This window comes from Kitasatospora sp. NPDC051170, assembly GCF_044455705.1.
Classification (GTDB): Bacteria; Actinomycetota; Actinomycetes; order Streptomycetales; family Streptomycetaceae; genus Kitasatospora.
The window spans coordinates 1-110,373 of the sequence record NZ_JBITFA010000001.1 but is presented as its reverse complement, the minus strand read 5'-3'; the positions used below and the strand labels follow the sequence as shown (position 1 = coordinate 110,373).

Below are 110,373 nucleotides of genomic sequence, written 5' to 3'. Positions count from 1 at the left end.
ATCAGCGGGGAGTCCACCGGGACCTCGCCGTTGCGGAACGCCGTCCAGCGCCGGGAGTCGCGGGAGAACAGCGAGGGGGTGCGCATGGCGGTGATGTTGGCGGCGTGGCCGAGGATCAGCCAGGCCCGGTGGTCGCCGTGCAGCAGCACGGGGGCGACGTCGCCGTACTCGGCGCGCAGCTTCTCGTACAGGCCCGCCGGGTCGGTCTCGGCCTCCGGGCCGTAGAGGCGGCGCAGGCCGCCGGGGCCGATCGGGTCGACGGCGGGGCGCCCGTGGGCCGGGCAGCCCGGCGGCGGGGTGAGGGCGGCGTCGTCGCGGTACGGGGTGGTCACAGGATCTCCGAAGAAGGGGGTGGGGAAAGGCTCAGCGCGGAGCCGGTACGGCGAGGTCGTACAGGTACCGCATCAGGGTCATCAGCGTGTCCCGGCTGGACTCGCGGCTGCGCGCGTCGCAGTCGACGATCGGCACCTCGGGCGGCAGGTCGAGCGCCTGGCGCAGCTCCTCGACGGCGAAACCGGGCGCCTCGGGGAAGCCGTTGACGGCGACGACGAACGGCACGCCCCGGTCCTCGAGCCGCCCGATCACCTCGAAGCTGACCTCCAGCCGGCGGGTGTCGACCAGCACCACCGCGCCGAGGGCGCCCTCGAAGAGGCCGTTCCACAGGAACCAGAAGCGCTCCTGCCCGGGGGTGCCGAACACGTACAGCACCAGGCGGTCGTCGATGCTGATGCGGCCGAAGTCCATGGCCACGGTGGTGGCGGTCTTCTGCTCGACGCCGGTCGGGTCGTCGACCCCGATGCCGGCCTGGGTCATCGTCTCCTCGGTGGTCAGCGGGCGGATCTCGCTGACCGAGCCGACGAGGGTGGTCTTGCCGACGCCGAAGCCGCCGACGATGACCACCTTGACCGCCATGGTCATCGAGTCCGGCAGCAGGTCCTCCCGGGCCGGGCCCGCCACGGTGTCAGAGCCGCTGTAGTCCATGGATCACCGCCTCCAGGAGGGCACGGTCGGGGAGTTCGGCCCGGGGGACGGCGGATCGGGCCTCGATCCGGCCGTCGTCGAGCAGGTCGGCCAGCAGCACGGTGACCACACTGGTGGGCAGCTCCAGGTAGGCGGAGACCTCCGCCACCGAGAGCGGGGAGCGGCACAGCCGCAGGATGGCCGCGTGCTCGGGCTGCATGGTGGGCGTCGGCTCCGAGAGGGAGACGATCAGCGTGACCAGGTCGAAGACGCCCGGCCCGGACGGGCCGCTGCGGCCGCGCGTGATCACGTAGAGGCGATCCGGGCTGGGGCCGTCCCAGTCGCCCTGGTCGGCTGCCGTCATGTGCTCGCCTCACTGTGCTGGTTCACGCGACCGTTGCGCCGCACCCGACCGTGCCGGTTCACGTGACCGTGCCGGTTCACGCGACCGCTTCGGGATTGCGCGGCGGGGCGGCCAGGTGCTCGCCGATCCGCGCCACCAGGTCGCGCATCTGGTGGCTGACCAGGCCCGCGTCCACGCCCTCGTCGGCCAGCACCGCGAGGTAGGCGCGGTCGCCGGCCGACATCAGGTAGAAGTAGCCGCCGTCCACCTCGATCACCACCAGCCGCATCGCGCCGTTCCCGTGCGGGAACTGCTGCCCGACCGCGGCGGCCAGGCTCTGCAGCCCCGCGCAGGCGGCGGCCAGCCGGTCCGCGGTGTCCGGGTCCGCGCCGTACTGGGCGATCCGCAGTCCGTCCGAGGACAGCACGATGATGTGCCGTACGTACGGGACGCTGTGCGCGAGATCGTTGAGAATCCAGTCCATGTTGTTGCGGTGAGGAATCACTGCTCGCCTTTCCCTGCCGTCTCTTCACTGGTCTGACCGGACGGACCGGCGGACGGGCCGGTGCCCTTGTAGCCGTCCATGAACGCCTCCAGCCACAGACCGGGCTCCTTCTGGGGGCGGGGAGCCGGCGCGGCCGGGCCGCCCGTGGCGGGCCCGGCGGTCGGGCCGGAGGGCTGAGCGGTGCCGCGCGCGGGGGTGGCGAACCCGCCCCGGGCCACCGGCCGGCTGCGACGGCGCTGCGGCAGGCCGTTGGGGGTGCGCTCGGTGACCACGTACTCGTCGTCACCCCCGGAGGAGGCGGCGGACGCGGCGACGGCGCCGGGGGGCGGCCCCCACGGGCTGCTGGAGCCGTAGGAGGGGCCGACGCCGGCCGAGGGGCGCGAGCCCCAGGCGGGGGCCGCGTGGCGCGGCGGCTCCGGGGGCAGGGGGCGCGGGCCGGAGACGGCGCCGATGCCGTGCGCCCGGCCGGTCGGGGGAGCGGTGGTGAACATGGCCTGCGGCACGATCAGCACCGCGCGAACGCCGCCGTACGCGGAGCGGCGCAGCGACAGGTGGTAGCCGTAGGCGCGGCAGAGCCGGCCGAGGATGGCGAAGCCCAGGCGGGGGGACTCGGTGAGGTCGTCGAAGTCCTTGGAGACCATGCCGTCGCGGATCGCCCGCTCGGCGCGGCTGCGGGCCTCGTCGGTGAGGCCGAGGCCCCCGTCCTCGATCTCGATGGCGATGCCGCTCTGCACCTCGGAGGCGCTCAGGTGCACGTGGGTCTGCGGCGGGGAGTAGCGGGTGGCGTTGTCGAGGAGCTCGGCGACGGCGTGGATCAGCGGCTCGACGGCCGGGCCGCTCACCGACAGCTGCGGCACGGGGTGCAGGTCGACGCGCTGGTACTCGAGGATGCGGGACATGCCGCCGCGCAGCACCGAGTACAGCGCGATGGGCCTGGTCCACTGGCGGCCGGGGCGGGCGCCGGAGAGGACGGCGATGGAGTCGGCCAGGCGGCCGGTCAGCGCGTTGCCGTGGTCCAGGCGCAGCAGGTCGTCGAAGACGGCCGGGTCGTTGCCGTGCCGGTCCTCCATCTCGCGCAGGTCCTTGGCCTGGCGGTGGATGATGGCCTGCACCCGGCGGGCGATGTTGACGAAGGCGCGCTCGGCGGAGTCGCGGCGGCTCACCTCGTCGTCCACGGCCACGCAGACGCTCTTGGCGACGGCCCGCAGCGACTTGCGGAACGCGGGGGAGGCGGCGGAGGGGCTGTCGTACGGGCCCATCAGCTCGTCCGACTGGGTGCCGTTGCGAGTGGCAGCGACGAGCAGCGGCATGCCGTGCTCGGCCATCCGGACCACGGCCCGCTCCTGGGCGGCCACCTGTTGCCTCAACTCGTCTATCTGGCGCGCGTGTTGGTCGCGCAGCGCGGCGAGGGCGGTGCCCCGGCGGGCGGACTCGGCGGCCACCACGGCGACCAGTACGGTGCCCGTCGCCCCGCACCAGAGCACCGCGGCCCGGGCTCCGACGTCCACCAGCGCTGCGGCGACCGCCGCTGCCGCCGCCATGACGGCGGTGGGCAGCAGCCAGCCGAACAGGGGCGCGGGGCGCCGTCTGGTGGAGGGCGATCCAGCTCGATGCATGCGGGGAATCCTCAACTGATCGGGAGCGGTACGGGACGGGGCGTCGACCGGCTCCGCAGGCGTGGGCCGCAGCATAGCCAAGTTCCGGACAATCCTGACCGAATCTCAAAAATACTGCGCGACAACCGACTTGTGGCAACTCGACCGACATGTCGGGCCGTTCGCACACCTGTACCGGGAGGCCGGTCCTGGCCCCGCCCCCAAGGCTTCTCGCCCCGGCGCGCGGGCACAGGGAAGTAGCGCCTGATTCGCTCGTGCGAAGGGTTTCTCGGCCGATTCCGCGTGAGCGTAGGCGGGTTCGTGCTAGGGGCGCGTGACGCTGGCATGTGCGCTCGCCCGTCCGAGTGACCCCGGGGGCGTGGCCAGTCCTGCGCGGGGTGCTGACAATTGTCATGTGTCACCGGTGCGCGAGCACACTGCCAGCGGTGCGGGCCCCGCGAGCAGCATGGATGCCATGACCACCACCGAACTGCACCGACCGGAGCTTCGCCCCTCCGACACCCGCCGGGCCTTCCGCACCGTCCGGGGCCTCCTGCTCGCGTACGCGGGCCTCAGCGCCGCCACCCTCGCCGTCGCCTTCCTCCTGCGCGACCACGCCGACCTGGTCACCCCCTCGGTCTGGGTGCGCGGCACCATCGTCACCGCCGGCGCGGTCGTCGCCGTGCTGATCGCCGAGCGGGCCGCCCGCGGCTCCCGCACCGCCTACCGGCGGCTGCGGATCATCTCCGGCGCGATGCTCGCCGCCACCGTGGTGATCATCGCCCTGCCCGGCACCTTCCCGGCCTGGTTCAAGGCGGAGCAGGGCCTGTGCGGCCTCGCGCTGCTGGGGGTGGCGGCGGTGCTCAACGGCCGCCACCTGCGTACCCTGTTCGCCAGGCTCTGACGAGGGGGACGGGTGAGCCCGCACGACCGTACGACCGGCACCATGAGTGGCAGCGGAACCAGCGGCCCGACCGGCACCACGCCCGACCGCGTGACCGACTCCGCCCACGGGGGCCCCGGCCCGCGAAGACTGCTGCTCGGTGCGGGGATGCTCGTCTACCCCGCCGTCGCCGCCGTGGCCGTCGGCACCACCGTTCACGGCCGCGCGGCGACGGCCGGCTACGCCGTCGTCGGCGCGTTCACCCTCTGCACGGTCCTCGCGGCCGTCGCCCTGCACCGGGATGCGTACCGCGGGCTGACGGCGATGCTCGCCGCGATGACGGCGCTGTTCCTCGCCGCGCTGCCCTTCACGCACGAGAACGCCTTCTACCTCGCCACCGTGGTGGTGTCCTTCGTCGCCGTGCTCCGCGTCCGGCACGTCGGCCCCGTCATCGTCGGCGCCGCGCTCACCGCGCTGCTCCTGCCCTGGGCGGTACGCCCCTGGCACACCGGCCCCGCCGGATTCCAGGCACTCGCCCTCCTCTTCACCGCGCTCACCTGCGGCGGATTCGCCGAGCTCGACGCCACCAACACCGCCCTCGTCGACGCCCACGCCGAGGTCGAACGGCTCGCCTCCGAAGCCGAGCGCAACCGGATCGCCCGCGACCTGCACGACCTGCTCGGCCACTCCCTCACCGCGATCACCGTCAAGGCCCGCCTCGCCCAGCGCCTCGCCCCCAAGGACCTGCCGGGCGCCGTCGCCGAGATGGAGGCCGTCGAGACCCTCTCCCGCCAGGCCCTCACCGACGTCCGCGCCGCCGTCACCGGCTACCGCGAGGTCACCGTCGCCGGGGAACTCGCCCGCGCCCGCGAACTCCTGCGCGCCGCCGGCATCGTCGCCGACCTGCCCACCGCCACCGACGCCGTCGCCCCCGCACAGCGCGAACTCCTCGGCTGGGTCGTCCGCGAGGGCATCACCAACGTCGTCCGCCACGCCCGGGCCACCCGCTGCACCGTCACCCTCACCGCCACCTCCGCCGAGATCCGCGACGACGGCCGCGGCGGCGAGGGCACGGCCGGCGGCGGCCTGACGGGCCTGCGCGAACGCGTCGCCGCCGCCGGCGGTACGGTCGAGGCCGGCCCGCTCACCCCGCGCGGCTGGCGACTGCTCGTCACCCTCCCGGAAGGCCCACGATGACGATCCGGCTGCTGCTCGCCGAGGACCAGGAACTCGTACGCACCGCGCTGCGCACCCTGCTCGACCTCGAGGACGACTTCGAGGTCGTCGCCGCCGTCGGCCGCGGCGACCAGGTCGCCGAAGCCGCCCGCGCGCACGCACCGGACGTCGCCCTCCTCGACATCGAGATGCCCGGACTCGACGGCCTCGCCGCAGCCGCCGTCCTCGCCCAACAGGCCCCCGGCTGCCGCGTCGTCATCCTCACCACCTTCGGCCGCGTCGGCTACCTGCGCCGCGCCATGGAAGCCGGTGCCGTCGGCTTCGTCGTCAAGGACGCCCCCGCCGAAGTCCTCGCCGACGCCATCCGCCGCGTCGCCGCCGGCGAACGCGTCGTCGACCCCGACCTCGCCGCCGCCACCCTCGCCGCCGGCACCTCCCCGCTCACCGCCCGCGAACGCGACGTCCTCAACGCCTCCCGCTCCGGCGCCGGCGTCGCCGAGATCGCCGCCAAGCTCTACCTCTCCGAAGGCACCGTCCGCAACTACTTCTCCGCCGCCATCGTCAAGACCGGCACCCGCAACCGCACCGAGGCGCTGCGCCTCGCCGACGACCGCGGCTGGCTCTGAGCTGTGACCGACCTCACGCACCCGCGCTGAAACCGCGTCAACCTGCACAGCCATCCCCCTCTTCGCACCATGGGAGTACGAACAGCACGGGGGTGTCGCCATGTCAGCTGACGATGCGAAGGCGGGTGGACCGGAGTTCAAGGTCCGGCCGGGGGAGCTGAAGGACGCCGCGCCGACCTTCGAGACCCAGGGCAAGGCCCTCAAGGAAGCGGTCGACAAACTCAGGAAAACCCTGGCGGACGCCGGCAGCCCGTGGGGTGACGACAAGCAGGGCCACGAGTTCTCCCAGGCGTACAAGGACCCGCACGACAACGTGCTGAAGGCACTCGACGTGCTGGTCAAGGGCCTGGGCAGCATCCACGACGGCCTGGTCGCCCACGCGGACAACCACACCGACACGGACAACCACGCCCGCAAGAACCTGACGCCGTGAGCAAGTCCTCTGTCGCCAAGGCCGTCCAGAAGGTCACCGGCATGTGGTGGCCGGACGCCGACCCCGGAAAGCTCCGCCATGTCGCCGACGCCTGGGACGCGATGGCCACCGCCCTCGACAACGTCACCGTGCCCACCAACAAGGCCGCCGCCGCCATCGTCGCCAACAACCACGGCCCGGCCATCGACGCCTTCGGCAAGTTCTGGGGCCGCTACTACGGCGGCAAGGACAAGGGCTGGCTCCCCGAGACCGCCGCCGCCTGCCGGGCCCTCGCCAAGGCGCTGCGCGACTTCGCCCACGAGGTCGACAAGGCCATCGACAAGCTGGAGGAGGAAGCGGCACTCGTCGCGGGCACACTCCTGGTCGGCACGGCGCTCGCCATCGTCACCGTCGGCATCTCCGAGGGCGCCGCCCTCGCCGCCTCCGCGGCCATCGTCGCCACGGCCGCGTCGGTCGGCATCACGGTCTCCGAGACCATCGCCCTGATCGCGGCCACCATCCTGGTCGGCGCCGCCTTCGGCGCCGTCGAGGCCATCACCGTCGACCTCGCCGTCGCCCAGCCCATCCGCGTCGAACTGTTCGGCGACGGCGGCTACAGCCTCGACGAGGCCGTCGAGGCGGGCAAGTCCGGCGAGATCATGGGCGCCGCCGGCGGCGGCCTCGGAGCCGGCGGCCGCGCCCTCGTCAAAGCCGCCGCCGGCGCCGAAGCCGCCCCCCTCGCCCTCACCGGCCTCGCCAAAGCCGCCACCGCCGCCGAATCCCTCCCCGGCCGCATGGCCGTCGGCGCCGGCCTCACCTACGCCTACGACTCCACCTTCCAAACCGGCCCGGTCATGCCCCTCGACCTCATCACCGGCGCCGTCGGCGCCGGCGCCGCCCCGGGGAAGGTCACCCCGAAGCGGCGTCCCACGTTCACCGGGGCAGAGGCGAGGGGCTGGCCGGCCGGCGAAACGCCCCGCCCGGAACCCTGGATATCGGAGTCGGGGACCGCCTATGCGTCCGCTCCGACGACAGCTGCGGATGAGAGGGGTGTGAAGGTCTACGAGGACTATCGGACCAGGTCGGATGACGTGGCCGAGGTCGCCAGGAAGGTCGGCGTCGATCCCCGAATCGTCCAGGTCGCGAAGGACAATCTCATGGTCAATCGCCATAGCGTCCAAATAGGTCCCGGGAAGGAAAACGTCGTGCACGATGTGTATTTCACGCCGGATTCGGATATCTCCATTCCTTGGAACGGGGCCGTGAACGGGTTCCTCAACGAGGCGAGAATTCCGGCTTTCCGGGGGACGCTCGCCCATGAGTACGTCGAGGCGAAACTGATGGAGGCGGGCCTCCCGTACCTCTCGAGCCACCCGGACGCCTGGAAGAGCGACGGCACGTTCAACATCAACCCCCAGCATTTCGGTGCACACAATTTGGCGCCGAGGAGCTTTCATACCGGGGAAGTGTCGGCGGAGGGGTCCCTCGACCACTGGAAGGATCTTGGGTTGACCACTCCGGTGGAGTCCGTCGCCGCGGATCTCTCCAACCTCGATGTCGTCGTCGAAGCCCTCAAGCCCCAACTTCGAGCACTAGGGTATGATATCAAGTGATCATGGATTCGATTCAGGTTATGGTAAACCGCCTCAAGGATATCCGATGGGATGCGCACAAAGAGGCGCGTGAGAAGTCTTTCTCCCGGGCGGCGCTCATGAAGGAGTACATGCGCCGCTGCGCACTGTGGCTCGATGCCTACGGAGATACCAGGTACTGGCCCTTCTTCGACCTTGCGGCCATCGTCGCGCCGGGAGTGCGAGCCGCTCCCGCGGTGGTCGCGGAACTCGAGGAATTCATCGAGGGCTCCACGACCATGTGGCTTGCCGCCGAACCATCAGTGGCCATGGTCGAGTGGGCCGCCGTACGGGACGCCTCCGGGCCGGATCTGCGGCCACTGCCCGATCCCTTCGAGCCGCTGGTCAGGCTTTACGAGCGCGGCGGCCCATTCTCGTTCGCCAACGGGTTCGCCGATTTCGGAGCGGTCATGGTGCCCCTGCGCGACTGGAGGGCGTATCTGTCACCGACCCCGGTCGTCGAGCTCGAAGATGACGCCCTCGACGCCCTCGACGAGCGAGGCTGGGCGGAGTTTCGCGCGCTGGCGGACCGCGGCGGGCCGTCGCAGGGGTGAACCGAGACATCCCGTGCGAAGAGTTGCGATCCGACATGAGTGCCGATGCTGTGCCAGCCATGGTTGCCCGCCTCAAGGCCATCGCGTGGAAGCCTCCCGAGGCGGCCATCGAAAGGGCTTCTCGCGCGTCGTGCTGGAACGCTTGCAGGCGATCGAGTGGAACGACTGGGACGGTGCGCAAGCCCACACCCGGTCCCGGGCCGCTCTGATGCGCGAGTACCTTCGCCGGTCCGCCTGCTGGGCCGACGTGTTCGATGCCGTGGATCTCTGGCCGTTCTTCGACATCGCCCGGCACATCGATCCCGTGCTCCGCGCCGATCCCGACGTCGCCACCGATCTGGAGACGTACCTCTCGGGCGCCGTGCGACGTCCAACTATCCGAGAATCCTGCCGAGGCGCCGTCCACTGGCCCGCGTTTCGGCACGAGACCAAGATCGAACTCCCCGACCTGCCCGATCCCTACGACCCACTGCTGCTCATGTTCGAGCGGGGAGGCGGATTCCACGTCGAGGAGTTCATCGACCTCGACGGCATCGCGGTTCGCCTGGGCCGACATTCCGATCACCTCTCCCACACTCATGTCATCGCGCTCGACTCCACGGTCCTCGACGCCCTCGACCAGGAATGAGCGGGGAACGCGACACGGACGGACAGTCAGCGGGCGCCGGACCGAACGAGGAACGATGAACGGCACGCACGCCCTGGCCGACCGGTTGATGCACATCGACTGGGATCCCGCGGAGACGAACCCGAGGCTGCGTCTCTCGCTCATGAGGGAGTACCTGCGGCGGTCGGCCCAGTGGGCCGACCGGTTGGGGGCGGAGGCGTCGTGGCCCTTCTTTGATGTGGCGGCCCTGATCGACCCGTCCGTCCGCGCTGACCCCGAGCTGATCGAACGGGTCGGGAGGGTCTGCGCGTTGCAGAGCACGGCCGTTCGGAAGTGCTGCGAGGGAGCCTTGCACTTTGCCGCCCTCAAGGAGTCCGGCACAGCCCTGCCCCGGCTTCCGGACCCGTACGAGCCCGTCGTTTCCCTGTTCGAGCACGGCGGCGGGTTCGGTCTCGACGGAACCGGGATGATCGACGTCGATGCCACCGTGAGCCTGGGGCGAGGCAGCCTGGCGGACTGGCTGCCTCGGGCCGATTCCGCTGACGCGGTGATCGAACGGCTCCTCCGCATCAACTGGACGAATCTGGAAGGCCATAACGCGCACGCGGCCTCCATGTCCAAGCTGATGATCGAGTACCTCCGCCGGGCCGCGCTCTGGGCCGAGGCGCTGGGCGGGCCACCGAAGTGGCCCGTCTTCGACATCGCCGGGGTTCTCGCTCCGGACGTTCATGTGGACGCGGAGCTCGCCGAGCGGCTCGAGGAGTTCCTCGCGTCCCGTGTCGGCGGCCTGACGACCGAGAATGCCTGCCGAGCGGCCGTACGATGGGCAACCCTGCGCGACACGACGGGCGTGCAAGTCCCGGACCTGCCGGACCCGTTCGAGCCGCTGATTCTCATGTACGAGCGAGGCGGGGAGATCGTCCCCGACGACAGCTGGGCCTTTAACTTCGGCATCCTGCGGGTGCAGATCCGGCCCTGGCGGGAGCACCTTTCCCCGGAGCCGGCCACGTCCCTCGACACCGATGCCCTGGACGCCGTTGATGCCGAGTACGACCGGGCTCGTTCCCTGCGGGCCAGAACTGCTCTGGAACGGTGACGTGCAAAGGAACGCGAGTCTCACCGAGGCGGCGATGGACCGTCTCGCCCACATCAAGTGGAACAACCTGCAAGGCCGCAACGCGCACGTGGCGTCCAGGGCGCGGCTGATGGTGGAGTATCTCCGCCGGGCCGCGCTGTGGGCGGAGGTGGTGGGCGGGCCGCCGAGGTGGCCGTTCTTCGACCTCGCCGGGGCCCTCGCCCCGGAGGTGCGGGTCGCGTCCGAGGTGGCCGAGTGGGTGGAGGGGTTCCTTCTGGCGAACGTCGGCGGCATCGGCACCGGGGTTGCCTGCCGGGCGGCCCTACGGTGGGCGACCCTCCGGGACACGCCGGGGGTGCAACTCCCGTACCTGCCTGACCCGTTCGAGCCGCTCCTCCTCGTGTACGAGCGGGGTGGGGAGGTCATCGCCGATGAGAGCGGGGCCTTCAACTTCGGCGGCCGGGCGGTGCGGATCAGACCCTGGCACGAGCACCTCTCGGCGGAGCCCGTGACCTCCCTCGATTCCGGTGCCCTGGACGCGTGGGATGCCGAAGAGGGCTACGCGGCCAGGCCCGCGCGGTAGGCGGTGATGACCAGCTGCACGCGGTCGCGGGCCGCCAGCTTGGCGAGCAGGTGGCCGACGTGGGTTTTGACGGTGCCTGTGGTGACGCCCAGGTGGTGGGCGATCTCGGTGTTGGTGAGGCCCTGGCCGATCAACGTCAGGACTTCCAACTCGCGCTCGGTGAGCGCTCGTTGGATGCGCGTGAGTTCCGCCGAGGCAGAGGTGGCCGAGGGTTCGGCGGGGCGGGAGGCGAAGGTGCGGATGAGGCGGCGGGTGATGCTCGGGGCGAGGAGGGCTTCGCCGGCGGCGATGACGCGGATGGCGGCGAGGAGGTCTTCCGGGGGTGTGGACTTGAGGAGGAAGCCGGAGGCGCCGGCGCGCAGGGCGCCGTAGATGTACTCGTCGAGGTCGAAGGTGGTCAGGATCAGCACCCGCACCCCGCCGCTCTCGGCGGTGACCTGGCGGGTGGCCGCCAGGCCGTCGGTGCCCGGCATGCGGATGTCCATCAGCACCACGTCGGGGTGGGCGGAGCGGGCGAGGCGGACGGCCTGGGCGCCGTCGGCGGCCTCGCCGACGACCTCGAAGCCCTCGGCGGCGGCGACGATCCCGGCGAGCCCGGCCCGTACGAGCGTCTGGTCGTCCGCGACGACCACCCGGACCGGCGCGGTCACGCCGTCACCACCGGGAGCACCGTCACCGCCGTCACCACCGGGAGCACCGCCCGCACCCGGAAGCCGCCGCCAGGGAGCGGGCCCGCCTCCACCCGGCCCCGGTAGAGGCCCGCGCGTTCGGCCATGCCCGCCAGGCCGTGCCCGCCGACGCGCACCGCGCCGCCCCGGCCGTCGTCCGTGACCTCCAGCACCAGCCGCTCCTCCTCGTACGCCACCGCCACCCGCGCGGCGTCGGTGTGCGCGTGCCGCACCACGTTGGTCAGCGCCTCCTGGACGATGCGGAACGCCGACAGCTCCACGCCCTCCGACAGCGGCCGCACCCGGCCGCCGACCCGCAGTTCGACCCGGACCCCGGCCTCGGCGCTGCTCGCGACGAGCCGTTCCAGGTCCGCCAGGCGGGGTGCGGGCGTCAGCTCCTCGACCACCGAGCCGCGCAGCACCGTCAGCAGCCCGCGCAGTTCGACCATCGCCTCGCGGCTGACCGTCTCGATCGCCTCCAGCGCCTCCAGCGCCTGCTCGGCCTTCGCGCCGTCCCGCCCGATGACGAACCGGCCGTACCCCGCCTGGACGTTGACGACGCTCATGCTGTGCGCGATCACGTCGTGCAGCTCCCGGGCCAGGCGCATCCGCTCCTCCGCCAGCTCCTCCGTCAGTTCTGCCCGGGCGAGCTCCACCTGGTACCGGCGCAGCTCCACCCCGTACGCGCGGTAGCGGGCCACGGCGCGGCCGAGCGCCCAGCAGAGCAGCAGTTCCAGCGCGACGAGCAGCAGGTTGTTCCACAGCTCCCGCGAGCCGAAGGCGCTCAGGCCGGTGCCCGCCAGGCCCAGCGCCAGCACCGCGCCGGAGGTGCGCGGCGGCTGCCGGGCGGCCGTCACGTAGACGAGCATCCCGGCGGCGACGGCGATCTGGAACCCGGCCAGGTTGGCGATCGTCAGCCACCCGGCCACCGCCACGACCACCGCCCAGGCGGCGAACACCACCCCGGACGCGGCCACCGGCACCACCCGCCGCAGCGCGGTCGCCGCCCCCACCACCGGCACGCAGGCCAGCACCGTGACCAGCTCGGCCGTGCTCGGCGGCGCGTAGCCCCGGTGGTGCGGGTCGAACACCCGGCCTGCCTCCAGCACCCGCAGCCAGGTGACGACGGTCAGCGCCAGCGCCACCGCCACGTCCAGGGCCACCCAGTGGCCCGGGCGCAGGCGCCGGGCGGCCGGCGGGAGCGGGGCAGCGATCATCGCCCCAGGCTAGCCGCGGGCCGACCGGCCCGGCATCGCCCCGCAGGCCTATGACCACGGGTGGAGAGCGCGGCCCGCCCGGCCCGCGAACTCCGCCCACGGCCCGACGATCCGACCCCGCCCGGGACGGGAGCGTGGAGGCACGTCACAAGGAAAGGCACGACGATGATCGAGGCACGCGACCTCACCAAACGCTACGGCGGCACCCTCGCCGTCGCCGGGCTCAGCTTCACCGCCAGGCCCGGGCAGGTCACCGGCTTCCTCGGGCCCAACGGCTCCGGCAAGTCCACCACCCTGCGGATGATCCTCGGGCTGGACGCCCCCACCGGCGGCCAAGCCACCGTCAACGGCCAGCCGTACGCGGCGCTGCGGCGGCCGCTGTGCGAGGCCGGCGCGCTGCTCGACGCGGGCGCCGTCCACCCCGCCCGCTCGGGCCACCACCACCTCCTCGCCCTCGCCGCCACGCACGGTATCGGCGTACGGCGGGTGCGCGAGGTGCTGGCGCTCACCGGGCTGGAGGCGGCGGGGCGGCGGCGGGCCGGGCGGTACTCGCTCGGTATGAAGCAGCGGCTGGGCCTGGCCGCCGCACTGCTGGGGGACCCGCCGGTGCTGCTGCTGGACGAGCCGGTCAACGGGCTCGACCCGGAGGGCGTGCTGTGGCTGCGCACCCTGCTGCGCGACCTCGCCGCCGAGGGGCGCACGGTGCTGCTCTCCTCGCACCTGCTCGGCGAGATGGCCGTCACCGCCGACCACCTGGTCGTCATCGGGCGGGGGCGGCTGGTCGCCGACTGCTCCACCGGCGAGTTCCTCGCCCGGCACGCCCGTACCGACGTACTGGTGCGCTGCGCCCGACCGGCCGAGCTGGCACGGGTGCTGCGAAGCGCAGGGGCATCGGTCGCCAAGGAGGACGGTGAGGCGCTGGCCGTCACCGGCGCCGAACCGGCCGCGATCGGCGAGCTGGCCGCCGCACACGGCATCGGAGTGTACGAACTCACCGTCCGGCAAGCCTCGTTGGAGGAGGCGTTCATGGAAGCCACCGAGGCCGCCGGGAACGCGGTCGGGACCCTGGCAGAGGAGGAGGTCGCATGAGCAGCATCCGCGGAGCCGTAGCCGCCGAGTGGATCAAGCTGCGCAGCGTACGCGCCACCCCGCTCTCCGCCGCCGTGGCCCTCGCCGCAGCCCTGTTCATCGGACTGGTCGACTACGGCGGCGCCGTCGACCACTGGGACGCCTGGACGGCCGCCGAGCGCGCCCGCTTCGACCCCGTCCGCTACGGGTTCTCCGGCGGGTTCTACGTCGCCGTCCTCGCGATGGGCACGCTCGGCACCCTCGCCGCCTCCAGCGAGTACGGCACCGGGCAGATCCGCTCGACGCTCGCCGCCGTGCCCCGGCGCGGGCGGGTGCTGCTCGCCAAGGCGCTGGTGGTGGGAGGGGCGGCGGCCGTGTTCGGTCAGGTGCTCGCCCTGCTCACCTTCGTGCTGGGGATGCGGGCGCTCACCGGCAAGCACCTCGCCGTCGCCCTCGCCCTGGCGGCCTTCGCCCTGAAGCGCCGGGACGTCTGACGGGGGAGCCAGGCAGGCCGGTCCGGCGAACGATCGTCGCCGCCCAACCTCCCCTGCTCACCGCCCTGTTGGCCGACGGAACCCCCGCCATCCGCCAGGCTTCGCCGCTCAGCTGAGCCGCAGGACGAGCTTCCCGGTGTTCTCGCCCCGGAACAGCATCCCCAGAGTCGCCGGGAAGTCGTCCACGCCCCCGTCCACCACGTGCTCCTTCACCGTGATCCGCCCCTCGCCGATCCAGCCCGCCAGCTCCGCGGCCGCCTCGGCGTAGCGCCGCGCGTAGTCGAACACCACGAACCCTTCCATCCGCGCCCGACGCACCAGCAGCGCCAGGTAGTTGGACGGGCCCTGCACGTCCGTCTCGCTGTTGTACTGGCTGATCGCCCCGCACACCACCACCCGGGCGCGCATCGCGAGCCGGGTGAGGGCGGCGTCGAGGATCTCCCCGCCGACGTTGTCGAAGTACACGTCGATGCCGCTCGGCGCGTGCTTGCGCAGCGCCTCGCGGACGTCCTCGGCCCGGTAGTCGATCGCCGCGTCGAAGCCCAACTCCTCCGTCAGCACGGCACACTTGGCGGGCCCGCCCGCGATGCCGACCACCCGGCAGCCCTTCACCTTGGCGATCTGCCCGACGAGGCTGCCCACCGCTCCGGCGGCCCCCGACACCACCACCGTCTCGCCCTCTTTCAGCGCGCCGACCTCCAGGAGTCCGAAGTAGGCCGTCATCCCGGGCATCCCGAGCGCGCCGAGGTAGGTCGACAGCGGCGCGAGCGCCGGGTCGACCTTCGTCGCGCCGCGCCCGTTCGACACCGCGTACTCCTGCACGCCGAACACGCCCGCCACGTGGTCGCCCACCTGGTAGTCGGGGTGGTTGGACTCCACCACCTCGACCACCGAGCCGGCCCGCATCACCTCGCCCAGCCCCACCGGCGGCAGGTAGGAGGGCCGGTCGTCGAGCCAGCCGCGCATCGCCGGGTCCAGCGACAGGAAGCGCGTACGGCCGAGGAACTCGCCCTCCCCGGGCGCCGGGACGGGCTCGGCGCCGTGCGCCCAGTCCTCGGGGACGACCTCGCCGACGGGGCGGCGGGCGAGGCGGATCTGGCGGTTCGCGGTGGTCATGGCGTCGGACAAGGCGTCTCCTGGGTCACGCGGCAGGGTCGGACGCGCTGATTCTAAGCAAGCGCTCAGTCAGTCCGCCAGGGCCTGGAGACCACGCGTGGACCTCCATCGCGCCATGGTGACAGTACGGAGTCGGGGCGTGCGACGGGGTGATCTCCCCAGTACGCTGCGGGAAACGGATCGTGACGCGCGACACACGCCCCCGGGGAGGGGAGCGGCCGCGCCGAGCAGGGGGAGGATCGCGTTGGGCGGCGAGGAGTTTCGGTTCCGTCCGCTACGGGACGAGGACCCGGACGAGCTCGGCGGCTTCCAGCTCGTGGCCAGGCTTCCCACCGGCGGCATGGGGGAGGTGTTCCTCGCCCTCTCGCCCGGCGGGCAGGCGGCGGCGGTCAAGGTCATCCGCGACGACCTCGGCCAGGAACCGGAGTTCAAGCGCCGCTTCGCGTACGAGGTCACCGCCGCCCAGCGCGTCCGCGGCGCGTACGTCGCCCCGCTGCTCGACGCACAGGCGCACGCCGACCGCCCCTGGCTGGCCACCACCTACGTCGCCGGGCCGTCCCTGCGCGAGCTGGTCTCCGACCACGGCGCGCTCCCGGCCGGCGAGGTGCTGCAACTCGCCTGGGGCATCGCGCACGCGCTCACCGACATCCACCGGGCCGAGGTGGTGCACCGCGACTTCAAGCCCGGCAACATCATGCTCGACGAGACTGGGCCCAAGGTCATCGACTTCGGCATCGTCAAGTCCCTGGCGGAGACGGCGGTTCACCGCAGTCAGTCGACCCGGATCGGGACGCCGCTCTACATGTCGCCCGAGCAGGCCAAGGGCGATCCGGTCGGCGCCTCCTCCGACGTGTTCGCCCTCGGCTCCACCCTCTACTACCTCGCCACCGGCACGGACGCGTTCGGCGCCGACAACGAGATCGCCGTCGGCTACCGGATCATGGCCGAGGAACCCGACATGTCCGCCGTCCCCGAGCCGCTGCGCGACCTGATCGCCCGCTGCCTGCGCAAGCGCCCCGACCGCCGGCCCACCCCGGAGGCCGTCCGGGAATGGTGCGAGGAGGCCCTCGGCGACGCCCCCGGCCCCGGCACCTGGATGCGCATCACCGGCGCCAACACGGCTATCCGCCGCCGCACGGACGCGCTGCACGCCGCACGCGTCGGCCTGACGGCGGGCCGGACCGAGCCCAAGACCGTCCGGGTGGAGCCCGCGCCCGCCGCCCGGACGGTCCCGTCGGCGCCGCGCGGGCGCTGGCGGGCGGCGGTCCGGCGCTGGTTCTCCCTGGGCGGGGCGAGTGTGGCGCTGCTGGCCGCGGCGGCGCTTCCGTTCCTGAGGGAGAGCTGGTCGGCAAAGGGCAGTGGCATCCAACTGGCGGAGAGGGTCTACGAGTTCGACCCCGGCCACCCGTTCGAGAAGGTGTCCGGCGGCATACCCGGAGTCGAGGGGCTCTGGGTGCTGTTGCCTGCGGGGATCGTCGGCACGACGGTCGCGCTCGCCGTTGCCGCGGCCTGCATCCTGCGGCACTCCGAAGGCGGGGACGTATGGGCCCTCGGCAAGGCGGTCGGTGCGGTGTTCTGGATGTGGATCGCCGGAGTGGCGGTCGTCGGAGTGATCACGCTGATGACGACCTTCGGCCTGTCGGTCGAAACCGATCCCCCGGGCTACATGCAGCACCTGGTCCTGCTCCCCGGCGGCTGGATGCTGCTCCTGGCGAACGCCCTCGCCGCCGGCGCCGTCCGCCTCAGGTGGCTGCCCGACGAGGCGGCCGTGACACCGTGACCGAAGCACCTGAACCGGCCGCCCGGATCCCGGACGCCGCCGTCGAGGGCCTCGGCGTCGAGGTCCGCCGGATCCCCACCACCGCCTACCCGGAGGCCTGAGCCCGCCCTTCGGCTCAGGCGGCGGGGAGGAGCACGGTGAACACCGTCCGGCCCGGGCGGCTCTCGACGCCTACCGTGCCGCCGTGGGCCTCGGCCACGGCGTGGACGATGGCCAGGCCGAGGCCCGTGCTGCCGGTGGTGCGTGAGCGGGAGGGGTCGCCGCGGACGAAGCGTTCGAAGACCCGGGGGGCGAGTGCCGGGTCGATGCCCGGGCCGGTGTCGGTGACGGTCATCGTGACGCCGTCGTCGGCGGGGGCGAGGCGGAGGGTGACCTCGGTGGCCTCGGGGGTGTGGGCGGCGGCGTTGGTGAGGAGGTTGGCGATCACCTGGCGCAGCCGGTCGGCGTCGCCGCGTACGAGGACGGGCTGCTCGGGCAGGTCGAGGCGCCAGCGGTGGCCGGGGGCGGTGGCGTGGGCGTCGGCGGCGCCGTCGAGGGCGAGTCTGGTGAGGTCGACCTCCTCGTCGGCGAGAGGGCGTCCGGCGTCGAGGCGGGCGAGGAGGAGCAGGTCCTCGACGATGGTGCCCATCCGGCGGGACTCGGCCTCGATGCGGCCGAGGGAGCGCCGTACCTCGGGCGGCACCGGGCCGGGGTGGCGCAGGGCGAGTTCGGCGTGCCCGCGCACCGTGGCGAGGGGGGTGCGCAGTTCGTGGCCGGCGTCGGCGGCGAAGCCGCGCAGGCGCTCCTCGACCCGGTGGCGCCGGGCGAGGGCGTCCTCGACGTGGCCGAGCATCCGGTTGAACGCCGAGCCGACGCGCCCGATCTCGGTACGCGGGTCCGCGTCCGGGACGCGCTCCGACAGCGCCACCGCGCCGCTGGCGAGCGACAGCGCGCTGACCCGCTCGGCGGTGCCCGTGACGCGTTCCAGCGGGCGCAGCGAGAGCCGCACCCACACCGCGCCGGCGATCCCGGTGGCGGCGAGGGCCACGCCGAAGACCAGCAGCTCGACCATCACCAGCTTGTGCACGGTCGCGTCCACCGGTCCGGTCGGCAGGCCCGTGACCAGCACGTCGCCGTCCCGCCCGGCCACCGCGCGGACGCGGTAGCCGCCGAGGGAGGCCAGGCGCACGCCGTGCGCCGAGCCGTCCGGGGGCAGGGCGGCGAGGTGATGTCGGTCGGCGGCGGAGAGGGTGACGAGGTCGTCGGTGTCGGCGGGCCGGTCGCCGGAGGCCACTTCGGCGTCGTCCGCGTCGCCGTCGACGACGCCGGCGGCGGTGACCTGCCCGCCCAGCAGGCGGGCGCCGAAGGTGCCGGGCGCCTGGGCCCGGGTGTCCGTGCCGGGGCCGCCGCCGCCCGTGTGCTCCAGGCTGGCGGCGTAGCGGCCGCCGGCCTGGGCGAGCTGCTGGTCCAGCTGCCCGACCAGGAAGTGCCGCAGCAGTTCGGTGGTCGCCAGGCTGACGCCGCCGCAGGTCAGCACCAGCAGGGCGAGCACCCCGGCGATCAGCCGGGAGCGCAGCGTCCTGGGCGCGATCCGGGGCAGCCGCCTCACGGCGCGGCCTTGATGAGGTACCCGGCGCCGCGCACGGTGTGGATCATCGGCGGCCGGCCGGAGTCGAGCTTGCGGCGCAGGTAGCTGATGTACAGCTCCACCACGTGCGCCCGCCCGCCGAAGTCGTACGACCAGACCGCGTCGAGGATCTGCGCCTTGCTGAGCACCTGCTTCGGATGCCGCAGCAGGTGGAGCAGCAGCGCGTACTCGGTCGGGCTGAGCTCGATCACCTCGCCGCCCCGGGTGACCTCGCGGGCTCGCTCGTCCAGCACCAGGTCGCCGAGCACCAGGGCGCCCTCGGGAGGCGTCACCGGACCGCCGGGCGTGCGGCGCAGGAGGCTGCGCAGCCGTACGGTCACCTCGGCGAGGCTGAACGGCTTGGTCACGTAGTCGTCGCCCCCGGCGGCCAGGCCCGCGATGCGGTCCTCCACGGCGTCGCGCGCGGTCAGGAACAGCACCCGCACCTCGGGCCGCTCCAGGTGGATGCGGCGCAGGACCTCCATGCCGTCCAGGTCCGGCAGCATCATGTCGAGCACCACCGCGTGCGGGTGCCACTCGGCGGCGGTGGCGACGGCGGACGCGCCGTCGCGGGCCGCGCGGGCCTGCCAGCCCTCGTAGCGCAGGGCGGCGCAGAGCACCTCGACCAGGTCCGGCTCGTCGTCGACGACCAGGATGCGCCAGGGCTGCCGGTCGGGGCTGTGGTCCATGGGACTCCGGGAAGTGAAGGGGAGTGGAGGGAAGTGGAGGCGAGCGGAGGGGAGTGGAGGGGAGTGGATGCGGGTGGTTCGGCGCCGATCCTGCCAGCCCGCGATGAGAAAGCGGTGAGATCCACAACGCCAGGACGGGCCCGGAGAACCCGCTCTGACCTGCGAAGACGCCCCTTCGTCCCCAGCGGACTCAGAGGGAACTCAGAGCTTTCGGTGCCAGGCTGACCGGGCACCTGAACGACCGATCGACCGAGGGGAGGCCCGCCCGTGGCCACCGCCACCCAGGCCCGTCACGCCGGCGCCGTCCGCCGGGCGCCGTCCGCGCGGCTGCTCCCCGCCGCCGTGCTCGCCGCGATCGCCGCCGGGGCCCTCGCCGTGCTCCTGCCCTGGTGGCGCGACACCCTCGCCGTCGCGGGCGCAGTCGGCTGGCTGACCGGCGCGGGCCGGATCACGGGCCTGCTCGCCGGGTACGCGGCGCCGGTGCTGCTGCTCCTGATGGCCCGGCTCCCGCCGCTGGAGCGCGGGGTCGGCGCCGACCGCCTGGCCCGCTGGCACGCGTTCGGCGGCCGCTGGCTCGTCGGCCTGGTCACCGCCCACGTGCTGACGATCGTCTGGGGCTACGCGCTCACCGACGGCAGGGGAGTCCTCGCCGAGGGCGTGGAGATCGTGTTCCACTTCTCCGACATGCTCAAGGCCACGGCCGGGACCCTGCTCCTGCTCGGCACCGGCGCCGTCTCCGCCCGGGCCGCCCGCCGCCGCCTCAGCTACGAGACCTGGTACCACCTCCACCTCGCCACCTACCTGGCCGTCGCCCTCGCCTTCGGCCACCAGCTCAGCACCGGCGCCGACCTCGGCGACGGCCCGGGCCTCGCACTGTGGTACCTGCTGTACGGCGGCACCGCCGTCCTCATCGCCTGGTTCCGGCTCGCCGCGCCCGCCCTGCGCGACCGCCGCCACCGGCTGCGCGTCGCCGAGGTGCGCGAGGAGGCGCCGGGCGTGGTCTCGGTGTACGTCACCGGCGAGCGCCTGGACGAACTGCGGGTCCAGTCCGGGCAGTTCTTCCGCCTCCAGTTCCAGGCGCCGGGCCTGCGCTGGGCCGCCAACCCGTACTCCCTCTCCGCGCCGCCGCACCCGAGGTTCCTGCGCTTCACCGTCAAGGCCCTCGGCGGGCACAGCGCCGCCGTCGCCCGCCTGCGGCCCGGCACCTGGGTGCGCGCCGAGGGCCCGTACGGGGCGTTCACCGGCAGGCTGCAGCGCCGGCGCAAGGTACTGCTGCTCGGCGCGGGCGTCGGGATCACCCCGCTGCGGGCGCTGTTCGAGACGCTGCCCGGCGAGGTCACGCTCGTCCAGCGGGCCCGGCGGCCCGAAGACCTGTTGTTCCAGCAGGAGTTGGCGGCCGTGGCGGCGCGGCGGGGAGCCCGGGTGCACCACCTGATCGGCCCCCGCGAGCAGGTGGGGGACCTGGGTGCGGCCCTGGCCCGGATGCTGCCGGACCTCGCCGACCACGAGGTGTACCTCTGCGGGCCGGAGGCGATGACGGCCGAGGCCGTACGCGCCCTGCGGGCGGCGGGCGTGCCGCGCTCCCGGCTGCACCACGAGTCCTTCGCCCTCTGAAGCCCCGAACCCCCGAACCCCCGAACCCCCGAACCCCCGCCGCCCCGAGGACCGTTCACCCCTGGAGGAGTACGAACGTGCGCAGAGTCGTCGTCACCACCGCGGCCACCGCCGCCGGCGTGGTGCTGCTGCTGTCGCTGAAGCCCCACGCGGGCGCGGGCGGCGCCGCCACCCGGCCGATCAGCTCCGACGCCGGCCCGCAGCCCGCCACCCAGGCCACCGCGGCCACTTCGGCGACTCCGGCGACTCCCGGCTCGACGGCCTCCCCGACCACCACCACCACCCGCACCGTCACCGGCGACGCCGCCGACACCCGCTACGGCCCCGTCCAGGTCAAGGTCACCCTCGCCGGCACCCGGATCACCCGCATCGACGTCGTGCGCTACCCCAGCGAGAGCGGCCGCGACCGCTCCATCAACTCCTACGCCCTGCCCCAGCTCAACCAGGAGGCCATCACCGCCCAGAGCGCCGAGATCGACGTCGTCTCCGGCGCCAGCTACACCAGCGACGGCTACACCCGCTCCCTTCAGAGCGCCCTCGACAAGGCCCGCGGATGACCACGCCCCCGCTGCGCCACGCCGAGCACGTCATGGGCACCGTCTTCTCCTTCACCGTGCGCGACCCGGCCCCCTCCACGCTCGGAGCCCTGCGCCGCGTCACCGCCCGGCTGCACGAACTCGACGCCCTGTTCTCCCCCTACCGGCCGGACAGCCCCGTCAGCCGCCTCGGACGCGGCGAACTCGCCCTCGCCGACTGCGATCCGCGGATCGGCGAGGCGCTGCGCCAGTGCGCCCGGATCGCGGAGGAGACCGACGGCTACTTCACCGACCACCCGGCCGGACGGCTCGACCCGAGCGGCTGGGTCAAGGGCTGGGCCATCGAGGAAGCCTCCCGCGCCCTGTCCGAGGCGGGCTCCACGGCGCACTGCGTCAGCGGCGGCGGCGACGTGCAGACCGTCGGCGGCCCCTGGCGGATCGGCGTCGCGGAACCGCTGCAGCCCGGCGCCCTGGCCACCGTGATCACCGGCCACGACCTGGCCGTCGCCACCTCCGGCACCGCCGAACGCGGCGCCCACATCCACGACCCGCACACCGGCCGCCCGGCCACCGCCCTGGCCTCCCTCACCCTGGTCGGCCGCGGGATCGCCGACACCGACGCCTACGCCACCGCCGCCTTCGCCATGGGCTCCGACCGCGCCCTCGCCTGGGCCGCGGCCCGCCCCGACCTTGAGGCCCTCGCGATCCTCCCCGACGGACGCAGCCTCTCCACTCCGGGCCTGGCCCGCTGGACGGCCGCCTGACGGCCTCCTGACAGCCCGGAAAACCGGTCGACAGACGACGGCTCCTGTGGCAGGCTGCCGCCCATGATCAACGGAATCGAGTTCTCCCCGACCTGGTGAGCGCCCAGGAAGAGCGCCCTGCGCTCACGCCCCCGCTCACTCTTCACGACCGCGCACTGAACCTGCTGCGCGCCTCCCCGGGCGGCGTACCGGCACGACGCGGCTACCACCTGCCCGCAGAACCGGACCCCGACGAGGAGACGCCTCCCTGGAGCGAGGTCGACACCCTCCTCGAGGAAGCGCTCACCCCGCTGCCGCCTTCGGCCGACGCCCTGGCCGACGGCTTCGAGCGCCTCGGCCTCGGCGGGCGCCACAAATATTCGATCGCGCGCGTCGTCGACCGCCTCCCGCTGTCGGCGCACGACGAGGAGACGGCCCGCACCCTCGGGCGGCAACTGACCCGCACCGGCACGACGGTGCCCGCCGTGGCCGCCGGCCTCGCCCTGCTCGCCCGCTTCGGTGAACCCGAGGACGTCCCGTACCTGTCGGTCCTCGGCCTCTACCGGGACCTCAACATCCTGGCGGTCCTCGCCCTCGACACCCTCGACCGGCGACGTTCCGCCGTCGTCTGGCTGGCCGTCAACGCCGGCCGCCCCGAACAGCGGCCACTGGCCGAGGCCCTGTGGCGGGACGACCCGCACGCCGTACCCACCGAACTGCTCGCGTTCCCCACCGAGCACCGCCTCCTCACCGGCGACGTGGCCCGACGCATCGCCGATGCGTCCCGACTCGCGGACCTGCTCGACGAACACCCCACCGACACTCACCTACTGGCCCGTGCGGGCCTGCTCCTCGTCCGGATGGGCCGCTCATCGGACGCGGCGCGCGACCTCCTCGCCTGCGACGACGCGCTCAGGCTCTACGAGAGCGTCGCCACCCGGGCCGTCGGGCTGCCACCCACCCTCGACCACGCCGCCACCCTGCTCTCCCTCGCCCTGGACCTGAGCAGCGGCAGCGCCGTCCTGCTCGACTGGCCACCCGGCCGCCGCGCCGAACTCCTCGCCATCCTCCGCCACCTCCTCGCCGAGCCCCGCTGGGCGGAGGTGAGCGATCCGGACCAGCAGCACCGCACCGACTGGCTGCGCCGCACCCTGCGGCGGCTGCCCGACCATCCGGTCCCGCCTGCCGGGCTGCGCATCGAGGTGGTGGCCGCAGACCCCGCCGACCGGCAGCACGTCGAGACCCGCATCCTCATCGACGGCCGTCCGGTGGTCCCGGAGGTCTTCGGTAACGGCGCCGCCGGCAGGCCTGAACACGTGCTCAGTGACGGCCAGTTGAGGGCGACGGAGGAACCACGCGAGGTGCGGCTCGCGATGCCCGACTGCAGCGCGGAGGAGTGCTGCGGCGCCGTGTACGTCACCATCCGCCGCGACGGGCCGGAGGTGGTGTGGGAGAACTGGCGATACCCGGGCATGCTGCCGGGCAACCGCACACCCGCACCCGAGCTGCCCACCCACCGCTTCGACGCCGCCGCCTACGACGCGGAGATCACCCGCGCGGAGACGGACGACTCCTGGTCCTGGCCGGCCCGCACCATGGCCCACCTGATCAGGACGGGTCTGGAGCAGGAACCTGAGCTGCTCAAGCGCTGGAACGCCAAACCGGGCTGGATCAGCGTCAACCCCAGCCGCCCCGAGACCGTCGTGGTGACGATCTGGCAGTACCGGGTGCCGGTGGAGAATCCCGCCCGCCTCCGCTGGGTGCTCCCGGACGACGGCACCCCGCCCGAGTCCCAGGCCGCAGCCGCCCTCCGTCGCCTCACCGAGGAGGACCCGAGGACGATCGTCGCCGAGAGCGCCTGAGCCCGCGGTGGTCTTCGCGGCCACGACCGACCGCGAAGACCACCGCAGTGTGCACGGGCGCCCTACGCCCGGCGCATCGGCCGGGGCTCGCCGTACCGCTCCTCGAACTTCGCGTCGCCGAGCGCGGCGAGCTCCTCAGGAAAAGTGGCACAACTGCCACATGCACCTTCGAGTGAAATCCCTTCGAACACTCACCGTCGACGGCCCGCCCCCGGCTCCCCTAGACCTGGTAGTGCCCGGCGAGGTCGCCGTACCCGCCCGCCGACCACACCGCCAGGCGGAACTCGGGCAGGCTCAGCGCCCCCGCGCCCTGCCCGGCCGAGGCCGCGAAGTGCACGCTGCCGCACCGGTCGCAGTACCAGCTCTGCCGCCAGAGCCGTTCGGCCATGGGCCACCCGGCCGCCAGGCGGCGCTGCCGGGAGCGGTGGAACAGACCCGCGGTCACCAGCAGGGCGACGGCCGCGACGATGAACAGGATCGACGCCCACAGCGGGACGATGCCTTCCTCGTACCTGACGGGCCCGGGCACGTGGGGCGTCGGCTCGTGGGTGCTCGGTGGCCAGAGCGGGCCGTTGCCCGGGGCCGGGTGCGTGACCCAGTCGGGCGGCGACAGGTTGGGCTTCTCCATGACGGGCGTGCTGCGCGCGATGGTGCCCTGGACGAGGGTGAAGATCGCGGCGATCGTGCCCGGGACGCCCACGAACGTGAGCAGCGTCACGGGGATGCTCGGCCTCGGCGGCTTGGGCGCCAGCGCCCGGCCGAGGGCGGAGAGTTCCTCGCGGGTCTCGGTGTGGTCCGGGCGGCCCCGCTCGCCCCGCACGCGGACCCTGACGGTCCGGTGCTCGGCGAAGTGCACGGCCGGTACGCCCCGGAGGGCGTCCGTGAGTCCGCAGTTGGGGCAGGGCGGCAGCGTGACCCGTGGCTGCGCGGGTACGGCGTCGTCGATCGTCATGCGCGGTGATGTCCCCCCGGTCTCACAGCCTGACGGCTGTTCGTACGAGCGGGGACGCCACCGCCTGACGCCCGGTTGCATGCGAACCGGGCAGGACCGACCGGCAGTTGGAGAACCCCGGTCGGCCCGGAGCGTCAGCCGAGGTCGGCGCCCGGCTGCCAGCCGAGTGCGGGTGCGAGGCGGGTGGCGAGGTCGGTGAGGATCTGCTCGTAGTCCTCGCGTCCGAAGGTGAACGGCAGGGCGAACGCCACCTCGTCCACCTCCCGGAAGCCCGCGTGGGCGTGCAGCCGCTCGACCAGTTCCTCCGTGGTGCCCACCAGGTCCGGGGCGAAGAGCAGCCGCGCGGGCCCCTGCGGGGTGAGGGTGCGGGGGGTGCGCGCGGCCGCGTACGCCTCGTACCTGGCGCGCTGTTCGGGGGTGGCGGAGTCGGTGGGGATGACGACGAGGCCCTGGGAGACGCGGGCGCGCTCGCCGAGCGGGTGGTGGCTGCGGAAGGTGTGGATCAGCCCGGCCTGGATGGCGGCGAAGTCGAGGGTCCGCTCGGGGTCCTCGGCCTTGACGACGCTGCTGGTGAGCAGGCTGAGCCCCTGCTCGCCCGCCCAGCGGGCGGAGCGGGTGCTGCCCGCGCCGTACCAGAGCCGGTCGGCGAGCCCGGGGGAGTGGGGCTGGACGCGCCGCGAGTACTGCTCGATCCCCTCGGTGCCCTCGACGTCGGAGGCGTCCTCGCCGCGCACCAGCGCGAGGAAGCGCTCGGCGCGGGCGGGCGAGAAGTCCTCCCGCTCCCAGGTGTCGGGGTAGAGGGCGCCGCGCACGCTCTCCCAGTGGACGGGCGGGCCGACGCTGAACCCGGGGTTGAGCCGGCCGCCGGAGAGCACGTCGACGGTGGCGAGGTCCTCGGCGAGCCGCAGCGGGTTCTCCCAGCCGAGCGGGGTGACGGCGGTGCCGAGCTGGATGCGGCTGGTGCGTTGGGTGGCGGCCGCGAGCACGGCGACGGGGGAGGAGATCCCGTACTGGAGGTGGCGGTGCCGCAGCCAGGCGCTGTCGAAGCCGAGCCGCTCGCCGAACGCGATGAGGTCGAGGGTGTCCTCGTGGCCCCGGCGCGGGTCGGCCTCGTCGAAGAGCCCGATGGTGAGGAAGCCGAGCTTGCGCAGCGGGCGGGGGTTCGACGGCATGGTGGCGGCTCCGCGTGGTGTGGGGCGGGCCCGGGAGGGTCCGGGCCGGGGTGCCCGTCGAACGTACGCACCGGCAAGGCCGGGCCACAAGATCGGCGCGCGATCCGGATACGGGCGCGCAACACGGCGCAACCGGGGTTCACGCCGCAAGCGCGCGAGCCCGCCCGGCGAGCCTGGGACGGGGCTCGCCGGACGGGCTCGTACGAAGGGCTCAGCAGCTGCGCAGCTCGGGGCTCTGGTTGCGGATCTGGTTGTGCAGCGAGGTGAACTCCAGGTACGCCTCGCTCTCCTCGGAGCCCGGCCGGAACGCGCCGACGCGGTGGCAGTTGACGAAGGCGAGCTTCACCCCGAAGTGGTCCTCCAGGCTGCCCCGGATCGCGTCGCTGGCCAGCGCGCGCAGCAGCTGGGCGCGCTCCTCGTCGCTGGGTGTGGTGTTGTCGGTGCTGAACTCCTGCTCGGTGGCGGCGAGTTCGGTGCTGAGCCCGGCGACGACCTGGTAGGCGTACGGGAGCGAGGCGCGGACGGTCTCGAGGAAGTCGTCCTGGGCGACGCGCCCCTCCTGGGCCTGGGCGAGGAGGGCGGGGGAGACGTCGAGCGACATGGGTGTCCTCATTCCTGGTTATCGAAGATGAAAACCATTGCAAGAAGGACTGTGCCGGGCCCCCTGACGCCCTGTCAAGCCGCCTCCCCCGCGGAGGGGGCCTCTGGCCTGCGCACCTTGATGACGAACACGGCGATCAGCACCGCCAGCGCCGCGAAGACCAGCCCCATCTGGAAGGCGCTCGCGATGCCGTGCACCAGCACCTCCGAGGAGTACGGGGCCGGAAGCCGCCCGCTCGCCCTGAACTCGGCCGCCTGCTGCGGGCTCGCCTGCCGCAGGAACGCGGCCACCTGGTGGCCCGCCTCGTTGCGGCTCGCCGTGCCGTACACGGTGACGAGGATCGACAGCCCGAGCGAACCGCCCACCTGCTGCGTGGTGTTGAGCATGCCGGTGGCCGCGCCGGCCTCGTGCGGGGCGACGTGCGAGACGGCGGTCAGCATCACCGGGACGAAGATCGAGCCCATGCCGAAGCCGAACATCAGGGTCGGCCCGAGCACGCCGCCCGCGTAGCTGGTGTGGGAGTCGATGCGGGTGGACCACAGGACGCCGCCCAGGACCAGCAGCGAGCCCGCCATCAGGAAGGGCTTGGGGCCGAAGCGGATCTGGTTGCGCGCGGCGAACTGTGCGGCCGCGATGATCGCCGCGCTGATCGGCAGGAAGGCGAAGCCCGCGCGCAGCGGGCTGAAGCCGAGGATGTCCTGCACGAACAGGGTCACGAAGAAGAAGATGCTGAACATCGCCGCCGCCACGCAGAGCATCAGCCCGTACGCGCCGGAGCGGTTGCGGTCGCGGAACAGGTGCAGCGGCGTGATCGGCTGCGGCGCGCGCCGTTCGTTCAGCAGGAAGGCCGCCAGCAGGGCGACGGCCAGGCTGAAGGCGAGCAGGGTGACGGAGTCCGACCAGCCGTGCTCGGAGGCGCGGATGAATCCGTACACCAGCGAGACCATGCCCGTCGTGGCCGTGAAGGCGCCGGTGAGGTCGAAGCGCCCGGGGTGGCGCTCGGACTCGTTGATGTACAGCGGCGCGAGCAGGGCGATGGCCAGGCCGATCGGCAGGTTGACGAAGAACACCCACCGCCAGGAGAGCCAGGAGGTGAGCATCCCGCCGAGCAGCAGTCCGACCGCGCCGCCCGCTCCGGCCACGGCGGAGTAGACCCCGAAGGCGCGGTTGCGGGCCGGGCCCTCCCTGAAGTTGGTGGCGATCAGCGCCAGCGCGGTCGGCGAGGCGATGGCGCCGCCGAGGCCCTGGAGCGAGCGGGCCGCGAGCAGCCAGGCGGAGGACTGGGCCACGCCGCCCAGCAGAGAGGCCGCGCTGAACACGAGGACGCCGACCACGAAGACCCGCCGGCGCCCGAGGATGTCGCCGGCCCGGCCGCCGAGGAGCAGCAGACCGCCGAAGGTGAGGGTGTAGGCGTTGATCACCCAGGACAGGTTGGTGGTCGAGAAACCCAGCGCCTGCTGGATGTGCGGCAGGGCGATGTTCACGATCGTGATGTCCAGGACCACCATCAGCTGGGTGGCCGCGATGACGGTGAGGGCTATCCCTGGGTGCTGGCCCCGGCGCGCGGTCGCGGGCGGGGCGGTCGCCAGGGCGCGCGAGGTGGCCATGGCCTGGTCCCCCAGTGGCTCGGGTGCGAACGACGGGGAGGGCGAGCGGGCTCGTCCGCCACCATCGACGGTAGTCCCGGGGCATTAGGGAACACAAGCGTTCATTAAGGATAGGACACGGACAAAACTGCGCCATAAGGGTGAATTTCGACGATTCATGCTGGCGCCGTACAAATGTCTCATGTGCGGTCGGGTGGACTTCGCCCATGCGACTTCGATTCCGGACCGGGAGGATCGCCGGTGTGCTGGCCCTGGTGGCCGGCTCGCTGCTGAGCAGCAGCGTGCTGGCACCTCCGGCACAGGCGGCCATCTCCTTCACCAAATCCGTGGACAAGGCGACCGCCTCTCCGGGAGAGACCGTCACCTACACCCTGAAATACACCTGCTCGATCACCGAGTGCACCAACGGGAACATCCTCGACACCCTCCCGCCGAACATGCAGTTCCTCGGCTGGACCCCGGACCCGTCCACCGTGGACGAAGCCGCCTCCACCGTGCCCGCCGCCGGGGCGATGGGCGGCTCGATGGACATCAAGCTGAAGAGCCTCAGCCCGGGCACCACCGCCACCATCACGGTGGCGATGAAGTACCCGAACTTCTCCACCCCCAACGGCGCGGCCTCCACCAACTCGGCGACCATGTCGGCCACCAACGAGCCGACCCAGTCCTCCAGCGCCAACACCAAGGCGGCCGTGCAGCCGCAGTACACGGTGACCAAGGGCATCCAGACCACCAGCAGTGACGGACGCACCGTCACCTACCAGTTCAGCGCCTGCGCCACCGACAACGTGCCCAACGTCGACCTCGACACCAGCCGCCTCCTCGACACCCTGCCGCCGGGCGCCGTCGTCGACACCAGCCGCTCGCCGGGCTGGTCCCAGGTCCCGCCCGGGCCCAACACCTGGGGCTTCGACATCGGGGCCTTCACCTCCGGCAACGGGCGCGGCGGCTGCCGCAACCCGGGCGCGCTGGTCGTCAACTACCCCGCGGCCGACTTCCCGGACGGCACCACCTCCGACAACCACGTCGACCTGCTGGGCGCCCCGCTGACCGAGGCCGAGCGCAAGCTCGACAGCGCCTCCACCACCACCGGGCAGTTCCGCCCGCCGGCGACCGGCGTCGTGGTGACCGCCAGCAAGGTGTGGCGCGACACCACCACCAACGGCGACCTCAACTCGTTCAGCCTCTCCGCCACCAACACCGCCGGCCCGGCCACCAGCCTGACCATCACGGACCCCGGCGCCGGGAGCACGGACGGCGTCTACAACTGGATCTACCCGCAGTCGATCCAGCTGGAGCCCTGGAACCCGACCAGCATCCAGCTCACCCTGCAGTACCGCCTCAACGGCGACCCCACCTGGCAGACCTTCACCCCCGCCAGCCCCTTCAACGGCTCCGGCCCGCGCCGCGTCACCTTCGCCCAGGGCGCGGGCAACCCGTCCAACGACGAGCTGGGCATCCCCGCCGGGCGCTGGCTGGACGGGCTGAGGTTCACCTGGAACGGGCCCATCCCCACCGGCTGGAGCCCCGGCAACGCCGTCCAGCTGGTCACCCAGGTCGCCACCCCCGGCCACGACGGCCGTCCGGCCCCGGTGCCGCTGACCAACTGCGTGGACACCACCGCCAGCGACGGCTCCAACAGCGCCTCCGCCAACGCCTGCGCCTCCACGACCATCACCCAGGCCACCAACCTCGGCGCCGCCAAGACCACCGTCGCCGGTGAGCTTTCCGCCCCCGGCGGCAAGGCCACCTTCCAGGTCATCCCGTACAACCGCAGCGCCCGCGACCTGGAGCGCCCGCTCGTCCTCTACGACGTGCTCCCGGCCGGCGTCGTCTACATCGACGGCTCCGCCCGTCCGGACCCGAACTACCCGGACGCCAAGGCGCCCACCTCGATCACGGTGAAGCCCGGCCCGGACGGGCGCCAGATCCTCCGGATGGAGTGGCCCGCCGGCGCTCCCGACATGACGTACCTGCACGACCAGCTGGCCTACCGGATGCTCTTCGACGTCCAGGTCGCCAGCAGCATCCGCGCCGGTGAGCTGACCAACGACATCTACGTCACGGTCGACCAGCCCACCCACCCGGTCTCCTGCATGTTCTCCGGCTCCGACAGCGGCAGCACCCCGGACGTGCTCGACCTCAACGGCAACGGCGACACCAGCGAGCTGATGTGCCACGCCTCGTCCAAGATCCAGGTCGACGCGCCCGCCGTGCTGCGCTCGTACAAGGAGGTCAAGGGCGACCTCGACTCCGACTACGTCACCATCGGCACCGCCACCCCCGGCGGCCAGACCTCCTGGCGCATGACCGTGCGCAACGACTCGCCGGACCCGGTCACCCAGTTCATCGCCTACGACAAGCTGCCCACCCCGGGCGACAACTACGTCCTCACCCAGGACGCCCAGCGCGGCAGCGCCTGGGCGCCCTCGCTGAGCCAGCCGATCACCGCCAGCGACCCGACCGTGGTCATCGAGTACACCACGGACGCCAACCCCTGCGTCGAGACGGTGATCGTCGACCGCACCGGCTGCAACGCGGGCGCCGTCTGGAGCAGCACCTTCCCCGGCCCCGGCACGGCCACCTGGTTCCGCATCCACCGCCCCGGCAGCATGGCCCCGGGTGAGTCCTTCACCCTGACCTGGCCGATGGTCGCCTCCTACGACGCGCCCGAGGGCGACTACGCCTGGAACAGCTTCGCCTTCACCGCCACCGACAACTCCGGCCGCCAGCTGCTGCCGGCCGAGCCGCCGAAGGTCGGCGTCTCCGTCAAGAAGACGGCCCCGACCAACAACGCGCTCGGCGACTACGTCTGGTGGGACAAGGACGAGTCCGGCGTCCAGAAGCCCGGCGACACCGGGATCGCCGGCGTCACCGTCAACCTGCTGGACGGCAACGGGCAGCCCGTGCGCGACAAGGACGGCAAGCCGGTCACCACGGTGACGGACGCCAGCGGGCACTACCTGTTCGACAACCTGCCGGACGGGACCTACCAGGTGCGGTTCGACCTGGCGACGCTGCCGAAGGGGGCGACCGTCACCAAGCGGGGTGCCGGGACGGACCCGACGAAGGACTCGGACGCGGACCCGGGGACCGGGCTCACGCAGAGCGTCACGCTCAGCGGGGGGCAGCGGTACCTGGACCTGGACATGGGGGTGATCCTGCCGAACACCTCGCCGTCGCCGAGCCCGTCGCCGTCTCCCTCGCCGAGCCCGTCGCCGTCTCCCTCGCCGTCGCCGAGCCCGTCTCCCTCGCCGAGCCCGAGTCCGAGTCCGTCGCCGAGCCCGAGCCCGAGCCCCTCGCCCTCGCCGAGCCCCAGCCCCAGCCCCTCGCCGTCGCCGAGCAACTCGCCCAGCCCGAGCGGGTCCCCGTCGACCTCGCCGAGCCACACGACGACCCCGCCGACCAGCCCGAGCACCCCGTCCGGATCGAGCAGCCCCGCGCTGCCGGACACCGGCAGCAGCACCAACGGCCCGCTGCTCCTGGCCTTCGGGGCGCTGGCGATCCTCGGCGGTCTGCTCTTCTGCGTGATGGCCTACCGCCGACCGGGACGCCACAGCTGACGAGAGGCTGAACAACCGCACACACGGAACACCAGTGGCGCCGCCTCCAGCGGCGCCACTGCCGCGTCTACGCGGTCACCTTGCCGACGAACTCCGCGAGGTTGCCGAGCAGGCGCGCGACCTTCTCCTCCTCGGTCAGGGACTCGTGGAAGCGGGTCCCGTTGTCCTTCCTGCCACGGATGTACAGGGAGCAGGCCAGGTCGGCGCACATGTAGGCGCCCACCGAGTTGCCCTGCTTGCCGGCCTGGCCCGCCCGCGGGGCGACCAGCAGGGCGACGTTGCCGGTCTGCGGGGTGACGCAGAGGGAGCAGATGCTGCGGCGGGCCTGCCAGGAGGCGGCGGCGGTGGAGCGCAGCGTCACGGCGACCAGGCGGCCGTCGAGCTCGACGGCGAAGTAGGCGCGGTCGGGGGCCTGGGGATCCCGCCATCCGAGGAAGTCCAGGTCCTCCCAGGGGAGTTCGGGCAGGTCACGGGGGACGTTCAGCCGCGACGCCTCTCCCTTGGAACAGTTCACGAAGGCGGCGCGGATCTCTTTTTCGGTCAACGGCTTCATAGGAGGCAACGTAAATTACCTAGGAGACCTAGGCAAATGTATATTTACCCTAGGAGACCAACGGGCACCGAGTGACGAGCGACGAAGGACGGCATGGCGCGCGCAGGACTCAACACGGAACGTCTCGTCCGGGCCGGCGCGGAACTGGCCGACGAGGTCGGCTTCGACAAGGTGACCGTCTCGGCGCTCGCCCGCCGCTTCGGGGTCAAGGACGCGAGCCTCTACTCGCACGTCAAGAACTCGCAGGACCTCAAGACCAGGATCGCCCTGCTCGCCCTGGAGGAACTCGCCGACCGCGTCGCCGACGCCCTCGCCGGGCGCGCCGGACGGGACGCCCTGGCCGCCTTCGCCGACGCCTACCGCCGCTACGCCCGCGAACACCCCGGCCGCTACGCCGCCGCACAGCTCCCGCTGGACACCGAGACCGCCCTCGCCAGCGCGGGCGTCCGGCACGCGCAGATGACCAGGGCCCTCCTGCGCGGCTACCACCTCGCCGAACCCGACGAGACCGACGCCGTCCGCCTGCTCGGCAGCACCTTCCACGGCTACGCCACACTGGAGGGCTCCGGCGGCTTCTCGCACACCGCGCGCAGCGCCGACGACTCCTGGGCGCGCATCATCGACGGCCTCGACGCCCTGCTGCGCGCCTGGCCCGCGCCGCCCACCGGAGCCACCGGCCCGTCACCCGACTGAGGTACGGTGCCCCGTCACCTGTACGGACTGCACCGACACGGCATGGGAGTGAATCGTGGGCCGACCGGCGGAACCAGGGCTGCAACGCCGACTGGGGCTCTTCGACGCCGTGGTGATCGGGCTCGGCTCGATGATCGGCGCCGGGATCTTCGCCGCCCTCGCCCCCGCCGCCGGCGCCGCCGGCTCGGGGCTGCTGCTCGGGCTGGCCCTGGCCGCCGTGGTGGCGTACTGCAACGCCACCTCCTCGGCTCGCCTGGCCGCCCGCTACCCGCAGTCAGGCGGGACGTACGTGTACGGGCGCGAGCGGCTCGGGCCGTTCTGGGGCCATCTGGCCGGGTGGGGGTTCGTGGTCGGCAAGACCGCCTCCTGCGCGGCGATGGCGCTGACCGTCGGCGGCTACGTCTGGCCGGGCCAGGCGCACGCCGTGGCGGTGGCCGCCGTGGTGGCGCTCACCGCCGTCAACTGCGCAGGCGTGCAGAAGTCGGCGGTGGTGACCCGGGTGATCGTCGCCGTCGTCCTGGCGGTGCTCGCCGCCGTCGTCGTCGCGGCCCTCACCTCCGGCGCCGCCGACACCGCCCGGCTCGACCTCGGCGGCGACGCCACCGCCCAGGGCGTCCTGCGGGCGGCCGGGCTGCTGTTCTTCGCCTTCGCCGGGTACGCCCGGATCGCCACCCTCGGGGAGGAGGTCCGCGACCCGGCCCGCACCATCCCGCGCGCGATCCCGATCGCCCTCGGCATCGCCCTCGCCGTGTACGCGCTGGTCGCCGTCGCCGTGCTGGGCGTCCTCGGCCCAGCCCAACTCGCCACCGCCACAGCGCCGTTGGCCGAGGCCGTACGGGCGGCCGGGGCCGGGTGGCTGGCGCCCGTCGTCCGGGTCGGCGCGGCGCTGGCGGCACTCGGCTCGCTGCTCGCGCTGATCCTCGGGGTCTCCCGGACCACCCTCGCCATGGCCCGCGACGGTCACCTGCCGCGCGGCCTCGCCGCCGTCCACCCGCGCAGCCGGGTGCCGCGCCGCGCGGAGATCGCGATCGGCGCGGTGGTCGCCCTCGTGGCGGCCACGGCCGACCTGCGCGGGGCGATCGGCTTCTCCTCCTTCGGCGTGCTGACGTACTACGCCGTCGCCAACGCCTCCGCCTGGACGCTGCCGAAGGAGGAGGGGCGCCCGCCCCTCGCGGTGCCCGTCGTCGGGCTGCTCGGCTGCGCGGTGCTGGCCGCCGCGCTGCCGGTGGCCTCGGTGGCGGCCGGCGCGGCGGTGATCGCGCTCGGCGCGGGCGCGTACGGCCTGCGGGCCGTCAGCGGGAGGTCGCCGCGATAGCGGAACGGACGGTGAGCAGGCAGGGATCGCAGTAGCGGTCGGGGGTTCCGGCGGCCGGGGTTTCCAGGCTCGGCATCACCCGCTGGGACGGTTCCAGGAACCGCCCGCACAGGGACGAGGACGCGTCGTCCTTGGCCACCACGTGCCACACCACGGCCGGCGGGGACACCGCCGGGTCGTGCTCGGCCCACATCTCGTACACGGCTCGACCTCCGGATCGCTGGGGCGGGGCCACTCCATGCAAACCCGCCCCGCCCCACGCGGCCACCCGGCCGGACCCGGTGGGATGGTGACGGAACCCGCGGGCTGGACGGTCCACCACCAGGCGATGCTCGGGTAGGGCGGTACGGCGGGCGGGTGCGAGCGCCGGAGCATGGAGGCGTCGTCACCCCGGCGCACGACCGGCGCAGGGCGGTGTGAGCCCGGAACCCGCTCCCACCAGGGGTGGGAGGATGTCAGTGACAGCGAGAACGCCTCCGGAGAGCGGGGCGGGGGCCGAGGAAGGTGCGCAGCATGACCGCAGAGACCGGCACCGTGTGCGGACCGGCGGCCGGGCCTCCGCTGCGGAGGCGCGGTGAGGCGCTGGAGAGCGCCATCTACGAGGCGGTCCTGCGGCAGCTCACCACCGACGGGTACGCGCGGATGACCATGGAGGGCGTCGCCTCCGCCGCGCAGACCGGAAAGGCGGCGCTGTACCGCCGCTGGTCCAGCAAGGAGGAACTGGTCCGGGACGCGCTGCGCGCCAGCCTGCCGCCCGCCGGGCCGGCGCCCGACACTGGGGCGCTGCGCGACGACCTGCTGGAGGTGGTGGAGAGGCTGCGCGCCGCGATGGTCAGCGAGGTGGGCGCCGCCGTGCGCGCGATCATGGGCGAGCTGGACCAGCGGCGGGCGCACGTGTTCCTGGAGATCGTGCTGGAGCGGGTCGTGGAGCCGACCACCGCGATGGTCGCCGAGGTGCTGGAGCGCGGCGCGGCACGCGGTGAGGTCCGGGCGGGCGCGGTGACGCCGCTGGTCGTGGACCTGGTGCCGGCGCTGATGCTGTACCGGATGAAGATGTGCGGCGGGGACACCGAGGGCGTCGACCCGGAGGCCATCGTGGACGAGGTGCTGCTGCCGGTCGTCCGGCCCTGACCCCGGACGCGGTCGGGGCCCGGCTCCGGGAAGGAGCCGGGCCCCGGTGGTGCTCCGGGCTGGTCAGGCGCCGCTGTGGCGGAGCATGTCCTCGCGCTCGACGACCTTGACCCGCTCGCGGTCCTCGGCCGCGCCGAGGGCGCGCTCGTGGGCGTCGAGCAGCTTCCAGCCGTCCCAGGTGGTGAACCGCACGCCCTGGGCGCGCAGGTGCTCCTCGACGGCGGCCGGGTCCGGCTCGACGGCGCCGGGCAGGCGGCCCTGCGCGTGGTCGTCGAGCAGGCAGGCGACCGTCTCGTTGGCGTCGCCCTTGGTGTGGCCGATCAGGCCGACCGGGCCGCGCTTGATCCAGCCGGTGACGTACGTGGCGGCGCGGTGCGAGCCGTCGCCGTCCAGGACGCGGCCGGCCTCGTGCGGGACGGTGCCGGAGGCCGGGTCGAAGGGGAGCTTCGGCAGCTCGTCCGAGTAGTAGCCGACCGCCCGGTAGACGGACTGCACGTCCCAGTCGGTGAAGCGGCCGGTGCCGCGCACGTTGCCCGTGCCGTCGAGCTCGGTGCGCTCGGTGCGCAGGCCCACGACCTTGCCGTCCTGGCCCAGCACCTCGGTGGGGGACTCGAAGAAGTGCAGGTGGACGCGGTGAGGGCGGTCGCCGACGTCGCGGATCGCCCACTTCTCGATGGTCGAGGCGACCAGGTCGACGTGCTTGACCGCGCGGCGCTCGGCGATCGAGCCGTCGTCGTACTCGATGTCCTCGGGGTCGACGATGACCTCGATGTTCGGCGAGTGGTCCAGCTCGCGCAGCTCCATCGGGCTGAACTTGGCCTGTGCGGGGCCGCGGCGGCCGAAGACGTGCACCTCGACGGCGCGGTTGGCCTTGAGGCCCTCGTACACGTTCGGCGGGATCTCGGTGGGCAGCAGCTCGTCGGCGGTCTTGGCGAGCACGCGGGCGACGTCCAGGGCGACGTTGCCGACGCCGAGGACGGCGACCTTCTCGGCCTCCAGCGGCCAGGTGCGCGGCACGTCCGGGTGGCCGTCGTACCAGGAGACGAAGTCGGCGGCGCCGTAGGAGCCGTCCAGCTCGATGCCGGGGATGCCCATGGCGCGGTCGGCCATCGCGCCGGTGGAGAACACCACGGCGTCGTAGAAGCGGTTCAGGTCGTCCAGGGCGAGGTCGGCCGGGTAGTCGACGTTGCCGAAGAGACGGACCTGGGGCTTGTCGATCACCTGGTGCAGGGCCGTCACGATGCCCTTGATCCGGGGGTGGTCGGGCGCGACGCCGTAGCGGATCAGGCCGAAGGGCGCGGGCATCCGCTCGAAGAGGTCGATCGAGACCCCGGGGTTCTGGGCGGCGTCGGACTTCAGCAGGGCGTCGGCGGCGTAGATGCCGGCGGGGCCGGCTCCGACGATCGCGACCCTGATCGGGCGGTGCATGGTGAAACGTCCTCCGGGCTGGCGCAACGGGTAATGGACTATACCTGCGCAGCAAACCCGGAGGACGGGCGGGGGTGTAGGGGGCACCGGTCTATGGGGCCATAGAGAGGGCCTATGGGGTGGGGGCTTTACGGACGGGGGTCGGCGGTGTCCCCGGTGGTGTGGTCCGAGGTGTTCTCGGTGGCGCCGGTGGCGCCGGTGGCGCCGTTCGTGACGCGGGTGGTCGCGGCCTCGAAGAAGCGCAGCAGCTCCACCGGGAAGGGCAGCACCAGCGTCGAGTTCTTCTCCGCCGCCACCTCCACCACCGTCTGGAGCAGGCGCAGTTGCATCGCCGCCGGGGTCTCGGACATCTTCGTCGCCGCCTCGGCGAGCTTCGCGGCGGCCTGGAACTCGCCGTCCGCGGTGATGATCCGGGCCCGGCGCTCCCGGTCGGCCTCGGCCTGACGGGCCATCGAGCGCTTCATCGAGTCCGGCAGGCTGACGTCCTTGATCTCCACCCGGTCGATGTGCACGCCCCAGCCGGTGGCCGGGCTCTCCAGCATCACCTCCAGGCCCTGGTGGAGGTTCTCCCGCCCGGAGAGCAGGTCGTCCAGCTCGCTCTTGCCGATGATCGAGCGCAGCGAGGTCTGGGCGACCTGCAGCATCGCGAAGCTGTAGTTCTGCACGTCCACGGTGGCCCGGATCGGGTCGTTGACCCGGAAGTAGAGCACCGCGTCGACGCTCACCGAGACGTTGTCCTTGGTGATGCCCTCCTGCGCCGGCACCGGCATGGTGACGACCTGGACGTTCACCTTGCGCATCCTGTCGATCACCGGCACCAGCAGGGTGAGCCCCGGCTCGCGGACCCGCCCGCGCACCCGGCCGAGCCGGAACACCACGCCGCGCTCGTACTGCTGCACCACCCTCACCCCGGTGGACAGCAGGAACAGCACCAGCACGACGACGATCACGAGCGCTGCCATGGTCGTTCGGCCTCCCCCGTACGCGGCGCAGCCCCGCCGGAACCGGAATGGTCCTGTCGCGCGGGCGGCGAGCCGCGCAGCACAGTATGCGCGCGGGCGGGCCGGTGGGACAGGGCTTTTGCACGGGCCGTTCACGCGGGCGCGAGGGGCCGGGCGACGGGCGGGTGACGCGGGTGAAACCGCCGACGGCCCGTCCAGGGGTACGGGCCGCCGACGGGGCTTCGGTGGCGGTTCAGGCGGCCAGCGGCGGGACCGGGGCGCACCTGACCTGGTACCGCTTCCAGGCCCCGTTGACCTGGAGCCAGATGTAGCACTTCGTCTCGAGCAGCTGCGCCGAACCGCCGGGCGCCGAGGAGTTGGGCGCCGAGGAGTTGGGCGCGGAGGAGTCGGGCGCCGAGACCTGCGCCGAGGCGGTGGTCGCCGTCGCGAGGCCGAGGCCCGTGAACGCGACCAGACCGGCGAGGGCCACGGCCGCGCGCCGCCTGCCGCGGCCGGGGGTGGTGGTGCTGATGGCCATGGAGCGGCCCCTTTCCGAAGTGATGGGATCAACGGGCTTGAGAGCGAACGGTGTTGGGCGCGGTGGTACGGGACCAGGGGCGCGCCGCCGCCCTGGTCGCCGCCGGCTGGAGCGGCGCAACGAGCATCATCCTGATGACGGAGTGTCAGACAGGTCAGGATCTGACCTGGAGATGACGGGTGGTCCTTCTCGGGAGGTATGGACCCTGGTTGACGGTACGGAAACAATCGAAGGCATGGATCAAGTCGAAACCCTCCGCGACTTCCTGATGTCCCGGCGCGCCAGGCTGCGCCCCGAGGAGGTCGGGCTCCCCGTGCACGGCGTCCGCAAGGTCAGGGGCCTTCGCCGGGAGGAGGTCGCGGGCCTCGCGGCGATGAGTGTGGAGCACTACACCCGGCTGGAGCGCGGACGGGCCTCCTGCGTCTCCGACAGCGTCCTCGACGCGGTCTCGGACGCCCTGCGGCTCAGCGCGGGGGAGCGCCGCTACCTGCGCAGCCTCGCGCGGCCCTCCGGCACCGAGGACACGGGCCTTCCGCAGGAGCGGTGGCCGGGCCTGCAGTCGGTGCTGGACTCGATGGCCCTCACCCCCGCCTACGTGGTCGGCGCCGGCGGCGCGATCCTCGCCTGGAACCGGCTCGCGACCGCCGTCTTCCTCGACTTCGGGCGGCTGAGCCCCGAGCAGCGCACTATCGGCCGGCTGGTGTTCACCGACCCGCGCGTGCGGCGGCTCTACGTCGACTGGGACAGCAAGGCGCGCGAGACCGTCGGGCTGCTGCGCAGTGAGGTCGGCAAGCGGCCGCGCGACGCGGCGCTCGCCCGGGAGATCGCCGAACTGCGGGAGCACAGCGCGGAGTTCAGCCGCCTGTGGAGCGAACACGTGGTGCAGGAGGAGCGCCACGCCACGCTGCAGCTGCTCTGCCCCGGGGTGGGCGGGCCGCTGCGGCTGTCGGTGTCGGTGTTGAACCTCGCGGACTACCCGGACCTGCTGATCCCGGTCTACACGGCGGAGCCCGACTCCGACTCCGAGCGCGCCCTGCACCGGCTGGCGCGCACCCTCGCACCGGCGGGTGCCTGAGCCGGCGGCCTTCGGCGGTCGTGCACGCGGATTAAGCGCGCGCCCTCGGGCCACCGGTCGACCCCGACACGCCACGGCGCCCGTGCAGTCCTCGACTTGCGGTGGGCCGGGCGCTTGGATGGGGAGCGGCCCGGTCGCCGTCCGCCCGCGACCTTCGGGCGCCCCGGCAAGGCGAGGAGCCGCCACCGTGAACGACACCCCCGACCCCGCTGACGTGGCCCGCCGCATCGGCGACCGCTGCCGTCAACTCGGCCTGGGCGACGAGGCCTTGGCCCGCCGGGCGGCCATGGCCCCGCGCTACCTCGAGCACCTCCGCCAGGCCGGGCCCGAGTTCGACCCCGGCGGCTTCCTGCGGATCGCGGCCGCCCTCGGCCTGAGCCGCGACGAACTGGTCCACGGCAGCGAGGAGGCCCCGCCCGGGCAGGCCGCCGCCGGCCCGCGCCCGCGCCTGCTCGACCTCACCGAACCCGAGTGCTGGGAACTGGTCGGCACGCACGGGATCGGCCGGGTCGCACTGCCGGTGCAACCCGGGCCGGTGGTCTTCCCCGTCAACTACGTGGTGGAGGGCGGGAGTTTCGCCTACCGCACCGGCGACCGGCACGCCACGGCGCCGGCCGAGGGAGCGACCCTGTCCTTCCAGGTGGACCGCATCGACGAACACCTGGGGCGCGGCTGGAGCGTCCTCGCCCTCGGATCGGCCCACTACGTGGACGACCCGGAGGAGCTGGAGCTGCTGTCCGCCCTGCCCGGCGCCGCCCCCTGGGCGGGCGGCGACCGCCCGCGCTGGGTGCGGGTGCGGCCCGAGGAGATCAGCGGGCGGCGCCTGGTCACCGGCTGAGCCGCCCGGCCGTCCCTCCTCCCGACCGCGCCGACGGGGCAGGGCGGCGCGTCCGGGGAGGGCACCGGCGCGGAGGCGTCGGCGCGCGCCGCGAGAGAGGGCGTACCCGTGGACGCGGCCTGTTCGGGCTGGTATCCAGTCCACTGGCATGGCGGGCCCGCCTCGGAGAACCGGGGCGGACAACCAGGAAAGCGGGACGATGCGCAGGATTCTGATCGTCGGTGCCGGGCAGGCCGGTCTCCAACTGGCCCTCGGGCTCCAGCATCACGGGTACGACGTGACCGTGATGACCGACCGTTCGCCGGAGGCCGTGCGCAGGGGCAGGGTGCTCTCCACCCAGTGCATGTTCGCCACCGCGATGCGCACCGAACGCGCTCTCGGGCTGGACTTCTGGTCGGAGGAGGCGCCGCAGATCACCGGCCTCGGCGTGTCCGTCGCCGGGCCGCCGGGGCCGCCGGGGCCGAGCGGGGCGTCGGGTGCATCGGGCGACCCGGCGATCGACTGGCTGGGGCGGCTGCGCAGCCCCGCGCAGTCCGTCGACCAGCGCCTGAAGATGCCCGCCTGGCTGGAGACCTTCTCCGACCGGGGCGGCCGCGTCCTCGTCCAGCCGGTCGGCGCCGGGGACGTGGCGCACCTGGCGGGCTCGTACGACCTGGTGCTCGTCGCCACCGGCAAGGGCGGGCTCGGGTCGCTGTTCGAACGCGACGAGGAGCGCTGTCCGTACGACCGGCCGCAGCGCGCGCTGGCGGCGTCCTACGTGCACGGGCTCGGCCGGCGCGCCGGGCGGGAGGAGCGGGCCGCGAACTGCAACCTGGTGCCCGGCATCGGGGAACTCTTCGTCCTCCCGGGGCTGACCGCCGAGGGCAGGTGCGACATCCTGCTCTGGGAGGCCCTGCCCGGCGGCCCCGCGGACGCCTTCGACGGGCTGCGGGACCCGTCCGAACACCTGCGGGTGACACTGGAGCTGATGCGTACGTACGTCCCGTGGGAGTACGAGCGCACCCGGGCCGGTGTCGAGCTCGTCGACGCCGGTGCCACCCTGGCCGGGCGCCTCACCCCGGTGGTGCGCCGCCCGGTCGGCGAACTGCCGGGCGGGGGAGCGGTGTTGGGCGTGGCCGATGTGGTCGTCACCAACGACCCGATCACCGGCCAGGGGTCCAACAACGCGGCCAAGTGCGCGGCCGTCTACCTGGCGGCGATCCTCGCCCACGGGGAGAAGCCCTTCGACCGGGACTTCATGCAGGCCTCCTTCGACCGGTACTGGGTCACCGCCGCCGGCCCGTCCACCGCCTGGACCAACGCGATGCTCGCGCCGCCGCCCCCGCACGTCCTGGAGATCCTCGGCGCAGGCGGCCGGCTCCCGGCCGTGGCCGACCGCTTCGCCAACGCCTTCGACGATCCGACCGACCTCGGGGAGTGGTTCCTCGACCAGCAGGGGGCGGCGGAGTACCTGGCCTCGGCGGGGGCCGCCGCTCGCTGAGTCGTGCCGTTCGGTGAGTCGTGCCGCGAGCGATCGTCCCGCGAACCATGGTCCCGCGAACTAGGGTCCTGTGGACGATCGTCCTGCGAAGCATCGTCCCGTGAACGATCGCTTCGGGGACGATTGGTTCGTGTGGGTGTTGAGTTCTTGTCAACTTTCTTGACGGATGGGAGCATTCGGGCCCGGACGACCGAACTTCGGGGGAATGCGTGACGAACAGCAGCGGGAACATGACCCAGACCGTGATCGACCTGGCGGTCAAGCAGCGCGACCACCGCAACAGCGGACGCAGCCGCGTCACCACGATCGTCGTGCTGGGGGTGATCGCCGCGGTCGGCCTCTTCCTCGCCCTGGTGATCGGACGCCCGGACCCGGACACCCCGCCGACCTGCGACGGCAAGACGATGACCCACCAGAACGTCTGCCGGATCATCTCCAGGAGCGGCGGAGGCAGCTACTCGTACTCGGAGATGATCGACCGCCGGGAGTCCTCGAGCGAGGTCTGGCGCTACATCGGCTTCGGTACGGCCGGCCTGATGGTGGTCTTCATGGGGGTGGCCTTCACCAAGCTGGACCCGAAGCGACCCTGGGGCAAGCCCGTCGGGGCCGCCTGCCCGCGCTGCCACCAGCCGACGCTGCGCGAGAACCTGACGGTCCACAGCGTCACCCACGGCCGCACCACCCACCGCTACAGCGGGATCGTCACCCTCTGCAATCCGGTCTGCGGCTTCGCCACCATCCGGCAGCGCTGAGCCGGTGGTCGGGGGCCGGTGGTCAGGCGCCGGTAGCCGCCCGGCCCCCTGGGCCCGGCCGGCTCAGTCGGCCAGGCCCAGAGGGTCCGGGGCGTCCTCGAGCAGCTCCGGGCCGTTGTTGCGGACGCTGTTGACGGCCGGTGAGACGGCCCGCACCCGGAGGTCCCCGCCGGCCGGGCGGCGCAGCAGGTGGCGCAGCTCGGCCGGGTCGGTGTGGGCGGGGGAGAGCCAGTCGCCGAGGTCGTCGGGGGCGATGGTCAGCGGCATGCGGTCGTGGACGCGGCCAGCGCTGTCGGTGGCGTCCGTGGTGATGATCGTGGTGGTGGCGAGCCAGGCCAGCGGGTCGTCCTCGGGGAGGGTCGCGTCGCGCCAGAACTCGTAGAGGCCGGCCATCAGGAGGAGGCCGTCGGCGCTGAGGAAGTAGGGCTGCTTGTACTTCTTGCGGCCCGCCTCGGCGGGGACCTCGCGCCACTCGAAGTAGCCGTCCGCCGGGACGACGCAGCGCCGGGCGGTGAAGGCCCGGCGGAAGGCGGGCTTGGTGTCGACCGTCTCCGAGCGGGCGTTGATCATCCGGGCGGCGCCGGAGCGGTCCTTCGACCAGGACGGGACCAGCCCCCAGCGCAGCGGCCGCAGCCGGCGCAGCAGCTCACCGGTCGACGGGTCGACGCGCTCCAGCACGGCGGGCACCGGGTCGGTGGGCGCCACGTTCCAGCTGGGCGCGAGGGTCTCGGCCGCGTCCCATCGCAGCTCACCGAGCAGCGAGACGAGGTCCTGGGGCGTGGTCGTGGAGACGAAGCGGCCGCACATGCCCCCAGCCTGCCACCTGCCACCGACAACGGGAGTGGTTTCCGGGCCGCGCGCGGCCGGAGTGCCGCTCGTGGCGGTGGTGCTGGTGCTGGTGCTGCTGCGCTCGCGCGGCGCGATCGTCAGCGCTGCGAGCGGTTCCCGGGCGTGTGGCCGAAGGTGCGGCGGAAGACGTCGATGAACGCGCTGGCCGAGGCCCAGCCGCAGCGGTGGGCGACGACGGTCACCGGCTCGCCCTCGGCCAGCAGGACCAGCGCGTGGTGCAGCCGCAGCTGGGTGCGCCACTGCGGGAACGTCATCCCGAGGTCGGCGCGGAACAGCCGCGACAGCGTGCGCTCGCCGGCCCCGACCGCGCGGCCGAGTTCGGCGAGGGTGCGATGGTCCGCCGGGTCGGCGTGCAGCAGGGTGCAGACGGAGCGGAGCAGCGGGGCCGCGGGCGTCGGCAGGTGGAGGGGCTGCTGCGGGGAGGCCCGCAGCTGGTCGAGGAGCACCGCGCGCAGCCGGGCGCGCTCGGGGGAGTCGTCCTCGGGCGCGCGGGTGTAGGCGACGATCAGCTCCCGCAGCAGCGGGCCCACGGCGAGGACGGTCGGCCGGTCGAGGCCGAGCGGGTTCTCGGTGGCGGGCAGCCCGACGAGGTGCAACTCGAGGGTGCCGTGCGCCTGGTGGGCGTGGACCGTCCCGGCCGGGACCCAGATGGCGCGGTTGCCCGGCGCGACCCAGGAACCGGCGTCGGTGGTGATGGCGAGCACGCCCCGCGCGGCGTAGGCGATCTGGTGGTCCTCGTGCCGGTGGGCGTCGATTCCCGTTCCGGGCGCGAGCCGCTGGGCGCGGGTCGGGGCGACGGGCTCGTGGCGGACGGCCGGGTGGCGGTTCATCGGCATCACCAGGCAGATTATCGGAAGCCCGACACCCGGCGCGGCCCCGAGCATGGCGGCGTGCAGATACGACAGACACGAGAAACCCGTCAGCTGATTCCGCTGATGTCCGTGGGCCACGCCTGCGTCGACGTCTACCAGGGCGCCGTCGCCGCCCTCGTCCCCTTCCTGGTCGCCGAGCGCGGCTACGGCTACGCCGCCGTGTCGGGGGTGGTCCTGGCCGCCTCGCTGCTCTCCTCCGTCGCCCAGCCGCTGTTCGGCGCGGTGACCGACCGGCGGCCGCTGCCCTGGCTGCTGCCCGCAAGCACCCTGCTGTCCGGCGTCGGCATGGCGCTGAGCGGGGTCGGCGACTCGTACGGGCTCACGCTCGCCTGCGTGGCGCTGTCCGGGATCGGGGTGGCCGCCTACCACCCGGAGTCGGCGCGGGTGGCGCGGGCGGTCGCGGGCGGCGGGCACCGGGGGATGGCCTGGTTCTCGCTGGGCGGCAACCTGGGCTTCGCGGCGGCGCCGCTGCTGGTCGCGGCCGTGGTCGCGGTGGGCGGGGGCCTGCGGGGGACGCCGCTGCTGGTGCTGCCGGCCCTCGCCGGGGCCCTGATCTGCCTGCCGGTGCTGCGCTCGCTGGGCGGGCCGGGCGCGGCGGGCGCGGGCGCCGGGGCGTCGGCGGGGCCGGACGACGTGCGTGCGTTCGTCCGGCTGTCGCTGGCCGTGGTGTTCCGCTCCATCGCGTTCACCGGGCTGAGCACGTTCCTCGCCCTGTTCGTCACCCAGCGCCTGGGCGGCGGTGACTCCTCCTCGGCCGGTACGGCGGCGCTGGTGGTGCTGTACGCGGGCGGCGCGGTGGGCTCGGTGCTGGGCGGCGCGCTGGCCGACCGCTGGGGGCGGGTCGCGGCGGCCCGCCGGTCGTACCTGGTCGCGGCGGCGTCCGTGGCGGGGCTGCTGCTGGTGCCGGGCCCGGCGGTGTACCTGTTCGTGGCGCTGACCTCGGCGGGCCTGTACGTGCCGTTCTCGCTGCAGGTCACGCTGGGGCAGGACTACCTGCCCTCGCGGATCGGCACGGCGAGCGGCGTCACCCTCGGGCTGACCGTCTCCATCGGCGGTCTGGCGAGCCCGGCGATCGGCGCCCTGGCGGACGCGACCTCGCTGCGCACGGCGCTGCTGCCGCTGGTGGCCATGCCCGTGCTCAGCTGGCTGCTGTTCCGGGGGCTCCGGGAGCCGGCGGCCCCCGCGGCCGGAGGCGGTCGGGGCGATCAGGGCGGTCCGGGCGATCAGGGGACGATCGTCGAGACCGCACCGACGGTGAGGTGAGCTCGGGCGGTTCGGACGACGGACGGCCGCCTCGGGTCGACCGGGCCGTCGGGAAGCGGGCAGAGCTCCAGGCCGGGGCCGTGCAGATGCGGGAGGCTGATCAGCCGGTGATCGGCGTGGTGGAGGGCGGTCATCGTCAGCAGCGCGACGAAGCGCTCGTCGCGTACCGGTGCCGCGAGCAGGAACTCGAGGCGCGGACCGTCCGCGCCGGCCAGGGAGCGGCAACCGGCGGTGAGGTCTCACGACCGCCTGCCCCGGGCCCCGCCCGATGCTGGGCCCGGGGCAGGCGGTCAGTGGCTCAGCGGGCCGCGCCCGGGAGGGTGGCGAGGGTGGCGTCGAGGGTGGGGGCGCCGGGGCGGGGGCGGTTGTAGGGGAGGAGGTTCAGGACCTTGGCCATCGCGCAGGAGTTGGTGACGGCCGAGAGGACCAGGCCCGTGCCGATCGCGGCGGAGAGCCAGCGGGCGCCCGGGCGGGCGAGGTCGGCGAGGAGGCCGAGGAGGACCAGCGAGCCGGCCGTCATCCGCACCTGGCGGTCCATCGCCCACACCGGGCGCCCGCCGGCCGGGCGGTTCAGCGGGCGGCCGGAGCCGGACCAGGCGGTGGTGCCGCCGGTGAGGTCGAAGGTGGTGATGCCGGCGGCCTCGAGCCGGCCGCAGGCGGTGCCGGAGCGGTTGCCGGAGGCGCAGACGACGGCGATCTCGCCGTGCTCGGCGGCGCGGAGGAGGGCGGGTAGGGCGCGGTCGAGCTGGTCGAGGGGGATGTTCAGGGCGCCGGGGATGTGCCCGGCGGCGTACTCGCCGGGGGAGCGGACGTCGATGAGGGTGAGCTGATCGAGGCGGGGGTGGAGCTGTTCGACGGTCAGCGGCGTGGTCATGGGAGTGGATGCCTTTCTGGACGGCGGACAGGGAGAGGCTAGAGGAGAGTGGTGCCGAGCATCAGTGCGGCGACGCCCAACAGGGCAACGGCGAAAGCCCGTTGGAGGGTGCGGCCCTTGAGACGGTCGGCGAGCCGCTTGCCGTCCCAGGCGCCGAGGATCGCGGCGCCGGTGAAGGGCGCGGCCACCGCCCAGTCGATCGCGCCGGTGGCGCCGAGGCGGGGGAGCAGGGCGGCGAAGGAGTTGGCGGAGATCACCAGCAGGCTGGTGCCGACCGCCTCGGCCATGGTGAACGCGAGCACGGAGACCAGCGCGGGCACGGCGAGGAAGCCGCCGCCGACCCCGAGCAGCCCGGTGACGGCGCCGAGCCCGGCGCCCGCGGCGCTCGCCCGCCCGGTCCGCGCGGCGCCGCGTTCCTTCGGAGCGGACGGCGCCAGCATCCGCCAGGCCGCGAGCGCCGCCAGGACGGCGAACGCACCGGTCAGCAGTGCCCCCGGCAGATGCACCGACAGCGCCCCGGCCGCCGCCGCAGCGGGCAGCCCGGCGGCGGCGAACAGCGCGCCGGTGCGCCAGCGGACCCGGCCCGCCCGGGCGTGGGCGAGCAGGCCCGTCAGCGAGGTCGCGCCGACGATCACCAGGCTCGCGGTGGTGGCCGTCGCGGGGGTGAACCCGAGCAGGTAGACGAGCGCGGGGACGGCGAGCATGCTGCCGCCGCCACCGAGCCCGCCGAGCGCGAGGCCGACCACGGCCCCGGCGATCAGGGCCAGGATCAGCGCCGTCATATGAGATGCCCAGGATTCGGGCAGCGGGAAGCGGGTGGCGGTAGCGGGTGCACGGGCGTCTCTCCGGTGGTGCGAAGCGGCCGGATGATGACGTCCGGCTCAATGGCGGATCCCCCCTGCAACGACCACCATAGTACCCCCGGGGGTATTATCGAAGTCGTTCGCAGATACCCCCACCCGTATGTGCACGGCCGTCCCGCCCGACCCCGACTCTTCAGGCCTCAACCAGGAGAAACCCCCGTGATCTTCAGCCAGTACTACCTCGACTGCCTCTCCCAGGCGTCCTACCTGATCGCCGACGAGACCAGCGGCCAGGCCGTGATCGTCGACCCGCGGCGGGATGTGGACGAGTACCTCGCCGATGCCCAGGCGCACGGCCTGACCGTCGTCGGCGTGATCAACACCCACTTCCACGCCGACTTCCTCGCCGGCCACCTCGAACTCGCCGCCCGCACCGGCGCCTGGATCGGCTACGGCCGCCGCGCCGAGACCGAGTACCCGATCCGCGAGCTCGCGGACGGCGAGCGCATCGAGCTCGGCGACGTCACCCTCCGGATCATGGAGACCCCCGGCCACACCCCCGAGTCGATCAGCGTGGTGGTCTACGAGCAGCCCGACGACGCCGTCCCGTACGGCGTCCTCACCGGGGACGCGCTGTTCATCGGCGACGTCGGCCGCCCCGACCTGCTCGCCTCCGTCGGCGTCACCGCCGAGGAGCTCGGCGCCATGCTGTACGACAGCGTCCACCGCAAGCTGATGGCCCTGCCCGACGAGACCCTGGTCTTCCCCGCCCACGGCGCCGGCTCCGCCTGCGGCAAGAACCTCTCCACCGACCGCCGCTCCACCATCGGCCGCGAGCGCGCCACCAACTACGCCTGCGCCCCGATGGACGAGCGGGCCTTCGTCGCCCTGGTCACCGCAGGCCAGCCCTCCGCGCCCGGCTACTTCGGCTACGACGCCGACCTCAACCGGCGCGAGCGCGACCTCTTCGACCCCGCCGACGTCCGCGCCCTGACCGCCGACGACTTCCTGGCGCGTCACGCCGAGGGAGCCCTGGTGGTGGACGGCCGCGACCCGGCGGCCTTCGCCGCCGGACACCTCGTCGGCTCGCTCAACGTCCCCGCCGACGGCCGCTTCGCCGAACAGTCCGGCACCATCCTCGCGCCGGAGAGCGAGCTGCTGGTGATCGCCCCGGAGGGGCGCGGTGCGGAACTCGTCACACGCCTGGCCCGGATCGGCTTCGACCGCGCCACCGGCCACCTCGCCGACCCCGAGGCCCTGTTCGTCACCCACCCCGAACTGATGCGCCGAGGCGCCCGGCTCACCGTGCACACCCTGCGCGCCGAACTCGCCGGCCGGCAGCCCCCGCTGGTCGTCGACGTCCGCGGCGCCGCCGAGCGCGAGTCCGGTGCCATCCCCGGCTCGCTGCACCTCCCGCTCGCCGAACTCCTCGCCCGCCACGGCGAACTGCCCACCGACCGGCGCGTCGTCCTGCACTGCGCCGGCGGCAGCCGGTCCTCCATCGCCGCCAGCCTGCTGCGCCACCAGGGCCACCAGCACGTCTACGACCTCATCGGCGGTTACGGCGCCTGGGAGGCCGCCCCGACGGTGTGACCGGACCCGCCCGGACCCGGGCCCGGGCCCGGGCCCGGGGAGGAGTTCCTGAGGGCTTCCCCGCCACTCGCCCCCGGGAAGCCAACCCGGCGGCGGCCCCCCCCCCCGGGGGGGGGCGCCCCCCCGCCCCCCCGGCCCGCCCGGCCCCCCCCGGGGGGGCGGGGGGGGGGGGGGGGGGCGGGGGGGGGCCGCCCCCGCCCCCCCCCCGGGCCCCGCCGGGGCAACCCCCCCCGGGCCCCCCCCCCCCCCCCGGGCACCCCCCCCGGGGGGCCCCCCCCCGGGGGGGGGGCCCCCGCCGCTGCGCACGCGGTCCAGGCATGACGCGCCCGGGGTGTGGTCGGTCCAGCAGGTGTCGGGAGCCTGCCGCTCGCCGGTCCCAAGAGGGCACCGGGGCGGGCGTGCGGGGGTCTCAGGCGCGTCGTTGGTCGCTGTCGTCGCGGAGCCGGTCGGTCTGGCGGGTGAGGTCGTCGAGTCGGTCGGCGAGGTCGGGGTGGGCGGTGGCGAGGTGGGGGCGCATGTCGGCCAGGGGGGCTATGAGGTCGGCGGGGTCGGCCGCGCCGAGGGCGGTGGTGAGTGCGGTCAGTGCGGGCCCGGCAGCCGGAGTGTGGCCGGAGGCGGCGGTGATCTGGGCGGCCAGGACACGCAGGGCGGCGCCGTGGTCGCGCGCCCAGGCGCCGACGGCGCGGCTGGCGGCCCGGCGGTCGCGTACGGCCTTGACCCGCTCGGCTCCGGTCTCCCCGGGCGAGGTGGTGCCGGTGGGGCGCAGGCGCAGGTAGCGGTTCTCGGCGGCCTGGCGGCTGGCGACGCCCATGGGGCGGGCGAGATCGGCCCAGGTGGCGCCGCCGGCGCGGGCGGCCTCGACCAGCGGAGCCTCCCAGCCTGCGAGCTGGGTGCGCAGCTCGCGCAGCAGAAGAAGGGCGGCAAGTGCCTGCTCGGCGCCGTCCTCCACGGTGCCCTGCGTGGCGGAGGAGGGTGTGCGGGCGGTGCGGACGGCGTCGTCGATGGAGGCGAGTGCCGCGGTGGCGGCGAGGAAGGAGACCGGCCCGGGGCGGGGGTCGGGCTCCGGCGGATTCGTACTCATGACGTCATTCTATCGATGACACGCTTCGTTTGTCATCGCATGGACGACGTGCTACAACGGTGTCAGGTGAAGCGCACTGGCACCCATCGATCAGTGGAGGTGTTTCGCAATGCTGATGCGCACTGACCCGTTCCGCGAGCTGGACCGGCTGACCCAGCAGTTCCTGAACACGACCGGCACCTGGTCGCGCCCGACCCCGATGCCGCTGGACGCCTACCGCGCCGGCGACGAGTACGTGATCTGCTTCGACCTCCCCGGGGTGGACCCGCAGGCGATCGACATCGACGTCGAGCGGAACATGCTGACCGTCAAGGCCGAGCGCCGCCCCCGCCGCGAGGGCGAAGGCGTGAGGTGGGAGCTGTCCGAGCGCCCGCTCGGCGTGTTCTCCCGGCAGGTCATGCTCTCCGACACCCTCGACCCGGAAGGGATCACCGCCGACTACGACGCCGGCGTGCTGACCCTGAAGATCCCGGTCGCCGAGAAGGCCAAGCCCCGCAAGGTCGCGATCAGCCACAGCGGCGACCGCAGGCAGATCCAGGCCTGACCGGCCGCGTCCAGACCGTCCCGTGCCGCTCCTCATCCCCCTCAAGGGGCGGCACGGGACACTCCCGCCCCTTCCGTCCTCCCGCCCGCCACGGCGGGCGGGAGGGACTGCGAGCCCTGTGATGACCGTCCTGGTGAGCCCGTTCACGGTCCGGGCGCGCGGCGAGATCGACCTCGACACCGCTCCGCGCCTTCGCCGCGAACTGGAACGCGCGCTCGTCGAACACCCCATGGTGGTGCTCGACCTGTCGCAGGTGACTTTCATGGACTGCGCCGGCCTCGGCGCCCTCCTCCGGGCCCGCAGCCAGGCCGACCACAGCGGCCGCCGTCTCGTCGTGCACGGCGTCAGCCGCCCCGTGGCCCGCCTCCTCAAGCTCACCGGCCTGACCCGCCGCCTGGTCCCCGCCCCCGGCCCGGCCGCCGGGAAGGCCCCGGCCACCCCCGGCCCGGGAGGAAGGTGAACACGGTGACGACCCACTGGGAAGCGCCCCTCGCCGACCCCGCCACGGCCGCCGCCTGACCCCGCACCGCGCGGGCAGCCGCCCACACGGCAGGAGGAATGAAAGCCGCAATACCGGGCAAAGAATGACGAACGGGCGGTGCCGCCGCACCGCCGGCGAACCTCTGGAGGAACTGATGGGTGACCTGTCGAACAAGGCTCAGGAACTGACCGGCAAGGTGAAGGAGAAGGCCGGCGACCTGACCGGAGACCAGGAACTCAAGGGCGAGGGCCAGGCCGACCAGGCGGAGTCGAAGGTCAGGCAGGCCGCCGACGACGTCAAGGACGCCGTGCAGGGCGCCGCCGACCGGGTGAAGGGCGCGCTCAAGCGCAAGGACTGACGCAAGGACTGACGCAAGGACTGACGCGGAGCGTTCGGGCCGAAGGAGGAGGACAACGGCATGGCACTGTTCCTGTTCATCCTGCTCATCGCGGTGGTGTTCGGCTTCGTCGGCGCCTTGGTGAAGGGCCTGCTGTGGCTGCTCGTCATCGGCGCCGTGCTGTTCGTCGCCGCCCTGGTGCTCGGCGGTGTGCGCCTGGGCCGCGGGAGAGGCACGCGCAGGTAGGCGCGGCGCCGCAGGCCCGATCCTGTGGGGCGGGACAGCCTCCCCGGCTGTCCCGCCCCACATCACGCCCTGGCGGTGCGGCCCTCGACGGCGAGATCGGTCACGGCGACCGTGCCGCGCCGCCGGCGAACCCGCCCCGGGCGGGGCGTCACTGGTCGGAGTAGCTGAGGTCCCCCACCGTCCAGCTGCTCACGTCGGCGATGGCGATCCGGTACATGCCCCCGGTGTGGGGCAGACCGTAGCTGCCCTGCAGGATGCGGGCGACGTGCAGATGCAGGTAGGTCGGTGGCGCGGCGGGCGGTGCCGCGTCGTCGCCGTCACCGGCGCCGGTGGCAGGTGCCGAGAACAGCGCCGCGAAGGGCTTCAAGTGCTCGGAGGCGGCGAGGACTTCGGCCACCCGCTCGTGCCACAGGCTCTCCGGCGCCAGGCGGCCGGTGATGACCGCCCCCGGGACGACCACGGTCAAAGGCATCTGGTTGCTGCGCTCGGACTCCACCATCGCGGCGATGTCGACGAGCAGCCCATCAGGGTTCGACATGAACCAGAGGATAGTGCCCACCGCAAGCCGCCCGCACGGACGCCCCGACCCGCGACTCAGCCGGACGCTACGCGGCACGGAGTTTCCACTAGCTGTGATCGCCGCATGGAAAAATGTGGGATAGCTGGGAGAGATACCGGGCGCGGTTCGGCCGCAGCCCGACGGATCGTGGAGGGGCGGCAGTGATCCTCGACGAGCCGGTATTCTCCCGCCCCGGCCAGGGCGCCACAGGGCGCAGGCCCGGCCCATGCACCGCCCCCGGCAGGGGCGCGAAGGAGAGTGGAGATGCAGCAGTCCGCCCCGAGCACCGACACCTCCGTGCTCAGCGGAATCGTGGAGGCGGTCCGCGACGGCAACGACAGGGTCCTGCGGCGGCTCCTGGCACGCCTGGCCGAGCAGGCGACCGTCGCCGACCTGTACGCCCTGCGCGACGCCCTCGGCCCACACCCCGACTCCGGCGATCCCACCGGTGCCGGTCGACCGGGGCCACCGCAATAAAGCTCTGCGCCCGGACGCGGAAACCTGTGCTGGCGGGAGTAGACATTGTCCGTGAGTCTGTGTAGTGTTCCTCGTGTTGGAAGAGCAGGACCGCAGGGCAGGCAGACATGAACTGCCTGGGCAGTACCGCAGTTGGCTGTACCAGAAGTGATGCAGGAGGCGTGCAGGTCGTCAGTACGCGGGGCCCGGTCATGGCAAGGGGTTCTCGGCGGAAGACGGGTGACCTGTCAGGCGTCGCGGGCCCGGTTGTGCGTGGGGTCCGGGGCGGTGGCGGTCGCGCACGCGCAGTACCAGCAGTACGCACGTTGCACACCAGAGGAGAAGGGAAGGGTTCACCCCGTCGGATCGCCCGCCACGGCACGCAGTACCAGCTGGGCGGTCACCGCAGTAGCCATCGTCATGGAACGTCATGGAAGAGGTGGTCCTCGGTCACGCATACGCGATCCCCGCATCCTGCCCATCCCCCGGGCAGCGCGGACACCGCAGGCCGGCGAATCAGCCGGCAGCAGTAGTGCAGTAGATGGTGCAGTGAATCCACATATCCCTGGGCCCCGGCGCACAACAGCGCCGGGGCCCTCGACCCGTTTCCCGAGAAAGAAGGTGCTGGTGGAACAGGCCACCCTCGCCACCGACCACGACACGGCGGATCACATGAGCGCAGAGACCAAGTTCGACGACGACGACTACCCCGCCTACACCATGGGCCGGGCCGCGGAGATCCTGGGCACCACGCCGGGCTTCCTGCGCAGCCTCGACGAGGCCAAACTCATCACCCCCCAGCGATCAGCCGGCGGCCACCGCCGCTACTCCCGCTACCAACTGCGCATCGCCGCCCGCGCCCGCGAGATCGTCGACCAGGGAACCCCCCTCGACGCGGCCTGCCGCATCATCATCCTCGAAGACCAACTCGAAGAGGCCCTGCGCATCAACGAACGGCTCCGCCGCGATCACGCCTGAGGACGAGCGGACTGCCGGCCCGCGATCTCCACGACGCGTGCCGCAGTCCCCCTCCGGCCGTCGCCACCACGCGGGACGCGATGAGATGGAAGCCCGACGCGCCCGACGCGCCCGACGCGCCCGGCCGTGCGGCGTGGAGTGCGGGCTGGTGGGCAGGGGGTGATCTATCCGGTCAACCAGCTTGCCCTCCAAGCGTGTTGTCGAACCTGTCGGTGCCGGTCCGGCAGGTCCAGGGCGGGGCTCCGAAGATCTGGGGCGGAAATATACCGCCGCGATGGGCCGCGGCCTGCTACTGTCGTCCTAGTTGCAGTAGTGGTTCCCATGAATTTCGTGTGCGCCTGCTGATGTTTCGCAGGCGCATTTTTCTTTCCCGGCTCTTCCCCGGGTGGGTGCTCATCGCGGCGACTCGAAGTCCGTACTGTGCGGGCTTCGGACAGCCCCCTTGAAGGAGATTTCTTTATGGCTAATGGCACTGTGAAGTGGTTCAACGCGGAAAAGGGCTTCGGCTTCATCGAGCAGGAGGGTGGCGGCCCCGACGTCTTCGCCCACTACTCGAACATCAACGCCAACGGCTTCCGCGAGCTGCTCGAGGGCCAGAAGGTCGAGTTCGACGTCACGCAGGGCCAGAAGGGCCCGCAGGCCGAGAACATTCGTCCGCTGTAGTTTTCTGCCATGGCACCCGCCTAGCAGCGAGGGGCCCGCACCGCGCACACACGCCTGGTGCGGGCCCCTCGGCATTGCGCCACGGCGCATCTCCCGGCCGTTTCCGGCCCCTGGCTTCGCCACCGGCGGCCATCCCCACGCGAGACGCACCGCGCCGCGTCCGGACCGGCGCCCTGCCGTGACAACACACGGCTTCGAGGTTCCTCGCTCCCGCTCCGCGCGGTGAGCGCCGACCGTAGGTGACGTGCCGCACGGTTCCACCGTCCACGCTCCGCGCCCCATACTTCCGGCCGTTCCGCTGTAGCCTCCTGCCGGCGCCCTGCGCCGCGGAGCCGCCTCGCGACGTGCCGCCCCGGGAAGGTTTCACATGAACCGCTCCAGCCGCTCCTCGTACCAGAACGCCAACTCCCGCTCCTCGGCATCCTCCCGCTCCGGCGGCAAGTCCTTCTACGGCGACCGCCCGGCCGGCGGCCGCAGCTCCCGTCAGGGCTCCGCCCGACAGGGCGAGTTCGCGATGCCGGTTAGCACCACCCCGGCGCTGCCGGCCGTCGAAGCGTTCGACGAACTGGACATGCCCAAGGCCCTGCTCTCCACCCTGACCCGCCAGGGCGTCACCACACCGTTCCCGATCCAGGCCGCGACGCTGCCGAACTCGCTGGCCGGCCGCGACGTCCTGGGCCGTGGCCGCACCGGCTCCGGCAAGACCATCGCGTTCGGTCTCGCCGTGCTGGCCCGCACCGCAGGGCAGAAGGCCGAGCCGCGCCGCCCGCTGGCCCTGGTGCTGGTCCCCACCCGCGAACTCGCGCAGCAGGTCACCGACGCCCTCACCCCCTTCGCCCACGCGGTGCGCCTGCGGATGGCGACCGTGGTCGGCGGGGTGTCGATCGGCCGCCAGGCACACGCGCTGAACCGGGGCGCGGAGGTCGTGGTGGCGACCCCCGGCCGACTCAAGGACCTGATCCAGCGCGGCGACTGCCAGCTGGACGGGGTCGGCATCGCGGTGCTCGACGAGGCCGACCAGATGGCCGACATGGGCTTCCTGCCGCAGGTCACCGAGCTCCTCGACCAGGTCGCCGAAGGCTGCCAGACCATGCTGTTCTCCGCCACCCTGGACCGCAACGTCGACCGCCTGGTGCGCCGCTTCCTCAACGACCCGGTAACCCACTCGGTGGACCCGTCCGCCGGAGCGGTCAGCACCATGGAGCACCACGTGCTCCATGTGCAGAAGTTCGACAAGAGCGCCACGATCGCCCACATCGCCTCCCGAGACGGCGGGGTGATCATGTTCACCGGCACCCGGGACTCCGCCGACGCGCTGGTGGAGGACCTGCTCGCCAACGGGGTCAAGGCCGCGGCCCTCCACGGCGGCAAGTCCCAGCCCCAGCGCACCCGCACCCTGGAGCAGTTCCGCACCGGCCAGGTCACCGCGTTGATCGCGACCAACGTCGCCGCCCGTGGCATCCACATCGACGGACTCGACCTGGTCGTCAACCTGGACCCGCCCGCCGACCACAAGGACTACCTCCACCGGGGCGGCCGCACCGCCCGCGCCGGTGAGTCCGGCACCGTCGTCACGCTGGTGCTGCCCAACCAGCGCCGCGAGATGACCCGCATGATGGCCACCGCCGCCATCACCCCCGTCACCACCAAGGTCAGCGCCGGCGACGAGGAGCTGGCCCGTATCACCGGCGCCCGGGTGCCCACCGGGATCCCGACCGTGATCGCCGAACCCGTCGTCGAACGGCCGCGCCGCACCTCCTCCGCGAACCGCGGCCGCCGCGGCCGTCCCGCCCAGACCGTCGGTGACACCCGGGCCACCCCGAGCCGAGGCAACCAAAGCTCCTCCCGCCGCCGGGCCCCCAAGCGCGTCGCTCTCGCCGCCTGACGCGGCACTAGCACCCCCGGACCCGGCTCCCGAGGCGGACCGGGGCCGCACAGATCGCGGGGTCGGTGACACCGGATTCCCGTGGCGGCCGCGCGCGGAGTCGTTCAGCGCTGCGGCCCGCCCCCGCGCGGCCTGTCGGCCCATCCGCCATCAGGGCCCTGATCATCACCGCCGGCCTCGGCCGGAGAGACACGAAGGAGTCAGCCCGTGACCACCACGATCCAGGATCCGCCGACCACCGCCACGGTCGGCGATCTCATGAAACACCCCGAGTTGCAGATCAGCGACGATGTCATGGTCGACGCCGCGATGGACATCCTGCAGAGCTCCGGCGCGGACCACCTCCTCGTCCGCGACGAGGACGGCCGCTGCGCCGGGCTGCTGACCCGCCTCCACCTGGCGCCGTTCCAGGCCCGGTCCTGGTACACCGAGCGCACGCCGGTACGCGACGTGACCCTCGACCGGGCCCCCTTCGCCACCACCGGCATGCCCGCCGCCACCGCTGCCGCCGCCATGCGCTCCCGCGGCCTGGACACGTGGGCGGTGGTGGACCACGACGGACACGCCGTCGGCCTGCTCAGCCTGTAGAGGTACGGACGACGAGCGCTGTCAGCACGCCTGATCGGGAGGCGACCTCCGAGCGCGGGGGCGCGAGCGCGAGCAAGCGAGCTCGCGGGCTGGGCCTGTGCGGCCACGCGAACGGAAGGGCCGGCTGCGCGGCTCAGGCCGACCGTTCGAAGGGTCGATGACGGCGGTGTCGAAGGGGCGGATGCCGTAGGTCGGGCCGCGTTACTCCAGGCCCGGCGCCACCGGCTGCCCGTCCCGAAGCCCCGCCGTTGGTCCGTGGGCGGAGACTGCGGCGGCGAGTTCGTGCAGGCGGTGTTCGGAGGGGCTGCCGGGCTGGGCGGTCCAGACGACGATGTGCTGGTCGGGGGTGGTGGAGCTGGTGAGGGTGTCCCAGTCCAGGGTGAGGTCGCCGACGAGCGGGTGGCGGAAGTGCTTGTTGCCCGCGCCCTGGACGGCGACCTCGTGGCCCTGCCACCACCGCTGGAAGTCGGGTTGGTCGGCCATCTGCGCGAGGAGCCGGTGCAGGCGGGGGTCGTCGGTGCGGCCGGCGGTGTTCATGCGCAGGTAGGCCACGCAGGAGCGGGCGCCGCCGTCCCAGTCGCCGTAGCGGTCGCGCAGGGCCGGGTCGTTGAAGAGGAGCCAGACGTAGTTGCGCCGCGGCTCGGGGTGGAGCGCGAAGTCGGTGAGCAGGGCGGCGGCCAGGGGGTTCCAGGCGAGGACGTCCATGGTGTCGGTGAGCACGAGGGCCGGACAGGTGGTGAGCTGGCCGAGGAGGCGCCGGCCCGATTCGCTGACCTGCGCGCCCGAGGGGGCGGGCGGATCGCTCGGAGGCCGTCCGGCGAGGCCGAGGAGGTAGGTGCGCTGGTCGGCGCTCAGGTGCAGGGCGCGGGCGAGGGCTTCCAGGACGGGGGCGGAGGCGGGCATCCGGCCCTGTTCGACGCGGGTGTAGTAGTCGGTGCTGATCGATGCCAGCCGGGCGACCTCCTCGCGGCGCAGGCCCGCGACCCGTCTGGGCGTCCCGGTGGCGGGCAGGCCGACCTGGTGGGGGTCGAGTTCGGCGCGTCGGGCCCTGAGGAAGGTCCCGAGTTCCTTCGGGTCGCCGGCGTGGCTGTTCATGGTTCCAGTCTGGCAGGGGTGCTGGGCGGGCGGTGGGGTGCGTCGCGGGCGGGGCCGGTGTCGGTCCAGGAGGCGAGGATGCGCAGGGCGTCGTGGGTGGGGGTGCCGGGTTCGGCGGTCCAGAGGACGAGCTGCTGGTCGGTGTCGGTGGTGCTGGCGAGGGTGTCCCAGTCGAGGGTGAGGTCGCCGACGACGGGGTGTCGCAGGGTCTTGGTGCCGATCCCGCGGACGGCGACGTGGTGGGCGGCCCACCAGCGGCGGAAGTCGGCGTCCTGGAGGGAGAGTTCGCCGACCAGGGCGGCGAGGCGGGGGTTTCCGGGATCGCGGGCGGCCTCCATGCGCAGTTGGGCCACGCAGGTGTGGGCGACGCTCTCCCAGTCGGCGTAGAGTTCCCGCATTCTCGGGTCGGTGAAGACGAGCCGTATGTAGTTCCGCTGTTTCTCCGGGATTTCCGAGAAATCGGCGACCAGGGCGGCCGCGAGCGGATTCCAGGCGAGGATGTCCATGCGCCGGCCGAGGACGATCGCGGGGGTGGTGTTCAGGTCGTCCAGCAGTCGGCGCAGTCTCGGCTGGACCTTCTGCAGGGTGCGGCGAGGGGGCCGGTTGTCGGGCCGTCCGGCGAGCCCGAGCATGTAGTCGCGCTGGTCGTCGTCCAGGTGCAGGACGCGGGTGAGGGCGTCGAGCACCGGCGCCGACGCCTGGATGCGCCCCTGCTCCAGGCGGGTGTAGTAGTCGGTGCTGATGGCCGCCAGCTGGGCGACCTCCTCCCTGCGCAGCCCGGCCACGCGCCGGCGCCCGGTGTCTGCGGGAAGTCCGACGGTGCGGGGGCTCAGCTCGGCCCGGCGGGCCCTGAGGAAGGCCCCGAGCTCCTCGGGATGCGCGTTGCTGGTCATGCGATCCAGTCTGACCCGTGACGCAAGTCCGGTGGGAGGGAGAGTTTCCTCCCTGGATAAGTCCCTCCCGGGAAGGAAATCTCCTCTTCAACGGGACAGCGGGGCGTGCGAGTGTTTGTGGTGTGCCCCGCAGAACACTTCCTGGAATCCGGGAGATGTCCGGTCGCGGAGATTCGTGAATCTCCGCCGTTGCGCACCGCCGGGACATCTGGCGCGGGGCACACGATCATCGGGAGAGAAATTCATGGAATTCGTCGAATCCGCGGCCACGAGCAAGGCCCCGGCCGAGTGGTTCACGGGCGACGTGTGGTGGGACGTGGTCCACCCCGGCCAGGCCCCGTCCCGGATGCGGGTCAACCTGGTGCGCTTCGCCCCCGGCGCCCGCACCCACTGGCACTCCCACGTGCTGGGCCAGAGCCTGCACGTCGTCTCCGGCACCGCCCTGGTCGGCACCCGCGACGGAGTGGTCCTCGAAGCCCGCCCCGGCGAGCTCGTGGTCTGCCCTCCCGGTGAGGAGCACTGGCACGGTGCGGCGCCGGACCGGTTCATGGAGCACCTGGCGATGTGGGAGGGGCCCGGTGACGGCAGCCCGGAGACCACCTGGCTGGAGCCCGTCACCGACGAGCAGTACGCCGCCGCCCGCACCACCAGCCACTGACCGGCCGCCCACCCCCACTCTCGTCCGGAAGGAAGGCACAACCGCCATGAGCACCGTCAACCGGGTCCTCGTCGTCGGGGCCACCGGCCGCACCGGCCGGCACGTCGTCGCCGCCGCGAAGGACCGGGGCCTGACCCCCGTCGCCCTGGCCCGCAACGAGGCCCACGCCCGCCGGCTGCTGCCCGGCACCGAGATCGCCGTCGCCGACCTGGAGTCGCCCGAGGCCCTGGCCGACGCCGTACGCGGCGTCGACGCGGTGGTCTTCGTCCACGGCTCCGACGACGACGCCCGCCCCGACTCCTTCGAGCGCGTCGACTACGGCGGCGTCGCCCACGTCCTGGCCGCACTCGGCGACCGGCGCCCCAGGATCGTCCTGCAGACGACGATCTTCGTCACCCGCCGCGACCACCCCTTCAACCAGGGCGGCCACGCCCTGGACTGGAAACGCCGCTCCGAGCGCCTCGTGCGGCTCAGCGGCGCCCCCTACACGATCGTGCGGCCCGGCTGGCTGGACGCCGGGCCCGGCGGGGACCACCTGCGCGTCGAACAGGGAGATACCGGCGAGGACGGCATCGACCGCACGGCCCTCGCCCGCCTGCTGGTCGCCGCCCTGCTCGACGACGAGGCGGTCGGCCGCACCTTCGAGGCGTTCTCCGGCCCCGGCCCCTCGACCACCGACTTCACCGCCCTGTTCGCCCAGGCCAGGCCCGACGCCGCAGGCGCCCTGGACGCCGTCGAGGACCGCGCCAACCTGCCCCTGGAGCGCGAACCGGCCCGCGTCCGCGAGGACCTCGACCACCTGCGCGCCCGCTGAGCCCGTCCCCGAGCCCCCCTTCGCACACCCCCGTCACCAGGAGCACCACCATGCAGTCCACCACCTTCCCCAACGGCCCGATCACCATGGCCGGCAACCTGTTCCTCCCCGAGGACTTCGACCCGAACGGCAGCTACCCCGCGATCGTCACCGTCCACCCGGGCGGCGGCGTCAAGGAGCAGACCGCTGGCCTCTACGCGAAGAAGCTCGCCGAACAGGGCTTCGTGGCCCTGGCCTTCGACGCCTCCTACCAGGGTGAGAGCGGCGGCGAGCCGCACTTCCTGGAGGACCCCGCGCGCCGGGTCGAGGACGTCCACGCCGCCGTCGACCACCTGCAGTCCCTGCCCTACGTCGACGCCGACCGCGTCGGCGTCCTGGGCGTCTGCGCCGGCGGCGGCTACGCCGTCAACGCCACCATGACCGACTCCCGGATCCGGGCCGTGGCCACGGTCAGCGCCCTCAACATCGGCAGCGCCTGGCGCAAGGGCTGGTACGGCGCCGACCAGGACAGCGCGGCCCTGCCGGTGCGCGACGCCGCCTCCCAGGCCCGGCAGGCCCAGGCCGCCACCGGCGCCGAGCCCGTCATGGCCCCCTACGTCCCGGCCGAGCTCGACGGGAACACCCCGCGCGACCTCGCCGAGGCCCACGACTACTACCTCACCCCCCGCGCCCAGCACCCGAACGCCCGGAACCAGTACCTCCTGGGCCTGAGCATCCCGCGCATCCTCGCCTTCGACGCCTTCCACCTCGTCGAGGACCTGCTCACCCAGCCGCTCCTGATGGTCGCCGGCAGCGAGGCCGGCTCGCTGTGGCACAGCACCGAGCTGCACGCCAAGGCCCGCGGCCCCAAGAAGCTCGTCATCGTCGAGGGCGGCACCCACATGGACTTCTACGACGTGCCCAAGTACGTCGACCAGGCCGTCCGGGAAGCCGTGCCGTTCTTCAACGACAACCTCGCCCCCCGCGCCTGAGCGACCCCGACCCACGGGGGCGGCGCCCGGACACCTCCCGGGTGCCGTCCCCACCCGTCCACGTATGTCGCGGTCCGGGCCGGAGCAGACGGTCCGGCCGCCGGGCGGAGCGGGGCCGGGAGGCCGCCTTGGAGCAGGTGGAGCCGCGCTGGCCTGGGCGGCGGTAGCGGTGGGGGGAGGGGCGCTGCGTGGTCAGTGCTCGCCGAAGAAGATCTCGCGGACCTCGCGGGCGGCGTAGTAGACCAGCACGTACCCGGCGGCCGGGTCCGCCCACCACCAGCCGAGGGTGCTGTTGAGGACCAGGCCGAGCAGGACGGCGGCGGCGAGTAGGCCGTCGATCAGGGTGACCCGGCCCTCGGTCCTGAGTACGGGGTTGTCCAGGGCCGCGCCGGTGCGGGCCTTGCCGGAGGCGAGTGCGAACATCACGGCGGCGGTGATGGCCGTCCAGGCGATTCCGAGCGTCGAGTGGTGCGGGTGGAAGCCGCTGACCAGGACGATCGTCGACTGCGCCAGCAGGTAGAGCCCGAGCAGCCCGAAGCCAAGCCCGATCAGTTTCAGCGCCCGCTTCCGCCGGTCCTCGCCGGTGCCGGACAGTTCCCAGATCACGACGGTGGAGGCGCCGATCTCGATCAGGGAGTCCAGGCCGAAGCCGGCCAGCGCGACGGAGCGGGCGTTGATCGCGGCGATCGCGAGCACCACGATGCCGATCACGTTCCAGCCCAGAGTGGTGTATTCGAGGGCGAAACCCCGGCGGAGCAGGGTCTGGTGGGAGACGGCGTCCAGGGTGTTCACCGGCGGATTCTCGCAGATCACGTCGATCCTCAGAAGTGGAGGAGGAGGGTCTCGCCCGGCAGGGCGGCCGCCTCCGTGCCGCGCTCGGGACGACCTGGCCGGCTGGAGAGCCGGGCGCCTCCGGCCTGGGTGGGGACGGGGATCTGGAACATCCTCGAACTCACCGGGCCGGAGGCGTACTGCGTTTTGGTCAGGCTATGTCGAGATAGAACGTGGTTCCCGAGTCGCTGATGGTGGCGAGCTGACAGTTCACCGTTCCCCCGGGGCCGGTGGCGGCGGTCACCCCGGATCCCGTCGCCATGCGCAGGCATGCGTTCTGGAAGGTCGCCGACCCGATGACGAACGAGCCGTTGGGCTGCGCGAGGAGGATGAACTTCTCGTAGAGCCCGGCGGTGTACTGGCAGTTGACCGTTCCTCCGCCGGCTCCGCTGGTGGGAACCGCGCTGGCGTCCATGCGGAGGAACACGTTCGGGGAGGCCGCCGACTCGATGGCGTAGGTGTTGTTCCCCTGGGCTTGGAGTCTGACCGCAGTCTGGGGGCCGGAGCCGAACTGGCAGTTGACCTTCCCTCCGCCGGGGGCGGTGTTGGCGACCACTCCGGCGGCGTCCATGCGCAGGAACACATTCGGGAAGGAGGCCGACCGAATGGTGATCGGCACTCCGCCGAGCACGGCAAGGTCATTCGCGGTCAAGGGCATGGTGTCCATCCTTCGATCTGGGAGTTGCGCGGGCGGGCTGGGGTCGGTGTGCCGTGCGGGGTCAGCCGAGGCGGATCAGGCCGGCGGTGGCGGTGGCCGGTGCCATGTGTTCTGCCTCCCGCGGGTACAGAAGCCCGGCCGAACGGACGAGCTCTGTTCGATCACGCTACCTTCAAGGAACATGACGAATCGTGAGATGAATGATGGTGACCATTTCTATTCGTCCATAGTCGGAATCTGATCGTCCGGCAGAAGTGGAGGGTGCGGCTACTCAGCCGACCGTTGCGGTGGGGCGAGGGCCTGTGGGGGCGGGGGAGGGGCGGTAGCGCTCGGTGTGGCCCTCGATGTGGAGGTGGGGGAGGCGGCGGTCGAGCCAGGAGGGGAGCCACCAGTTGGCGCCGCCGAGGAGGTGCATGACGGCGGGGACCAGGAGCAGGCGGACGAGGGTGGCGTCGATCAGGATGGCCGAGCCCATGCCGACGCCGATCACCTTGATCGGGAGGTCGGGGGAGGGGACGAAGGCCGCGAAGACGGAGACCATGATGGCCGCCGCCGCGGTGATCACCCGGGCGGTGCCCGCGAGGCCGGTGACGATGGACTGCGCGTTGTCGCCCGAGTGCAGCCAGGCCTCGCGCATGCGGCTGACCAGGAACACCTCGTAGTCCATCGAGAGGCCGAACAGGACGGCGAAGGTCAGGACGGGGACGAAGGCGGGCAGCGGGGTGGGGTTGTCGATGCCGATCAGACGGCCGGCGGTGCCACCCCGCAGGACGAGGGCGACCACGCCGTACGCGGCGCCCACGGAGAGCAGGTTCATCACGGCGGCCTTGAGGGCGACGGCCAGACTGCGGAAGGCGACGAGCAGCAGGAGCATCGACACCGTGACCACGCCGCCGACGAGCAGCGGGATGCGGCGGGCGATGTTGTCGGTGCTGTCGATCGCGGCGGCGGTCGCCCCGCCGACGTGCACCCGGACGCCGGGGCCGGCGGCGGTCGGCAGGACGTGCTCGCGGAGCTCACGGACCAGGGCCTTGGTGGCCGTGCTCTGCGGCCCGGTCGCCGGAGCGACCGTCAGGAGCAGGGAGTGGCCGTCGGCGCTGGGCAGCGGCGGGGTGACGGCCACCACGCCGGGCACCGACCGCAGCCTGTCGGGGAGTGAGGCCGCCGCGTCGGGCCGGGTGCCGGGCGCCAGTTCGGCGACCAGGACGAGCGGGCCGTTGCTGCCCGGTCCGAAGCCGGCGGCCACCGTGTCGTACGCCTGCCGGTTGGAGCGGCCGGCGGGATCGTTGCCCGCGTCGGGGAAGCCGAAGCGGACGCCGAGGAACGGCGCCGCCAGCGCCAGCAGGACGAGCACCCCGGTGACGGCGCCGAGGACGCGGTGGCGCTGGACCAGGCGGCTCCAGCGCAGCCAGCCGGTGCCCGCCGGCTGCTCGGGGCTGCGGCGCCGCGGCAGCGGCAGTCGGAGGCGCTCGATGTGCCGGCCGAGGTAGCCGAGCAGGGCGGGGAAGAGGGTCGCGGAGGCGGCGAGGACCACCAGGAGGGAGAGGACCGCCGAGACGGCCGCCCCGCGCATGAAGGACAGGCCCATCGCGAACAGCCCGAGCATGCTGACCACCACGGTCAGCCCGGCGACCACGACCGCGCGCCCGGCGGTGTCGAGGGCGGCGACCGTGGCCTCCTCGGGCGCCAGCCCCTCGGCGCGCCACTCGCGGAACCGGGTGACCAGGAGCAGCGCGTAGTCGATGCCGACGCCGATGCCGAGCATCGCGGCGAGCGAGGTCGACCAGTCCGGCACCGGCATGACCGCGGCGAGGACGGGCAGCGCGGTGGTGCTGACGGCGAGCCCGCCGAGGGCGGTGAGCAGCGGCAGGCCGGCGGCGACGACCGAGCCGAAGGTGATCACCAGGATCACGGCGGCGGCCGCCATGCCGATGCCCTCGGAGCCGATCGCGCCCTGTTCGGCCTGCTGGACGGTCATGCCGCCCAGGTGGACCCGGAGTCCGCCGGAGCCGAGTCCGTTAGAGCCGAGTCCGTCGGAGGCCGTGGCGGCGAGGTCGAGCAGGCGCTGGGTGTCGGCCTTGGGCATGTCGGGAGCGTTGGCGACGTCGAGGTGGAGCTGCCCGAGCGCCGTGCGGCCGTCGGGTGACACCTTGCCGCGCGGGCCGTACGGGTCGTCGATGCCGCTGACGTGCGGCACGGCGGCCATCCGCGTGAGCAGGTCCTTGGCCCGGGCGCGGGTGGCGGCGTCGGTCACGCCGCCGTCGGCCGACAGCACCAGGTTGATCGACTCGCCGCCGAGCCCGGGGAAGTCGCGCGCGAGCAGCTGCTGGGCCTGCTTGGAGTCCGAGCCGGGGGCGCTGTAGTCCGCGCTGTACTTCGCGCCGAAACCGGCCGAGAGGCCGAAGACCGCGCCGGCGGCGAGCAGCCACAGCAGCACCGTGCGGCCCCGGTGGCGGAAGCTCCAGCCGGCTATTCGGCCGAGCGGGCCGGGCCGGTGCGGGCCCCGGCTCCCGGCGGTCGGCCGTCCTTCGTCGCGTGCTGCCTGGGACATGAGTTCCTCCGTCGTACGTGGCGAGGGGCGGCGCCCCGCAAAAGCGTTATGCCTCGTAACGCTGTTATGAGGCGTAACGTATCCGTCGACGGGTACGGATTGTCAATGCGGTGCCGCGCCGTGCCGTCCCGCACCGAGCGAACGGGAGACGCGATGACCGAGATGGGCGAGGCCCGCACCCGCCGTGAGCGGCTGCGCGCGGGCACGGTGGAGGAGATCAAGCAGGCGGCCCTCGGTCTGATCGCCGAGCACGGCAGCGCCAACCTGCGCTTCACCGACATCGCCCGCAGCCTCGGCATGACCGCGCCCGCGCTGTACCGGTACTTCGCCGACCGGGACGAGCTGCTGACCGCGCTCGTCGCCGACTCCTACGACAGCCTGTCGGAGGCGCTCAGGGCGACCAGGGCCACCGTCACCCCGGACGACCTCGACGGCCGCTTCCACGCCGCCTGCGCGAGCTACCGCGCCTGGGCGCAGCAGCACCCGGAGCGCTTCGCCCTCATCTTCGGCTCCCCGGTGCCCGGGTACGCCGCCCCGGTCGACGGACCGACCACGGCGGCCGGGCTGCGGGTGAAGGAGCACATGCTCGAGCTCGTGGCGGACACGGCCGAGCGCGGCCGGCTCGGCACCCCGCTGGTCCCCGATGCCGTGGAGGCGACCATGCTCGCCTGGGCCACCGTGCACGGCTTCGTCACGCTGGAGGCGCACGGGCATTTCAGCGCGCTCGACCAGGAGACGCGCGACCGCCTCTTCACCGTCCAGGCGGGCCTGGCCGCGCGCACCGCAGGTCTCGCGACGCCGGCGGAGCTGTCCTGAGGCGTGCTGGAAAGGCGCCCGCCCGCCCGCCGTCGGTGCGGCGGGCGGGCGGGCGAGGCAGGGGCGGAGGTCAGTTCTCCAATCCGAAGTAGCGGGTCAGGTACTCGATGATCTCCGGGGCGTGGGGCAGGAGTTCGGGCAGCTGGGCGGCGAGGGCGGTGCGGGTGGCGGCGGCGAGGGCCGCGCTGCTGGTGGCGGCGGGGCGGACGTACGGTTCGAGGCGCCTGATCAGCTCGTAGTTGCTGTCGATGTTCTCGGCGCGCATCGCCTTCTCCAGCGGCGGCGCCCCGGCCGGCGGGATGGGCGCGAGCACCCGGCTGACGTAGGTGACCCGGTGCAGGACGCGCCAGCACGGGGGCTTCGCGGAGCTCTGGCGGGTCTGCCGCAGGGCGGCGGCGTCGGGGGCGTCGCTGTTCGACAGCCAGGTCGGGTCGACGACCTTGTTGTAGAAGTCGTCGAAGTTGGCGCTGGTCTCGCCGAGGTAGAAGGTGAGGAAGCGGTAGGCGTCCACCTTGCCCGGCACCAGTACGGGCTTGCCCGCCTTGTCGTAGTCGGGCTTGCCGTCCTTGTCCCGGCGTTGCAGGTCCCCGCTCGGCGCGCACTGGACGTCGAGGCCGAAGGTGCGGGTGGAGTCCTTGGTCTTGGCCTTGGTGAGGCTGAGGCTGCCGCCCCGCGAGGCGTCGAGGTGGATGGAGAAGCCGAAGGGGCCGAGGCCGAAGCTGAGGTCGAGGGAGCCGCCGACCGTGGCGCTCATGTTGTACGCGCCGGAGGTGGTCTCGCTGACGGCGTCGGTGGCCTCGGTGGTCTCGGCGAAGAAGCCGCCCTGGGCCGTCCAGACGTAGGTGTTGACCAGGTCCCGGCGCGCGAAGCCGCCGGCGCTCTTGCTGCCGGCGGTGGTGCGGCGGGTGTCCGGGCCGGTGAGCACGCCCATCGAGTGCAGGGCCGACTTGGCCTGCGCCTTGGCCGCCTCGTCGATGGTGTTGCGGTCGATCTCGGTGGAGATCGACTCGTAGAAGGCTTGCAGCCGCTGCTGGTCGCGGGTGATCCGGCGCTTCAGCGCGTAGGCGTCCCGCGGCTTGAAGTAGCTGTACTCGCCGTAGCCGGTGGCGGTGGGGTAGTCGGGATCGGTGACCTTGCCCTGGTCGTTGAAGCCGACCGCGCCGTCCAGGGTGCCCTGCTTGGTGTAGCGGGGGTTGATCGGGAAGTGGATGATGTTCCAGTCCAGCGGGATGTCCGGGTTGGGCATCATCCGGTAGGCGACCAGGGCGCCGGTGTGCGCCAGGCGCAGCGCGAAGACGTCGGCGGTCTGCGACTGCACCAGCGCCATGCCGGTGTTGGCGGGCACGTACCGGCGGCCGATGGCGGAGTTCAGCACCTTGGCCGGGTCCTCGACGTACCCGGTCAGCGCCAGCTTGGTCTTGCGGGCGGTGTTCGTGCCCTGGCTGATCCTGGTGTCCTCGCTCCAGGAGTTGGAGAACTCCAGGCTGCCCGTCACGGCGAGCTTCAGCTGGGCCTTGGCCGCCGGGGTCGCGACGCCGAAACCAAGCGGTGCGGCGACCGCCATGGCGCCGGCGTCGGTCTCGGCGCCGAACGAGACGTTGAAGGCGGTGTTGGTGCTCTCGGTCTTGCTGGCGGACAGGCTCTGCAGCACCTGGTCGGCCTCGGTGAACTCCACCGAGGAGGCTCCGGCGTAGCCGTCGGACTTGTCGGTGAGGTTCTCGGACGGCACGGGCGGGGCGCCCTCGATGTAGCCCATGAGCTGCGGGTCGAACTGGGCCTGGCCGACCCATTCGGTGATCAGGTCGCCGACCTTGTAGCCGGTGATGAGGTGCCAGCGGCCGTCGCGGACGAAGCCGTAGCAGCGCTTGAGCACGCCGATCGCCTGGCCCCTGGCGTCGTACTGGAGGTCGGCGTACTCGGTGGCGCCGGGGGCTCCGGCGATGGTGCTGTGGAAGGGCGTGCGCACGTCGGCGAGGGCCGAGCGGACCTGGGCCGTGTCGGCGGAGACGGGCGCGGTGGAGAGCAGGATGCGCGGCCGCGTCGGGGAGAAGTTCAGGTCGTTGGCGCGCAGCCCCTCGTCGCGCACCGAGGCGCTGCCGGGTGCGGTGGAGTCCTTGTCGAACGGCCAGTAGCCGAGCAGGTCCTGCTTGTCCCCGCGCAGGCGGGTGAACAGGTTGTCGGAGATCTGCTCCCGGGTGCGGACGGTGCGCCAGATCCGCACCTCCTCCAGGGTGCCGGTCAGCAGCTCCGTCGGCTTGCCGCCCACCAGGCGGGCGCCCAGGGTGAGTTGGTGGTCGCCCGAGGCGTCGCGGTCCTGGGCGGTCGGCGTGCCCTCGGACAGCGGGTCGCCGTTGCGGTAGAGCCGCAGGATGCTGGCCCTGGGGTCGGGGTCGCGGGTCCAGCGGGCGCCCCGCAGTTTCGCGGGGAAGGAGCCGCTGAGGTCGAGGGTGACGTTGCCGGCGTTCTCGTTGAAGGGCCAGCAGGCCAGGAGCCCCTTGTCGCGCGGGCTGACGGGCAGCCCGAGCTGGGGTGCGGTGCGCGCGGTGTTCCACAGCCGCACCTCGCCCAGGACGCCGCGCAGCCCCCGGCCCATCTCCACCGGGCTAGTGTTGGCCTGCGAAGTGGCCCCGCCCCATGAGGTGGTGAGGACCAGCTTGCCGTCGAGGTACAGGTAGATGCGGACGTCCTGCGTGGCGGGGCCGGCCTCGCCCGCCTTGATGTTGCCGGCGGTGTCGGGCTGGCGCTGCCTCACCACGGTCACCCGGTGGAAGGCGCCCAGGGTCACGGTCTCGGTGGAGGTGAAGCGCGCGGCCTTGCCGCCGGCGTCGGCGAAGGCGAACTCCAGCCGGCCGTCGGCCAGGACGCTCAGCTGGTACGGGACGCCGTCCCGGCCGCCGTCGACCACCGATCCCTTGGAGACCAGGACCGCGGGTTTGCCCAGCTGCTCGATCTGGACGAACGCCTCGATGGTGAGGTCCTCCAGGATGTTCAGCGAGTCCTGCGAGGCCACCGACAGGCCCTCGCCGCCCTCCGGGCGCACCGCCCAGGACTGCGTGAAGGTCGCGGCGACGTGGCCCCACTCGTTGCACGGGAAGCGCTCGGCCGACCGCATCACCTGGTTGCCCACCCGGGCGACCACCTGGTAGCCCTTGATCGGCGAGGCCGTGTCGTTCGTCCCCTCGAAGTTCCAGTGGCCTATCAGCCCGGGCTCCATGCCGCCCAGCCGCTGGAACCGCTGGGCGAGGATCTCCTGCGGGGTGCGGACCCGGTCGAAGACGCGGACCTCGTCGATCTGGCCGTAGAGGGAGGTGTTGCTGAACTCCTGCCGGCCCAGGACCAGCGGCCCGTTGCCGAGGTAGGCCCCCTTGGCGACGTCCTTGGCGACCTCGACGCCGTCCCGGTAGACGAAGCGCTCGCGGGTGGCGTTGCGGTACACCACGGCCCAGTGGTGCCACTCCAGGTCGGTGTAGGTCTGCGTGGTGGTCAGGTCGTCGGCGTACAGCCCGAAGCCGAAGGCGCCGTTGGGCTCGAAGTGCAGGTGCAGCGTGCGGTCCGTCTGGCCGCCCGGCAGGTGGCCGTGGGTCAGCAGCGGCTCCCGGACGCCGCGGACGCTGTCCCGCTTGGCCCACAGCTCGACGGTGAAGTCGCGGTTCGACAGGTCGAGCGAGCCGGTCAGCTCGACCTTGGAGTTGCCCAGGAACTGCCACACCGGGAGGCCGGCGGCGGCGAGCGCCAGGGAGTAGCTCGCCCCGTCCGTCCTGCCGTGGACGAGCCGGCCCTGCCCGGCCTCGGGGTTGACCCACGCCTCCAGGCTGAGGTCGCCGGCCGGGGTGACGGCCGGGTACTTGGCGGCGGGCAGCGTCAGGTACTGGTCCTTGCCGTCGAACTGGAAGGCGCGGCCGGGCATTTCGGCCCGCCAGCGGCAGCCGCGACCGGCGACGGACTCCTTGGCGGTGCCGTTGGGGACGGATTCGACCCCGCCCGGAGCCAGCCCGATCAGCCGGGATCCGCCGGACAGCAGGACCCCGGGGCGGGTGGACTGTGCCTGGCCCCAGTCGTAGGCGACGAGGCTGACCTTGTCGCCGGGCTTGATCGCGGTGCCCGCTGCGGTGAGGGTGAGGCTCTTGGAACCGACCGGGGCCTCGGCGGACGCGGCGTAGTTGGTGCTGCCGATGAGCAGGTGGGCCCGGGCCGGGACGCGGACGGTGGTGGCGGAGGTGAACTCCACCGTGCTGCCGGTCACCTTCGCGACCGCGCCGACCGTGACCGGCCGGCCGGGGTTCCCGGCCAGTGCGGCCGCCAGCTGGTCGGCCTTGCGCGGCAGGGACTTCCAGGTCTCGGTGACCGTCCCGACGGTGACGGTCAGGTCGCACCGGTCGGGGGCGTCGCCGTCGCCGATCCGGATGGTGCAGGTGTCCAGGGTGACGGCGGGGTCGCGGGCGAGGAAGGCGAGCGTGCCGCCGTCCCCGGCCAGTGTCCGGGTGCCGCGGATGACGCCGGTGTCGTAGTACACGGCGAAGAACTGCCCGTTGAGCCCGCGGAAGTACAGCACGAGGTTGCCGGTGCCGCTGTCCATCAGGGCCGGCCGGTCGGGGCCCTGGGCGAAGTCCAGCAGGCAGCCGGACAGGCTCAGGCCGGTGGCGTCCACCGCGAGCAGCGGCATGGCCAGCGTCAGGTCGTCGTCGCCCTGCGCGGCGTTCGTCAGGGCGGCCAACTTGCTCTGGGCGTCCTGCAGTTCCGCCTGCCTGGCGGTGAGCGCGAGGTTCAGCTCGCTGGTGCGCTCCTTGGCCGTGCGCGCCTCCTGGAGCTTGCGGCGCAGCTCGTCCATCTCCGCCTTCTGCGGGAGGTACTTCTTGTCCAGCCCCGACCGCATGCCGAGGTTCACCAGGACGAGCAGACCCGACTCCGCCGTGAGGCACTCGCTCGACTGGTATACGAAGGGGTTCGTGACCGCGGAGGGCGAGCCGATCGCGAGCCGGCTCTTCCGGTTGACGAGGCGGATCTCGCGCGTGACGGTGGCGTCGTTGTTGGTGGTGACCAGCTGGAACTGCGAAGCAGGGTTGTTCGGTTCGGCCTTGAGCAGGTTCACCCGGGCGTTCTCCGCCGTCGAGTCGCCTTCGATGTGCAGCTCCTGCTTGGCCGAGTCGGCGACCACCAGGAAGTAGGAGCTGTCCTCCGGTCGGCTGCTGACGGGCTCCAACCGCCAGACCGCCTTGATCTGCTGGTCGCCCTTGTCCTCGCCGAAGATCCCGAGGCTGGTGCCTCCGGCGGATCCGGCGAAGAACAGCCACTGCGACCGGTAGCCGTTCGGCATCACATGCTCGGTCTTGAGCCTCAGGTTGTAGGCGTAGGCGCCCGGGAGGTCCTTCTCGGCGAGGTAGCTCCGCTCCAGGGCGTCGAAGTCCGGCTTCCTCCGGGCCTCTTCCGCCTCGTACTCGTCCGCCTTGCCGGCAGCGCCGGCCAGCTGGGCGATCTTCTGCCGCAGGTCGGCGATCTCCGGCTCCAGCCGCTTGATCGTCTGCTGCAGGACGCTGAGCTGCTCCGAGTCCTGCCCCTTCACCGGTCGCTTGAGCGAGGTCGGGGCCAGGACGTCCGGGGCCTGGGCCAGCCGGCCGTCGCGGCCGACGGCGAAGTCCAGGGCGGCCGTGGACGGGCCCTGGGCGTCCTTGGCGACGAACGCCAGCATCACCCGGGCCTGCCGCTTGGCGGGCTTGGGGTCGGGGCGGTACCCGGCGACCACGTTCTCCTGCTGGTGGTAGAGCACGGCCGACATGCCGGACTCGACCGTGCGCCCGTCGAGGGTGAAGCTGTCGCGCCGCACCCCCGGGTGGTCGCCGACCGGGGCGTCCGAGCCCGTCCATTCCACGCCGCCCTTGAGGGTGCCGTGCAGCGCGTTGTCCGTCTGGTCGTAGGCGGTGGTGCCCGAGCCCTCGTCGAAGCGGTAGTAGGCCACCAGGCCGGGATCGTTGCCGATCAGCCGGTGGTTCATGCTGTCGCCGAGCTCGGCCTCCGAGCGCGCCCGGTTCCACACCCGGAGCTCGTCGAGGTCGCCGTCGAAGTGGTCGCCCGCGCCGTCCTTGCCGATCAGGGTGTTCGCGCCGGTGGCCGGGGTGAAGGGCAGCGCGCCGCTGCCGGCCGGCTTGCCGTTGACGTACAGCCTGGCCGTCTTCCCGTCGAAGGTGGCGGCGATGTGGGTGTAGACGTCGGTGGGGACGGTCTCGGTGGAGGTCAGCGGGGAGGGCGACCCGGTGTGGGTGAGGGTCACCGCGCCGGTGGTGTCCACGGCCAGCTGGTACTCCCCGTCGCGGCCGAGCACCGGGCCGTCGTGGGAGGTCGGCTTGACCCATGCCTCGATCGAGTAGGCCCCGCCCGCGAAGCGCAGCGCCGCGGGATCGCCCAGGTCGACGTACGGGTCGGTGCCGGTCAGCCGCAGCGCCGTCTCCGCGTAGCCCTCGGTGCCGGTCACCGGGACCAGCTCGCGCCCGGTGAACGGACAGGTGCCCGGGCTGCGCTCGAACACCGCGTCCCGGTAGGTCGCGTCCGGGCTGGTGTAGAAGCGGGTGCCCTGGATGTTGAACAGGCCCTGGGCACCCTGCTCGATGTTGAAGCAGTCGACCCGGCCGGTGGCGTCGTTGTGCGCGAAGAGCTGCCATCGCTGCACGTTGCTGATCGCGGTCGGCACGAGGACGGCGGCGAACCGGCCCCGGGTCAGGTTCCGGACGAAGGACAGCTTCTGGGTGGGCTCGTAGAACGGGCGGCCCTCCAGGTCCTCGGTGCCCAGGCTGTCCTTGGTGGACTCCGGGCGGGTGGCGTGTCTGCTGCGCTTGAAGCGCGCCTCCAGGACGGGCTTCAACTTGCCGTCCACCAGCAGGAACCGGTCGCACAGCAGGGTGTCGCGCACCAGCGGGACCTTCTTCGTGCCGCTGAGCACGTAGTCGGTGCGGGCCGCGTCGCCGGAGGAGCCGCCGCCGGTGAGCTTGTACACCGCGCCGGGGTCCGTCGCGCCGACGGACTGGCGCAGCACGACGACGTACGTGCCGTCGGAGAGCACGTGGAACGGGGCGTCGGCCGTCAGCCGCGCCGTCGTGGACAGGTACGGGTCGATCTCGGCGGGCAGCGGCCGCTCGTCGGGGCCCGCCTCCGCCCCGCCGCGCTTGACCGTCGGCATCGCCGTCGCCCCGACGACGGCGAACCCGACCTCGGCGATCTCCCGGGGGAAGGCCACTTCGGCCGGGTTCTCGCTCCAGTACGCGGTGTCGATCTCGCCCTTGGTCTGCTGGCCGGACAGGTCCAGCACCGAGTAGACGATCCGCCGGTTGGAGTCCATCGCGAAGGCGATGGTGGTGCCCTGGTGGCGGGCCATGGTCACGTGCCGGTAGGAGCGGTCCCCATACGTCTTGAGCAGGGATTCCTGAGGTGCCACTGTTCCCCTCTCACGTGCGTGGACGCCGCGATCCGGGGCCTCTGCCGGCCCGGGCGGCGTTGTACTTTCCTCGCACCCCTCACAGGGCGACGGTCAGTCTGGCATGTGGGGTTTTGGTAGAGAGGTGGTTATGAAATGACCGGCCGTACAAGCGACTTGAACGCAGCGTCAGGTGGCTGGAATCCTGCCTTCCGGTCACGGTGGAGCGAGGCGCCCGCGCTGGGCGGGCGGTGGCGGCCGGTCGTCGACGGGGTGGTCTCCCGCATGGAGGCCGGCCGCCCGGTCGGCCTCCGTTCTGTTTATCGGAGCCGGGGCCGGGGTGAATGAGAGTTAAATGAGAATCCCCTTAATGAACCGGTCGCCCTTGCGGTACTTGCGAGTTACGACATATGGTCCGACGAGTTAGAGGACCGCTCCAGGAATGATCGGGACGGCTGCCGCGTGCGGGCGGTTCGGCCTGTCGCCGGTCGCTGGGGCGAGGATATCGACGGCTGCGACACGGCCGTGACTGCACGGGGGAAACGTGCGGTGCGACGTTCTGGGGACGTCGAGCGTCAAGCGTCGGGACGGTTCGGCTTGGGGCATGGCTGAACTGCGGTTTCCCTGCGCCCTGAGGTGCGTGTGTGGCTTGTCATGCACAGGGCAAAGAGTTCGCAAATACTCCTCAAATATTTGCTCAAAAAATCGTCCGCAAAATCCGACGGCTGCTGCTGCCGTTATCATTCTCCGCTGAATGTGAGGGATTGTGCCGGAATCGGGATCCACATTAAAAGTCAGTACACCAATCAATGGGCCGGATGATCCGGAAGCCCCGGATCGGTGGAAGCTTCCGCCGGTCCGGGGGCTGGCCCGGTACTTCGAGCGGACCTGCGACCGGGTTCCGGGAAACACCGCCGTTACGTGTGGTCCCGTGTCGCTCGGTTACGCCGAACTGGACCAGCGGGCCAACCGGCTCGCCCACCTGCTGCGGCGGCGCGGTGCGGGGCCGGGGCGGAGTGTGGGGATCCTGCTGGAGCGCTCCCCGGACAGCTACGTGGCGCTGCTCGCGGTCCTGAAGTCCGGGGCGGCGTATGTGCCGCTGGACCCCTCGTACCCGGCCGACCGGGTCCGGTTCATCGCCGAGGACGCCGGGCTGTGCACCCTGGTGACCACCTCGGCCATGCGACACAGGACCCACCGACTGCCATGTCCAATACTGGAGTTGGACGAGTCGGAGGCCCAGGTGGCCGCGCAGTCCGGGGAGCGCCCGGACGTCGCGATCCAACCCGAGTCCGTCTGCTACGTCATCTACACCTCGGGCACCACCGGGCGGCCCAAGGGCGTGGCCGTCTCGCACGCCAGCATCGTCAACTTCCTGCAGTCCGTGGCGCCGATCTACCAGGTGCGGGAGGAGGACCGGGTCTACCAGGGGCTGTCGCTCGCCTTCGACTTCTCGGTCGAGGAGATCTGGCCGGCCTGGGTGGTCGGCGCCACCCTGGTGGCGGGGCCGACCAACGAGCGGCGCGTCGGCGAGGGCCTGGGCGCCTTCCTGGTCGAGCAGGCGATCACCGTCCTGTGCTGCGTGCCGACCCTGCTCACCACCATCGAGGCCGAGGTCTCCACCCTGCGCAGCCTCCTGGTCAGCGGCGAGGCGTGCCCTCCCGACCTGGTCAAACGGTGGTCCCGGCCGGGGCGCCGCTTCCTGAACGTGTACGGCCCGACCGAGTCCACGGTCAGCGCGACCTGGGGCGAGCTCTCGCCCCGGCGGCCGGTCACGATCGGCAGACCCCTGCCCAGCTACCGGGTCTACATCCTCGACGAGCAGCTGCGCCCGGTGCCGGAGGGCGAGAGCGGGGAGATCTGCATCGGGGGCCCGGGCGTGGCGATCGGCTACCTCAACCGGCCCGACCTGACGGCGGAGAAGTTCGTCGTGAACCCGGTGGCCCGCGAGCGGGAGGAGTGCCCGAGGATCTACCGCACCGGCGACCTGGGGCGGCTGACCCCGACCGGCGAGATCGAGTTCCTGGGCCGGATCGACACCCAGGTCAAGATCCGCGGGTACCGGATCGAGCTGGCGGAGATCGAGGAGGTGCTGCGCGAGGACCCGGCGGTGGAGAACGCCGTGGTCGTCCCGCGCCAGCTCGACGGCGTGGTCCAGGACCTGGTCGGCTACGTCACGCTGACCGACCGTGGGACACGGGACGACGAGGCGCTGCGCGAGCGCCTGCGCGCCACCTTGCGCGGACGGCTGCCCGCGTACATGATCCCCTCGTTCGTCGAGGTGCTGGAGCGGTTCCCCCTGCTGGCCGCGGACAAGGTCGACAGGAAGGCGCTGCCCGCCCCCACCTCGCCCCCGCTGGCCAAGCGCGCACAGGCGGACGTGGGCCCCGACACCGCGACGGAGCGCCGGCTCGCCACCGTGTGGCAGGAGGTGCTCGGAGTCGGGCGGCTCTCCGTCGAGGACGACTTCTTCCTCGACCTGGGCGGCCACTCGATGGCGGCGGCCAGGCTGATGTCCAGGCTGCGCCTCCTGCCGGAGCTGTCCCACCTGGCCATGGGGGACCTCTACGCGCACCCCACGGTGCGGGCCCTGGCCGCGTTCGTCGACAGCGCCGAAGCCGAAGCCGAAGCCGAATCCCAAGCTGCGGATTCGAGGCCGGACCGGGCGCGGGGGCCCGCTCCGCGACGGCACTCCACCCTCCGGGTCGCCGCCTGCGGAGTGGCCCAACTCACCCTCCTGTACAGCTGGTTGATGGTCTTCGGGATGCCCGTCCTGGTCCTGCTGTACCGCCTGCTGGTCACCGGGAACCAGCCGACACCCGGCGTGGGCACCGGCGGCCCGCTCGGCTACCTCGCGCACCTGGCGTACGGCGAGTTCATCCCGCTGGAGATCGCCTGGACGCTGCTGGACGTGCTGCTGATCCCGGCCCTCGGCTGCCGGCTGCTGCTGGCCCGGGTGCGCCCCGGCTGGTACCCGCTGTGGGGCGTCACCTACCTGCGGTTCTGGCTCTACGGCAAGGTGATGGCCAGCTCACCCGTCGGGCTCCTGGCCGGATCGCCGCTGCTGCCGCCGTTCCTGCGGCTGCTCGGGGCGAGGATCGGCCGCGGCTGCCACGTGTCCTCGCCGTTCGGCCTGCCGAGGTTCGTCGAACTCGGCGACCACGTGAGCGTGGGCTACGGGGCGCGGGTGCAGTCCTTCGCGGTCGAGGACGGCTGGCTGCGGCTCGCCCCGGTCCGGCTCGGGAACGGCAGCTGCGTGGGGACCAACAGCGTCCTCCTGCCCGGCGCCGTGCTCGGCGACGACGCGACGGTGGGGGAGCAGTCCCTCATCGCCGCCGACCAGGCCGTACCGGCCGGCGAGCACTGGGCCGGCTCCCCGGCCCGCGCGCAGGAAGCCACCCCGCCCGTGCTCCAGGCCATGGCGGAGCAGCCCGACGACCGGCCCTGGCCGCTGCGGGTGCTGGCCGGCTACACCGTCGGCGCCCTCGCGCTCATCCTGGTCCCGCTGGTGATCGCCGCCACCGGCTCGGCCCTGATCGGCTGGGTCTGGTGGGCCCGGGGCCCGCGCTGGGCGCTGTTGTCGACCTTCGCGGCCGGGCCGCTGTTCGTGCTGACCACCTGCACCCTGGTGGTCCTGGTCAAGCGGGCCGTGATGCCCCGGGCCCGGGCCGGCATCCACGCCCAGCGCAGCGGCTTCGGGGTGCGCAAGTGGATCGCCGACGGCCTCCTGACCACCAGCCTCACCCTGACGCACTCGCTCTACTCCACGCTCTACCTGGTGCCGTTCCTGCGCCTGCTCGGCGCCCGGACCGGGCGCTGGTCCGAGGTCGCCACCGTCAGCTTCGTCGACCCGGACATGCTGATCATCGGCGAGCGCAGCTTCGTCGCGGACGTCAGCGTGGTGGCCCCGGCCGTCTTCCACCGGGGCCGCATCGCCCTGGCGCCGGCCGAGGTCGGCAGGCGCAGCTTCGTCGGCAACGGCGCGCTGCTGCCCGGCGCCTGCCGGATGGGCGACAACAGCCTCCTCGGCGTGCACTCCATCGCCCCCAGCAGGCCCATCGACCCGGAGACGACCTGGCTCGGCTCACCGGCGATCTTCCTGCCCCGGCGCGAGGAGAGCCGGAACTTCGCGCCCAAGTACACCTACGACCCCAGCCCGGGCCTGATTGCCGCCCGGCTGGCCATCGAGTACCTGCGCGTCACGCTCCCCACGACGATCGGCTCGCTGTCCGCGCTCGCCGCCCTGTACGCGAGCCTCGAGCTGGGCCGCACCACCTCGCCCCTGGTGCTCCTCCTGCTCGGGCCGGCCCTGCTGCTGGGCACCGGAGCGCTCGCCACGCTGGTGGTCGTGCTCCTCAAGTGGCTCGTCATCGGCCGCTACCGCGCCCGGGTGGAGCCGCTGTGGGGCATCTGGGTGCGCCGCACCGAGCTGATCACCGGACTGTTCGAGAACCTCGTGGTGCCCGCGCTGCTCAACTCCCTCACCGGCACCCCCGCGGCGCCCTGGGTCATGCGGCTGTTCGGGGCCAGGATCGGGCGCCGGGTCTGGCTCAACACGACGTACCTCACCGAGTTCGACCTGGTCGAGGTCGGCGACGACGCGGCCGTCGGGGAGTTCACCTCCCTGCAGACCCACCTGTTCGAGGACCGGGTCATGAAGATGTCCAAGGTCGTCGTCGGACCGGCCGGCTCGGTCGGCGCCCGCTGCGTGGTCCTCTACGACGCGCAGGTCGGCGCCGGGACCACCCTGGACGCGATGTCCCTGGTCATGAAGGGCGAGCACCTGCCGCCCCGGACGCAGTGGCGCGGCATACCCGCCCGCCGCTGTTGACCCGTACGCCCCCCCACGCCCCGGAGCCGCGCCCCAGTCGGCCCCGGTCCCGGCCACGGCGTCATCCGCCGCAGCCGTCCTGCTCGGCGGGACACGACCCCGCCGAACGCGTTCTCTCCACGCCACCCCCCACGGAGGCTCTCGTGACCTCGCTCCAGCCGCTCGACGCACTGGCCGGCCCCCAGGTGACCGGCGACCTGCCCGGCCCGCTCTCCGCCGGGTTCCTCGCCCGGCAGCACGGCTACGAGTCCAACGCCCGCAGTTACCCCCGCCGGCTGCCGATCGCCATCGAGCAGGCGTCCGGCAGCATGGTCCGGGACATGGACGGCAACGTCTTCATCGACTTCCTGGCGGGCGCCGGCGTGCTCTCGCTCGGCCACAACCACCCCGAGCTGGTCGCCGCCGTCACCGCCCAACTCGATGTGCTCACCCATGGATTGGACTTCCCCACGCCCGTGCGGGAGGCGTTCGTCGAGGCCCAGCTCTCCATGCTGCCGGCGTCGATGCGCTCCCGCATGAAGATCCACTTCTGCGGGCCCACCGGCGCCAACGCCGTCGAGGCGGCCCTCAAGCTGTGCAAGACCGCCACCGGGCGCGGCGACGTCATCGCCTTCCAGGGCGGCTTCCACGGCAGCACCCACGCCGCGATGGCGCTCACCGGACTGGTCTCCCAGAAGCGCCCGGTGCCCAACGGCGTCCCCGGCGTGCACTTCTTCCCGTACTCCTACTGCGCCCGCTGCCCCGTCGGCCTCACCCCCGACAGCTGCGCCACCAACTGCGTGAGCTACCTGGAACGGGCCCTCACGGACGGCAACGGCGGGATACCGCTGCCCGCCGCCGTGGTGATGGAGATGGTCCAGGGCGAGGGCGGCATCATCCCCGCGACCGCCGACTTCGCCCGCCGGGTGCGCACGCTGACCCGGGAGCTGGGCATCCCGCTGGTCGTCGACGAGGTGCAGACCGGCTGCGGGCGCACGGGCACCTGGTTCGCCTTCGAGGAGTACGGCATCGAACCCGACGTCATCATCGCCTCCAAGGCGCTCAGCGGCATCGGCGCCCCGGTCGCGCTCATCATCTACGACGCCGAACTCGACACCTGGGCCGCCGGCGCCCACACCGGGACCTTCCGCGGCAACCAACTCGCCTTCGCCGCAGGGGTGGAGGCCGTGCGCGTCATCCGGCGCGACGACGTCCTGGGCAACGTCGCCCGGCGGGGCGAGCAGATCGCGGACCGGCTCAAGCCGCTGCTGGACGAACCGTGGGTCGCCGAGGTGCGCGGGCGCGGCCTCATCTGGGGCATCGAGTTCGCCGACCCCGAGGACCACCGCCCCGCGGGCGGACTCGCCGCCGCCGTCCAGCGTGAGGCGCTGCGCGGCGGGCTGATCGTCGAGGTCGGCGGCCGCGACGACGACGTGGTGCGGCTGATGCCCCCGCTCAACGTCACCGCGGCCACCGTCGACACGGCCTGCACGATCCTGCTGGGCGCGATCCGCACGGCGAAAGCCACTCACGGGGAGGTGTGAGCAGATGAGCCTGATCGTGCAGAAGTACGGTGGATCGTCCGTGTACAGCGCGGAGCGGGTCAAGCGGGTCGCCGAGCACATCGTGGCCACCCGCCGGGCCGGCCACGACGTGGTCGTGGTGGTCTCCGCGATGGGCGACACCACCGACGAACTCCTCGACCTGGCGGGCGAGGTGACGGACAGCGCGGCGCCGCGCGAACTGGACGTGCTGCTGACCGCGGGCGAGCGGATCTCCAACGCCCTGATGGCCATCGCCGTCGAATCCCTCGGCGTCGAGGCGCGCTCGTTCTCGGGCGCGCAGGCCGGCATCCACACCACCACCACGCCCGGGCGGGCGCGCATCATCGACGTGCAGCCCGACCGGGTCCGCCGCAGCCTCGACCGGGGCGCGGTCGCCCTCGTCGCGGGCTTCCAGGGCATCAGCCGCGAGACCGGGGACGTCACCACCCTCGGGCGCGGCGGCTCCGACACCACCGCCGTCGCCCTGGCCGCCGCGCTCAAGGCCGACCTCTGCGAGATCTACACGGACGTCGACGGCGTCTACTCCGCCGACCCGCGCATCGTCCCCGACGCGCGGCTGCTGACCCACGTCAACTACGAGACCATGCGGGAACTCGCCGTCAACGGGGCCAAGGTGCTGGCGCCGCGCAGCGTGGAGTACGCCAGCCGGCACCAGGTCCCGATCCGCGTCCGCTCCTCGTACGGCGACGACCCCGGCACCATGGTGACCGGCGCCCCGGCCGCGCCGTCCGCCGAGTACTCCAACGTCGTCGGCGTCGCGCACGACGCCACCGGGGCGAGGATCACCCTCGGCAACGTCCCCGACACCCCCGAACTCACCAACCGCGTCCTGCAGGTGGTGACCGACATCGAGGCCGAACTCCACTTCACCGTCCAGGACACCACCCGCACCACCCCGGGCACGACCGACATCTCGCTGCTCCTGCCCGCCCAGGACGGCCCGACCGTCCTGCGCTCCCTGCACCCGCACTGCCGGGAACTCGGCATCGAGGACCCGCACTACACGGAACGCGTCGGCAAACTCTCGCTCGTCGGCACCGGCCTGCTCTCGCAGCCCGGCGTCCTGGCGACCTGCTGCGAGACGTTGGCCGCCGCCGGGATCCAGCTGGAGACCATCTCCATCTCCGACCTCCACGTCACCGCCTTCTGCCCCGCCGACCAACTCCCGGAAGCCGTCCGCGCCTGGCACTCCGCCTTCGAACTCGGCGCCCCCGAACTCGCCGCCGTCCACGCGGGCTCAGGCCGCTGACGCGGCCCGCACCCGCACCTCGTGGCCCGGCCGGAACCTCCTGGCCGGGCCACGGGGATGTCCACGACGATGCGCTCGATCGTCCAGCCGTCGGGGAGTGGGGTGTTCACCGTCGGATGATCGCAGCGGGTGGCGGGGCGGGGCCACGTGTTTCGGGTGTGCGGCGGGTGGATGGGACGGGAGAGGCGTGGGGATCGTACGATCGGCGAATGTCTGACTTGACGGAAACCACGCCCGGTTGGCTGGCCCCCGAGGAGCTGGAGACCACGCGGGCCAAGATGCCGATCCTGTACGTCGAGGCCGTGCCGGTCCGCGTCGATGACACGGGGGAGGTGACGGAGATCGGGTTGCTGCTGCGGATCGGCCCGGACGGGACGGTCAGCCGCACGCTGGTGTCGGGGCGGGTGCTGCACCACGAGCGGATCAGGGACGCCCTGTTGAGGCATCTGGAGAAGGACCTCGGGCCGGTCGCGCTGCCGCGCATCCCGGCGTCGTTGCAGCCGTTCACCGTAGCCGAGTACTTCCCGACGCTGGGGGTCACCGAGTTCCACGACCCGCGCCAGCACGCGGTCTCGCTCGCCTACGTCGTCCCGGTGTCGGGGGACTGCCGGCCCCGGCAGGACGCGCTGGACCTGGTGTGGTTCAGCCCGCAGGAGGCGTCCTCGGAGCTGGTGCTCCAGGACATGCCGGGCGGTCAGGGGGCGCTGCTCAAGCGGGCGCTGGCCCATGTCGGGTGCCTGAGCTGAGGGACGGTCCACTGGGAGCCCCGGCCGCCGACGGCCGGGGCTCCCGTATGTGCGGGGCGGCCCAGGGGATCTGACGGACAGTCGGCGCCGGGTCAAGTCTTGGCAAAGTCCGGTCGCTTCTCTGGATGTGCCATTGCACATGTCACATCATGCTCCCCATGAGAAAAGCCATCGCCCTCCTCGCGGCCGCGGCAGCCGTCGCGACCCTCGGCGTGACCTCCGCCTCCGCCGCCGACCCCGACGTCGCCGCCCAGGAGGACTTCAACCCGGCCCGCCTGGCCTGGACCTCCTGTAACGACGCCACCACCCCCGCCCTGCAGTGCGCGATGCTGGAGGTGCCGGTCGACTACAAGGACCCCCGCGGCCGCAAGATCAGCATCAAGGTCAACCGCCTGCCCGCCACCGCGCCCAAGGACAAGCAGCAGGGCCCGATCCTGCTCAACCCCGGCGGCCCCGGCGACTCCGGGCTCTGGATGCCCGCGTACATCTCCGGCAAAGTCCCCGCCGACGTCGCCTCCACCTACGACTGGATCGGCTTCGACCCGCGCGGCACCAACGGCAGCGACCCCCATGTCATCTGCGACGCCCACTACTTCGACGCCGAGCGCCCCGACTACCAGGTCAGCCAGGGCACCGCGAAGGCGTGGCTGAAGAAGGCCGCCGGATACGCCGCCGACTGCGCGGCGGACTGGTCCTGGCTGCTGCCGCACATGACCACCGTCGACAGCGCCCGCGACATGGAGAGCATCCGGCGCGCCCTCGGCGCCCCGAAGATCAACTTCTACGGCGGCTCCTGGGGCACCTCGCTGGGCTCCACCTACGGCCAGCTCTACCCCTCGCACGTGCGCCGGATGGTCCTGGACAGCATCGTCGGACCGACCATCAGCTGGTACGACCACAACATCCTGCAGGACAAGGAACACCAGCGCCGCTTCGACGCCTTCGCCGAGTGGGCCGCCAAGGCCGACTCCGTCTACCACCTCGGCACCGACGCCGCCACCGTGAAGAAGGCGTACGCCCAGGTCGAGGACGCGCTGCGCAAGGAGCCGGTCGAGGCCGCGCCCGCCCCCGGCAAGATCGGCCCCGCCGAGTTCGAGGACACCTTCTACGGCGGCGGCTACAACTTCCTGCGCTGGCCCCGGATGGCGACCGTGCTCTCCGGCTTCCTGACCCAGCACGACACCCGGCCGCTGGCCATCGCGTACAACAGGTACGCCGCCCCGTCGGCCGGCGACGACGGCACCTTCCCGGCGTACAACGCCGCCCAGTGCACCGAGAACGCCTGGCCGCGCGACTGGGAGGTCTGGAAGAAGGACCAGGCCAAGGTCGACGCCGTCGCGCCCTTCTACACGTATAACAACATGTGGTACAACGCCGCCTGCATGTTCTGGCCCTACCAGGGCAACCAGTCCGGCCGTCTGAAGATCAACGGCAAGGGCCTGCCCCCGGTGCTGCTCTTCCAGGCCACCGAGGACGCCGCCACCCCGTACGAGGGCGGGCTCGCCATGCACGACGCGCTGCCCGGCTCCAAGCTCGTCGTCCAGAACGGCGGCAGCTTCCACGAGATCCTCTTCCACGGCAACGCCTGCCTCGACGACACCTTCACCGCCTACCTGCGCGACGGCAGCCTGCCCGACGGCAAGGGCCGCATCGCCAAGACCTGCGCGCCCGAGGCCGACCCGGACCCGGTGTACGTGACCCCGCCGCCGGCCGCCGCCAAGGCGCTCACCGGTGCGGCGGCCGCGGAGGCCGGGGCGGGGCGGCTCGCGCCCGGCGACCCGGAGGCCGTCCACGGCGTCCTGCGCTGACCTATGACTCCTCCGCCGAGGGGGTGACCTCGCTGAGCGGCGCGGCCAGGGACTCCAGGCTGCGCCGCTCGGCCTTCACCCCGATGGCCGCCTCCACCAGACCGGCGAGCGCCATCAGCGCGGCGCCGACGCAGAAGGCCAGGGTGGTGTCGGAGACCTCGCCGCTGCTCACCAGGCCGTTGAACAGCAGCGGGCCGCTGATGCCGCCGACGGCCGTGCCCACGGCGTAGAAGAAGGCGATGCACATCGCCCTGGTCTCCAGCGGGAAGATCTCGCTGACCGTCAGGTAGGCGGCGCTGGCCCCGGCGGAGGCGAGGAACAGCACCGCCGTCCAGCAGGCCGTCATGGTGGTGGCGGAGAGCGCGCCGCGCTGGAAGAGGGCGGCGGTGGCGAACAGCAGCAGGCCGGAGCCGAGGTAGGTGCCGGCGATCATCGGCTTGCGGCCGACGGAGTCGAAGAGGTGGCCGAGCAGCAGCGGGCCGAGGAAGTTGCCGAGGGCGATCACCGCGAAGTAGTAGCCGGTGTCGCCCTCGGGCACGTCGAAGTAGGTGGTGAGGATGGTGGCGTAGCCGAAGGTGACGGCGTTGTAGAGGAACGCCTGGCCGATGAAGAGCGCCAGGCCGAGGGCGGTGCGGCGCGGGTAGCGGACGATCACCGTGCGGACGATCGTCGTGAAACCGATGGGTTCGCGTTCGCGGATCCGGATCGGCGGTTCCTCGGCGGGCGGCAGCCGGTGGCCGACTTCCTGTTCGATCGCGCGCTCCGCCTCGGCCACGACCCGTTCGGCCTCCTCCGCCCGGCCGTGGGTGAACAGCCAGCGGGGGCTCTCGGGGACGTGGCGGCGCACCAGGAGGATGACCAGGCCCAGGACGACGCCGATGGCGAAGGCGAGGCGCCAGCCGACGTCGGTGGCGAACAGCGAGGTGTTCAGCAGGGCGATCGAGGCGAAGGCGCCCAGGCCCGCGCCGATCCAGAAGCTCCCGTTGATGATCAGGTCGACGCGGCCGCGCAGCCGGGCCGGGATCAGCTCGTCGATGGCCGAGTTGATCGCCGCGTACTCGCCGCCGATGCCGAAACCGGTGAAGAAGCGGCAGAGGAAGAAGAACCAGGCCGTCCAGGAGAGGGCGGTCACGGCCGTGGCCGCGAGGTAGACGGCGAGCGTCAGCATGAAGAGCCTCTTGCGGCCCAGCCGGTCCGTCAGCCAGCCGAAGAACAGGGCGCCGCAGCAGGCCCCCGCCACGTACACGGCCGCCGCGACGGTGGTCACCTGGGCGGTGGTGATGCTGATGCCGCTGCCGTCCTCGGCGAGACGGCCGGCCATGTTCCCGACGATCGTCACCTCCAGGCCGTCCAGGATCCAGACGGTGCCCAGGCCGATGACGATGCGCCAGTGCCAGCGGGACCAGGGCAGCCGGTCGAGCCGGGCGGGGACGTCGGTCTCGACCACGCCGGGCGGGAGTGGGCGCGGCCGTTGGGATGACGGGGACGGCTTCACGGGATCGGTCATGCCGGGGCCTTCCTTCGCTCGCCCCCCGCTCGCCCCCTCGGACGGGCGCCCGTTCACGGGGCGGCTTCGGTCCGTCGCCGGACCATCATCGCCTCGGGGCGCGCTCGGCGCCGCCCGGGCCGTCAGAACAGCGCGATGGGGCCCCAGCCGAGGAGCCAGACGTACGGGAGCGCGGCGACCAGGGCGGCGACCACCAGACGGGTGGTGAAGCCGCGCCGCCCCGCCGCGATCAGCAGCAGGACACCGGCGGGCATGATGGGCACCCAGAAGAGCAGGGGGATCAGGAACCACGGGGCCGAGAAGAGGATCTGGATACCGGAGAACAGCCAGCCCACGGTCAGGGTGGTGCGACGGAACCGGATCCGGTCGGAGTAGGCCAGCGGCAGCAGCGTCAGGGTGATGAGCATTCCCTCGACGGCGAGGAGGGGAGGGTTCCCCCAAGCCTCGGTGAGCGTCTGGACGCCGAAGGGCGCCCAGCTCAGGCCGGCCAGGAAGACGATCAGCTGGGACTCCTTCGCCGCGAGCGGCAGCGTCCGACCTTTCATGGTGTTCCCCCATGCCCTTTTGAATGCGTTCAAATTGAATGCGTTCAAAACCTAGACCTGGCGCGGCCCCGGGGGCAAGTCCGGTGGTGTAGACGCTCACGCATGGACCTGAGCGTGCAGGCCATGGTCCGTGCGCCCGGCGGGCGCTTCGATGGAGACCAGGAGGAGGAAGCCTCTCCGGCCCCCTGACCTCCTGGATTCCGACCTATCGAGACGAGGACGATCGTGATGACTGAGAACGGTGTTCTGCCGACCGACGCGGGCGCGGTGCTGGTCGTCGGCGGCACGGGCAAGACCGGCCGCCGCGTCGCCACCCGGCTGATCGAGCGCGGCTACGACGTACGGATCGGCTCGCGCAGCGCCGCCGTACCCTTCGACTGGCACGACGAGAGCACCTGGCTGCCCGCCCTCGACGGCGTCACCGCCGCGTACCTGACGTACTACCCGGACCTCGCCCTGCCCGGCGCCGTCGAGCACGTGCGGGACTTCTCCCGGCTCGCCGCCGAACGCGGCGTCGGGCGGCTGGTCCTGCTCTCCGGGCGCGGCGAGGAGGGCGCGGAGGCGGGGGAGCGGGCCGTGACGGAGTCCGGCGTGCCCGCGTGGACGATCGTGCGCTGCGCCTGGTTCAACCAGAACTTCGACGAGTCCTTCTTCCTGGACCCGGTCCTCGCGGGCGAGGTGGCCCTGCCGGTCGGCGACGCCCTCGAGCCGTTCGTCGACGCCGAGGACATCGCCGACGTCGCCGTCGCCGCCCTGACCGAGCCCGGCCACGCCGGCGAACTGTACGAGCTGACCGGTCCCCGGCTGCTCTCCTTCGCCGACGCCGTGGGCGAGTTGGCGCTCGCCACCGGCCGGCCGATCCGCTTCACTCCCGTGACGGCGGAGGAGTACCGCGCCGTCCTGGAGGCGGAGGGCCTGCCCGGGGACCTCGTCGAGCTGTTCACCCTCGTCCTCGACGGCCGCAACGCCTTCCTCGGCGACGGCGTCGAGCGCGCCCTGGGCCGCAAGGCGAAGGACTTCGCGGACTACGCCCGCGAGGCCGCCGCCACGGGCGTCTTCAACGCCTGAACCCGTCGCGTCGAGGAGAGTGGGGAGGGGTTCACGAGATGATTACCGATCAGAGCACCGTGCCGCCGTCGTTCTCGGCTCCGGTGGCTGCCGCCGCTTCGGGGAGTCGGGCCGCCGGTCCCGTGATGGTGGGGGCGACGATCGCGATGGGGTTGATGGCGGGGCTGTTCTTCGCGTTCGACGTGTCGGTGATGCCGGGGCTGGCGGCGGGGGACGACCGGACGTACGTGACGGCGATGCAGCACATCAACAAGTCCATCGAGAACGGGGTCTTCGGCCTGGTCTTCGTCGGTGCGCTCGTGGCGACGGGTGTCGCGGCGTGGCTGCAGCACCGGGCGGGCCGGCGGCGGGTGGCGCTGTGGGTGGGGGCGGCGACGCTGCTGTACGCGGTGGCGCTGCTGGTGACGATGGGGGTGAATGTGCCGCTGAACAACGAGCTCGCGGCGGCGGGCGATCCGGCGCAGATCCACGATCTGGCCGCCGTGCGGGAGAAGTTCGCGGGCACCTGGGTGGCGACGAACATGCTGCGTACGGCGCTGTGCACGGCGGGCCTGGGCGCGCTCGCCCGGGCGCTGGTCCTGCACGGCCGCGCCACCCGCTGAGCCCGGGGCGGCCCCGGGCCACCCCCGCGCGCCACCCGGCGGGCCCGACCCGCCGGGTGCGCCCGGGTGTGCGCCGGTGCGCCGGGCCGGTGCATTCACCCAATTCAGTTGGGAAGGGGCTGACTTGGCGCACGGTCGAGGTGTGGAGGAGCATGGGCGTGCCCGGTCCGTCACGGCGCGCGAAGCGCCGAGGCCGGGCGGTCGGTCAGGCGCAGCTGGTCGAGGAGGCGGGTCCGATGGGTCTCGTAGAACGTCCGATACTGGTCCGGGGCAGGGCGGTCCCGCTGGCCAGGCACCTGGCCGAGCAGGACATCGAGGGCCTGGTGGCGTGCTCGTGCATCGGGAACGACGTCACCATCGACCTCACGGACACCAGGGTGCTGGTCAGCCTGGTCGACGTGGCCGGGACGGTGAGGCTCAACTTCCACATGGTGCACGACGGCCCGGCCAAGTCCCGCTCCTGGTCCCGCCTGCTCCCCGCCGGCACCGACCACGCCGAGATCGCCACCCGCATCGCCCGCGACGTGCGCACCCTGGAACGCGAACTCGCCCCCCTGCGCCGCCACCCACCGACCGGCACCGAGCACCGCTGGCCGCGATAATCCCGGTGCCCGGAAGGTAATCGGGGCATACGGTTCGGGTGTGAACGACACTGACGACGATCGCCCTGACGGCGGCGGCTACCCCTTCACGGACGGGCGGAACGTGGCCTGGCGCCTGGGCGGGTACGGCGCCGACGACTGGGAGCACCACGCACTCGAGCTGGACCGCGACCAGTACCTGAGCATCCGGCACCTCTTCGCGGACGAGCTCGGCGACGACCTCTGGATGGCAGGCGGTGTGTTCCCCGTCCCGGACGAGCTCCGGCAGCCACTGCAGACCCTCCTCGGAGCGCACGAACTCCGCCCCGACCTGGACTACTTCCTCGGAGGCGTCCAGAACCTCCCCGGCGGCGGCGCCTGGCGCCCCGGGCCCGGCGACCTGCCGGCACCCGGCCCGATCCCGCCGCCGTGAGCCCTCGGCGTTCGGACCGCCATCCCGCTTGGCCCATCCGGCGTCCGCCGCCTCCACTCACGGGTGGAGTCGCGCCGCCTCCACCCGGGAGGCGGTGACACCGCGTCCCGCAGGCGCGCACGCTGGACGCCGTACCTGACGGACGGCGGACGGGAGCGGCGCGCCACCGCCGAGTACGTCCTCGCCACCGGCGGCATTCACAGCGTCGCGGACCTCGACCGGCTGACCACCCGGCAGGTCCTCGAACTCCAGCAGCGCGCCCAGAGCGGCACCTCCGGCCCGGCCGGGGCCGTCTTCTTCGGCCCGTACATCGACGGCTCCCTCATCTCCGGCCCCGTCCTCCAGCGCGTCGCGGCCGGGAGCGCCCGGCGCGTCGACGTGATGACCGGCACCACCGCCGACGAGACCGACTTCTGGGCGATGCTCAACCCCCGGCTGCTCGACCTCCCGCTCAGCGCCTACCGCGCGATCCCGCCCGTCCTCGCGCCGCGCAGGCAGCAGATGTACGACCGCTACGCGGCGAACCGCCCGGGCCTGCCCGAGGGGCGGGTCGTCAACGCGATGCTCAGCGACCAGATCGAGCGGGTGCCCACCTGCGCCTGGCCGAGGCGCAGTCGCGGTGGCGGCCCACCTACGTCTACCAGTTCGACTGGCACGTCCCGTACGCCTCCGGGCTGCCCGCCGCGCAGAACCTCGGCGCCATGCACACCCTCGAACTGCCCTTCGTCTTCGGCACTCTGGTGCTCGACGCCTACCCGCGCGGCCCGCAGACCGTCGCCGGGCAGCGGCCGGCGCTGACCGCGATGTCCGGGCGGATGATGGACGCCTGGACCTCCTTCGCCCGCGCCGCCGATCCCGGCTGGCCCCGGTACACGGCGGACGGCCGGGCCACCCGGATCTGGGACCTCGAACCGACCGTCCGCCACGCGCCGCGCGAGGACGAGCGGGAGCTGTGGGACGCGTACGACTTCCCCGCCTGGGACGGGCGGCCGTAGGGGCCCCGGGCCACTTCGGCGCGCCGCTTCAGTCCCGCACCACGCGGAGGGCGAAGCCGGTGACCACCAGCCAGGCCAGCGCGGGCACGCCCAGGGTGACCACCACCGGCAACCGGGAGGACAGCAGTCTGATGCCGAAGAACCAGACGGCGGGGGAGTACAGGACCGCCACCGCGACCGGAACTCCCCACTCGTACGGCGGCCGCGCCACACCGGCGACGAGGAGCGCGGTTCCCCCGGCGGCCAGCAGGCCCACCCAGATCATGCCGAGCAACGGGACGTTCTCGGGCCGGGTGCTCTGGTCCCGGAAGGCGAGCTCGGCCACCCGGCCCTTCCAGATCCTGAGCTCCACCGCGTCGCCCGTGTGCACCGCGCCGTGGAACGACTCGCTGGTCTCGAAGGTCTTCTCGCCCGCCGTCTCGCGGCGCACGGTGACCTCGTACCGGGTCGAACCGTCGCCGTCCTTCGCGTCCTTCCCCGTCACCGCAGCGCTCTCCACCCGTACGCAGTCCGCGTGTTGAGCGGCGGCGGGCGTACCGCACCGGGGCGCGGTCAGGACGGCGCGGTCGTCCTCGTACAAGGCGTCGTACCGGAGGAAGGAGAGCGCCACGACGGCGAGCCCCGCCAGGGCCACCGCCCCGCGCAGCAGCCACCACCCGATTCTCGGACCGTCCGACTTCCCCATGTGCCCGTCCTCCCCGCCCAGTTGCCCCCCGGTGCATTGTGCACCGGGGGGAAGAGGAGTTCGACGCTCTCACCGACCCGGAGCTTCCGTGCGGCCCGGAGACGCTCACGGCCCGGAAACGCCGGAGGGCGGCGTACGGCGGGTGCCGTACGCCGCCCTCGCGGCCGTGCCTCAGTTCAGGGAGGCGAGGGCGGCCTCGTAGTTCGGCTCGTCGGCGATCTCGGCGACCAGCTCGGTGTGCAGCACGGTGTCGTTCTCGTCGAGGACGACGATGGCGCGCGCGGTCAGGCCGGCCAGCGGGCCGTCGGCGATGTCGACGCCGTAGGCGCCGTGGAAGTCGCGGCCGCGCAGGGTGGAGAGGGTCTTGACCTTGTCCAGGCCCTCGGAGCCGCAGAAGCGGGCCTGCGCGAACGGCAGGTCGGCGGAGATGCAGAGGACGACGGTGTTCTCCAGCTCGGACGCCTTCGCGTTGAAGGTGCGCACCGAGGTCGCGCAGGTCGGGGTGTCGACGCTCGGGAAGATGTTCAGGACCTTGCGAAGGCCGACGAAGTCCTTCAGCGAGGAGTCCGCGAGACCCTCGCCGACCAGCGTGAACGCCGGGGCCTGGCTGCCGGTGACGGGCAGCTCGCCGCCGACCTGGACCGGGTTCCCCTTCAGCGTGACCTGAGCCATGAAAAGCCTCCTACCAGCGGTGCGGATGACAAATTGTGTAAGCGCGGTCGATCCTACTGCCCGCCCGGCGGTCCCGGGGCCACAGGAGGGCGGTGGCCGCGAGGGAGGCGGCCGCCGTGAGCGACATCGCCGTGGCCGGGGAGGTGACCTGGGCGGCCGCACCGGCCGCCGTGGCGGCCAGGCCCTGGAAGGCGAGCATGCCGCTGGTGTGCAGACCCAGGGCGTGGCCGGTCAGGTCGCCCGGGGTGCGGTCCAGCAGCTGCTGCTGGAGCAGCAGGCCGCTCGCGTACCCCAGCGCCGCGACGGCGGCCAGCGCCAGCCCGGCCGGCAGCGGCGGCCGCAGGCCGAAGGCGAGGTACGGCCCGGCGAGCAGCGCGCACAGCGGCATGGCCAGACGCCCGCGCAGTCGGGCGGTCAGTCGGGCGGTCAGTCGGGCGGGCAGGAAGCGGGCCGCGAGCGCGTCGCCGGTGAGCATCCCGGCGGCGGAGGCCGCGAGCAGCAGCCCCGCGTGCGCCGGATCGTACGGGACGAACAGGGACTCCGCGCCGACGATCAGCCCGCCCGGCACCCACAGCGCCAGGTACACCCGCCGCCGCTCGCGGTCCGACCAGAGGCGGGCCGTCGCCGACCAGGTGGCGGCCGGTGTCGCCGCCCCGGTGCGGCGGGCCGGGCGCCGGGCCAGGCCCGTACGGGCGGTCGCGGCGGCGAGCAGATGGCAGGCGGCGGCCAGCAGCAGGGTGCCGCCCGGGGTGAGCGCGGCGGTCAGGGCGGCGCCGGCCGCGAAGGCGAGGATCTGCACCACGCCGGTCGAGGCGTTGAGGAGCGAGCGGCCCAGCAGGTACCCGTCCCGGCTGAGCAGCTCGTCGAGCAGCCCGTAGCGCACGCCGCCCGCCAGACAGCCCGCGAGGCCCAGCGGCAGCAGCGGCGCGAACACCGCCCACAGCGGCAGGCCCGGCAGCGCCTGCACGGCCGTCGCGGCGGCCGAGACGGCGGCCAGGGCGCTCAGCGCGCGGCGCGGCGGCAGGCGGTCCGCGCCGGACAGGACCGTCGCGGCGCCCAGCAGCTGGGCGAGCGCCGGGCCGAACATGGCGAGGGAGGAGAGCAGCGGCGAGCCGCTGCGCCCGTACACCAGGACGCCGAGGGCGAGGGAGGCGAGCGTCTGCGCGGCGGTGTGGGCGGTGGTGGAGGCGAACAGGGCGACGAACTCGCGGTGGCGCAGCAGCTGTCGGTAGGTGGTGGTGGGCATGGCGGGCAGTGTGTCGGCGGGGGCGGCGGAGGCGTTAGGTTTTCGCGGGGGCGCGAAAGCCCGTACGGGGGAGGGTGGCATGGGCTGGTGGCAGGTTGACGCGGACACCCTGGCGGGCGCGCGGTTCGTCGTCTCCCCGCTCGCGGAGACCCTCGCCGCCCTCAAGACCCTTCACCGGCCCGCCGCCGCGCACCCGGGGCAGCGGCGCTGGCTGGAGGAGCACCTGGGCGCCTACCGGGCACGGCTGGAGGCCGACCCGCAGGCGGCGGCGCTGGTGCCGGCGGCGCTCGGGGGCGGGTGGAACGCGACGTTCCTGACGCCGGTGCCGTCTGCTGAAAGCCTTGGTTTTGACGGGGAGTTGGTGTCCGTGCGTGCCACCTCCCCGGACGCGGCCCGGGCCGACCTCGCGCACTGCCTGCACGGACCGCCGCCGCCCGCGCTCGCGGACGGGGACCTCGCCGGGTGCGCGGCGCGGCTGCTGCGGTGGGCGTGGGAGGAGACGGTGGCCCCGGACTGGGCCCGGCGGCGGCGCGTCCTGGAGGCGGACGTCCTCGCCCGCGCGGCCCGCTCGGCGCAGGGCGGCTGGGCGGCGGCGCTGGACGGCACCCGCCCGGGGCTGCGCTGGCTCGGCGGGGAGCGGCTGCAGATCACCACGGGGGACGCGGGGGAGCGCCAACTCGCCGGTGCGCGGCTGGTGTTCGTGCCGGTGACCTTTCAGCAGAGCTGGCTCTGCTGGGACGAGCCGCGCCCCGCGCGGGGGCCACGCGGCCACGGGGTCGTGTACCCCTGCGCGGGCGTACTGGCCGAGGTCCCGGTGGAGGGCGCGGCCCCGCTGGCCGCCCTGCTCGGCCCCGGCCGGGCCGCCGTCCTCGCCCGCCTGGCGGAGCCCAAGAGCACCACCCAGCTGGTCGCGCTCACGGGCCTGCCCCTGGGCTCGGTCGGCCGCCACCTGCGCGTCCTGCGCGAGGCCCGCCTGGTCGGGCGCCGACGCGAGGGCCGGATCGTCCTGTACTTCCCCACCAGCGTCGGCCGCGCCCTCCTCGACGCGCAGGGCTGATCACCCGGTCAGCCCGGCGCCCGGCGCTCGCTCTCCTCCCAAGCCCGCGCCACCTCGCCGCCGTGTTCGGCGGCCCAGAGGCCCAGCGCCTCCACGGGGCCCAGCAGGCTGCGCCCGAGCTCGGTGAGCGCGTACTCGACGTGCGGTGGCACCCCCGGGTAGGCGGTGCGGTCGAGCAGGCCCGCTTGGCGCAGCCGGTTGAGGGTGTCGGTCAGCGCCTTGGGGCTGATGCCGCCGATCATCCGCCGCAACTCCCGGGGCCGGTACGGGCGGTGGCGCAGCGCCCACAGCACCACCGGGTCCCAGGTGTGGCCGAGCAGGTCGAAGGCCAGGCGGGCCGGACAGTCGGCGAGGAAGTCCTGCTGAACGCTCATACACCGAATGGTGCACCAGCGGCGTCGTACCTTCGAGCTCCAGGCCCACGGGCGAGGTACGGCAGGGGAGTTGAGCCATGAGGATCGGTATCGTCGGCACGGGCGGCATGGCCACCGCACTGGGCGGCCAGTGGGCGCGGGCCGGACACGAGGTGCTCGTCGGCGGGCGCGACGCCGCCCGGGCCGCCGCGACGGCCGCACGCATCGGCGCCCGCGCGGGCACCGTACGGGAGGCGGCGCTCCACGGCGACGGCGCCGTACTGCTCGCCGTCCCGTACGCGGCCGCCGAGGAGCTCGCGGCCACCTACGCCCGGGAGTTGACCGGCCGCACCGTACTGGACCCGACCAACGCCGTCGCCCCCGGGTTCACCCTCGCCACCGGCACCGGCCCGTCCGTCGCCGAACGGATCGCGGCGGCCGCCCCGGGCGCGCACGTGGTGAAGGCGTTCAACCTCTGCCACGAGAGCGTCTGGCACCTGCGCCCACCCGTCTTCGACGGCCGCCCCCTCGCCGTCCCGCTCTGCGGCGACGACACCGACGCCCTGGCCACCGCCCACCACCTCGTCCGCGACCTCGGCTGCCACCCCCTCGCAGCCGGCCCCCTCACCCGCGCCCACCTCCTCGAGGCCACCGCCGCCCTCCTCATCGGCCTCTGGCTCGGCGAACACGCCGACGCCCAGGCCATCACCCCGCCTCTCGCCCACGCCGGCGTGCCCGCGTGAGCGAGCGGTTCGTCAGGCGCTCTCCGCGGCGTCGTCGCCCGCGGCCTCGTTGTCGGCGGCGGAGATGACGGCGTGGAGGAGGCCCGGGAATCGCTGTTCGAGTTCCTCGGTGCGCAGGGCGTTCATCTTGGTGGTGCCGATGTAGTACTGGCGCAGCAGGCCGGCCTCACGCAGAACGGTGAAGTGGTGGCTGGTGGTGGAGCGGCCGACGGGGAGGTCGAAGGAGCCGCAGCTGAGGTGCGTGGTGGAGTGGGCGAGCGTGCGCACCACGGTGCGCCGGGCTGGGTCGGCGAGTGCCTCCAGTACCTGCTGGACGTTGACGTCCTCCACGCCGGGGTGCTTGATCACTCGCGCCGTCGCGCGGACCCGTGCCACACCCACCACCCCTTCCCACCTGTCGACCCCCGTCCGGTTGGCTTTCAAGATCCTTGTCCCGCCCACGACTTGCACGCCCGACGCTACTACGCCGGGCCCCTCGGCCACGCCGACCGCAACAGCACCGCAACATCCGCGCCCGGTAGGGTCCGGGGCCGTGACCGACGAGGAGGACGCCGTCGTGGACGGTTCTGCGAGGGGTCACGGCGTGGGGCCGGCGTTGACGGCGGAGGCGGCGCGGCTGTACCCGGCTTACGACCGGTGGATAGGGTCTTGGTAGTATGTAAGGTATGAGTGACAGTACTGACCCTTACGAGATCCACGTGGGCGTCCCCGACGTCGCGACCTTCCGCGGCCTGCGGACCGGCGCCGGGATGACCGACCGGCCCGCCGAGGCCGTCGCGGCCGGGCTGGCGAACACCTGGTACGGCGTGACCGTCCATCACCCCGAGGCGGGTGTGGTCGGCATGGGCCGGGTGGTGGGCGACGGCGGGACGGTCTACCAGGTCGCCGACGTGTGCGTCCTGCCCGAGCACCAGGGCAGGGGGCTCGGCAACCGCATCATGGCCGCCCTGGTCGGGGCCCTGGAGGAGCGGGCGGTGCCCGGCGCGTACGTCTCGCTGATCGCCGACGGTCCGGCGGACCGCCTGTACGCCCGGCACGGGTTCGTGCCAACCGCGCCGCATTCGATCGGCATGCACCGCCTGGTCTGAGCCCGCTGAGCGCGCTGAGCCCGCGCGCCCACGCCGGGGCCGCCCCTCTCGGGCGGCCCCGGCGCGCGGCGCGGTCAGGACGCGTGGATGCCCTGCCCCGGGGCGAGGATGCCCGCCGGGTCGAAGCGCCGCTTCGCCCGCTGGACCCGCCCCCACAGCGCGCCGTAGTGCCGCTGCCAGTCCGCCTCCGTCAGGTCCGGCACCGCGCCGATCGGGTAGCGCTTGCCGCCCAGCCGTACGGCCAGGTCGTGCAGGCGGCGGTTGCGCCGCAGCATCACCGGGAGGTCCGCGCCCGGGCCGGGGAAGGCGAGCAGGTCGAAGTGCCAGCCGACCGGCTCCTGCGGCAGGACGGCGAGCGGGGTGGAGATCCGCTCCCGCGCGTACGGGTAGAACAGCAGGATGCCCGCGCCCAGGTCGGCGGGGCCGATCTCGGCCTGCGCCCTGGTCATGAACTCCCGCGCCGCGGAGGCGGGCACGAACAGGCTCAGCCAGGGCTTGGGCAGGTCCCAGAACCCGGCCGCGCGCAGGTAGTCGGCGAAGCCGTCCACCCGGAACGCGTACTCGCGCCAGCTCTGCTCGGTCACGGTCGTCTCCGCCGCCACCGGGTTCAGCCCGGCGAGCAGCGCGGCCTGGTCCACCGGCTGGCCCTCGTCGGAGTGGGCCACCAGTTCGGCCTTGTAGCGCCAGTGCCCGCTGCCGTCCTTCGCGAGCGCGGCCTCGCCGACCTGGAGGTCGAAGCGGCCGTCCGCCAGCACCCGCTCCTGGTCGGCGAGGAAGGTGCCGAGGTCGTCGTAGGACAGGCCGAACACGTGGGCGCGGGCCCGCGCCGGGACGAGCGCCAGAGTGGCGCCCACGATGACGCCCGCCTGCCCGACGCCCGCGAGGACGGCCTCGAACAGGTCCCGGTGCCGCTCGCGCGAAGCCTCGACCAGCTCGCCCGTGCCGGTGACCACCCGCACGGACTCGACGGTGTCGGTCTGCAGCCCGTGGTGCCGGACCCCGTTGCCGATGCCGCCGACGCTGAGCGTGCCGCCGATCGACAGGTGCAGGTAGTCGGTGAGGCACGGCGGCGCCCAGCCGATCGCCAGCGCGGCGTCGGTCAGCTGCGCCCAGGTCGCGCCCGCCTCGACGACGATGCGCCCCGGCTGCACGGAGACGATCCGCGACAGGCCGCGCGCGTCGATCGCGATGCCGCCGCGGGGGTTGGCCTGGCCGTAGCTGGAGTGGGACTCCAGCCCGGCCGTGCCGACCTTGGCGGTGTCCCCGCTCTGGCCGTTGACGGCGACGTGGATGCGGTGGCGGTGGGCGAAGGCGACGACCCGCTGGACGTCGCGCACCGAGCCGGGGTGCAGCACGGCGCGCGGGGACTGCCGGACGAAGTGGCCGAAGTCGGAGGCGAAGCGGTCGAGTTCGCCGCCCTGGAGGCTGACGGCGCCGTCCAGGGCGGGCAGCTGTTCGACCTGCGGGCCGGGGGCGTCGGCCCAGGCGCGGGTGGCGGTGTTCCAGCCGACGGCGAGGACGGCGGCGGCTCCGGCGCCGGCTCGGGCGAGGAGGGCGCGGCGGGAGAGTCCGGTGGTGCTGCTCATATCAGGCGTTTCTCCGATCATGCGTCAAATGAGCAATGTTGTACCGCAGATGTGCTCCGTTCACCTACTGCCCTGCACGTCCTTCCGGCCCCGGCTGATCCTCCGGTGTCACCGCGGTGGTCTCCTGGGCGTCCAGGAGCGCCAGGTCGCGCAGGGCGCGGTCCAGCGTCTTCGCCCGGTACGGCTGGTCCGCGTCCAGCACCCGCGCCGCCGCCAGGGCCTCCTCGAGCAGGGCGCGCCGCCGCTCCGGCAGGGCGGCCAGGGCGGGCCGGCGGCTCGCCTCGATCAGGACGTACGCCAGGCGCGAGCCGTACACCCGCGGCGCGAGCGGGAACAGCATCCGGTACACCCGCAGGCCCTCCTCGCCGCGCAGCACCCGCCCGTCGTGGCTCAGCAGCCGCATCCGCGCCTTCAGCACCAGGTCGTTGTGCACTCGCATCCCGTGCGCCCCCTTCATGTCGTCCGTTCGTCCCCCACCCCTGCGCGCCCGGCGTCCGGGCAGCACGGCGTGCGCGCACGCCGCCCGGGGCGGGCGGCGGCGCGAAGGCCGGAGGAGTGGATGCGGACGAGTCTGCGGGCCGGCGCCGTACCGGGGCAAGGGAGGGAAAGGGTGCGCTACGTCCTACCGAAACCCCCTCCGACCTGGCAGGATCGGACCTGACACGCTGCGGGGAGCCCCGGCCGGACGGGCCGTCGGCGCCCAGGACTAGGGTGGAGCCCATGTTCATCCTGGAGCTGTCCTACACCGCCACACTGGACCGGATCGACGTCGAACTGGCCGATCACATCGCCTGGGTGCGCTCGCACATCGAGTCCGGCACCTTCCTCGTCGCCGGGCGCAAGGTGCCCCGCGAGGGCGGGTTCATCCTCGCCGTCGGCGACGACCGGGCCGAGATCGAGGCGCTCGTCGCCACCGACCCCTTCCTCCTCGCCGGGCTGGCCGAGTACCGCGTGTCGGAGTTCATCGCCACCACCACCGCCCCCGCCCTGGACGGCTTCCGCCAGCAACTGCCCGCATGAGCCAGCGGATCGAGGGCATCAGAGGCGTCCTGTTCGACATCGACGACACCCTCTACGACTACTCCGGCGCCGACCGCACGGGCCTCCTCGCCCACCTCGGCGAGCGCGGCCTGCTCGACCGCTTCCCCGACGCGGAGGCGGCCGTCGGCCTCTGGCGCGAGATCATGGAGACGCACTACGCCCGCTTCCTGGCCGGGGAACTCACCTTCCCCGGCCAACAGCGCGCCCGCGCCCGCGCGTTCCTCGACCACCTCGGCGAGAACGGCTCCGCCCTGACGGACGACCAGGCCGCCGCCTGGTGGGCCGGCTACGTCACCCACCGCGACGCCGCCCGCTCCGCGTTCCCCGACGCCGCCCCCACCCTCGCCGCCCTCGCCCCGCACCACCGCCTCGGCGTGGTCTCCAACTCCTCCCTGCGCCACCAGCGTGAGAAGCTCGACATCACGGGCCTGCTCCAGCACTTCCCCGGAGACCAAGTCCTCATCTGCTCCGACGAGTTCGGCCAGCCCAAACCCGCCCCCGCCATCTTCCACGCCGGCTGCGCCGCCCTCGGCCTCAATCCATCGGAGGTCGCCTACGTCGGCGACCGCCACGACGTCGACGCCCTCGGCGCCCGCGACGCCGGCCTGACCGCCTTCTGGCTCGACCGCCCCGGCACCGGCGGCACCCCGGCGCGGGGCGTACACCTCCTGCGCGGGCTCGGTGAACTCCCGTCCCTGCTAGGGAGTTAGCCCCGGATCGGGTCCTCCCCGGCGGAGGCGAGGTCCAGCGGGTGCCGGTCGAACCGCTCGGCCAGGTCCTCCAGCCACCCGCGCCACTCGCCCAGCGCCTCGACGACCCGGTCGACCGTCTCCTCGGGCGTGGTCACGGAGTGCGGCGGGCAGCACCACGCGCCGACCGGGCCGCCGTCGAAGTCGCCCTCGCCGATCGCCCAGCGCCATCCGGCCGCCCAGGCGCCGTACCGCACGATCAGCGCGTGCGACATGGCGTCGGCCCAGGGCCGCGCCTGCTGCGACGTCCAGTCCGCCCTCCCCGCGAGATCGGGACGAACGGGCACCCGCAGGGCGGGCCCGAGCGAGCGCACGACCTGCGGGGCCGCCTCGGCATCGAACGGGTGGGGGGCCGGGGCCACCTGGCTCCAGACCAGGCTCCGAGGGGACAGCTCATTGATCACTCCGGCAGCCTGCCACGCCCGCCCGGCCGCGGGCCAACGGGATTCCTCGCGCCGCCGGTAGGGTGCGACGAGATCTCGGCCCCACCGCGTTGGAAGAGCATGGAGCGCACGACCACCCACGACTTCCAGGAGTTCGCCGCCGTCCGCGGACGGCACCTGGTCCGCACCGCCTTCCTGCTGACCGGTGGTGGCGCGCCCTGCGCTGGATCGTGGAGGCGCTGCACCCGGACGGCACCCGGTCATGGTGTCGGAGTGGAACGGCAAGGACGACATCCAGCCCCTGCCCGGCACCCCGGCGCTGACGGTGGAGGAGCTGAAGGCGATCGCCACCACGGCCGCCCGGCGCCGGTGAATCCCGGCCGCGGAATATGGCCGAATGCGCGAAACCCCTTGGGGCGTAAGCTCGTTGAGGACGATGGAAGCTTGATTCCCCCGATGGAGGGAGATCCTCTCATGTCCGAAGCAACCAGCCCCGCGTCGCGCGAAGGCAGCCCCGACTCCGCGGTCGACCGGGTCGCCGACTTCTACGGCGCCTACATCGACGCCGTCTCCGACGGCACCGACGACCTGGGCGGCGAGCTGCGCGCCCACTACCTCACCGAGGACCTGCGCCAGCGGCTCGCCGCCTGGGAGGAGGCCAACCACGCGGACGGCGTGCTGCGCGCCCAGAACGTGCCCACCCACTGGGCGGTGCGCTACCACGACTCGGGCGCCGGGCACCTGTTCACCACCGTCACGCTCACCTGGGGCGCCGGGGCGGACGCCGGCCGCACCACGCTGGCCGTGCAGAGCGACCTCGCGACCAAGCTGATCTCGGACATCGAGGACTCCTGAGGCCCCGAGCATGACGCGCCCGAGTAAGCGGTCCGGCCCGTCGGCGGACTCTGAAGGGGGTGAGGGGAGCCGCGCGACTCCCCGGCCTGGCCCCCGGCGCCCGACAGCCGGCCCCGGTCCGGTCCCGCACCGTCGCCCGCGCCCGCCCGGGCAGCCGACGCCCCCCACCGGCGTCGCCCACCGGCCGGGCACGGGCGACGGGCAGCGGGCAGCGGGAGCGCCGTCCTGCGGCTGCGCGCCGCTGCCGTGAGCGTGCCTGCCGCCGGTCACTTCCGGCTGATCACTCCCCGTCGCGGCGCAGGGGACGGCGTACGGCCCAGGGCAGGACGAACCACAGCGAGGCGAAGATCAGCGCCACGACACCCGTGATCGCCACCGCCAGCGGCGCCCCCAGCACCACGTCCAGCACCAGCAGCACCGCGCCGGTCAGCGCGGAGGCGAGCAGCAGCAGGCCCACCTGCGCCACCCGGGCGGAGACCGTCACGATCTGCGCCTTGCCCGGGTGCCGGTACAGGCCCCGGTGCAGCGCCACCGGGGTGGCCAGGACGGCGGAGGCGACGACGGTCAGCAGCAGGGTGGTCACGTAGATGTCCTGCTGGGCGTCGGTCAGCTCGGCGAACCGCGGGGTGAAGGCGACGCCGAGGAGGAACGCGAAGACGATCTGCACCCCGGTCTGCAGCACCCTCAGCTCCTGCAGCAGCTCCACCAGCCGCCGGTCCGCGCGCACCGCCGGGTTCTCCCAGCCGGGCGGCGGGGCCGAGGGGAGGGGGATACCGAGGGGCTCGTTGCTTCCCGGGGACGGGGGCGTATCGCTGCTGGTCATACGTCACATTGTGCGCCCCGGCCCTTCGCCCGTCCCGGACGTGTTGTCAGTACCGGCTGCTAGCGTCCCCACCGTGCCCCTGGACCACGCCTTCAACGCCCGCCTCACCGACCCCGACTTCTGGCCGCGCTACCTGTTCGAACACGACGACACCTACGAGGAAGACCACTGGGACGAAGACGACCGGCAGGACGAGTTCACGGCCCGGTTCGCTCTCGGCGACGGCCATGCGCTGGTCCTCGACGTCGACCTGACCTACGGCACCTACACCCTCGACCTCGACGCCCCCGGCCTCGACGAGCCCGCCGCCCTCGGCTGGCTCGACCAGGCCCACCCCATCCCGCACGCCCTGCGCTGGGGCGAACTCGACCGCCTGGCCCGGGCGTTCGCCCTCGTCGACCCCGAACTGCGCCACCCCGGCCCGGTCCTCGCACTGCTCGCCACCTTCACCGTCCTCGACGAGAACGACGACCCCGACGTCATGAGCCCCCTCGTCGACGCCGCCTTCCGCCACGTCCGCCCCGGCGCGGCGACGGGTCTTCGCCCCGAGACCAGGCAGTGGTGGGAATGGCGCAACCTGGCGGGCAGCGGCCTGACGTGGGCGGCCACCGGACCGGACGGCCACCTCGTCGCCACCCAGGCCCAGGAGCGTTCCTCCCGCCCGCCGCTCTACACCCTCCGGCGCGAGGACGGCAGCTTCCCCTTCGCCGCCTACGCGGACCTCCTCACCCGCGCCGACCGCATCCTCGCCGACGCCGCCACCGACCCCGCCCTCGCCGACCCCGCCGTCGCCACCGCCCTCACCCGCTGCACGGCCCCCGACGGCGCCACCCATCTGCCAGCCCTCGCCGCCGCCCTCCGCACGGCCGGCTACGGGCAGGCCGTACTCCTCCGGGCAGTGTCCGACCCGCACGACCAGGCCGAAGCCTGCTGGGCCGTCGAAACCCTCGCCGCCCTCCCGCCCGGCTCACTCCTCACCCGCTGGTACGGCCCGAGCCCCCTCGCCACCGCCCGCCACTGGGACCTCCAACTCGACCTCCCCGTCCTCGGCCGCCCCTTCGGCTACGGCCGCACGGTGACGGAGGACCTCAACCGCCGCCTCGCCGAGGCGGGCCTCGGCAACGCCGAGATCTGCGGGGCCACGATGCGCCGCAGCGCGACCGGCGAGATCCTCTCGGACCTGATCCTGCTGGACATCCTCATCCGCGACGACCTCCCCGCCGGCCACGCCCTCATCGCCGCCACCCTGGCGGCGCACGGCGCCGGGCCGGAGACGGTCGTCACCAACCGCACGACGGCGGACGTCTGGAGGCCCGTCGACGGCTCGTCCGACTGACGAGCCGCCCGAGTAGGCGGCGATCAAGGTGTCCACCCGCAGGCCGAGCTCCGCGCTCAGCGGGCCCTGGATGCGCACACCCACTTCGTCGCCCCCATCGTCGGCGGCGAGGCGCAGGCCGCTCGCAACAAGCGGGCAGGAGCCCGCCGTTGCCTTCCGCAGCAGCCTCCGTCTCGGCTTCCAGCGCGGCCGAGACGGCCTGCCCGTCGAAGCCGTAGCCGACATGGTGCGTGACAGGGGCCAAGCTCCCGCCCGATCAAACTCCGTAGGCACGGAGGAAGACCTCGACGGCCTGCCTCGCGTCCTCGGCGCCCTCATCGCTCCCCGCGCCGTACGGGCGGAACCGCGCCGGACCCGTGAGGAGGGCGAGAAGGTGCTCGGCTGCCCGGTCCGGGTCGCAGGGGCGTAGGTGGCCTGCGAGGGCCAGGCGGGCGAGGTGGTCGGAGAGGGCGCGCTGGAGGCGTACGGCGGTGCGCTCCCGCAGGTCGGCGGTGAGGCCGGGGAACGATTCGGCGTGCGCGCAGGCGAGTTCCCGCAAGGAGGTCGCCTCCGGCCCGTGCCACAGCTCGGTGAGGGCCTGCCCGGTGGCCGTCAGCGCCTCGCGCACCTGGCCGCCCGCCACCCCCCGGAGCCACTCGACGGCCGTGAGGCCCTGCTCGGCGACCCGGCCGGCGGCGGCCTGGACGGCCTCCCGGTAGAGGGCCTCCTTGTCGTCGAGGTGGTTGTAGACGGTCGGCTTGGCGACTCCCGCCTCCCGCGCGACCTCCTGGACGCAGGTCTGTGCATAGCCCCGCCGCGCGAAGACGGTGAAGGCGGCGGTCAGGATCGCCTCCCGCCGCTGCTCACGACTGCGCGCACCACGACCGGCACCACTGACGGCAGTTGACGAATCTGAACCCATGGGTTCAGTCTAGACCCGAACCAACAAGACCAGATTCCTGAACCAGCTGGTTCAGTTGACGCATGCTTGGGGGACTCGTGATCGTTCACACGCTGCGCTTCGCGTTCAAGGACGCCGTGAGCGAGGAGGAGAAGGAGAACGTACTGGCGGTCATGCGCCGCACCGCGGCCGTCGACTCGGTCGTGTTTTCGGCCGTCGGCCAGAACCTCGGCGTACCCGACGGCTTCACCCACGCCTACTGCGTGGGCATCGAGGACACGACGGCCCTGCGCCGCTACATGCACGACCCCGTGCACCTGGCCGGCGATCCGCAGATCCTCCCGTACCTGGCGAAGATCGCCATCGGCCCGGACATGTCCGACGACCCGGCACCCGACCTGGCGGAGCGGATCCTCGCCCTGCACGAGGAGAAGGTCGCGATGTACCCGGAGTGGGCGGCCGACCTCACGCCGCTGCTCGCCGTCGCGTAGGACGACCCTGCCCTAGCCGCGCGTCCGGGGCCCAGCCGGCACATCGGGTGGGCCCCGGGCGGGCGGTGGCTACGGACGCCAGATCACCGGAAGGTGGGTGGAACCGTTGACACGGACGCCGACGGTCAGGCCGGAGTTGGTGACGAAGCTCGCGAAGGAGTAGTCGGTCTCCGGAAGCACGTTGAGTTCGGTCAGGCTCCCGTCGGCCTCGTAGCGAAGGGCGTAACGGTGCTGGTCGGACGGCACCTTGACCCCGGTGTACCCGACGGAGACACCGGCGTCGTTGACGGCGACGGCCGTGGTGTACTCGTAGGCGGAGCCGATCGTCGTGGCGGTGCCGCCGGGGCTCCACCTCGTGGCGGTGTAGTCGATGCCGTCCGCTCCGGTCCGCTTGCCGACGACGGTGCCCGAGGCGTTGATGGCGTTCGCGGAGGACTGGCGGCCCAGGTCGGTGACGGTGCCAGTGGCGCTCCAGGTCAGCGATCGCCACTCGCTGTTCGGGGCCCCGACCGGCGTGGCGCTCCGGGCGAGCACCGTGCCGGCGTCGTTGATCTGGACCACCCACGCGCCGTTGTAGGCGTGGGCCGGGTCGAGTGCGACGGGGGTGCCGTCCGCGCGCCACTTCACGGGATGGGTGGTGCCGTCGGCCGCACGGGACACACCGGCGGACTCGCCCGAGCTGTTGACCGTGACGGCCTGGCTGCTGACGTCGCCGGCCAGCGGCGCGAGCCGGACGACCCTGCCGTCCGGGGTCCAGATCACCCCGTGGGAGTTCAGGGCGTGCTCGGACGATCCGACCACGACTCCGGTGCGGCTGGCCGTGTAGATGTAGCCCCAGCCACCGGCGTCCTCGGGAAGCAGCGGCAGCGGGGTGACCGTGCCGTCGGGGGCCCAGCGCACCGGGTGGTAGTTCCCCGAGTAGCCGAAGGCCGTACCGTCGTCGCTGACGGCCGCGGCCCGGCTGTACGTGTCCCCGGGAAGGCGGGGGAGGACGGTGGGGGTGAGGTCCGCGCTCCAGCGGACCGCGGAGTCCTGGTTGGCCGTGTTGGTGGCGGTGCCGACGATCACCCCGCTGTCGTTGACCGCGACGGGGTCGGTCCAGGTGCTGGGAAACGGGAGGGGCAGGTCGACGGCCGCGTCGACCGCCGGATCGGCGGCTGCGCTTCCTGCCGCTCCCAGGGTGAGGGCGCTGACGGTGGCCAGGGCGATGGTGGCCGCGCCTGCGGCGCGCAGGGCTCGTGTACCAATGCTCATGACGTGCGTTCCTCGTCTCGTGGACTACTTCGGAATGGCACTGTGCTGATGCCGTGTCATGTCTCGCATGGAGAATCGACGTGCGTCACCTTGCCTGGCGCACGTCAACTTCACTCAGTCTTCACGAAGTTGGGCGCGAGCGCAGCGAAATGCCGATGGGCGGGCCTGGCCCGGTACTGCGGAGAGTGCGCGGATCGAACGCGCGCGGGTGTGACCCCGACGACGGCTTAGCAAGCCGCTGCCTTACCACTCGGCCAACTCTCCAGGTGTGCTGCGCTGCCGGACGAGGATTCGAACCCCGATCGCCTGATCCAGAGTCAGGTGTGCTGCCAGTTGCACCATCCGGCACTGCGGGGCGGCACGAGAAAGCCGCCCTGGCGGGGGAGTTCCCACGCGGGCGGCCAGGCGCTTCGACGCCGTCTACCGCGTGGAGGGAACCGCCAAGCTCCGCTGGGAACTCGAGGAACGCCGGTACGACTGGCTGCTGCTCATCTCGCGTTCCTCTCCACTGCGCTGATGCTGGGGCCGATGCGCCTACTGTGCACGAGCACCGCATCGCGGGCAACCGGATTTCAGGGCAAGACCTAGCCGAGCAGGCTGTCGCGGTCGCGCCAGGCGCGCTCCCACTGGCGGGTGAGTGCCGGGTAGACGATCAGATGGCGGAACGGTGCGATGAACGCCATGTAGAGCCGTCCGAACAGGCCGTTGGGCTTGACCAGGACGGCCATCCGCAGCTCGTACCCGCCGTCGCCGGTCGGAATCCAGCCCAGGTGCATGACGGCGTGGACGGTCCTGTTGGCGAGCTCACGGGCCTCTTCGTCGGGGAGCCGGTAGACGGGGGTGAGCGGCAGGTCGTCGCGCTCGGTGCCGTCGACGGTCTCGAACAGGTCGCGCGGCAGCCGTTCGCGCAGCGACCGGACCCGGCCGCCTACAGCGTCCCGGGGCTCGTCCCAGCCGAACAGATCGCCGAGCCTCCGCCGCACCGCGAACAGCACGCGCGCCACCCGGCTCTCCTGGTCGGAGCGTCCGCCGGCCCGCACGGCGGCGAGCATCACGGGAAAGTCGTCCGCCCCGGCGCCGGGGGTGCGGAAGGACCAGACGTCCTCGATCCGGAAGTCGCGGGTGATCTCGTGGATCCGCCACGGCCGCTCGGTGTGGGCTTCGCGCGGAAGTCTCATGGGCGATGCCGCCTTCCCTGCCGGGAGCCGAACAGGTCCCCCGAATCGTAAGCCTGCGTCTCCGGCTATCCTCCCCAGCAGAGCGCGAGGGAGGGGAAGTGGGCTACGAGCGTGGGCCTTGCTCTCGGCGGAGGCCTGGTGGGTAGGCGTCGCTATGTGGCCAGAGGCGTGCCCGGCGGGTACCGCATCTGGGACAACCGAGGACGCCGCTGGTGGGGCGACCTCTACGAACTCTGCCCCGACGACCTCACCGCCGAACTGAACGGCGAGGCCGACCCGGCTCGGCTCACCGCTCTCCTCAAGCGGTACAGAGCCCAGAAGCGGTAGGGCGCACGTCAGGACATGAGGCGAAGGGGTCGCGGGCAAATACTCCAGCGGTAGATCGTGATCATGCTGGGCTTGAGGCATGGCGGTGGTAGTGGCTGGCCTGGGACCGGGCCAGGTGGCAGCGTCGCCAGTGGGACCAGCGAAGTCGGTGTGCCGCGTCCTGGACGCGCTGGACGGCGAGGGTCATGAACAGACGTGCGATCTCGTTGCAGGTGAGCGGGATCAGGTCGTCCGGAGCGGGGTGGCGGGCGTGTTCGTCGGCGCGGAGCACGGCCAGGAAGGCGTGGGCGAGCATCGCAAGGGTGACCCAGCGGGACCAGGACGCGAAGCGGCGGACCTGGTGCTCGTCCAGTCCGGCCAGGCCCTTTGCGGACTGGAAGGTCTCCTCGACCCGCCACCTTGATCCAGCGACCCGCACCAGGGTCGTCAGTGGGACTGGCTGGGGCGAGTAGCAGCGGTAGTAGGCGAGCTCGCCGGTGGTGCGGTTGCGGCGGATGAGCAGGTGACGGTGGCCCAGTTGGGGTTCGGGCAGGTCGATCACCGCCCAGTCGTAGAAACGCTGCCCCTTGGCTCCAGCCCCGGCGGACAGCTTCTGCCAGGCCCGCTTGGGGAGCTTCTTGGGCAGGGTGTGCGCCCGGAACTTCCCGGCCTGGGTGGCGACTTCATGGGTGCGAGCTACCGCCAGCACATACCCGGTGCCGCGTTCCTCCAGGGCGGTGCGCAGTTTCGGGTTGCCGCCGTAGACCTCGTCGCCGGCCACCCAACGGGCGCGGTGGCCGGCATCGAGGAACCGGGCGATCATGCGCGTCGCCAGTTCGGGCTTGGTCGCGAACCCTGCGTCGGGGTCGAGTCCGGCGGCGCGGCAGCGGTCCGGCTGGTCGGTCCACGAGCGCGGGATGTAGAGCTCGCGGTCCACTGCGGCATGACCCCGCTGACCGGCGTAGACCAGGTAGACGGCGACCTGGGAGTTCTCGATCCTGCCCGCGGTGCCGGTGTATTGGCGTTGGACGCCGACGGTATGGGTGTCCTTCTTCACGTCGCCGGTCTCGTCGACCACCAGCACGGCCTGGTCGTCATGGAGGTATTCGGCCACGTAGTCGCGCAGGTCGTCGTGGACGGCGTCGGCGTCCCACTTGGCGCGGTTCAGCAGGTGCTGCATGCCGTCCGGGGCCGCTTCCCCGGCCCACTCGGCGATGGTCCAGCAGTTCTTGCGAGGCAGATCTGAGAGCAGTCCCAGGACCAGCCGTCGTATCCGGCGTCGAGGTTCGACTCGCGTGAACCGGCCTGCGATGCGGTTCATCAGGTCCTCGAATGCCTCCTGCCAGCGGGCAGGGTCTACGCTGTGACCTGCGGCCACCGCCTGATCGTTTGTCTTCACACACTGATGATCAACGGTGGCCGCACCCATGTCCCCGCCCGGCCCCGATCAGCGACATCACGAGCCACGGCCCGCGACACCAGCTGAAGATCTGAGGAGAGACACCACGCCATGTCGGACCTCCCCTCTGCCACGCGCGCGATCCTGGCAGGCGAAAGCAGCGCGATCACGATCGGCGACGCCGAGCGGACATTCATCGAGACGATCACCTTCGCTGGCCCCGAGGAGATCCTCGACGCAGTGCACCAGGTGCTCTCGGACGACTGGATGGGACTGCCCGTCTGGGCTCGTAACCTGGCGTTCCGGCTGGCCTGCCTTCAGCGCCCGGACGACCCGGCGCTCCACCGCGAAGCCGCCGCAGACCTCCTGTCCTTCGGGCCGGACTGGGACGACAAGGCCAATGCCATGTTCCAGCAGGCAGAAGCGATGGAAGCCCAGCCGCCAACCGACGGGTGAGCAACGCCGACCACGGCACAGCTGCCCGGCAAGCAGCCGCAGTGCACCCTCGCCGGTCAGGTCAGCCCGACACCGACTCCCGTCGGAGATGACCACCAGCCGCCCCCCGAGTACTCGCCAAGATCACGATCTATCGCTGGAGTACTAGGAGTACTAACCGACGTCCTGCCAGACGGCTGCGACAACAGGGCCCCCTGGACCGCTCTTCGGCGTAGACACCCTTCGAGCTACCAAGAGGCCCTGCTTCATGCACGTCGGCCGCTGCACTCAGCCAATCGGGACTCCCATTCGACCGGCACCCCTCAAGGCCGGAACGAAACAGCCATTCAGCATCAGCCCTCCGCCCAGTACAGGGTGGGAGCGATCGTCGGGTTGCTCTGGTGGAGCAGCTCCATCACCGAGTCGTAATCGAATTCACCCTGCTTGAAGTTGTCGATGATCTGCTGAGCATCCTTGGCGAACTTGGCGTCCTTCGGATTGAATTCGGTGAGCCACCAGCTCTCGTCCAGGATGAGAGGGAGATAGTTCCCCTTGCTCACTGGGTCGGTGATTCTCTCGATCCACGCCGAGACCTTCTTGTAGTCCTTATCCGGCAGCAGCCAGAACGCCAGCCCCTGAGCCTCCTTGTGCAGAATGAGGGACTTAAAGTCCTCATCGAACTCAAGGTACTTGGTCGGCAGGCTTCGGGCCTCAAGCATCTCTTCCCTGTTTTTCGGGAACAGCCAGCTCCTCTTTCCACTGAAGAGGAAGATGGCGGTTTCGAGCACCTCGGGCGGAACGGACTTGTACTGCTTCGACAGGAAGCTTGCACTCAGGAAGGCATAACGCCGCGTATCTTCGGCCATGACGGGTCTCCCTCGGTCTTCGGTTTCTTTGCCATCGCACAGCCATGCCCAGGGCAATGAAAAGAAAACAATCAACCCCACATTTCACCTGTTCGAGCGAACCGCTGACGCGGCCCCGACTGCCGACGCCAACGGCCTCACCGGACCCGCTCCGCACGGGATCAGCCGCCCATGTACGACTTGGTCATCTGCACGGTCGCCCGCAGCCCGCCCGGCGCCACCATGTCCGGGTGCGGGGTCAGCGGAGGAAGAAGGCGCATACCCGGCCCACGGCGCGAAGTCGGCCGGCATCGCCCGCCACTTCGTTCCGTTGTTTACGAGGTAGCGGATCGCGTCCAGCATCGCGCGGCGGCAGTACGCCTCCGGCTGCCCGCCCCGCCCGTGCTCTTTGTGTCTCGTTGTGGTGGGCTTGTCCGTCCCGGGGTGGGCGCTGGGGTGGGTGGTGGGGTTGGGGGGTGGGGGTGTCGGGTCGTAGGGAGTGGTGGATGTCGGTGGTGGGGGTGGCCATCTGGTGTGGGGTTTTGAGGTGGGTGTTGGTGTGGGTCTGCCGGGGGTGGTGGGGGGTGCGGGGTCTGGGTGTTGGTGGTGTGGCCGTGGGAGTAGCGCGCGGTGTGGGTGGTGGGGTGGTGGGTGTTGCGGGTGTGTTCGTTCTGGTGGTCGTGGGAGTCGGGCGGGTACCGGGCGTGGTACCGGGTGGTGATGGTGTCGAGGGGGGTGTGAAGGCCGGGGGTGTGGGGTTTATGGCGAAGGTGTTTCCGTGTTCGTGCGGGGTGTGGTGTGTGCTGGTCGGTGCCTGGGGTGGTGGGGTTGTCGTGGTGGTGGGTGGCGGTGGTGTCGTTGTTGTCGGGTTCGGTGTCGTGGGTGGTCGTCTGATGTGTGGTGGGGGTGGTGGCCGTGGCGTGGGGGTTGTCTCGGCGGGTTGTTTGCTTTCGTGGGGTCCGGGGTGTGTGGTCTTCCGGCTGGTGTTGGTGTTGGGGTGGTTGGTTGGGGGTGTGGGTGGTCGTTGTGGCTGGTTTCCGGTGTACTGGCTGGGGTTTGGGTGGTGGGGGTGGGTGGTGGGGTGTGGGGTGGTTGTTTGGGTGTGTCTGGTTGTGTTGTGTGTGGGGGTTTGGGTGGGTTCGGGTTCGGTGGTGTTGGTTGGTGGTTTTCGGGGGTGGTGGGGGGTGGGTGGGGGTGGGGGCGGGGTAGTTTTGGCGTGGCGGCGTGAGGGCGGCGTGAGGGTTGAGTCGATGGGTGTGGGGGTGGGCGGGATGACGTGGCAGGGGCATGGGTATTGGCGGGTGGTGGATGGTGTG

Annotated in this window: 107 protein-coding genes, 2 tRNA genes and 1 pseudogene (1 of these 110 only partly in view); 59 read left to right on the top strand and 51 right to left on the bottom strand. The window is 72.7% G+C overall.

The genetic code is table 11. The annotated features are described in order from the left end of the window. The 5 genes from ACIBCA_RS00550 to ACIBCA_RS00530 form a co-directional block, all read right to left on the bottom strand. On the bottom strand, positions 1-332 hold the beginning of the coding sequence (locus ACIBCA_RS00550; protein ID WP_396280545.1) for a cytochrome P450. Its footprint begins 1,138 nt before the window's first position; the window shows 332 of its 1,470 coding nt (coding positions 1-332); the start codon lies at positions 330-332; its stop codon lies off the left edge, out of view. A 31-nt stretch (positions 333-363) separates the two neighbouring features. After that, the gene (locus ACIBCA_RS00545; protein ID WP_396280544.1) at positions 364-981 is read right to left on the bottom strand and encodes a GTP-binding protein; all 618 of its coding nucleotides are present in this window, start codon (positions 979-981) and stop codon (positions 364-366) included. Next, positions 962-1,324 (bottom strand): DUF742 domain-containing protein, encoded by a 363-nt coding sequence (locus ACIBCA_RS00540; RefSeq protein ID WP_396280543.1) that lies wholly within the window; start codon positions 1,322-1,324, stop codon positions 962-964. Before ACIBCA_RS00540 ends, ACIBCA_RS00545 begins: the two co-directional genes overlap by 20 nt. Positions 1,325-1,400: 76 nt before the next feature. After that, positions 1,401-1,787, bottom strand: coding sequence for a roadblock/LC7 domain-containing protein (locus ACIBCA_RS00535; RefSeq protein WP_199823280.1), 387 nt, complete (start codon positions 1,785-1,787; stop codon positions 1,401-1,403). A 17-nt stretch (positions 1,788-1,804) separates the two neighbouring features. Beyond that, positions 1,805-3,424 (bottom strand): sensor histidine kinase, encoded by a 1,620-nt coding sequence (locus ACIBCA_RS00530; protein ID WP_396280542.1) that lies wholly within the window; start codon positions 3,422-3,424, stop codon positions 1,805-1,807. Positions 3,425-3,878: 454 nt separating this feature from the next. Here ACIBCA_RS00530 and ACIBCA_RS00525 point away from each other — a divergent pair, with 454 nt between their 5' ends. From ACIBCA_RS00525 to ACIBCA_RS00485, 9 genes are all read left to right on the top strand, one after another. Continuing rightward, on the top strand, positions 3,879-4,307 hold the full coding sequence (locus ACIBCA_RS00525; RefSeq protein ID WP_396280541.1) for a hypothetical protein: 429 nt from the start codon (positions 3,879-3,881) through the stop codon (positions 4,305-4,307). A gap of 42 nt (positions 4,308-4,349) precedes the next feature. Next, complete coding sequence (locus tag ACIBCA_RS00520; RefSeq protein ID WP_396280540.1) at positions 4,350-5,483, top strand: sensor histidine kinase; 1,134 nt, start codon at positions 4,350-4,352, stop codon at positions 5,481-5,483. Continuing rightward, positions 5,480-6,088 (top strand): response regulator, encoded by a 609-nt coding sequence (locus ACIBCA_RS00515; RefSeq protein ID WP_396280539.1) that lies wholly within the window; start codon positions 5,480-5,482, stop codon positions 6,086-6,088. Before ACIBCA_RS00520 ends, ACIBCA_RS00515 begins: the two co-directional genes overlap by 4 nt. A gap of 100 nt (positions 6,089-6,188) precedes the next feature. After that, positions 6,189-6,521 (top strand): WXG100 family type VII secretion target, encoded by a 333-nt coding sequence (locus tag ACIBCA_RS00510; protein ID WP_396280538.1) that lies wholly within the window; start codon positions 6,189-6,191, stop codon positions 6,519-6,521. Between the two features lie 41 nt (positions 6,522-6,562). Then, positions 6,563-8,113 (top strand): hypothetical protein, encoded by a 1,551-nt coding sequence (locus ACIBCA_RS00505; protein ID WP_396280537.1) that lies wholly within the window; start codon positions 6,563-6,565, stop codon positions 8,111-8,113. Between the two features lie 2 nt (positions 8,114-8,115). Next, a complete protein-coding gene (locus tag ACIBCA_RS00500) occupies positions 8,116-8,685 on the top strand; it encodes a hypothetical protein (RefSeq protein WP_396280536.1) in 570 nt (189 codons plus the stop codon). Positions 8,686-8,770: 85 nt separating this feature from the next. Beyond that, positions 8,771-9,313 carry a hypothetical protein gene (locus tag ACIBCA_RS00495; protein WP_396280535.1) on the top strand — a complete coding sequence of 181 codons (543 nt, stop codon included), beginning with the start codon at positions 8,771-8,773 and terminating at the stop codon, positions 9,311-9,313. A 55-nt stretch (positions 9,314-9,368) separates the two neighbouring features. Further along, entirely contained in the window at positions 9,369-10,388 is a 1,020-nt protein-coding gene (locus ACIBCA_RS00490) for a hypothetical protein (protein ID WP_396280534.1), read from the top strand. Between the two features lies 1 nt (position 10,389). Beyond that, positions 10,390-10,950 (top strand): hypothetical protein, encoded by a 561-nt coding sequence (locus tag ACIBCA_RS00485; RefSeq protein ID WP_396280533.1) that lies wholly within the window; start codon positions 10,390-10,392, stop codon positions 10,948-10,950. Here ACIBCA_RS00485 and ACIBCA_RS00480 read toward each other — a convergent pair. Both ACIBCA_RS00480 and ACIBCA_RS00475 read right to left on the bottom strand, forming a co-directional pair. Then, a complete protein-coding gene (locus ACIBCA_RS00480; RefSeq protein ID WP_396280532.1) occupies positions 10,926-11,600 on the bottom strand; it encodes a response regulator in 675 nt (224 codons plus the stop codon). The two genes, ACIBCA_RS00485 and ACIBCA_RS00480, sit on opposite strands and share 25 nt — an antisense overlap. Next, positions 11,597-12,835, bottom strand: a complete 1,239-nt coding sequence (locus ACIBCA_RS00475) for a sensor histidine kinase (protein WP_396280531.1) — start codon at positions 12,833-12,835, stop codon at positions 11,597-11,599. The genes ACIBCA_RS00480 and ACIBCA_RS00475 overlap by 4 nt, the downstream gene beginning before the upstream one ends. 165 nt (positions 12,836-13,000) lie before the next feature. Here ACIBCA_RS00475 and ACIBCA_RS00470 point away from each other — a divergent pair, with 165 nt between their 5' ends. Together ACIBCA_RS00470 and ACIBCA_RS00465 are read left to right on the top strand one after the other, a co-directional pair. Further along, positions 13,001-13,924, top strand: a complete 924-nt coding sequence (locus tag ACIBCA_RS00470; RefSeq protein WP_396280530.1) for an ATP-binding cassette domain-containing protein — start codon at positions 13,001-13,003, stop codon at positions 13,922-13,924. Then, positions 13,921-14,397 (top strand): hypothetical protein, encoded by a 477-nt coding sequence (locus tag ACIBCA_RS00465; protein ID WP_396280529.1) that lies wholly within the window; start codon positions 13,921-13,923, stop codon positions 14,395-14,397. The genes ACIBCA_RS00470 and ACIBCA_RS00465 overlap by 4 nt, the downstream gene beginning before the upstream one ends. Before the next feature lie 108 nt (positions 14,398-14,505). Here ACIBCA_RS00465 and ACIBCA_RS00460 read toward each other — a convergent pair whose 3' ends face one another. Further along, a complete protein-coding gene (locus ACIBCA_RS00460) occupies positions 14,506-15,513 on the bottom strand; it encodes an NADP-dependent oxidoreductase (RefSeq protein WP_396281211.1) in 1,008 nt (335 codons plus the stop codon). 244 nt (positions 15,514-15,757) lie between these two features. On the opposite strand from ACIBCA_RS00460, the gene ACIBCA_RS00455 reads away from it, so the two are divergent. After that, positions 15,758-17,293, top strand: coding sequence for a serine/threonine-protein kinase (locus tag ACIBCA_RS00455; protein ID WP_396280528.1), 1,536 nt, complete (start codon positions 15,758-15,760; stop codon positions 17,291-17,293). A 115-nt stretch (positions 17,294-17,408) separates the two neighbouring features. Here ACIBCA_RS00455 and ACIBCA_RS00450 read toward each other — a convergent pair whose 3' ends face one another. Both ACIBCA_RS00450 and ACIBCA_RS00445 read right to left on the bottom strand, forming a co-directional pair. Further along, positions 17,409-18,881, bottom strand: a complete 1,473-nt coding sequence (locus tag ACIBCA_RS00450; protein ID WP_396280527.1) for an ATP-binding protein — start codon at positions 18,879-18,881, stop codon at positions 17,409-17,411. Continuing rightward, a complete protein-coding gene (locus ACIBCA_RS00445) occupies positions 18,878-19,588 on the bottom strand; it encodes a response regulator transcription factor (RefSeq protein ID WP_396280526.1) in 711 nt (236 codons plus the stop codon). The genes ACIBCA_RS00450 and ACIBCA_RS00445 overlap by 4 nt, the downstream gene beginning before the upstream one ends. 267 nt (positions 19,589-19,855) lie before the next feature. Here ACIBCA_RS00445 and ACIBCA_RS00440 point away from each other — a divergent pair, with 267 nt between their 5' ends. From ACIBCA_RS00440 to ACIBCA_RS00425, 4 genes are all read left to right on the top strand, one after another. Then, positions 19,856-21,202 carry a ferric reductase-like transmembrane domain-containing protein gene (locus tag ACIBCA_RS00440; protein ID WP_396280525.1) on the top strand — a complete coding sequence of 449 codons (1,347 nt, stop codon included), beginning with the start codon at positions 19,856-19,858 and terminating at the stop codon, positions 21,200-21,202. Between the two features lie 77 nt (positions 21,203-21,279). Then, on the top strand, positions 21,280-21,759 hold the full coding sequence (locus ACIBCA_RS00435; RefSeq protein ID WP_396280524.1) for an FMN-binding protein: 480 nt from the start codon (positions 21,280-21,282) through the stop codon (positions 21,757-21,759). Then, positions 21,756-22,502 (top strand): FAD:protein FMN transferase, encoded by a 747-nt coding sequence (locus ACIBCA_RS00430; protein WP_396280523.1) that lies wholly within the window; start codon positions 21,756-21,758, stop codon positions 22,500-22,502. Before ACIBCA_RS00435 ends, ACIBCA_RS00430 begins: the two co-directional genes overlap by 4 nt. Positions 22,503-22,597: 95 nt before the next feature. After that, the gene (locus tag ACIBCA_RS00425) at positions 22,598-24,343 is read left to right on the top strand and encodes a hypothetical protein (protein WP_396280522.1); all 1,746 of its coding nucleotides are present in this window, start codon (positions 22,598-22,600) and stop codon (positions 24,341-24,343) included. Between the two features lie 220 nt (positions 24,344-24,563). Here ACIBCA_RS00425 and ACIBCA_RS00420 read toward each other — a convergent pair whose 3' ends face one another. The 4 genes from ACIBCA_RS00420 to ACIBCA_RS00405 all read right to left on the bottom strand — a co-directional run bounded on the left by ACIBCA_RS00420 (position 24,564) and on the right by ACIBCA_RS00405 (position 28,675). Then, complete coding sequence (locus tag ACIBCA_RS00420) at positions 24,564-25,295, bottom strand: hypothetical protein (RefSeq protein ID WP_396280521.1); 732 nt, start codon at positions 25,293-25,295, stop codon at positions 24,564-24,566. A 134-nt stretch (positions 25,296-25,429) separates the two neighbouring features. Further along, a complete protein-coding gene (locus ACIBCA_RS00415) occupies positions 25,430-26,467 on the bottom strand; it encodes an LLM class flavin-dependent oxidoreductase (protein WP_396280520.1) in 1,038 nt (345 codons plus the stop codon). A gap of 211 nt (positions 26,468-26,678) precedes the next feature. Beyond that, the gene (locus ACIBCA_RS00410) at positions 26,679-27,068 is read right to left on the bottom strand and encodes an SCO5389 family protein (protein ID WP_396280519.1); all 390 of its coding nucleotides are present in this window, start codon (positions 27,066-27,068) and stop codon (positions 26,679-26,681) included. A 74-nt stretch (positions 27,069-27,142) separates the two neighbouring features. Continuing rightward, positions 27,143-28,675, bottom strand: a complete 1,533-nt coding sequence (locus tag ACIBCA_RS00405; RefSeq protein ID WP_396280518.1) for an MFS transporter — start codon at positions 28,673-28,675, stop codon at positions 27,143-27,145. Between the two features lie 206 nt (positions 28,676-28,881). Between ACIBCA_RS00405 and ACIBCA_RS00400 the strand changes: the two genes are divergently transcribed. Continuing rightward, positions 28,882-32,238 (top strand): SdrD B-like domain-containing protein, encoded by a 3,357-nt coding sequence (locus tag ACIBCA_RS00400; RefSeq protein WP_396280517.1) that lies wholly within the window; start codon positions 28,882-28,884, stop codon positions 32,236-32,238. Between the two features lie 67 nt (positions 32,239-32,305). Here ACIBCA_RS00400 and ACIBCA_RS00395 read toward each other — a convergent pair whose 3' ends face one another. Then, entirely contained in the window at positions 32,306-32,791 is a 486-nt protein-coding gene (locus ACIBCA_RS00395) for an FBP domain-containing protein (protein WP_396280516.1), read from the bottom strand. 93 nt (positions 32,792-32,884) lie between these two features. On the opposite strand from ACIBCA_RS00395, the gene ACIBCA_RS00390 reads away from it, so the two are divergent. Next, positions 32,885-33,484, top strand: coding sequence for a TetR/AcrR family transcriptional regulator (locus ACIBCA_RS00390; RefSeq protein ID WP_396280515.1), 600 nt, complete (start codon positions 32,885-32,887; stop codon positions 33,482-33,484). 55 nt (positions 33,485-33,539) lie between these two features. Then, positions 33,540-34,799, top strand: coding sequence for an APC family permease (locus ACIBCA_RS00385; protein ID WP_396280514.1), 1,260 nt, complete (start codon positions 33,540-33,542; stop codon positions 34,797-34,799). Here ACIBCA_RS00385 and ACIBCA_RS00380 read toward each other — a convergent pair. Then, positions 34,777-35,001, bottom strand: coding sequence for a hypothetical protein (locus ACIBCA_RS00380; protein WP_396280513.1), 225 nt, complete (start codon positions 34,999-35,001; stop codon positions 34,777-34,779). The two genes, ACIBCA_RS00385 and ACIBCA_RS00380, sit on opposite strands and share 23 nt — an antisense overlap. A gap of 311 nt (positions 35,002-35,312) precedes the next feature. Here ACIBCA_RS00380 and ACIBCA_RS00375 point away from each other — a divergent pair, with 311 nt between their 5' ends. Further along, complete coding sequence (locus tag ACIBCA_RS00375; protein ID WP_396280512.1) at positions 35,313-35,930, top strand: TetR/AcrR family transcriptional regulator; 618 nt, start codon at positions 35,313-35,315, stop codon at positions 35,928-35,930. Positions 35,931-35,993: 63 nt separating this feature from the next. Here the strand turns inward: ACIBCA_RS00375 and ACIBCA_RS00370 are convergent, their stop codons facing one another. From ACIBCA_RS00370 to ACIBCA_RS00360, 3 genes are all read right to left on the bottom strand, one after another. Further along, positions 35,994-37,358, bottom strand: coding sequence for an FAD-dependent oxidoreductase (locus tag ACIBCA_RS00370; RefSeq protein ID WP_396280511.1), 1,365 nt, complete (start codon positions 37,356-37,358; stop codon positions 35,994-35,996). A 128-nt stretch (positions 37,359-37,486) separates the two neighbouring features. Continuing rightward, positions 37,487-38,320 carry a slipin family protein gene (locus ACIBCA_RS00365; RefSeq protein ID WP_396280510.1) on the bottom strand — a complete coding sequence of 278 codons (834 nt, stop codon included), beginning with the start codon at positions 38,318-38,320 and terminating at the stop codon, positions 37,487-37,489. A 232-nt stretch (positions 38,321-38,552) separates the two neighbouring features. Continuing rightward, entirely contained in the window at positions 38,553-38,837 is a 285-nt protein-coding gene (locus ACIBCA_RS00360) for a hypothetical protein (protein WP_396280509.1), read from the bottom strand. Positions 38,838-39,072: 235 nt separating this feature from the next. On the opposite strand from ACIBCA_RS00360, the gene ACIBCA_RS00355 reads away from it, so the two are divergent. The 4 genes from ACIBCA_RS00355 to ACIBCA_RS00340 all read left to right on the top strand — a co-directional run bounded on the left by ACIBCA_RS00355 (position 39,073) and on the right by ACIBCA_RS00340 (position 42,982). Then, complete coding sequence (locus ACIBCA_RS00355; RefSeq protein WP_396280508.1) at positions 39,073-39,912, top strand: helix-turn-helix domain-containing protein; 840 nt, start codon at positions 39,073-39,075, stop codon at positions 39,910-39,912. A gap of 187 nt (positions 39,913-40,099) precedes the next feature. After that, the gene (locus ACIBCA_RS00350; protein WP_396280507.1) at positions 40,100-40,750 is read left to right on the top strand and encodes a pyridoxamine 5'-phosphate oxidase family protein; all 651 of its coding nucleotides are present in this window, start codon (positions 40,100-40,102) and stop codon (positions 40,748-40,750) included. Positions 40,751-40,949: 199 nt separating this feature from the next. Then, the gene (locus ACIBCA_RS00345) at positions 40,950-42,230 is read left to right on the top strand and encodes a styrene monooxygenase/indole monooxygenase family protein (RefSeq protein ID WP_396280506.1); all 1,281 of its coding nucleotides are present in this window, start codon (positions 40,950-40,952) and stop codon (positions 42,228-42,230) included. A gap of 230 nt (positions 42,231-42,460) precedes the next feature. Further along, positions 42,461-42,982 (top strand): hypothetical protein, encoded by a 522-nt coding sequence (locus ACIBCA_RS00340; protein WP_396280505.1) that lies wholly within the window; start codon positions 42,461-42,463, stop codon positions 42,980-42,982. Between the two features lie 63 nt (positions 42,983-43,045). Here ACIBCA_RS00340 and ACIBCA_RS00335 read toward each other — a convergent pair whose 3' ends face one another. Both ACIBCA_RS00335 and ACIBCA_RS00330 read right to left on the bottom strand, forming a co-directional pair. Beyond that, on the bottom strand, positions 43,046-43,789 hold the full coding sequence (locus ACIBCA_RS00335) for an SOS response-associated peptidase (protein WP_396280504.1): 744 nt from the start codon (positions 43,787-43,789) through the stop codon (positions 43,046-43,048). Between the two features lie 119 nt (positions 43,790-43,908). After that, complete coding sequence (locus ACIBCA_RS00330; RefSeq protein WP_396281210.1) at positions 43,909-44,667, bottom strand: AraC family transcriptional regulator; 759 nt, start codon at positions 44,665-44,667, stop codon at positions 43,909-43,911. A 99-nt stretch (positions 44,668-44,766) separates the two neighbouring features. On the opposite strand from ACIBCA_RS00330, the gene ACIBCA_RS00325 reads away from it, so the two are divergent. Continuing rightward, positions 44,767-45,966, top strand: coding sequence for an MFS transporter (locus tag ACIBCA_RS00325; protein WP_396280503.1), 1,200 nt, complete (start codon positions 44,767-44,769; stop codon positions 45,964-45,966). 298 nt (positions 45,967-46,264) lie between these two features. On the opposite strand, the gene ACIBCA_RS00320 is transcribed toward ACIBCA_RS00325, so the two are convergent. Then, on the bottom strand, positions 46,265-46,840 hold the full coding sequence (locus ACIBCA_RS00320) for a rhodanese-like domain-containing protein (RefSeq protein WP_396280502.1): 576 nt from the start codon (positions 46,838-46,840) through the stop codon (positions 46,265-46,267). Positions 46,841-46,878: 38 nt separating this feature from the next. Then, the gene (locus ACIBCA_RS00315) at positions 46,879-47,622 is read right to left on the bottom strand and encodes a sulfite exporter TauE/SafE family protein (RefSeq protein WP_396280501.1); all 744 of its coding nucleotides are present in this window, start codon (positions 47,620-47,622) and stop codon (positions 46,879-46,881) included. A 240-nt stretch (positions 47,623-47,862) separates the two neighbouring features. Here ACIBCA_RS00315 and ACIBCA_RS00310 point away from each other — a divergent pair, with 240 nt between their 5' ends. Further along, positions 47,863-49,236 carry a rhodanese-like domain-containing protein gene (locus ACIBCA_RS00310; protein ID WP_396280500.1) on the top strand — a complete coding sequence of 458 codons (1,374 nt, stop codon included), beginning with the start codon at positions 47,863-47,865 and terminating at the stop codon, positions 49,234-49,236. Positions 49,237-49,645: 409 nt separating this feature from the next. Here ACIBCA_RS00310 and ACIBCA_RS00305 read toward each other — a convergent pair whose 3' ends face one another. Continuing rightward, positions 49,646-50,317, bottom strand: coding sequence for a type III effector protein (locus ACIBCA_RS00305; RefSeq protein WP_396280499.1), 672 nt, complete (start codon positions 50,315-50,317; stop codon positions 49,646-49,648). A gap of 109 nt (positions 50,318-50,426) precedes the next feature. Here ACIBCA_RS00305 and ACIBCA_RS00300 point away from each other — a divergent pair, with 109 nt between their 5' ends. The 4 genes from ACIBCA_RS00300 (at position 50,427) to ACIBCA_RS00285 (ending at position 51,925) form a co-directional block, all read left to right on the top strand. After that, the gene (locus tag ACIBCA_RS00300; RefSeq protein ID WP_396280498.1) at positions 50,427-50,861 is read left to right on the top strand and encodes an Hsp20/alpha crystallin family protein; all 435 of its coding nucleotides are present in this window, start codon (positions 50,427-50,429) and stop codon (positions 50,859-50,861) included. Positions 50,862-50,982: 121 nt separating this feature from the next. Further along, positions 50,983-51,321, top strand: a complete 339-nt coding sequence (locus ACIBCA_RS00295; RefSeq protein ID WP_396280497.1) for an STAS domain-containing protein — start codon at positions 50,983-50,985, stop codon at positions 51,319-51,321. Between the two features lie 175 nt (positions 51,322-51,496). Continuing rightward, positions 51,497-51,700, top strand: a complete 204-nt coding sequence (locus tag ACIBCA_RS00290; protein ID WP_396280496.1) for a CsbD family protein — start codon at positions 51,497-51,499, stop codon at positions 51,698-51,700. A 60-nt stretch (positions 51,701-51,760) separates the two neighbouring features. Next, entirely contained in the window at positions 51,761-51,925 is a 165-nt protein-coding gene (locus tag ACIBCA_RS00285; RefSeq protein ID WP_396280495.1) for a hypothetical protein, read from the top strand. A 148-nt stretch (positions 51,926-52,073) separates the two neighbouring features. Here ACIBCA_RS00285 and ACIBCA_RS00280 read toward each other — a convergent pair whose 3' ends face one another. Beyond that, positions 52,074-52,463 (bottom strand): hypothetical protein, encoded by a 390-nt coding sequence (locus tag ACIBCA_RS00280; RefSeq protein WP_396280494.1) that lies wholly within the window; start codon positions 52,461-52,463, stop codon positions 52,074-52,076. A 285-nt stretch (positions 52,464-52,748) separates the two neighbouring features. Here ACIBCA_RS00280 and ACIBCA_RS00275 point away from each other — a divergent pair, with 285 nt between their 5' ends. The 5 genes from ACIBCA_RS00275 to ACIBCA_RS00255 all read left to right on the top strand — a co-directional run bounded on the left by ACIBCA_RS00275 (position 52,749) and on the right by ACIBCA_RS00255 (position 57,054). Beyond that, positions 52,749-52,961, top strand: coding sequence for a hypothetical protein (locus tag ACIBCA_RS00275; RefSeq protein WP_396280493.1), 213 nt, complete (start codon positions 52,749-52,751; stop codon positions 52,959-52,961). Positions 52,962-53,612: 651 nt separating this feature from the next. Then, on the top strand, positions 53,613-53,918 hold the full coding sequence (locus ACIBCA_RS00270) for a MerR family transcriptional regulator (protein ID WP_396281209.1): 306 nt from the start codon (positions 53,613-53,615) through the stop codon (positions 53,916-53,918). A gap of 459 nt (positions 53,919-54,377) precedes the next feature. After that, on the top strand, positions 54,378-54,581 hold the full coding sequence (locus ACIBCA_RS00265; RefSeq protein WP_030918248.1) for a cold-shock protein: 204 nt from the start codon (positions 54,378-54,380) through the stop codon (positions 54,579-54,581). Positions 54,582-54,948: 367 nt separating this feature from the next. Continuing rightward, on the top strand, positions 54,949-56,466 hold the full coding sequence (locus ACIBCA_RS00260) for a DEAD/DEAH box helicase (RefSeq protein WP_396280492.1): 1,518 nt from the start codon (positions 54,949-54,951) through the stop codon (positions 56,464-56,466). 207 nt (positions 56,467-56,673) lie between these two features. After that, positions 56,674-57,054 (top strand): CBS domain-containing protein, encoded by a 381-nt coding sequence (locus ACIBCA_RS00255; protein WP_396280491.1) that lies wholly within the window; start codon positions 56,674-56,676, stop codon positions 57,052-57,054. 201 nt (positions 57,055-57,255) lie between these two features. Here the strand turns inward: ACIBCA_RS00255 and ACIBCA_RS00250 are convergent, their stop codons facing one another. Both ACIBCA_RS00250 and ACIBCA_RS00245 read right to left on the bottom strand, forming a co-directional pair. Beyond that, a complete protein-coding gene (locus tag ACIBCA_RS00250; protein ID WP_396280490.1) occupies positions 57,256-58,149 on the bottom strand; it encodes a helix-turn-helix domain-containing protein in 894 nt (297 codons plus the stop codon). Continuing rightward, positions 58,146-59,042, bottom strand: a complete 897-nt coding sequence (locus tag ACIBCA_RS00245; protein WP_396280489.1) for a helix-turn-helix transcriptional regulator — start codon at positions 59,040-59,042, stop codon at positions 58,146-58,148. Before ACIBCA_RS00245 ends, ACIBCA_RS00250 begins: the two co-directional genes overlap by 4 nt. 244 nt (positions 59,043-59,286) lie before the next feature. Here ACIBCA_RS00245 and ACIBCA_RS00240 point away from each other — a divergent pair, with 244 nt between their 5' ends. The 3 genes from ACIBCA_RS00240 to ACIBCA_RS00230 are packed head-to-tail and all read left to right on the top strand — an operon-like array spanning position 59,287 to position 61,485. Beyond that, positions 59,287-59,700, top strand: a complete 414-nt coding sequence (locus tag ACIBCA_RS00240; RefSeq protein WP_396280488.1) for a cupin domain-containing protein — start codon at positions 59,287-59,289, stop codon at positions 59,698-59,700. A gap of 46 nt (positions 59,701-59,746) precedes the next feature. Next, positions 59,747-60,514: an SDR family oxidoreductase gene (locus tag ACIBCA_RS00235; RefSeq protein ID WP_396280487.1), complete on the top strand. Its 768-nt coding sequence runs from the start codon at positions 59,747-59,749 to the stop codon at positions 60,512-60,514. Between the two features lie 50 nt (positions 60,515-60,564). Next, complete coding sequence (locus tag ACIBCA_RS00230; protein ID WP_396280486.1) at positions 60,565-61,485, top strand: alpha/beta hydrolase; 921 nt, start codon at positions 60,565-60,567, stop codon at positions 61,483-61,485. A 192-nt stretch (positions 61,486-61,677) separates the two neighbouring features. Here ACIBCA_RS00230 and ACIBCA_RS00225 read toward each other — a convergent pair whose 3' ends face one another. The 4 genes from ACIBCA_RS00225 to ACIBCA_RS00210 all read right to left on the bottom strand — a co-directional run bounded on the left by ACIBCA_RS00225 (position 61,678) and on the right by ACIBCA_RS00210 (position 65,525). Continuing rightward, entirely contained in the window at positions 61,678-62,277 is a 600-nt protein-coding gene (locus tag ACIBCA_RS00225) for a cation transporter (protein WP_396280485.1), read from the bottom strand. A 29-nt stretch (positions 62,278-62,306) separates the two neighbouring features. Then, a complete protein-coding gene (locus tag ACIBCA_RS00220) occupies positions 62,307-62,429 on the bottom strand; it encodes a hypothetical protein (RefSeq protein ID WP_396280484.1) in 123 nt (40 codons plus the stop codon). 38 nt (positions 62,430-62,467) lie between these two features. Next, the gene (locus ACIBCA_RS00215; RefSeq protein WP_396280483.1) at positions 62,468-62,974 is read right to left on the bottom strand and encodes a hypothetical protein; all 507 of its coding nucleotides are present in this window, start codon (positions 62,972-62,974) and stop codon (positions 62,468-62,470) included. Positions 62,975-63,245: 271 nt separating this feature from the next. Beyond that, entirely contained in the window at positions 63,246-65,525 is a 2,280-nt protein-coding gene (locus ACIBCA_RS00210) for an MMPL family transporter (protein WP_396280482.1), read from the bottom strand. Between the two features lie 153 nt (positions 65,526-65,678). Here ACIBCA_RS00210 and ACIBCA_RS00205 point away from each other — a divergent pair, with 153 nt between their 5' ends. Continuing rightward, positions 65,679-66,341 (top strand): TetR/AcrR family transcriptional regulator, encoded by a 663-nt coding sequence (locus tag ACIBCA_RS00205; protein ID WP_396280481.1) that lies wholly within the window; start codon positions 65,679-65,681, stop codon positions 66,339-66,341. A gap of 70 nt (positions 66,342-66,411) precedes the next feature. Here ACIBCA_RS00205 and ACIBCA_RS00200 read toward each other — a convergent pair whose 3' ends face one another. Next, positions 66,412-73,764 (bottom strand): LamG-like jellyroll fold domain-containing protein, encoded by a 7,353-nt coding sequence (locus tag ACIBCA_RS00200; protein WP_396280480.1) that lies wholly within the window; start codon positions 73,762-73,764, stop codon positions 66,412-66,414. Positions 73,765-74,674: 910 nt separating this feature from the next. On the opposite strand from ACIBCA_RS00200, the gene ACIBCA_RS00195 reads away from it, so the two are divergent. The 5 genes from ACIBCA_RS00195 to ACIBCA_RS00175 all read left to right on the top strand — a co-directional run bounded on the left by ACIBCA_RS00195 (position 74,675) and on the right by ACIBCA_RS00175 (position 83,921). Next, complete coding sequence (locus ACIBCA_RS00195) at positions 74,675-78,574, top strand: Pls/PosA family non-ribosomal peptide synthetase (protein ID WP_396280479.1); 3,900 nt, start codon at positions 74,675-74,677, stop codon at positions 78,572-78,574. 143 nt (positions 78,575-78,717) lie between these two features. Beyond that, positions 78,718-80,097, top strand: coding sequence for a diaminobutyrate--2-oxoglutarate transaminase family protein (locus ACIBCA_RS00190; protein ID WP_396280478.1), 1,380 nt, complete (start codon positions 78,718-78,720; stop codon positions 80,095-80,097). Between the two features lie 4 nt (positions 80,098-80,101). Further along, positions 80,102-81,367: an aspartate kinase gene (locus ACIBCA_RS00185; RefSeq protein WP_396280477.1), complete on the top strand. Its 1,266-nt coding sequence runs from the start codon at positions 80,102-80,104 to the stop codon at positions 81,365-81,367. Between the two features lie 209 nt (positions 81,368-81,576). Beyond that, a complete protein-coding gene (locus tag ACIBCA_RS00180) occupies positions 81,577-82,113 on the top strand; it encodes an NUDIX hydrolase family protein (protein WP_107057322.1) in 537 nt (178 codons plus the stop codon). Between the two features lie 158 nt (positions 82,114-82,271). Beyond that, complete coding sequence (locus ACIBCA_RS00175) at positions 82,272-83,921, top strand: alpha/beta hydrolase (protein ID WP_396280476.1); 1,650 nt, start codon at positions 82,272-82,274, stop codon at positions 83,919-83,921. 1 nt (position 83,922) lies between these two features. On the opposite strand, the gene ACIBCA_RS00170 is transcribed toward ACIBCA_RS00175, so the two are convergent. Both ACIBCA_RS00170 and ACIBCA_RS00165 read right to left on the bottom strand, forming a co-directional pair. Continuing rightward, complete coding sequence (locus tag ACIBCA_RS00170) at positions 83,923-85,428, bottom strand: MFS transporter (RefSeq protein ID WP_396280475.1); 1,506 nt, start codon at positions 85,426-85,428, stop codon at positions 83,923-83,925. A gap of 122 nt (positions 85,429-85,550) precedes the next feature. Then, positions 85,551-85,973, bottom strand: coding sequence for a hypothetical protein (locus tag ACIBCA_RS00165; RefSeq protein ID WP_396280474.1), 423 nt, complete (start codon positions 85,971-85,973; stop codon positions 85,551-85,553). A gap of 228 nt (positions 85,974-86,201) precedes the next feature. On the opposite strand from ACIBCA_RS00165, the gene ACIBCA_RS00160 reads away from it, so the two are divergent. The 5 genes from ACIBCA_RS00160 (at position 86,202) to ACIBCA_RS00140 (ending at position 89,652) form a co-directional block, all read left to right on the top strand. Then, complete coding sequence (locus tag ACIBCA_RS00160; RefSeq protein ID WP_396280473.1) at positions 86,202-87,041, top strand: NmrA family transcriptional regulator; 840 nt, start codon at positions 86,202-86,204, stop codon at positions 87,039-87,041. A 38-nt stretch (positions 87,042-87,079) separates the two neighbouring features. Continuing rightward, positions 87,080-87,643, top strand: a complete 564-nt coding sequence (locus ACIBCA_RS00155; protein ID WP_396280472.1) for a DUF1772 domain-containing protein — start codon at positions 87,080-87,082, stop codon at positions 87,641-87,643. A gap of 236 nt (positions 87,644-87,879) precedes the next feature. Continuing rightward, entirely contained in the window at positions 87,880-88,245 is a 366-nt protein-coding gene (locus ACIBCA_RS00150; protein WP_396280471.1) for a hypothetical protein, read from the top strand. 40 nt (positions 88,246-88,285) lie between these two features. Next, positions 88,286-88,657 carry a hypothetical protein gene (locus ACIBCA_RS00145; RefSeq protein WP_396280470.1) on the top strand — a complete coding sequence of 124 codons (372 nt, stop codon included), beginning with the start codon at positions 88,286-88,288 and terminating at the stop codon, positions 88,655-88,657. A gap of 122 nt (positions 88,658-88,779) precedes the next feature. Further along, a complete protein-coding gene (locus ACIBCA_RS00140) occupies positions 88,780-89,652 on the top strand; it encodes a carboxylesterase family protein (RefSeq protein ID WP_396281208.1) in 873 nt (290 codons plus the stop codon). A gap of 28 nt (positions 89,653-89,680) precedes the next feature. Here the strand turns inward: ACIBCA_RS00140 and ACIBCA_RS00135 are convergent, their stop codons facing one another. From ACIBCA_RS00135 to ACIBCA_RS00125, 3 genes are all read right to left on the bottom strand, one after another. Beyond that, positions 89,681-90,337: a hypothetical protein gene (locus ACIBCA_RS00135; protein WP_396280469.1), complete on the bottom strand. Its 657-nt coding sequence runs from the start codon at positions 90,335-90,337 to the stop codon at positions 89,681-89,683. Positions 90,338-90,508: 171 nt separating this feature from the next. Further along, entirely contained in the window at positions 90,509-91,009 is a 501-nt protein-coding gene (tpx, locus tag ACIBCA_RS00130; RefSeq protein ID WP_396280468.1) for a thiol peroxidase, read from the bottom strand. Positions 91,010-91,019: 10 nt separating this feature from the next. Continuing rightward, entirely contained in the window at positions 91,020-92,255 is a 1,236-nt protein-coding gene (locus tag ACIBCA_RS00125) for an MFS transporter (protein ID WP_396280467.1), read from the bottom strand. 79 nt (positions 92,256-92,334) lie between these two features. Between ACIBCA_RS00125 and ACIBCA_RS00120 the strand changes: the two genes are divergently transcribed. Continuing rightward, positions 92,335-93,312, top strand: a complete 978-nt coding sequence (locus ACIBCA_RS00120; protein WP_396280466.1) for an ArsR/SmtB family transcription factor — start codon at positions 92,335-92,337, stop codon at positions 93,310-93,312. Positions 93,313-93,320: 8 nt separating this feature from the next. On the opposite strand, the gene ACIBCA_RS00115 is transcribed toward ACIBCA_RS00120, so the two are convergent. Next, positions 93,321-93,686, bottom strand: coding sequence for a winged helix-turn-helix transcriptional regulator (locus tag ACIBCA_RS00115; protein WP_396280465.1), 366 nt, complete (start codon positions 93,684-93,686; stop codon positions 93,321-93,323). 77 nt (positions 93,687-93,763) lie between these two features. Between ACIBCA_RS00115 and ACIBCA_RS00110 the strand changes: the two genes are divergently transcribed. Then, positions 93,764-94,408, top strand: a complete 645-nt coding sequence (locus ACIBCA_RS00110) for an NADPH-dependent F420 reductase (RefSeq protein ID WP_396280464.1) — start codon at positions 93,764-93,766, stop codon at positions 94,406-94,408. A gap of 12 nt (positions 94,409-94,420) precedes the next feature. Here ACIBCA_RS00110 and ACIBCA_RS00105 read toward each other — a convergent pair whose 3' ends face one another. Further along, on the bottom strand, positions 94,421-94,783 hold the full coding sequence (locus ACIBCA_RS00105; protein ID WP_396280463.1) for an ArsR/SmtB family transcription factor: 363 nt from the start codon (positions 94,781-94,783) through the stop codon (positions 94,421-94,423). Positions 94,784-95,073: 290 nt separating this feature from the next. Here ACIBCA_RS00105 and ACIBCA_RS00100 point away from each other — a divergent pair, with 290 nt between their 5' ends. After that, entirely contained in the window at positions 95,074-95,496 is a 423-nt protein-coding gene (locus tag ACIBCA_RS00100) for a GNAT family N-acetyltransferase (protein ID WP_396280462.1), read from the top strand. A gap of 74 nt (positions 95,497-95,570) precedes the next feature. Here the strand turns inward: ACIBCA_RS00100 and ACIBCA_RS00095 are convergent, their stop codons facing one another. Next, on the bottom strand, positions 95,571-97,082 hold the full coding sequence (locus tag ACIBCA_RS00095) for an FAD-binding protein (RefSeq protein ID WP_396280461.1): 1,512 nt from the start codon (positions 97,080-97,082) through the stop codon (positions 95,571-95,573). Positions 97,083-97,146: 64 nt separating this feature from the next. After that, a complete protein-coding gene (locus ACIBCA_RS00090; protein WP_396280460.1) occupies positions 97,147-97,521 on the bottom strand; it encodes a hypothetical protein in 375 nt (124 codons plus the stop codon). A gap of 281 nt (positions 97,522-97,802) precedes the next feature. Here ACIBCA_RS00090 and ACIBCA_RS00085 point away from each other — a divergent pair, with 281 nt between their 5' ends. After that, positions 97,803-98,102, top strand: coding sequence for a YciI family protein (locus ACIBCA_RS00085; protein ID WP_396280459.1), 300 nt, complete (start codon positions 97,803-97,805; stop codon positions 98,100-98,102). After that, positions 98,099-98,833: an HAD family hydrolase gene (locus ACIBCA_RS00080; RefSeq protein WP_396280458.1), complete on the top strand. Its 735-nt coding sequence runs from the start codon at positions 98,099-98,101 to the stop codon at positions 98,831-98,833. Before ACIBCA_RS00085 ends, ACIBCA_RS00080 begins: the two co-directional genes overlap by 4 nt. Here the strand turns inward: ACIBCA_RS00080 and ACIBCA_RS00075 are convergent. Further along, positions 98,830-99,276: a hypothetical protein gene (locus ACIBCA_RS00075; RefSeq protein ID WP_396280457.1), complete on the bottom strand. Its 447-nt coding sequence runs from the start codon at positions 99,274-99,276 to the stop codon at positions 98,830-98,832. The genes ACIBCA_RS00080 and ACIBCA_RS00075 overlap by 4 nt on opposite strands. A 453-nt stretch (positions 99,277-99,729) precedes the next feature. On the opposite strand from ACIBCA_RS00075, the gene ACIBCA_RS00070 reads away from it, so the two are divergent. Further along, positions 99,730-100,110 (top strand): hypothetical protein, encoded by a 381-nt coding sequence (locus ACIBCA_RS00070; RefSeq protein WP_396280456.1) that lies wholly within the window; start codon positions 99,730-99,732, stop codon positions 100,108-100,110. A gap of 280 nt (positions 100,111-100,390) precedes the next feature. Here the strand turns inward: ACIBCA_RS00070 and ACIBCA_RS00065 are convergent, their stop codons facing one another. Continuing rightward, entirely contained in the window at positions 100,391-100,933 is a 543-nt protein-coding gene (locus ACIBCA_RS00065; RefSeq protein WP_396280455.1) for a DUF6328 family protein, read from the bottom strand. A 73-nt stretch (positions 100,934-101,006) separates the two neighbouring features. Between ACIBCA_RS00065 and ACIBCA_RS00060 the strand changes: the two genes are divergently transcribed. Then, the gene (locus tag ACIBCA_RS00060) at positions 101,007-102,269 is read left to right on the top strand and encodes a hypothetical protein (RefSeq protein WP_396280454.1); all 1,263 of its coding nucleotides are present in this window, start codon (positions 101,007-101,009) and stop codon (positions 102,267-102,269) included. Between the two features lie 256 nt (positions 102,270-102,525). Here the strand turns inward: ACIBCA_RS00060 and ACIBCA_RS00055 are convergent, their stop codons facing one another. Continuing rightward, the gene (locus ACIBCA_RS00055; RefSeq protein ID WP_396280453.1) at positions 102,526-103,170 is read right to left on the bottom strand and encodes a TetR/AcrR family transcriptional regulator; all 645 of its coding nucleotides are present in this window, start codon (positions 103,168-103,170) and stop codon (positions 102,526-102,528) included. Between the two features lie 77 nt (positions 103,171-103,247). On the opposite strand from ACIBCA_RS00055, the gene ACIBCA_RS00050 reads away from it, so the two are divergent. Continuing rightward, positions 103,248-103,640 (top strand): Dabb family protein, encoded by a 393-nt coding sequence (locus ACIBCA_RS00050; RefSeq protein WP_396280452.1) that lies wholly within the window; start codon positions 103,248-103,250, stop codon positions 103,638-103,640. A gap of 69 nt (positions 103,641-103,709) precedes the next feature. On the opposite strand, the gene ACIBCA_RS00045 is transcribed toward ACIBCA_RS00050, so the two are convergent. The 4 genes from ACIBCA_RS00045 to ACIBCA_RS00030 form a co-directional block, all read right to left on the bottom strand. Beyond that, positions 103,710-104,894 (bottom strand): hypothetical protein, encoded by a 1,185-nt coding sequence (locus tag ACIBCA_RS00045; protein ID WP_396280451.1) that lies wholly within the window; start codon positions 104,892-104,894, stop codon positions 103,710-103,712. Positions 104,895-105,073: 179 nt separating this feature from the next. Continuing rightward, a tRNA-Ser gene (locus ACIBCA_RS00040) sits at positions 105,074-105,158 on the bottom strand. A 12-nt stretch (positions 105,159-105,170) separates the two neighbouring features. After that, positions 105,171-105,242 (bottom strand) — tRNA-Gln (locus tag ACIBCA_RS00035). A gap of 236 nt (positions 105,243-105,478) precedes the next feature. Continuing rightward, positions 105,479-106,072 carry a DUF2867 domain-containing protein gene (locus ACIBCA_RS00030; RefSeq protein WP_396280450.1) on the bottom strand — a complete coding sequence of 198 codons (594 nt, stop codon included), beginning with the start codon at positions 106,070-106,072 and terminating at the stop codon, positions 105,479-105,481. A gap of 138 nt (positions 106,073-106,210) precedes the next feature. Here ACIBCA_RS00030 and ACIBCA_RS00025 point away from each other — a divergent pair, with 138 nt between their 5' ends. Continuing rightward, entirely contained in the window at positions 106,211-106,399 is a 189-nt protein-coding gene (locus ACIBCA_RS00025) for a hypothetical protein (protein ID WP_396280449.1), read from the top strand. 61 nt (positions 106,400-106,460) lie between these two features. On the opposite strand, the gene ACIBCA_RS00020 is transcribed toward ACIBCA_RS00025, so the two are convergent. Beyond that, a complete protein-coding gene (locus ACIBCA_RS00020; RefSeq protein ID WP_396280448.1) occupies positions 106,461-107,699 on the bottom strand; it encodes an IS701 family transposase in 1,239 nt (412 codons plus the stop codon). Between the two features lie 189 nt (positions 107,700-107,888). On the opposite strand from ACIBCA_RS00020, the gene ACIBCA_RS00015 reads away from it, so the two are divergent. Continuing rightward, positions 107,889-108,233, top strand: coding sequence for a hypothetical protein (locus ACIBCA_RS00015; protein ID WP_396280447.1), 345 nt, complete (start codon positions 107,889-107,891; stop codon positions 108,231-108,233). 332 nt (positions 108,234-108,565) lie between these two features. Here ACIBCA_RS00015 and ACIBCA_RS00010 read toward each other — a convergent pair whose 3' ends face one another. Beyond that, complete coding sequence (locus ACIBCA_RS00010; RefSeq protein ID WP_396280446.1) at positions 108,566-109,078, bottom strand: hypothetical protein; 513 nt, start codon at positions 109,076-109,078, stop codon at positions 108,566-108,568. A 267-nt stretch (positions 109,079-109,345) separates the two neighbouring features. Next, positions 109,346-109,456 (bottom strand): annotated as a pseudogene (locus ACIBCA_RS00005) (transposase); the annotation flags it as partial. Positions 109,457-110,373: the final 917 nt, after the last annotated feature.

Excerpts from the sequence above, each read along its gene's own strand:
- ACIBCA_RS00260 (WP_396280492.1), top strand. The coding sequence starts at position 54,949 with ATGAACCGCTCCAGCCGCTCCTCGTACCAGAACGCCAACTCCCGCTCC.
- ACIBCA_RS00545 (WP_396280544.1), bottom strand. The coding sequence starts at position 981 with ATGGACTACAGCGGCTCTGACACCGTGGCGGGCCCGGCCCGGGAGGAC.
- tpx (WP_396280468.1), bottom strand. The coding sequence starts at position 91,009 with ATGGCTCAGGTCACGCTGAAGGGGAACCCGGTCCAGGTCGGCGGCGAG.
- ACIBCA_RS00240 (WP_396280488.1), top strand. The coding sequence starts at position 59,287 with ATGGAATTCGTCGAATCCGCGGCCACGAGCAAGGCCCCGGCCGAGTGG.
- ACIBCA_RS00215 (WP_396280483.1), bottom strand. The coding sequence starts at position 62,974 with ATGCCCTTGACCGCGAATGACCTTGCCGTGCTCGGCGGAGTGCCGATC.
- ACIBCA_RS00285 (WP_396280495.1), top strand. The coding sequence starts at position 51,761 with ATGGCACTGTTCCTGTTCATCCTGCTCATCGCGGTGGTGTTCGGCTTC.
- ACIBCA_RS00055 (WP_396280453.1), bottom strand. The coding sequence starts at position 103,170 with ATGGGTTCAGATTCGTCAACTGCCGTCAGTGGTGCCGGTCGTGGTGCG.
- ACIBCA_RS00230 (WP_396280486.1), top strand. The coding sequence starts at position 60,565 with ATGCAGTCCACCACCTTCCCCAACGGCCCGATCACCATGGCCGGCAAC.
- ACIBCA_RS00410 (WP_396280519.1), bottom strand. The coding sequence starts at position 27,068 with ATGTCGCTCGACGTCTCCCCCGCCCTCCTCGCCCAGGCCCAGGAGGGG.
- ACIBCA_RS00525 (WP_396280541.1), top strand. The coding sequence starts at position 3,879 with ATGACCACCACCGAACTGCACCGACCGGAGCTTCGCCCCTCCGACACC.
- ACIBCA_RS00080 (WP_396280458.1), top strand. The coding sequence starts at position 98,099 with ATGAGCCAGCGGATCGAGGGCATCAGAGGCGTCCTGTTCGACATCGAC.
- ACIBCA_RS00020 (WP_396280448.1), bottom strand. The coding sequence starts at position 107,699 with ATGAACCGCATCGCAGGCCGGTTCACGCGAGTCGAACCTCGACGCCGG.
- ACIBCA_RS00505 (WP_396280537.1), top strand. The coding sequence starts at position 6,563 with ATGTGGTGGCCGGACGCCGACCCCGGAAAGCTCCGCCATGTCGCCGAC.
- ACIBCA_RS00515 (WP_396280539.1), top strand. The coding sequence starts at position 5,480 with ATGACGATCCGGCTGCTGCTCGCCGAGGACCAGGAACTCGTACGCACC.
- ACIBCA_RS00165 (WP_396280474.1), bottom strand. The coding sequence starts at position 85,973 with ATGAAAGGTCGGACGCTGCCGCTCGCGGCGAAGGAGTCCCAGCTGATC.
- ACIBCA_RS00120 (WP_396280466.1), top strand. The coding sequence starts at position 92,335 with ATGGGCTGGTGGCAGGTTGACGCGGACACCCTGGCGGGCGCGCGGTTC.
- ACIBCA_RS00395 (WP_396280516.1), bottom strand. The coding sequence starts at position 32,791 with ATGAAGCCGTTGACCGAAAAAGAGATCCGCGCCGCCTTCGTGAACTGT.
- ACIBCA_RS00405 (WP_396280518.1), bottom strand. The coding sequence starts at position 28,675 with ATGGCCACCTCGCGCGCCCTGGCGACCGCCCCGCCCGCGACCGCGCGC.
- ACIBCA_RS00365 (WP_396280510.1), bottom strand. The coding sequence starts at position 38,320 with ATGGCAGCGCTCGTGATCGTCGTCGTGCTGGTGCTGTTCCTGCTGTCC.
- ACIBCA_RS00175 (WP_396280476.1), top strand. The coding sequence starts at position 82,272 with ATGAGAAAAGCCATCGCCCTCCTCGCGGCCGCGGCAGCCGTCGCGACC.
- ACIBCA_RS00155 (WP_396280472.1), top strand. The coding sequence starts at position 87,080 with ATGATTACCGATCAGAGCACCGTGCCGCCGTCGTTCTCGGCTCCGGTG.
- ACIBCA_RS00540 (WP_396280543.1), bottom strand. The coding sequence starts at position 1,324 with ATGACGGCAGCCGACCAGGGCGACTGGGACGGCCCCAGCCCGGATCGC.
- ACIBCA_RS00295 (WP_396280497.1), top strand. The coding sequence starts at position 50,983 with ATGACCGTCCTGGTGAGCCCGTTCACGGTCCGGGCGCGCGGCGAGATC.
- ACIBCA_RS00290 (WP_396280496.1), top strand. The coding sequence starts at position 51,497 with ATGGGTGACCTGTCGAACAAGGCTCAGGAACTGACCGGCAAGGTGAAG.
- ACIBCA_RS00530 (WP_396280542.1), bottom strand. The coding sequence starts at position 3,424 with ATGCATCGAGCTGGATCGCCCTCCACCAGACGGCGCCCCGCGCCCCTG.
- ACIBCA_RS00375 (WP_396280512.1), top strand. The coding sequence starts at position 35,313 with ATGACCGCAGAGACCGGCACCGTGTGCGGACCGGCGGCCGGGCCTCCG.
- ACIBCA_RS00340 (WP_396280505.1), top strand. The coding sequence starts at position 42,461 with ATGACCCAGACCGTGATCGACCTGGCGGTCAAGCAGCGCGACCACCGC.
- ACIBCA_RS00490 (WP_396280534.1), top strand. The coding sequence starts at position 9,369 with ATGAACGGCACGCACGCCCTGGCCGACCGGTTGATGCACATCGACTGG.
- ACIBCA_RS00045 (WP_396280451.1), bottom strand. The coding sequence starts at position 104,894 with ATGAGCATTGGTACACGAGCCCTGCGCGCCGCAGGCGCGGCCACCATC.
- ACIBCA_RS00470 (WP_396280530.1), top strand. The coding sequence starts at position 13,001 with ATGATCGAGGCACGCGACCTCACCAAACGCTACGGCGGCACCCTCGCC.
- ACIBCA_RS00465 (WP_396280529.1), top strand. The coding sequence starts at position 13,921 with ATGAGCAGCATCCGCGGAGCCGTAGCCGCCGAGTGGATCAAGCTGCGC.
- ACIBCA_RS00325 (WP_396280503.1), top strand. The coding sequence starts at position 44,767 with ATGTCCGTGGGCCACGCCTGCGTCGACGTCTACCAGGGCGCCGTCGCC.
- ACIBCA_RS00390 (WP_396280515.1), top strand. The coding sequence starts at position 32,885 with ATGGCGCGCGCAGGACTCAACACGGAACGTCTCGTCCGGGCCGGCGCG.
- ACIBCA_RS00270 (WP_396281209.1), top strand. The coding sequence starts at position 53,613 with ATGAGCGCAGAGACCAAGTTCGACGACGACGACTACCCCGCCTACACC.
- ACIBCA_RS00170 (WP_396280475.1), bottom strand. The coding sequence starts at position 85,428 with ATGACCGATCCCGTGAAGCCGTCCCCGTCATCCCAACGGCCGCGCCCA.
- ACIBCA_RS00090 (WP_396280460.1), bottom strand. The coding sequence starts at position 97,521 with ATGCGAGTGCACAACGACCTGGTGCTGAAGGCGCGGATGCGGCTGCTG.
- ACIBCA_RS00315 (WP_396280501.1), bottom strand. The coding sequence starts at position 47,622 with ATGACGGCGCTGATCCTGGCCCTGATCGCCGGGGCCGTGGTCGGCCTC.
- ACIBCA_RS00070 (WP_396280456.1), top strand. The coding sequence starts at position 99,730 with ATGTCCGAAGCAACCAGCCCCGCGTCGCGCGAAGGCAGCCCCGACTCC.
- ACIBCA_RS00400 (WP_396280517.1), top strand. The coding sequence starts at position 28,882 with ATGCGACTTCGATTCCGGACCGGGAGGATCGCCGGTGTGCTGGCCCTG.
- ACIBCA_RS00250 (WP_396280490.1), bottom strand. The coding sequence starts at position 58,149 with ATGAACAGCCACGCCGGCGACCCGAAGGAACTCGGGACCTTCCTCAGG.
- ACIBCA_RS00095 (WP_396280461.1), bottom strand. The coding sequence starts at position 97,082 with ATGAGCAGCACCACCGGACTCTCCCGCCGCGCCCTCCTCGCCCGAGCC.
- ACIBCA_RS00535 (WP_199823280.1), bottom strand. The coding sequence starts at position 1,787 with ATGGACTGGATTCTCAACGATCTCGCGCACAGCGTCCCGTACGTACGG.
- ACIBCA_RS00460 (WP_396281211.1), bottom strand. The coding sequence starts at position 15,513 with ATGACCACCGCGAACCGCCAGATCCGCCTCGCCCGCCGCCCCGTCGGC.
- ACIBCA_RS00275 (WP_396280493.1), top strand. The coding sequence starts at position 52,749 with ATGCAGCAGTCCGCCCCGAGCACCGACACCTCCGTGCTCAGCGGAATC.
- ACIBCA_RS00500 (WP_396280536.1), top strand. The coding sequence starts at position 8,116 with ATGGATTCGATTCAGGTTATGGTAAACCGCCTCAAGGATATCCGATGG.
- ACIBCA_RS00010 (WP_396280446.1), bottom strand. The coding sequence starts at position 109,078 with ATGGCCGAAGATACGCGGCGTTATGCCTTCCTGAGTGCAAGCTTCCTG.
- ACIBCA_RS00335 (WP_396280504.1), bottom strand. The coding sequence starts at position 43,789 with ATGTGCGGCCGCTTCGTCTCCACGACCACGCCCCAGGACCTCGTCTCG.
- ACIBCA_RS00265 (WP_030918248.1), top strand. The coding sequence starts at position 54,378 with ATGGCTAATGGCACTGTGAAGTGGTTCAACGCGGAAAAGGGCTTCGGC.
- ACIBCA_RS00420 (WP_396280521.1), bottom strand. The coding sequence starts at position 25,295 with ATGACGATCGACGACGCCGTACCCGCGCAGCCACGGGTCACGCTGCCG.
- ACIBCA_RS00135 (WP_396280469.1), bottom strand. The coding sequence starts at position 90,337 with ATGGGGAAGTCGGACGGTCCGAGAATCGGGTGGTGGCTGCTGCGCGGG.
- ACIBCA_RS00115 (WP_396280465.1), bottom strand. The coding sequence starts at position 93,686 with ATGAGCGTTCAGCAGGACTTCCTCGCCGACTGTCCGGCCCGCCTGGCC.
- ACIBCA_RS00110 (WP_396280464.1), top strand. The coding sequence starts at position 93,764 with ATGAGGATCGGTATCGTCGGCACGGGCGGCATGGCCACCGCACTGGGC.
- ACIBCA_RS00360 (WP_396280509.1), bottom strand. The coding sequence starts at position 38,837 with ATGGCCATCAGCACCACCACCCCCGGCCGCGGCAGGCGGCGCGCGGCC.
- ACIBCA_RS00330 (WP_396281210.1), bottom strand. The coding sequence starts at position 44,667 with ATGCCGATGAACCGCCACCCGGCCGTCCGCCACGAGCCCGTCGCCCCG.
- ACIBCA_RS00150 (WP_396280471.1), top strand. The coding sequence starts at position 87,880 with ATGGGTCTCGTAGAACGTCCGATACTGGTCCGGGGCAGGGCGGTCCCG.
- ACIBCA_RS00180 (WP_107057322.1), top strand. The coding sequence starts at position 81,577 with ATGTCTGACTTGACGGAAACCACGCCCGGTTGGCTGGCCCCCGAGGAG.
- ACIBCA_RS00235 (WP_396280487.1), top strand. The coding sequence starts at position 59,747 with ATGAGCACCGTCAACCGGGTCCTCGTCGTCGGGGCCACCGGCCGCACC.
- ACIBCA_RS00220 (WP_396280484.1), bottom strand. The coding sequence starts at position 62,429 with ATGTTCCAGATCCCCGTCCCCACCCAGGCCGGAGGCGCCCGGCTCTCC.
- ACIBCA_RS00520 (WP_396280540.1), top strand. The coding sequence starts at position 4,350 with ATGAGTGGCAGCGGAACCAGCGGCCCGACCGGCACCACGCCCGACCGC.
- ACIBCA_RS00415 (WP_396280520.1), bottom strand. The coding sequence starts at position 26,467 with ATGCCGTCGAACCCCCGCCCGCTGCGCAAGCTCGGCTTCCTCACCATC.
- ACIBCA_RS00305 (WP_396280499.1), bottom strand. The coding sequence starts at position 50,317 with ATGAGTACGAATCCGCCGGAGCCCGACCCCCGCCCCGGGCCGGTCTCC.
- ACIBCA_RS00355 (WP_396280508.1), top strand. The coding sequence starts at position 39,073 with ATGGATCAAGTCGAAACCCTCCGCGACTTCCTGATGTCCCGGCGCGCC.
- ACIBCA_RS00320 (WP_396280502.1), bottom strand. The coding sequence starts at position 46,840 with ATGACCACGCCGCTGACCGTCGAACAGCTCCACCCCCGCCTCGATCAG.
- ACIBCA_RS00065 (WP_396280455.1), bottom strand. The coding sequence starts at position 100,933 with ATGACCAGCAGCGATACGCCCCCGTCCCCGGGAAGCAACGAGCCCCTC.
- ACIBCA_RS00445 (WP_396280526.1), bottom strand. The coding sequence starts at position 19,588 with ATGGACCACAGCCCCGACCGGCAGCCCTGGCGCATCCTGGTCGTCGAC.
- ACIBCA_RS00210 (WP_396280482.1), bottom strand. The coding sequence starts at position 65,525 with ATGTCCCAGGCAGCACGCGACGAAGGACGGCCGACCGCCGGGAGCCGG.
- ACIBCA_RS00030 (WP_396280450.1), bottom strand. The coding sequence starts at position 106,072 with ATGAGACTTCCGCGCGAAGCCCACACCGAGCGGCCGTGGCGGATCCAC.
- ACIBCA_RS00280 (WP_396280494.1), bottom strand. The coding sequence starts at position 52,463 with ATGTCGAACCCTGATGGGCTGCTCGTCGACATCGCCGCGATGGTGGAG.
- ACIBCA_RS00510 (WP_396280538.1), top strand. The coding sequence starts at position 6,189 with ATGTCAGCTGACGATGCGAAGGCGGGTGGACCGGAGTTCAAGGTCCGG.
- ACIBCA_RS00085 (WP_396280459.1), top strand. The coding sequence starts at position 97,803 with ATGTTCATCCTGGAGCTGTCCTACACCGCCACACTGGACCGGATCGAC.
- ACIBCA_RS00160 (WP_396280473.1), top strand. The coding sequence starts at position 86,202 with ATGACTGAGAACGGTGTTCTGCCGACCGACGCGGGCGCGGTGCTGGTC.
- ACIBCA_RS00100 (WP_396280462.1), top strand. The coding sequence starts at position 95,074 with ATGAGTGACAGTACTGACCCTTACGAGATCCACGTGGGCGTCCCCGAC.
- ACIBCA_RS00125 (WP_396280467.1), bottom strand. The coding sequence starts at position 92,255 with ATGCCCACCACCACCTACCGACAGCTGCTGCGCCACCGCGAGTTCGTC.
- ACIBCA_RS00475 (WP_396280531.1), bottom strand. The coding sequence starts at position 12,835 with ATGATCGCTGCCCCGCTCCCGCCGGCCGCCCGGCGCCTGCGCCCGGGC.
- ACIBCA_RS00205 (WP_396280481.1), top strand. The coding sequence starts at position 65,679 with ATGACCGAGATGGGCGAGGCCCGCACCCGCCGTGAGCGGCTGCGCGCG.
- ACIBCA_RS00370 (WP_396280511.1), bottom strand. The coding sequence starts at position 37,358 with ATGCACCGCCCGATCAGGGTCGCGATCGTCGGAGCCGGCCCCGCCGGC.
- ACIBCA_RS00345 (WP_396280506.1), top strand. The coding sequence starts at position 40,950 with ATGCGCAGGATTCTGATCGTCGGTGCCGGGCAGGCCGGTCTCCAACTG.
- ACIBCA_RS00185 (WP_396280477.1), top strand. The coding sequence starts at position 80,102 with ATGAGCCTGATCGTGCAGAAGTACGGTGGATCGTCCGTGTACAGCGCG.
- ACIBCA_RS00245 (WP_396280489.1), bottom strand. The coding sequence starts at position 59,042 with ATGACCAGCAACGCGCATCCCGAGGAGCTCGGGGCCTTCCTCAGGGCC.
- ACIBCA_RS00430 (WP_396280523.1), top strand. The coding sequence starts at position 21,756 with ATGACCACGCCCCCGCTGCGCCACGCCGAGCACGTCATGGGCACCGTC.
- ACIBCA_RS00015 (WP_396280447.1), top strand. The coding sequence starts at position 107,889 with ATGTCGGACCTCCCCTCTGCCACGCGCGCGATCCTGGCAGGCGAAAGC.
- ACIBCA_RS00300 (WP_396280498.1), top strand. The coding sequence starts at position 50,427 with ATGCTGATGCGCACTGACCCGTTCCGCGAGCTGGACCGGCTGACCCAG.